General features: G+C 71.2%; 92 protein-coding genes, 1 tRNA gene and 3 pseudogenes (2 of these 96 cut by a window edge). 49 read left to right on the top strand and 47 right to left on the bottom strand.

Translation table 11 applies throughout. The annotated features are described in order from the left end of the window. On the bottom strand, positions 1-377 hold the 5' portion of the coding sequence (locus tag MDN94_RS04840; RefSeq protein WP_482724726.1) for a GNAT family N-acetyltransferase. The gene continues 112 nt to the left of window position 1, outside the view; only the first 377 of its 489 coding nucleotides appear in the window; the start codon lies at positions 375-377; its stop codon lies beyond the left edge, outside the window. 50 nt (positions 378-427) lie between these two features. Here MDN94_RS04840 and MDN94_RS04835 point away from each other — a divergent pair, with 50 nt between their 5' ends. After that, positions 428-1,225: an exodeoxyribonuclease III gene (locus tag MDN94_RS04835; protein ID WP_482724725.1), complete on the top strand. Its 798-nt coding sequence runs from the start codon at positions 428-430 to the stop codon at positions 1,223-1,225. 168 nt (positions 1,226-1,393) lie between these two features. Here the strand turns inward: MDN94_RS04835 and MDN94_RS04830 are convergent. Next, positions 1,394-1,507: pseudogene (locus MDN94_RS04830) on the bottom strand (helix-turn-helix domain-containing protein); the annotation flags it as partial. Positions 1,508-1,960: 453 nt separating this feature from the next. Here MDN94_RS04830 and MDN94_RS04825 point away from each other — a divergent pair. Continuing rightward, positions 1,961-2,590 carry a hypothetical protein gene (locus tag MDN94_RS04825; RefSeq protein WP_482724724.1) on the top strand — a complete coding sequence of 210 codons (630 nt, stop codon included), beginning with the start codon at positions 1,961-1,963 and terminating at the stop codon, positions 2,588-2,590. Positions 2,591-2,706: 116 nt separating this feature from the next. On the opposite strand, the gene MDN94_RS04820 is transcribed toward MDN94_RS04825, so the two are convergent. From MDN94_RS04820 to MDN94_RS04805, 4 genes are all read right to left on the bottom strand, one after another. Next, positions 2,707-2,940, bottom strand: a complete 234-nt coding sequence (locus MDN94_RS04820) for a hypothetical protein (protein ID WP_482724723.1) — start codon at positions 2,938-2,940, stop codon at positions 2,707-2,709. 107 nt (positions 2,941-3,047) lie between these two features. Next, a complete protein-coding gene (locus tag MDN94_RS04815; RefSeq protein ID WP_482724722.1) occupies positions 3,048-3,929 on the bottom strand; it encodes an SDR family oxidoreductase in 882 nt (293 codons plus the stop codon). Then, entirely contained in the window at positions 3,926-4,864 is a 939-nt protein-coding gene (locus MDN94_RS04810) for an alpha/beta fold hydrolase (protein WP_482724721.1), read from the bottom strand. The genes MDN94_RS04815 and MDN94_RS04810 overlap by 4 nt, the downstream gene beginning before the upstream one ends. After that, positions 4,861-6,441 carry a flavin-containing monooxygenase gene (locus MDN94_RS04805; protein WP_482724720.1) on the bottom strand — a complete coding sequence of 527 codons (1,581 nt, stop codon included), beginning with the start codon at positions 6,439-6,441 and terminating at the stop codon, positions 4,861-4,863. The genes MDN94_RS04810 and MDN94_RS04805 overlap by 4 nt, the downstream gene beginning before the upstream one ends. 171 nt (positions 6,442-6,612) lie before the next feature. Here MDN94_RS04805 and MDN94_RS04800 point away from each other — a divergent pair, with 171 nt between their 5' ends. After that, a complete protein-coding gene (locus MDN94_RS04800; RefSeq protein WP_482727003.1) occupies positions 6,613-7,239 on the top strand; it encodes a MerR family transcriptional regulator in 627 nt (208 codons plus the stop codon). A 138-nt stretch (positions 7,240-7,377) separates the two neighbouring features. Here MDN94_RS04800 and MDN94_RS04795 read toward each other — a convergent pair whose 3' ends face one another. Further along, a complete protein-coding gene (locus MDN94_RS04795) occupies positions 7,378-10,698 on the bottom strand; it encodes a S41 family peptidase (protein WP_482724719.1) in 3,321 nt (1,106 codons plus the stop codon). Positions 10,699-10,960: 262 nt separating this feature from the next. Here MDN94_RS04795 and MDN94_RS04790 point away from each other — a divergent pair, with 262 nt between their 5' ends. Next, positions 10,961-11,533, top strand: coding sequence for a TetR/AcrR family transcriptional regulator (locus tag MDN94_RS04790; protein ID WP_482724718.1), 573 nt, complete (start codon positions 10,961-10,963; stop codon positions 11,531-11,533). A 119-nt stretch (positions 11,534-11,652) separates the two neighbouring features. Beyond that, complete coding sequence (locus MDN94_RS04785; protein WP_482724717.1) at positions 11,653-13,818, top strand: MMPL family transporter; 2,166 nt, start codon at positions 11,653-11,655, stop codon at positions 13,816-13,818. 191 nt (positions 13,819-14,009) lie between these two features. On the opposite strand, the gene MDN94_RS04780 is transcribed toward MDN94_RS04785, so the two are convergent. Next, positions 14,010-14,351, bottom strand: a complete 342-nt coding sequence (locus MDN94_RS04780) for an SsgA family sporulation/cell division regulator (protein ID WP_482724716.1) — start codon at positions 14,349-14,351, stop codon at positions 14,010-14,012. 175 nt (positions 14,352-14,526) lie between these two features. Here MDN94_RS04780 and MDN94_RS04775 point away from each other — a divergent pair, with 175 nt between their 5' ends. The 7 genes from MDN94_RS04775 to MDN94_RS04745 all read left to right on the top strand — a co-directional run bounded on the left by MDN94_RS04775 (position 14,527) and on the right by MDN94_RS04745 (position 20,157). Next, complete coding sequence (locus tag MDN94_RS04775; RefSeq protein ID WP_482724715.1) at positions 14,527-15,606, top strand: energy-coupling factor ABC transporter permease; 1,080 nt, start codon at positions 14,527-14,529, stop codon at positions 15,604-15,606. 1 nt (position 15,607) lies between these two features. Further along, positions 15,608-16,369 (top strand): cobalt ECF transporter T component CbiQ, encoded by a 762-nt coding sequence (cbiQ, locus tag MDN94_RS04770; RefSeq protein ID WP_482724714.1) that lies wholly within the window; start codon positions 15,608-15,610, stop codon positions 16,367-16,369. After that, positions 16,366-17,127, top strand: coding sequence for an energy-coupling factor ABC transporter ATP-binding protein (locus MDN94_RS04765; RefSeq protein ID WP_482724713.1), 762 nt, complete (start codon positions 16,366-16,368; stop codon positions 17,125-17,127). Before cbiQ ends, MDN94_RS04765 begins: the two co-directional genes overlap by 4 nt. 2 nt (positions 17,128-17,129) lie before the next feature. After that, the gene (locus tag MDN94_RS04760; RefSeq protein WP_482727002.1) at positions 17,130-17,597 is read left to right on the top strand and encodes a MarR family winged helix-turn-helix transcriptional regulator; all 468 of its coding nucleotides are present in this window, start codon (positions 17,130-17,132) and stop codon (positions 17,595-17,597) included. Positions 17,598-17,665: 68 nt separating this feature from the next. After that, complete coding sequence (locus MDN94_RS04755; RefSeq protein WP_441264993.1) at positions 17,666-18,115, top strand: organic hydroperoxide resistance protein; 450 nt, start codon at positions 17,666-17,668, stop codon at positions 18,113-18,115. A 69-nt stretch (positions 18,116-18,184) separates the two neighbouring features. Beyond that, entirely contained in the window at positions 18,185-19,375 is a 1,191-nt protein-coding gene (locus MDN94_RS04750) for a serine hydrolase domain-containing protein (RefSeq protein ID WP_482724712.1), read from the top strand. After that, positions 19,372-20,157 (top strand): SDR family NAD(P)-dependent oxidoreductase, encoded by a 786-nt coding sequence (locus tag MDN94_RS04745; protein ID WP_482724711.1) that lies wholly within the window; start codon positions 19,372-19,374, stop codon positions 20,155-20,157. The genes MDN94_RS04750 and MDN94_RS04745 overlap by 4 nt, the downstream gene beginning before the upstream one ends. Before the next feature lie 290 nt (positions 20,158-20,447). Here MDN94_RS04745 and MDN94_RS04740 read toward each other — a convergent pair whose 3' ends face one another. Further along, positions 20,448-21,881, bottom strand: a complete 1,434-nt coding sequence (locus tag MDN94_RS04740; RefSeq protein WP_482724710.1) for an aminotransferase-like domain-containing protein — start codon at positions 21,879-21,881, stop codon at positions 20,448-20,450. Between MDN94_RS04740 and MDN94_RS04735 the strand changes: the two genes are divergently transcribed. Then, positions 21,880-23,139 (top strand): aminotransferase class V-fold PLP-dependent enzyme, encoded by a 1,260-nt coding sequence (locus MDN94_RS04735; RefSeq protein ID WP_482724709.1) that lies wholly within the window; start codon positions 21,880-21,882, stop codon positions 23,137-23,139. The genes MDN94_RS04740 and MDN94_RS04735 overlap by 2 nt on opposite strands. Beyond that, a complete protein-coding gene (locus MDN94_RS04730) occupies positions 23,136-24,431 on the top strand; it encodes an MFS transporter (protein WP_482724708.1) in 1,296 nt (431 codons plus the stop codon). Before MDN94_RS04735 ends, MDN94_RS04730 begins: the two co-directional genes overlap by 4 nt. Before the next feature lie 278 nt (positions 24,432-24,709). On the opposite strand, the gene MDN94_RS04725 is transcribed toward MDN94_RS04730, so the two are convergent. Continuing rightward, positions 24,710-25,666 carry a GlxA family transcriptional regulator gene (locus tag MDN94_RS04725; RefSeq protein ID WP_482724707.1) on the bottom strand — a complete coding sequence of 319 codons (957 nt, stop codon included), beginning with the start codon at positions 25,664-25,666 and terminating at the stop codon, positions 24,710-24,712. Positions 25,667-25,748: 82 nt separating this feature from the next. Between MDN94_RS04725 and MDN94_RS04720 the strand changes: the two genes are divergently transcribed. Next, positions 25,749-26,342: an MBL fold metallo-hydrolase gene (locus tag MDN94_RS04720; RefSeq protein ID WP_482724706.1), complete on the top strand. Its 594-nt coding sequence runs from the start codon at positions 25,749-25,751 to the stop codon at positions 26,340-26,342. Positions 26,343-26,447: 105 nt separating this feature from the next. Here the strand turns inward: MDN94_RS04720 and MDN94_RS04715 are convergent, their stop codons facing one another. From MDN94_RS04715 to MDN94_RS04705, 3 genes are read right to left on the bottom strand one after another with little or no spacing between them, the layout of a single operon-like run. Next, positions 26,448-27,317: an EamA family transporter gene (locus tag MDN94_RS04715; protein WP_482724705.1), complete on the bottom strand. Its 870-nt coding sequence runs from the start codon at positions 27,315-27,317 to the stop codon at positions 26,448-26,450. Continuing rightward, on the bottom strand, positions 27,314-27,808 hold the full coding sequence (locus MDN94_RS04710; protein ID WP_482724704.1) for a YbaK/EbsC family protein: 495 nt from the start codon (positions 27,806-27,808) through the stop codon (positions 27,314-27,316). The genes MDN94_RS04715 and MDN94_RS04710 overlap by 4 nt, the downstream gene beginning before the upstream one ends. A 55-nt stretch (positions 27,809-27,863) precedes the next feature. After that, positions 27,864-29,507 carry a penicillin-binding transpeptidase domain-containing protein gene (locus tag MDN94_RS04705; protein WP_482724703.1) on the bottom strand — a complete coding sequence of 548 codons (1,644 nt, stop codon included), beginning with the start codon at positions 29,505-29,507 and terminating at the stop codon, positions 27,864-27,866. 285 nt (positions 29,508-29,792) lie between these two features. On the opposite strand from MDN94_RS04705, the gene MDN94_RS04700 reads away from it, so the two are divergent. Next, a complete protein-coding gene (locus MDN94_RS04700) occupies positions 29,793-30,296 on the top strand; it encodes an allene oxide cyclase barrel-like domain-containing protein (protein ID WP_482724702.1) in 504 nt (167 codons plus the stop codon). A gap of 153 nt (positions 30,297-30,449) precedes the next feature. Here MDN94_RS04700 and MDN94_RS04695 read toward each other — a convergent pair whose 3' ends face one another. Further along, complete coding sequence (locus tag MDN94_RS04695; RefSeq protein WP_482724701.1) at positions 30,450-32,180, bottom strand: dolichyl-phosphate-mannose--protein mannosyltransferase; 1,731 nt, start codon at positions 32,178-32,180, stop codon at positions 30,450-30,452. A 63-nt stretch (positions 32,181-32,243) separates the two neighbouring features. Between MDN94_RS04695 and rsmI the strand changes: the two genes are divergently transcribed. The 15 genes from rsmI (at position 32,244) to MDN94_RS04620 (ending at position 51,452) form a co-directional block, all read left to right on the top strand. Continuing rightward, positions 32,244-33,098: a 16S rRNA (cytidine(1402)-2'-O)-methyltransferase gene (gene rsmI, locus MDN94_RS04690; RefSeq protein WP_482724700.1), complete on the top strand. Its 855-nt coding sequence runs from the start codon at positions 32,244-32,246 to the stop codon at positions 33,096-33,098. Between the two features lie 154 nt (positions 33,099-33,252). Then, complete coding sequence (locus MDN94_RS04685; RefSeq protein WP_482724699.1) at positions 33,253-33,759, top strand: hypothetical protein; 507 nt, start codon at positions 33,253-33,255, stop codon at positions 33,757-33,759. Positions 33,760-33,792: 33 nt separating this feature from the next. Then, positions 33,793-34,662: a TatD family hydrolase gene (locus MDN94_RS04680; protein WP_482724698.1), complete on the top strand. Its 870-nt coding sequence runs from the start codon at positions 33,793-33,795 to the stop codon at positions 34,660-34,662. Between the two features lie 121 nt (positions 34,663-34,783). Continuing rightward, entirely contained in the window at positions 34,784-36,265 is a 1,482-nt protein-coding gene (locus MDN94_RS04675; protein WP_482724697.1) for a ubiquitin-like domain-containing protein, read from the top strand. Beyond that, the gene (gene rsmA, locus MDN94_RS04670; protein WP_453465376.1) at positions 36,262-37,122 is read left to right on the top strand and encodes a 16S rRNA (adenine(1518)-N(6)/adenine(1519)-N(6))-dimethyltransferase RsmA; all 861 of its coding nucleotides are present in this window, start codon (positions 36,262-36,264) and stop codon (positions 37,120-37,122) included. Before MDN94_RS04675 ends, rsmA begins: the two co-directional genes overlap by 4 nt. Then, positions 37,119-38,024, top strand: a complete 906-nt coding sequence (locus MDN94_RS04665) for a 4-(cytidine 5'-diphospho)-2-C-methyl-D-erythritol kinase (RefSeq protein WP_482724696.1) — start codon at positions 37,119-37,121, stop codon at positions 38,022-38,024. The genes rsmA and MDN94_RS04665 overlap by 4 nt, the downstream gene beginning before the upstream one ends. A 568-nt stretch (positions 38,025-38,592) precedes the next feature. Continuing rightward, positions 38,593-39,906, top strand: a complete 1,314-nt coding sequence (locus tag MDN94_RS04660) for an acyltransferase family protein (RefSeq protein ID WP_482724695.1) — start codon at positions 38,593-38,595, stop codon at positions 39,904-39,906. Between the two features lie 43 nt (positions 39,907-39,949). Beyond that, entirely contained in the window at positions 39,950-41,755 is a 1,806-nt protein-coding gene (locus MDN94_RS04655) for an ABC-F family ATP-binding cassette domain-containing protein (RefSeq protein ID WP_482724694.1), read from the top strand. A gap of 567 nt (positions 41,756-42,322) precedes the next feature. Beyond that, positions 42,323-44,116, top strand: coding sequence for an outer membrane protein assembly factor BamB family protein (locus MDN94_RS04650; protein ID WP_482724693.1), 1,794 nt, complete (start codon positions 42,323-42,325; stop codon positions 44,114-44,116). Positions 44,117-44,168: 52 nt separating this feature from the next. After that, on the top strand, positions 44,169-46,013 hold the full coding sequence (locus tag MDN94_RS04645) for an outer membrane protein assembly factor BamB family protein (protein WP_482724692.1): 1,845 nt from the start codon (positions 44,169-44,171) through the stop codon (positions 46,011-46,013). A gap of 250 nt (positions 46,014-46,263) precedes the next feature. Continuing rightward, positions 46,264-46,959, top strand: a complete 696-nt coding sequence (locus MDN94_RS04640; RefSeq protein ID WP_482724691.1) for a helix-turn-helix transcriptional regulator — start codon at positions 46,264-46,266, stop codon at positions 46,957-46,959. Between the two features lie 183 nt (positions 46,960-47,142). Continuing rightward, positions 47,143-48,186, top strand: coding sequence for a galactose-1-phosphate uridylyltransferase (gene galT / locus MDN94_RS04635; RefSeq protein ID WP_482724690.1), 1,044 nt, complete (start codon positions 47,143-47,145; stop codon positions 48,184-48,186). After that, positions 48,183-49,151, top strand: a complete 969-nt coding sequence (gene galE, locus MDN94_RS04630; RefSeq protein ID WP_482724689.1) for a UDP-glucose 4-epimerase GalE — start codon at positions 48,183-48,185, stop codon at positions 49,149-49,151. Before galT ends, galE begins: the two co-directional genes overlap by 4 nt. Then, positions 49,148-50,260 (top strand): galactokinase, encoded by a 1,113-nt coding sequence (gene galK / locus MDN94_RS04625; protein ID WP_482724688.1) that lies wholly within the window; start codon positions 49,148-49,150, stop codon positions 50,258-50,260. The genes galE and galK overlap by 4 nt, the downstream gene beginning before the upstream one ends. A gap of 391 nt (positions 50,261-50,651) precedes the next feature. Continuing rightward, positions 50,652-51,452: a LuxR C-terminal-related transcriptional regulator gene (locus tag MDN94_RS04620; RefSeq protein WP_482724687.1), complete on the top strand. Its 801-nt coding sequence runs from the start codon at positions 50,652-50,654 to the stop codon at positions 51,450-51,452. Here the strand turns inward: MDN94_RS04620 and MDN94_RS04615 are convergent. After that, positions 51,411-51,908 (bottom strand): MarR family winged helix-turn-helix transcriptional regulator, encoded by a 498-nt coding sequence (locus tag MDN94_RS04615; protein ID WP_005316568.1) that lies wholly within the window; start codon positions 51,906-51,908, stop codon positions 51,411-51,413. The two genes, MDN94_RS04620 and MDN94_RS04615, sit on opposite strands and share 42 nt — an antisense overlap. Before the next feature lie 132 nt (positions 51,909-52,040). Here MDN94_RS04615 and MDN94_RS04610 point away from each other — a divergent pair, with 132 nt between their 5' ends. Next, positions 52,041-52,862: a trans-aconitate 2-methyltransferase gene (locus tag MDN94_RS04610; RefSeq protein WP_482724686.1), complete on the top strand. Its 822-nt coding sequence runs from the start codon at positions 52,041-52,043 to the stop codon at positions 52,860-52,862. 84 nt (positions 52,863-52,946) lie between these two features. Here MDN94_RS04610 and MDN94_RS04605 read toward each other — a convergent pair whose 3' ends face one another. From MDN94_RS04605 to MDN94_RS04595, 3 genes are all read right to left on the bottom strand, one after another. Then, the gene (locus MDN94_RS04605) at positions 52,947-54,680 is read right to left on the bottom strand and encodes an FG-GAP repeat domain-containing protein (protein ID WP_482727001.1); all 1,734 of its coding nucleotides are present in this window, start codon (positions 54,678-54,680) and stop codon (positions 52,947-52,949) included. 106 nt (positions 54,681-54,786) lie between these two features. Next, positions 54,787-55,476 (bottom strand): TetR/AcrR family transcriptional regulator, encoded by a 690-nt coding sequence (locus MDN94_RS04600; RefSeq protein WP_482724685.1) that lies wholly within the window; start codon positions 55,474-55,476, stop codon positions 54,787-54,789. Beyond that, positions 55,473-56,477, bottom strand: coding sequence for an acyl-CoA desaturase (locus MDN94_RS04595; RefSeq protein WP_482724684.1), 1,005 nt, complete (start codon positions 56,475-56,477; stop codon positions 55,473-55,475). The genes MDN94_RS04600 and MDN94_RS04595 overlap by 4 nt, the downstream gene beginning before the upstream one ends. 212 nt (positions 56,478-56,689) lie before the next feature. On the opposite strand from MDN94_RS04595, the gene ppc reads away from it, so the two are divergent. Beyond that, entirely contained in the window at positions 56,690-59,419 is a 2,730-nt protein-coding gene (gene ppc / locus MDN94_RS04590; protein WP_482724683.1) for a phosphoenolpyruvate carboxylase, read from the top strand. A 95-nt stretch (positions 59,420-59,514) separates the two neighbouring features. Here ppc and MDN94_RS04585 read toward each other — a convergent pair whose 3' ends face one another. From MDN94_RS04585 to MDN94_RS04565, 5 genes are all read right to left on the bottom strand, one after another. After that, positions 59,515-60,201 (bottom strand): LPXTG cell wall anchor domain-containing protein, encoded by a 687-nt coding sequence (locus MDN94_RS04585; protein WP_482724682.1) that lies wholly within the window; start codon positions 60,199-60,201, stop codon positions 59,515-59,517. A gap of 179 nt (positions 60,202-60,380) precedes the next feature. Further along, positions 60,381-60,851 (bottom strand): hypothetical protein, encoded by a 471-nt coding sequence (locus MDN94_RS04580; protein ID WP_482724681.1) that lies wholly within the window; start codon positions 60,849-60,851, stop codon positions 60,381-60,383. Positions 60,852-61,025: 174 nt separating this feature from the next. Continuing rightward, positions 61,026-61,277, bottom strand: a complete 252-nt coding sequence (locus MDN94_RS04575; protein ID WP_482724680.1) for a hypothetical protein — start codon at positions 61,275-61,277, stop codon at positions 61,026-61,028. Between the two features lie 44 nt (positions 61,278-61,321). Continuing rightward, entirely contained in the window at positions 61,322-62,344 is a 1,023-nt protein-coding gene (locus MDN94_RS04570) for a helix-turn-helix domain-containing protein (protein WP_482724679.1), read from the bottom strand. Between the two features lie 281 nt (positions 62,345-62,625). Next, positions 62,626-63,024 carry an ATP-binding protein gene (locus MDN94_RS04565; RefSeq protein ID WP_482724678.1) on the bottom strand — a complete coding sequence of 133 codons (399 nt, stop codon included), beginning with the start codon at positions 63,022-63,024 and terminating at the stop codon, positions 62,626-62,628. Positions 63,025-63,028: 4 nt separating this feature from the next. Between MDN94_RS04565 and MDN94_RS04560 the strand changes: the two are divergent. The 3 genes and pseudogenes from MDN94_RS04560 to MDN94_RS04550 form a co-directional block, all read left to right on the top strand. Beyond that, positions 63,029-63,616 (top strand): annotated as a pseudogene (locus MDN94_RS04560) (DUF5753 domain-containing protein); the annotation flags it as partial. Beyond that, entirely contained in the window at positions 63,613-63,819 is a 207-nt protein-coding gene (locus tag MDN94_RS04555; RefSeq protein WP_482724677.1) for a DUF397 domain-containing protein, read from the top strand. The pseudogene MDN94_RS04560 and the gene MDN94_RS04555, both read left to right, overlap by 4 nt. Before the next feature lie 70 nt (positions 63,820-63,889). Beyond that, a complete protein-coding gene (locus tag MDN94_RS04550) occupies positions 63,890-65,590 on the top strand; it encodes an immunity 49 family protein (protein ID WP_482724676.1) in 1,701 nt (566 codons plus the stop codon). Between the two features lie 751 nt (positions 65,591-66,341). Here MDN94_RS04550 and MDN94_RS04545 read toward each other — a convergent pair. From MDN94_RS04545 to MDN94_RS04475, 15 genes are all read right to left on the bottom strand, one after another. Next, positions 66,342-67,196 (bottom strand): immunity 49 family protein, encoded by an 855-nt coding sequence (locus MDN94_RS04545; RefSeq protein ID WP_482724675.1) that lies wholly within the window; start codon positions 67,194-67,196, stop codon positions 66,342-66,344. Then, positions 67,193-70,201, bottom strand: a complete 3,009-nt coding sequence (locus MDN94_RS04540) for a hypothetical protein (protein WP_482724674.1) — start codon at positions 70,199-70,201, stop codon at positions 67,193-67,195. Before MDN94_RS04540 ends, MDN94_RS04545 begins: the two co-directional genes overlap by 4 nt. Continuing rightward, positions 70,198-70,641 carry a DUF6507 family protein gene (locus MDN94_RS04535; protein ID WP_482724673.1) on the bottom strand — a complete coding sequence of 148 codons (444 nt, stop codon included), beginning with the start codon at positions 70,639-70,641 and terminating at the stop codon, positions 70,198-70,200. Before MDN94_RS04535 ends, MDN94_RS04540 begins: the two co-directional genes overlap by 4 nt. A 97-nt stretch (positions 70,642-70,738) precedes the next feature. After that, positions 70,739-71,053 (bottom strand): pore-forming ESAT-6 family protein, encoded by a 315-nt coding sequence (locus MDN94_RS04530; protein ID WP_100107548.1) that lies wholly within the window; start codon positions 71,051-71,053, stop codon positions 70,739-70,741. A 47-nt stretch (positions 71,054-71,100) separates the two neighbouring features. Further along, complete coding sequence (locus tag MDN94_RS04525) at positions 71,101-71,436, bottom strand: hypothetical protein (protein ID WP_482724672.1); 336 nt, start codon at positions 71,434-71,436, stop codon at positions 71,101-71,103. Between the two features lie 174 nt (positions 71,437-71,610). Next, positions 71,611-73,047 carry a DUF6177 family protein gene (locus MDN94_RS04520; RefSeq protein ID WP_482724671.1) on the bottom strand — a complete coding sequence of 479 codons (1,437 nt, stop codon included), beginning with the start codon at positions 73,045-73,047 and terminating at the stop codon, positions 71,611-71,613. 149 nt (positions 73,048-73,196) lie between these two features. Beyond that, positions 73,197-77,171 (bottom strand): type VII secretion protein EccCa, encoded by a 3,975-nt coding sequence (gene eccCa / locus MDN94_RS04515; protein WP_482724670.1) that lies wholly within the window; start codon positions 77,169-77,171, stop codon positions 73,197-73,199. Positions 77,172-77,234: 63 nt separating this feature from the next. After that, on the bottom strand, positions 77,235-78,497 hold the full coding sequence (locus MDN94_RS04510; RefSeq protein ID WP_482724669.1) for a nucleotide-binding protein: 1,263 nt from the start codon (positions 78,495-78,497) through the stop codon (positions 77,235-77,237). 54 nt (positions 78,498-78,551) lie between these two features. Beyond that, positions 78,552-79,907, bottom strand: a complete 1,356-nt coding sequence (gene eccD / locus MDN94_RS04505; RefSeq protein WP_482724668.1) for a type VII secretion integral membrane protein EccD — start codon at positions 79,905-79,907, stop codon at positions 78,552-78,554. A 136-nt stretch (positions 79,908-80,043) separates the two neighbouring features. Further along, positions 80,044-80,340: a hypothetical protein gene (locus MDN94_RS04500; protein ID WP_482724667.1), complete on the bottom strand. Its 297-nt coding sequence runs from the start codon at positions 80,338-80,340 to the stop codon at positions 80,044-80,046. Between the two features lie 177 nt (positions 80,341-80,517). Beyond that, positions 80,518-81,111, bottom strand: coding sequence for an aminoacyl-tRNA hydrolase (pth, locus tag MDN94_RS04495; RefSeq protein WP_482724666.1), 594 nt, complete (start codon positions 81,109-81,111; stop codon positions 80,518-80,520). 106 nt (positions 81,112-81,217) lie between these two features. Further along, complete coding sequence (locus MDN94_RS04490) at positions 81,218-81,814, bottom strand: 50S ribosomal protein L25/general stress protein Ctc (protein ID WP_482724665.1); 597 nt, start codon at positions 81,812-81,814, stop codon at positions 81,218-81,220. 258 nt (positions 81,815-82,072) lie between these two features. Then, the gene (locus tag MDN94_RS04485; RefSeq protein ID WP_441264961.1) at positions 82,073-83,050 is read right to left on the bottom strand and encodes a ribose-phosphate diphosphokinase; all 978 of its coding nucleotides are present in this window, start codon (positions 83,048-83,050) and stop codon (positions 82,073-82,075) included. 124 nt (positions 83,051-83,174) lie between these two features. Beyond that, on the bottom strand, positions 83,175-84,650 hold the full coding sequence (gene glmU / locus MDN94_RS04480) for a bifunctional UDP-N-acetylglucosamine diphosphorylase/glucosamine-1-phosphate N-acetyltransferase GlmU (RefSeq protein WP_482724664.1): 1,476 nt from the start codon (positions 84,648-84,650) through the stop codon (positions 83,175-83,177). A gap of 110 nt (positions 84,651-84,760) precedes the next feature. After that, positions 84,761-84,832 (bottom strand) — tRNA-Gln (locus MDN94_RS04475). Between the two features lie 288 nt (positions 84,833-85,120). Between MDN94_RS04475 and MDN94_RS04470 the strand changes: the two genes are divergently transcribed. Continuing rightward, entirely contained in the window at positions 85,121-86,443 is a 1,323-nt protein-coding gene (locus MDN94_RS04470) for a sensor histidine kinase (RefSeq protein ID WP_482724663.1), read from the top strand. Between the two features lie 135 nt (positions 86,444-86,578). On the opposite strand, the gene MDN94_RS04465 is transcribed toward MDN94_RS04470, so the two are convergent. After that, positions 86,579-87,070 carry an SUKH-3 domain-containing protein gene (locus MDN94_RS04465; protein WP_441264958.1) on the bottom strand — a complete coding sequence of 164 codons (492 nt, stop codon included), beginning with the start codon at positions 87,068-87,070 and terminating at the stop codon, positions 86,579-86,581. A 10-nt stretch (positions 87,071-87,080) separates the two neighbouring features. Next, positions 87,081-87,587 carry a YwqJ-related putative deaminase gene (locus MDN94_RS04460; protein WP_482724662.1) on the bottom strand — a complete coding sequence of 169 codons (507 nt, stop codon included), beginning with the start codon at positions 87,585-87,587 and terminating at the stop codon, positions 87,081-87,083. Between the two features lie 231 nt (positions 87,588-87,818). Here MDN94_RS04460 and MDN94_RS04455 point away from each other — a divergent pair, with 231 nt between their 5' ends. The 3 genes from MDN94_RS04455 (at position 87,819) to MDN94_RS04445 (ending at position 92,221) form a co-directional block, all read left to right on the top strand. Then, positions 87,819-88,832, top strand: a complete 1,014-nt coding sequence (locus tag MDN94_RS04455; protein ID WP_482724661.1) for an HNH endonuclease — start codon at positions 87,819-87,821, stop codon at positions 88,830-88,832. Between the two features lie 7 nt (positions 88,833-88,839). Then, positions 88,840-91,545, top strand: a complete 2,706-nt coding sequence (locus MDN94_RS04450; protein ID WP_482724660.1) for an SUKH-4 family immunity protein — start codon at positions 88,840-88,842, stop codon at positions 91,543-91,545. Positions 91,546-91,660: 115 nt separating this feature from the next. After that, the gene (locus MDN94_RS04445) at positions 91,661-92,221 is read left to right on the top strand and encodes a hypothetical protein (protein ID WP_482724659.1); all 561 of its coding nucleotides are present in this window, start codon (positions 91,661-91,663) and stop codon (positions 92,219-92,221) included. Between the two features lie 60 nt (positions 92,222-92,281). Here the strand turns inward: MDN94_RS04445 and MDN94_RS04440 are convergent, their stop codons facing one another. Next, entirely contained in the window at positions 92,282-93,883 is a 1,602-nt protein-coding gene (locus tag MDN94_RS04440; RefSeq protein ID WP_482724658.1) for a sodium/solute symporter, read from the bottom strand. Next, on the bottom strand, positions 93,880-94,353 hold the full coding sequence (locus MDN94_RS04435) for a DUF485 domain-containing protein (protein WP_482724657.1): 474 nt from the start codon (positions 94,351-94,353) through the stop codon (positions 93,880-93,882). The genes MDN94_RS04440 and MDN94_RS04435 overlap by 4 nt, the downstream gene beginning before the upstream one ends. Positions 94,354-94,669: 316 nt before the next feature. Between MDN94_RS04435 and MDN94_RS04430 the strand changes: the two genes are divergently transcribed. Beyond that, positions 94,670-94,981: a DUF6506 family protein gene (locus tag MDN94_RS04430; protein ID WP_307706819.1), complete on the top strand. Its 312-nt coding sequence runs from the start codon at positions 94,670-94,672 to the stop codon at positions 94,979-94,981. Between the two features lie 296 nt (positions 94,982-95,277). Here MDN94_RS04430 and MDN94_RS04425 read toward each other — a convergent pair whose 3' ends face one another. After that, the gene (locus MDN94_RS04425; protein ID WP_482724656.1) at positions 95,278-96,804 is read right to left on the bottom strand and encodes an MFS transporter; all 1,527 of its coding nucleotides are present in this window, start codon (positions 96,802-96,804) and stop codon (positions 95,278-95,280) included. Positions 96,805-97,189: 385 nt separating this feature from the next. On the opposite strand from MDN94_RS04425, the pseudogene MDN94_RS04420 reads away from it, so the two are divergent. The 3 genes and pseudogenes from MDN94_RS04420 to mfd form a co-directional block, all read left to right on the top strand. After that, positions 97,190-97,972, top strand: a pseudogene (locus MDN94_RS04420) (ABC transporter ATP-binding protein); the annotation flags it as partial. Between the two features lies 1 nt (position 97,973). Then, positions 97,974-100,550 carry an ABC transporter permease gene (locus MDN94_RS04415; protein ID WP_482724655.1) on the top strand — a complete coding sequence of 859 codons (2,577 nt, stop codon included), beginning with the start codon at positions 97,974-97,976 and terminating at the stop codon, positions 100,548-100,550. Between the two features lie 250 nt (positions 100,551-100,800). Beyond that, positions 100,801-104,334: a transcription-repair coupling factor gene (gene mfd / locus MDN94_RS04410; RefSeq protein ID WP_482724654.1), complete on the top strand. Its 3,534-nt coding sequence runs from the start codon at positions 100,801-100,803 to the stop codon at positions 104,332-104,334. Positions 104,335-104,411: 77 nt separating this feature from the next. Here the strand turns inward: mfd and MDN94_RS04405 are convergent, their stop codons facing one another. Next, positions 104,412-105,701: an SGNH/GDSL hydrolase family protein gene (locus tag MDN94_RS04405; protein ID WP_482724653.1), complete on the bottom strand. Its 1,290-nt coding sequence runs from the start codon at positions 105,699-105,701 to the stop codon at positions 104,412-104,414. A gap of 213 nt (positions 105,702-105,914) precedes the next feature. Here MDN94_RS04405 and MDN94_RS04400 point away from each other — a divergent pair, with 213 nt between their 5' ends. Next, positions 105,915-106,688, top strand: a complete 774-nt coding sequence (locus MDN94_RS04400; protein ID WP_482724652.1) for an HNH endonuclease family protein — start codon at positions 105,915-105,917, stop codon at positions 106,686-106,688. Positions 106,689-106,777: 89 nt separating this feature from the next. Then, positions 106,778-107,524 carry a GNAT family protein gene (locus MDN94_RS04395; protein ID WP_482724651.1) on the top strand — a complete coding sequence of 249 codons (747 nt, stop codon included), beginning with the start codon at positions 106,778-106,780 and terminating at the stop codon, positions 107,522-107,524. Positions 107,525-107,657: 133 nt separating this feature from the next. On the opposite strand, the gene MDN94_RS04390 is transcribed toward MDN94_RS04395, so the two are convergent. Further along, positions 107,658-108,458, bottom strand: coding sequence for a DUF4190 domain-containing protein (locus MDN94_RS04390; RefSeq protein ID WP_482724650.1), 801 nt, complete (start codon positions 108,456-108,458; stop codon positions 107,658-107,660). Between the two features lie 232 nt (positions 108,459-108,690). Here MDN94_RS04390 and MDN94_RS04385 point away from each other — a divergent pair, with 232 nt between their 5' ends. The 3 genes from MDN94_RS04385 (at position 108,691) to MDN94_RS04375 (ending at position 113,073) form a co-directional block, all read left to right on the top strand. After that, positions 108,691-110,736 carry an N-6 DNA methylase gene (locus tag MDN94_RS04385; RefSeq protein WP_482727000.1) on the top strand — a complete coding sequence of 682 codons (2,046 nt, stop codon included), beginning with the start codon at positions 108,691-108,693 and terminating at the stop codon, positions 110,734-110,736. A gap of 100 nt (positions 110,737-110,836) precedes the next feature. After that, positions 110,837-111,568: a hypothetical protein gene (locus MDN94_RS04380; RefSeq protein WP_482724649.1), complete on the top strand. Its 732-nt coding sequence runs from the start codon at positions 110,837-110,839 to the stop codon at positions 111,566-111,568. Continuing rightward, complete coding sequence (locus tag MDN94_RS04375) at positions 111,565-113,073, top strand: serine/threonine-protein kinase (protein WP_482724648.1); 1,509 nt, start codon at positions 111,565-111,567, stop codon at positions 113,071-113,073. Before MDN94_RS04380 ends, MDN94_RS04375 begins: the two co-directional genes overlap by 4 nt. A gap of 33 nt (positions 113,074-113,106) precedes the next feature. Here the strand turns inward: MDN94_RS04375 and MDN94_RS04370 are convergent, their stop codons facing one another. Together MDN94_RS04370 and MDN94_RS04365 are read right to left on the bottom strand one after the other, a co-directional pair. Beyond that, positions 113,107-114,009, bottom strand: a complete 903-nt coding sequence (locus tag MDN94_RS04370; RefSeq protein WP_482724647.1) for a class I SAM-dependent methyltransferase — start codon at positions 114,007-114,009, stop codon at positions 113,107-113,109. A gap of 49 nt (positions 114,010-114,058) precedes the next feature. Continuing rightward, on the bottom strand, positions 114,059-115,343 hold the 3' portion of the coding sequence (locus tag MDN94_RS04365) for a YfhO family protein (RefSeq protein WP_482724646.1). 1,229 nt of this gene lie beyond the right edge of the window; the window shows 1,285 of its 2,514 coding nt (coding positions 1,230-2,514); its start codon lies beyond the right edge, outside the window — the gene reads right to left on this strand; it ends in the stop codon at positions 114,059-114,061.

The raw sequence follows: 115,343 nt of genomic DNA, 5'->3' as shown, positions 1-115,343 counted from the left end.
GGCTGCATGTCCCCGGTCTCCAGCACCATGCGGGTCCGGCCGGCCCCGCGGGCGTCCTCCTCCAGTGCGGCAAGGATGCGGCGGGCCAGACCCAGGCCGCGTGCCTCCGGGATCACGTACATGCGCTTCAGTTCGGCGTCGCCGTCCGAGTACCCCTCCGGGTTCTCGTCCTGGGTGCGCCATCCGCCGGTCGCCAGCGGGCGGTCCTGGTTGTCGTAGGCGATGAGATACAGGCCACTCGGCGGGGCGAACATCGAGGCGTCGAGCGGCGTCGCGTCGCCCTCGCCGTCCCCGTATCGCTCCACGTATTCCAGCTGGACCTGGTCATTGAGCTTCACGGCGTCGGGGTGGTCGAAGCTCACGGTTCTGACATGCATGCTCAGAAGCGTACGTGTATGCGAATGGTGTCGGCCGGTATGGTGCCGGGATGCTCACCGTGACCTCCGTGAATGTGAACGGTCTCCGTGCCGCCGCGAAAAAGGGCTTCGTCGAGTGGCTGGACACCACCGCCGCCGACGTGATCTGCCTCCAGGAGGTGCGCGCCGAGGCCGATCAGCTGCCCCCGGAGGTCCGTAACCCCGAGGGCTGGTTCACGGCGCACGCCCCGGCGGCCGCGAAGGGCCGTGCCGGCGTCTCGCTGTACACGCGGCGTGAACCGGACGCGGTGCGCATCGGGTTCGGCTCGAGCGAGTTCGACCGCAGTGGGCGGTACGTCGAGGCCGACCTGCCCGGTGTCACGGTGGCGAGCCTGTATCTGCCGTCCGGCGAGGTCGGCACGGAGCGCCAGGACGAGAAAATGCGCTTCATGAGCGAGTTCCTGCCGTACCTGAAGGAACTGCGGGCCCGGTCGGCGGCGGACGGCCGCGAGGTCGTGGTCTGCGGCGACTGGAACATCGCCCACCAGGAGGCCGACCTCAAGAACTGGAGGGCCAACCGGAAGAACTCCGGCTTCCTTCCCGAGGAGCGGGAGTGGCTCGGCCGGGTCTTCTCCGAGGCGGAGTACGTGGACGTGGTCCGCGGCCTCCATCCGGACCAGGAAGGCCCGTACACCTGGTGGTCCTACCGCGGGCGGGCCTTCGACAACGACTCGGGCTGGCGCATCGACTACCAGGTGGCGACGGCAGGTCTGGCGCGGCGCGCGGTGAAGGCATGGGTGGAGCGGGCGGCGACGCACGGCGAACGCTGGTCGGACCACGCGCCGGTGACGGCCGTCTACGGCCTGTAGGCCCGGTTCGGACGACGCGGTCGGTCGGCTCTCGGCCGGGCCGCCCTGTGCGTCGGTTCTCGCCCGGGTCACCCAGGTCGCCCGCGTCGCCGGGTCCCGGTCCAGCAGCCGGGTGCCGAGCGGGCACTGCTGGTAGAGCATCGCGCGGCGTCGCCGGCGGCTGCGGACCAGCCGGGCCCGGCGCAGGATCCCCAGGTGGTAGGAGACCGTCGCGGGCGCCAGAGCCATGTCCCGGCTCAACTCCGAGGTGGAGCGGGGTTCGTCGCGGTCGGCGAGCGGCATCGCCCATGTCTCGCCGATCAGTTCACGTAGCGCGTCGTCGCCCTGTTCCTTCGAGGAACCCCGTAGCCGGGAGACACCCGCGCGCGGGGTAGGTCAGGACGGGCGGCCGCGGATGCTCGGCGCTGAAAAGGACTTGTGTGTCCACGGCGGTGGAGGGCACCAGGACGAAACCGTCGGTGGTCCGGTCGACGACCACGTCGTACGGGCGGGCGATGCGGATCTCATCGTTGCCTGCGCACCCCGTCCCCCAAGTCGTCGATCATGGCTCCCGCGCCGAGACCGGCCATCTTCTCGGCGCGGTGGCTGACCTCGTCCTGGAGGACGGCACGGACCCGCGTCCCACTCCGGGGCCGGCGCCGCGGTGAAGTGGTCGACGAGGGCGTCCGCCGCGCGCGAAGCCAGTGCGGCCGGGCCGGCACGCAGCGCTTCGGCGACCGGGGGCGGCATCGGGCGGTGCCACCGCTCGTACGCCGCGAGCCGGTCGTCGTCGGCGCCGATCCCGGCCCGGTGCTCTACGACGGGGACCGGCTCACGGCGTACGCCGCGGTGTGGCAGGTCGACTGGTCCCCCTACGGCGCCGGGAACGTCATCGCCCTGTGGCACCGGGACCAGGGGCGCCTCCACCGCTCCGATCCGCGTCCGGCGCATGGGCTGGAGCGGGACTTCGTGCGCCACTTCCCGGAGGCGGAGGGCCTGGTGTGGCCCGAGCCGGTCGGGCACCGGGTGCCGGCTCGGGTGAGGGTGGATCTGGCGCGCGGGCCGCGGGCCGACGCGGCCGACGTGCACATCGCCATGGGCGATGTCCTCGACAGGCGTGCGTGCGCCACCGACGCGTTCCCTCTCGGCGGCGGGGTCGAGCACAGCCTCAGTCCCGTGCTCGGTCCGTGCGGGCACGGCCCTGTCCCCTTCGGGACGCGCACTCGCGCGTCGGCCGCGGGTCGCAGGCGCCACGGCGCGGCTCACGTCGACGGCATACCTCGCCGTCGCGGAGGTCCGGCAGCGGCCGGTGGGCGCCGCTTCGTCGACGGCGGGCCGAGCCCCGGACAGGGACGGCGCGGGCCGGCACCCTCGACGGGCCGGTGATCGCAGCCGGGCCGGGCGGCACGGGGCGTCCGGCCCGGTGACCCGGCCCACGCAAAGAGGGGCGCACCCGCGGTTGTTGCGGGTGCGCCCGTCGTCGGTGGTGCTACGAGGCCTCGTCAGGCGTCGTAGTCCTCGACCCTGCCGCGGCGCTCGCGCATCGCGCTCTCGCCACGCTCCTGCATGGACTCCCGGGACCGGGCGCCCTGCTGCTCGCGACCCTGCTGGGTGCGCTCGGAGACCTCTTCGCGTGCGCGGCGTGCGCGCTCCGACTGGTCTCCCTTGCCGGCCTTCTGCTTCGCCTGGTCCGCGAGCTCCTGCGCCTTGTCCTTGAACTGGTCTGAGATGCCCATGAAATGTCACTCCTAAGAGGGGTGTGGGGGGTCGGGGGCAGTCATGCCCCCGGGGCTGCGACCAGCGTTGCACGCACGGACAAAGCACGCATTTCGATCAGTTACGCTCAGTGGTTCTGCTTCCGGCCCGCTTCGTCGGCCGCCCCGCCGGCCCCCACGAGGCCCGTGGAGACGCCGTCGAGACGCGGTTCGAACCGGCGCATCTCGCGCTGTCCCGCCGTCCCGATGACCGCAGGAAGACAGCCGCGGATCGATTGCATCCCCCTCAGCCACCACTGCGCGTACACGTGCGAGGAACGGCGTTCGATGCCGGCGACGATCCGGTCCACCGCGGGGCCGAGCGGATAGGTGCGGTTCGACGGCCACGGCAGACGCTGCCGGAGTTCGCGCATCACCTCGTCCTGGTCGGCGCCGCGCACCATGTCGGTGTCCGTCCACGACAGATAGCCGACACCGACGCGTACACCGCGGTGGCCGACCTCGGCCCGCAGGCTGTGCGCGAACGCCTCCACACCCGACTTGGACGCGCAGTAGGCCGACATCATGGGCGCGGGCGTGATGGCGGCGAGCGACGCGATCTGGAGGAAGTACCCGCGGCTCTCCAGGAGTACGGGCAGGAACGCCCGCCCCGTCACGGCGCTGCCGATCAGGTTGACCTCGATGACCCGCCGCCAGGCGTCCGGGTCCGAGTGCAGGAACGGGCCGCCGGACGCCACACCCGCGTTGGCGACGACGATGTCGACCTTGCCGAAACGCTCCTTGACCTCCTGCGCGACCTTGGCCATCGCCTCGTGGTCGGTGACGTCCGCGTGCCAGTGGTCGCTCTCGCTGTGGAGCCGCTCGGAGACCTTCTTCAGTTCGTCCGGCTCGAGGCCGACCAGCGCCACCTTCGCGCCGCGCGCGGACAATTTGCGCGCCAGCAGCTCGCCGACGCCCCGCGCCGCGCCCGTGACGACCGCGACCTGCCCTTCCAGGCTCACCCTGCTCATGCTGCCTCCTCCTTCGTGCCCAGGTACGCGCCGGTCAGCTCGCGGATCTTGGCGGTGACGGCCTCGGGGGCCTCCACCGGTGTCATGTGACCCATCCCCGCGAGCTCCACCAGTTCGAGGCACTGCGGGAGTTCGGCGGCCAGCCGCCTGGCGTGCACCATCGGCGTGAGCCGGTCGGCGGTGCCGCCGACGACGATCGCGGGCACGTCCAAAGCCCGTACGCCCTTGTCGAGGTCGAGTTCGCCGAGGACCTGTGACCAGGCCACCCGGGAGGCCCGCGGGCAGGCGTGCACGATGCGCGCGCACTCGTCGACCCGCTCCGGCGAGGAACCGGGGCCCATCGTCCCGTACTTGAGGATGCTCCGGGACACGGGCGTGACCGGGCCGAGGGGCGCGCGGGCCCCGAGGATCAGATGCGTGAGCCTGGTCCGCAGCCGGCCCGGCCGCATCGGCAGTACGACGGACTCCTCGACCAGCCGGGCGCTGCCGGTGCTGCACAGCAGCACGGCCGCCGCGTGCTCGCGGAAGCCGGCCCGGCCCGCCGCGGCCATCATCGTCATGCCGCCCATGGAATGACCGCCGAGCACGGCCTTCTCGCCCGGCGCGAGGACGGCTCGGAGCACTGCCTCCAGGTCGTCGGCCAGCCGCTCGGTGCCCACCGCCCCCGCCGGAGTGCGCCCGTGGCCCCGCTGGTCGTAGACGACGACGCGGTGGTCGGGGACGAGCTCCCGTATCTGGGCCGCCCAGAAGAGGGTGGAGCAGGTCCAGCCGTGGGCCAGTACGACGGTGGGGGCTCCCTCGGGGCCGTGCACCTCGACGTGAATACGTGCTCCGTCGGCGGAGACCGCGGTCAGCTCACGGTCTGCGACGGGCGGGGCGTCGTTGCGACGCAGCAGCCGGGGGTACCTCCCAGGCCGGAGGCGCTGGGGGATCATGCGACGGCCTCTGCGTCCGTCGCGCCCTTGGCGGCCGTCGCGCCGACGGACTCCACCGGCTGCTTGCCGGCGCCGGCCCGGACCACCTCGTACTCGGCGAGGTCCACGTGCCGGGTCGCACCCCGGAACTCGGTGGTGGTGCCGGGCCAGATGGTGGTGTTGCGGCCGTTCTGGTCGAGGTACCAGCTGGTGCAGCCGCCGGTGTTCCACACGGTCCGTTTCATCCGCTCCTGCACCCGCCGGTTCCACGCGTGGACGGCAGAGGGCCGGGCGGCGAGTGCGGAGCCGGCGCCGAGCAGGTTCAACTGCCGCATGTAGTCGGCCATGTAGTTCAGCTGGGACTCGATCATCAGGATCATCGACGAGTTCCCGAGCCCGGTGTTCGGACCGATGATGGTCATCCAGTTGGGGAAGCCGGCGGCGGTCGCGCCGCGCAGCGACTCCATGCCGCCCTTCCACGCCTCGGCGAGCGTGATGCCCTCCGCGCCGACGACCCGTTCGGCGATCGGCATGTCGGTGACGTGGAAGCCGGTGCCGAAGACGATCGCGTCGACCTCGGCCTCCGTCCCTCCCTCAGAGCCTCCGGCCTGGGAGGTGCCCCCACCGGCCACGACGGTGGAGCCGCGCACCTCGGTCAGCCCTGAGGCGACCACTTCCACATTGGGCTGCGCGAGCGCCGGATAGTACGTGCTGGAGAGCAGGATGCGCTTGCAGCCGATGCGGTAGTCGGGCGTCAGCTTCGCCCGCAGCGCCGGGTCCTTGATCGCCTTGCGCATGTTGGCCTTGGCGAGCTGCTCGACCAGCCCGAGCTCGTTCGGCCGCTTGGTGAACGCCTGGACCTGCAACTCACGGATGCCCCACAGCAGTCCGCGCCGCGCGGTGCCCGTGAACGGCAGCTGCCGGTGCAGCCAGCGCTCCGCCCCCGAGATCTTCCGGTCGACGCGCGGCATCACCCACGGAGGTGTGCGCTGGAAGAGGATGAGCTTTCCGACCTCGGGCTGGATCGCCGGCACGATCTGGATCGCGGACGCGCCGGTGCCGACCATCGCGACGCGCTTGCCGCGCAGGTCGTAGTCGTGGTCCCAGCGGGCGGAGTGGAAGACCTTGCCGGGGAAGCCGGCGAGGCCCGGGATGTCGGGCATCTTCGGGTCGGACAGCGGCCCGGTCGCGGAGACGACGACATCGGCGGTGAGCGTGCCCTGCGAGGTCTCGATCTCCCAGCGCAGTTCGTCGGTGTCCCAGCGCATCATCAGCACTTCGTGCTTCAGCCGCAGGTGCGGACGGAGCCGGAAAGTGTCGGCCACGTACTCCAGGTAGGCGCGGATGTGCTCCTGGCCGGAGAAGGTCCGGGGCCAGTCGGGGTTGGGGGCGAAGGAGAACGAGTACAGGTGCGACGGGACGTCGCAGGCGCAGCCCGGGTAGTCGTTGTCCCGCCAGGTGCCGCCGACCGAGTCCGCCCGCTCCAGGACGACGAAGTCGGTGATCCCCTCGCGGCGCAGCCGGACGGCTGCGCCGAGGCCCCCGAATCCGGATCCGATCACCGCCACTCGTACGTGCTCGTGCTGCTGCTGGCCCATGCCGCCGCCTCCCGCTGGAACGGTCCCGTACCGAACACAAAACGTTGCCAGCGATCACTGGCATGGTTGGGAGGGTAGAGCAGCTCCATACCGAGCGGTAGGGGTAGGAGGCCACAAGTTACCGGCGGTACAACATAGGCTTCTGTTGTGAAGGAAGCGCGTGAGTACCGCATGGAGGAATTGGCCGAGAAGGCCGGCATCACGGTGCGCACCCTGCGCTTCTACCGGGAGCGGGGGCTGATACAACCGCCCCGCCGGGAGGGCAGGATCGCCTGGTACGACGAGCACCACCTCGCCAGGCTCCGCACGATCGCCGCCCTGCTGGAGCGCGGACACACCCTCAACGGCATCGCCGACCTGGCCACCGCCTTCGAGAGCGGGCGGGACGTGGGCGAGGTCCTCGGCCTCGGCGAACCCACGGAGGAGACCCCCGTCCGCCTCACCCCCGAAGCGCTGGCCGACTACTTCGAGGGGCAGGTCACCCCGGAGAACCTGGCCACCGCGCTGGAGCTCGGCTATCTGGCCACGGACGGCGAGGAGATCGTCCACATCAGCCGCCGGCTGCTGGACGTCTCCGCCGCGCTGGTGCGCGAAGGTGTGCCGCTGTCGGTGGTGCTGGATGCGGGCCGCCGGGTCCGTGTCCACGCGGAGGCCCTGGCCGGACTGTTCGTCGACGTGCTCACCACCCACAGTGCCGACGGGGAGTTGGACAGGCTCCGCCCGCTCGCGAAGAGCGTGGTGGAGGCCGAGCTGTCCTTGGCGATGGACCGCCGCCTGCGCCGGACACCTCCGGCCTGACCGCGCCCCCCGTCAGGAGGCCTGACCGCGCCCCAGGTCAGGAGGCGTGGCCGGGCCCGAACCGGAGGCCGGACCAGTCCCGAACCGGCGGCTCCGGCACCGTTACGGGGACATGACCGGGCCGGCCCGGAGGACTGTTCAGCGCGGTGGCAGCGGCGGCCTGCGCAGGTCGGGGACCTCGGAGTAGTCCGGGGGCACCGCGGCCGGAGCCGCCTTGAGCATGTCCAGGGCCAGCCGGATCGCGTCGTCGAGGCCCACGTGGCGCCCCTCCGCCCAGTCCAGTGGCGTTCGCAGCGCGTACACGTCCGGTTCGACGCCGTGGTTCTCGATCGACCAGCCGTAGGCGTCGAACCATGCCGCGTTCATCGGAACCGTGATCACCGTGCCGTCGCCCAGCCGGTGACGGCCCGTCATGCCGACCACGCCGCCCCAGGTGCGGGTGCCCACCACCGGGCCGCGGCCCAGCAGTTTGAACGCCGCCGTGATCATGTCCCCGTCCGACGAGGTCGCCTCGTCCGCGATCGCGACGACCGGCCCGCGCGGCGCGTTGGAGGTGTACGAGACCGGCTGGGCGTTGCGGGTGAGGTCCCAGCCCAGGATCCTGCGAGTCAGCTTCTCGATGACCAGCTCGCTGATGTGGCCGCCGGCGTTGCCGCGGACATCCACGATGAGCGCCGGCCGGGAGACCTCCATCCGCACGTCGCGGTTGAACTGCGCCCAGCCCGAGCCGCCCATGTCCGGGATGTGCAGGTAGCCGCACTTGCCGCCGCTGAGCTCCCGTACCACCGCGCGCCGTTTGGCCACCCAGTCCTGGTACCGCAGCGGCCGCTCGTCGATCAGCGGGACGATCGCCACCCGGCGCGGGGGGCCGCTGCCCTCTTCCTCCTCCTCCGCGGGCAGGAACGTCAGCTCGACCGTCGTACCGCCCGCCGCGGAGAGCATCGGGTACGGTCCCGCGACCGCGTCGACCGGGCGGCCGTCCACGTGGGTGAGGACCGCGCCCTCCCTGATTCCCGTACCGGCCAGCGGGGAGCGGGCCTTGGAGTCGGAGGAGTCCCCCGGCAGGATGCGCTTGACCACCCATTTCCCGTCCCGGCAGACGAGGTTCGCCCCCAGCAGACCCATGGCTCGCTGGTAGTGCGGCGGCCCTTCGTTGCGCCGGGCGCCGGTGACGTAGGCGTGGGAGGTGCCCAGTTCACCGAGGACCTCGCGCATCAGGTCGGCGAACTCGTCGGGGGAGGCGACCCGTTCGACCAGCGGCCGGTACTGCTCCAGCACACCGTCCCAGTCGATCCCGCACATGTCCGGTTCCCAGAAGTAGGCGCGGATGATGCGGCCGGCCTCCGCGTAGGCCTGGCGCCATTCGGCCACCGGGTCCACCTCGTGCAGGATGCGGCGCAGGTCGAGGAAGACGGTGGAGTCGAGGTCGCCGGTCTCCGTGGCGGGCACGGCACGCAGGTCGCCCTCGTCGACGACGACGAGCCGGGTTCCGTCACCGCTCACGGCGAACCAGTCGAGATGGCCGACGAGTTCGGTCCTCCGTGCCTTGGTGATGTCGAAGTGCTCCAGCGTGGGCCTGCCGGAGGTGTCGGCCGGGTTGACGAACGTCTCGCCCAGCGCGCCGGAGATGGGCCAGCGCAGCCAGACGAGGCCGCCGCCGGCGACCGCGTGCAGCGCCGAGTACTTGGAGGCGGCGACCGGGAACGGGGTGACCCGGTTCTCCAGGCCCTCGATCTCGACGAGCACCGCGCTGTCGGGAGCCTCCTCCAGCGGGTCGAGCCCGCCGGCGGCCGGCCGGCCCTCCGGTGTGAGGGCGAAGGGCGAGGGCGTCGCGGAGGACAGCGGCACCAGGTAGGGGCGGCAGCCGAGCGGGAAGGACAGGTCGCCGGTGTGCACGTCGTACACCGGGTCGAAGCCGCGCCAGGAGAGGAAGGCGAGATAGCGGCCGTCGCGGGTGAAGACCGGGTTCTCGTCCTCGAAGCGTCCGTTGGTGACGTCGACGATCGTGCGGTCGGCGATCCGGGCCATCCTGATCTGCCGAAGCGAGCGTCCGATGCCGGGGTGCGACCAGGTCAGCCAGTGCCCGTCGGGGGAGAACGACAGGTCCCGCACGGGCCCGTTGGCGGAGCGGACCAGTTCGGTGACCTCGCCCGTGGACTCCTCCGTGGTGTCGATCAGGAGCAGCCTGCCGTCGTGGGACGCGATGGCGATCCGTTCGCCCTCGCTGTCGGCGGCCATCTCCAGCACCCGCCCCAGCTGTCCCGACGCGAGCCGGCGCGGCTCACGGTCGCCGGTCGCCCGCGGCAGGTACGCGATCTCGACGGCGTCCTCGCCGTCCGCGTCCGTGACGTAGGCGACCTGCCCGCCGCTGCCCAGCATCGCAGGCAGCCGTACCCGCACGCCGGGGGTGTCCGCGATGGTGCGGGCGGGGCCGTCGCGGTGGGTGAGCCAGTACAGGCTGCCGCGCACGTTGACGGCGCTGGCACGCCCCGTCTCGTCGACCGAGATCGCGCCCACATGGCTGGCGGCGGGCACCTGGTAGGTGCGGCGTCCGGCGCGCGGCCCGCCCAGCCGCACCTCGAGCTTGCGCGGCGCCGAGTCGGGCGTGTTCAGGTCCTCGACGATCCACAGGTCGCCGCCGCACTGGTACACGACCCGGTGGCCGTCGCTCGCGGCGTGCCGGGCGTAGAAGCCGTCGTGGTCGGTGTGGCGCAGCAGTCCCGTTCCGTCGGGGCGGCAGGAGTAGAGGTTGCCCACGCCCTCGTGGTCGGAGAGGAACGCGATCCGGCCGTCGTCCTCCGACCACCGGGTGGCGCCGTTGCCGTGGATGAACATGGGGCAGTCGAGGTGCCCGTTCAGGTCGGGGAGCAACTGCTCGCCGTGCAGCCACAGCCGGCCGGTCGCGCCGCCGCGGTAGCGCTTCCACGCGGCGGGTTCGTGCGGCGGCTTGCCGGTGAGCAGCAGTGTGCGCCGTTCGCAGCCGGTCCCGCCGGGGTGGGAGGGGCCCTCGGACTCGTCGGTGACGGCGATGTCGGAGACCGGTCCCCAGGGGAGCCGGCCGCCGGGAGAGCCGTCGGTCGGGACGCTGTAGGCCCAGGAGAAGTACGAGAAGGGCTGGCCGTGCGAGGAGACGGCGAGGATCTGGCCGTCGGGGGTCCAGCCGCAGACGCGGGTGTCGGTCGAGCCCCAGTAGCTGAGCCTGCGCGCGGGGCCGCCCTCGACCGGCGCGAGATGGATCTCCGGGTCGAGGCTGCGCCAGTTCGTGTAGGCGATGTGCCGGCCGTCGGGCGAGAAGCGGGGGTGCCCGACCCTGGTGCGGTCGACGGTCAGCCGCCATGCCCGGTCGGGCTGTTTCCCCTCAGGGACCAGTGGCGCGATCCACAGGTCGTCCTCGGCGGCGAAGCACAGCAGGTCGCCGTACAGATGCGGGTAGCGGAGATACGCGGCGTCGTCACTCACCCCCCAATGCTTTCCGCGCCCAAGGGCCGCGGCAACTCGTGGGCCGGGGTGAAACGCCGGGCCTCCGAAGCGCGGCGCGGCGCGGTGGGCCCTGACCGGGAGGAAACGTCCGTGGCCGGCACCGTCCGTGACGCGAACCTCTGCGGCCGGGAACGTCCGTGACCCAGACCACAAGCGAAACGGTTTCGTTTCGATGGGGCCCCGGGTAGTCTCGAAGTGTACGAAACAGTTTCGTTCGATCGACTTCGACCGGGAGGCAGGCATGACACGCAGCCGGCTCACCCCGGAGCGCGAGGCGCAGTTGTACGAAGCCGTGCTCGACCTGCTCCGCGAGGTCGGCTACGACGCCCTCACCATGGACGCCGTGGCGGCCCGTACGCGCTCCAGCAAGGCCACGCTCTACCGCCAGTGGAAGAGCAAGCCCGAGCTGGTCGCCACGGCGCTGAAGCACGGGAAGCCGGTGCATGTCGGCGACATCGACACCGGCACCCTGCGCGGCGACTTCCACGCCATGATCGAACGTACCGACGACTGTCAGATGGAGAAGGACTCCGCCCTGATGCGGGGTCTGGCCCAGGCGATCCACGCCCATCCCGATCTCCACGAGGCCCTGCGTGAGCTGCTCATCGAGCCCGAGATCACCGGACTCGACGCGCTGCTGCGGCGGGCCGTGGGCCGGGGCGAGGTCAGAGCGGACAACCCGGCACTGGGGTACGTACCGCACATGCTGGTCGGCGCGTTCGTCGTCCGGCATCTGATCGAGGACCGCACACCCGACCAAGCCTTCCTCACCGACTATCTCGACGCCGTGGTCCTCCCCGCCCTCGGCGTCTGACCTCCCCGGGTCGCCACACCCTCCCCGCTGCACCACAGCACAGCACCTGACGCGCGCCGCTCTCGTCGTCGGGCCGGCTCCCCATGCCCTGTTCACCCTCATATACGGGAGTAGCCCTCGTGGCCACGTTTCTCTACAAGCTAGGACGGTCGGCCTTCCGCCGCCGCCGTCTCGTCGCCCTGCTGTGGGTGGCGCTGCTCGCCGTCGCCGGCGTCGGCGCGGCCACCGCGTCCACCGCCACCTCCTCTTCCTTCTCCATTCCGGGGACGGAGGCCCAGAAGGCCTTCGACCTGCTGGAGGAGCGCTTCCCCGGCGGCAGCGCCGACGGCGCCACCGCCCGGGTCGTCTTCAAGGCCCCCGACGGCGAGAAGATGACCGATGCCGGTCACCGTGCCGAGGTGGACAAGGCCGTCTCCGAACTCAAGGACGGCTCCGACCAGATCGCGGCGGTCACCGACCCGTACACCGCGAAGGCCGTCTCCCGGGACGGCTCCACCGCGTACGTCTCCGTCACCTACGCCGTCAGCTCGATGGAGCTGACCGACGCGACGCGGGAGGCGCTGGAGGAGACGGGTACCGAGGCGCGCGAAGCGGGCCTGACGGTGGAGATCGGCGGCGACGCGCTGCAAGCGGTCCCGGAGACCGGGGCCGGCGAGATCATCGGCGTCGTCGTCGCGGGCATCGTCCTCGTCATCACCTTCGGTTCGCTGGTCGCCGCCGGACTGCCGCTGCTCACCGCGATCATCGGCGTGGGCATCGGCATCTCGACGATCACCGCCCTGGCGAATGTCCTCGACCTCGGCTCCACCACCTCGACCCTCGCGATGATGATCGGCCTGGCGGTCGGCATCGACTACGCGCTGTTCATCGTCTCCCGCTACCGCGCCGAGCTGGCGGAGGGCAAGGAGCACGAGGAGGCGGCCGGACGGGCCGTCGGCACCGCGGGGTCCGCGGTCGTCTTCGCCGGACTGACCGTGGTCATCGCCCTCGTCGGCCTGGCCGTGGTGAACATCCCGATGCTCACCAAGATGGGCTTCGCCGCCGCCGGCACCGTCGTCATCGCCGTCCTGATCGCCCTCACCCTGATCCCGGCGCTGCTGGGCTTCGCGGGCAAGCGGGTGCTCGGCCGCAAGGTGCGCAAGGGCGCGCCGGTCTCCGACAAGCCGAACGCCGGCACCCGCTGGGCGCGCTTCGTGCTGCGCCGCCCGGTCGCCGTGCTGCTCGCGGGCGTCGTGGGCCTCGGGGCCATCGCGATACCGGCCGCGTCGCTGGAGATGGGTCTCCCCGACGACGGCGCGCAGCCCACGAGCACCACCCAGCGCAAGGCGTACGACCTGCTCTCCGACGGCTTCGGCCCCGGTTTCAACGGCCCGCTGATGGTGGTCGTCGACGGCGACAAGAGCGTGGCGGACCGCACGGTCGAGGTCATCAAGGGCCTCGACGGCGCCGCCGCCGTCACCCCGCCGACCCTCAACAAGGCCGCCGACACCGCGATGATCACGGTCATCCCCAAGGACCGGCCGTCCTCGGTCCAGACCGAGGACCTGGTGCACGACATCCGCGACCGGAGCGGTGACGAGGTCCTCGTCACCGGCGCCACCGCGATGAACATCGACTTCTCGCAGAAGATGAACGACGCGCTGCTGCCCTACCTGGCGCTCGTCGTGGGTCTCGCCTTCCTGCTGCTGATGGTGGTCTTCCGGTCGGTGCTGGTGCCGCTCAAGGCGGCCCTCGGATTCCTGCTCTCGGTCGTCGCGGCACTCGGCGCGGTCGTGGCCGTCTTCCAGTGGGGCTGGCTGGGCTCGGTCTTCGGCGTCGAGCAGACCGGCCCGATCATGTCGATGATGCCGATCTTCATGGTGGGCGTCGTCTTCGGTCTCGCCATGGACTACGAGGTCTTCCTGGTCACGCGGATGAGGGAGGCGTACGTCCACGGTGAGCGGCCCGGCGAGGCGATCGTCACCGGCTTCCGCCACGGGACCCGGGTGGTGGCGGCAGCGGCCGTCATCATGATCGCTGTCTTCTCGGGTTTCATCGGCTCCAGCGAGCAGATGGTCAAGATGATCGGCTTCGGCCTCGCGATCGCGGTCTTCTTCGACGCGTTCGTGGTCCGTATGGCGATCGTGCCGGCGGTACTGGCCCTGCTCGGCCACAAGGCCTGGTGGCTGCCCCGCTGGCTGGACCGGGTGCTGCCGAACGTCGACGTGGAGGGCGAGAAGCTCCGCAAGGAGCTCGCCGAGAGTCCCGGCGACCCGGACGGGGACCGCGAGTTGGTCCGCGTCTGACGCTCCCGTGACCAGGGAGGACATGAACTCCGGAGGTGCCCGGTGGCGCGGCCTTCGCCGCGTCACCGGGAGAGCGGGCCTCCGGCGCCGCGACGGCACCGTGGGGACGGGGGCCGTCACGGAAAGAGGTGGCCGTATCCGCACGCGGATACGGCCACCTCTTCAGCTGTGTGTCCGTGGAACACCGGGCCTCAGAGCGCCGGAGCGGTCAGCGCGTAGGTGTGGCGGAGGAACCGGATCAGCGTCTGCGAGTCGAACTGGACCACCGCGACACCGTCCGAGGTGTGGAACTCGATGATCGCCTGGACGCGTCCGCAGGGCCAGATGCCGATGTCCCCGTCCCGGGTGGGCGCCCGCAGCCCCGACTCGAGGAGTTCACGCGGGAACGTCCACTCCTTGCCGCTCGGGAACGCGAAACTGATGGTGGCGGGATCCTCGGCGGGGTCGTAGCTGAGGAAGACGCGCACTGGTCGGTGCTGAGGAGCGTCGGTGACGATCCGGCCTCTTGCCTGCTCTTTGACGGCGTGCGACATCGGCAAGCTCCTCACGCTCGCGTCCACTTTGTCTCTAATGTCCCATATTTCGGCTGGGATGCTCCGTCGTCCTCCGTGGAACCATGTTCATTTGTGGTCCATGCGCTCTTGCAAGTCATTTGCAGCAGGGCATTATCATTGAGCACTTCTTCATCTGTCCGAAGCGGAGCTCCCCATGCATGTCCCCGACGGATTCATCAACACGCCCGTCTCGGTGGCCGCCGGGGTCGCCGCCGCCGGCGCGGTCGCCGTCAGCCTCCGCGGCGCCCGCCGCGAGCTCGGCGGATCCCCCGCGGAGCTTCCCGGCGCCGACCGCACGGCGCCGCTCGCCGGGCTCGTCGCCGCGTTCGTCTTCGCCGTTCAGATGCTCAACTTCCCCGTCGCGGCGGGCACCAGCGGCCATCTGCTCGGCGGGGCGCTCGCGGCCGTCCTCGTCGGGCCGTTCACCGGCGTGCTGTGCATAGCCGTCGTCCTGCTGATGCAGGGCATCCTCTTCGCCGACGGCGGGCTCACCGCGCTCGGCGTCAACATCACCGTCATGGGCGTCGTCACCGTCCTCGTCGCGTACGGACTCTTCCGCGGCCTGGTCAGGATGCTGCCGCGCACCCGCCGCTCCGTGACGGCCGCATCCTTCGTCGCGGCACTGGTGTCCGTCCCGGCTGCCGCCGCGGCGTTCACCATCCTCTACGCGGTCGGCGGCCTGACCGAGGTCCCGATCGGCTCAGTCCTCACCGCGATGGTCGGGGTCCACGTCCTCATCGGCATCGGCGAGGCCGTGATCACCATGCTGACCGTGGGCGCGGTCATCGCAGTACGGCCCGACCTGGTGTACGGCGCCCGCGGCCTGTCGGCACCGCTGAAGCTCCGCGTCGGCGGCGAGCTCGTCGACGCCCCGGCGGCAGCCCGACCGGCACCCGCCGCCGCCCGCTCATCGCGCCGGCTGTGGCTCGGCGGCCTCGTGACCAGTCTCGTCCTGGCCGGCTTCGTCTCCTTCTACGCCTCCGCCGACCCCGACGGTCTGGAGAAGGTCGCCGCCGACAAGGGCATCGACCGCACCGTCGAGGAGCACGCCGCCGCCGACTCGCCGCTCGCCGACTACGGCGTCAAGGACGTCTCCGACGCCCGGCTCTCCGGCGGTCTCGCCGGAGTGATCGGGGTCGGCGCGACAGTGGCCCTCGGCAGCGGCGTCTTCTATGTGGTGCGCCGCCGCCGCAGCGAGGACACCGAACCGGCATCCGTCCAGGGATCGGTCTGACATGGGTGCGGGCCACGCCCACAAGCTCTACCGGCACGGCCACTCGCCGGTGCACGCGCTCCCGGCGCACTGCAAGCTTCTCGCCGTCCTCGGATTCGTGCTCGTCGTGGTCTCCACCCCGCGCGAGGCGGTCTGGGCCTTCGGGCTCTACGCGGTGCTGCTCGGCACGGTCGCGGCGGTGGCCCGGATCCCCGCCGGCTTCCTGCTGCGGCGGCTGCTGATCGAGATCCCTTTCGTGGCCTTCGCCCTGCTGATGCCGTTCGTGGTGCCCGGTGAGCAGACCGAGGTGCTGGGGATCTCCCTCTCCGTCCCCGGCCTGTGGGGCGCGTGGAACATCCTCGCCAAGGGCACACTGGGTGTCGCCGCCTCCGTGATCCTCGCTTCGACGACCGAACTGCGCTCCCTGCTCCTCGGACTTCAGCGGCTGCGGCTGCCGTCGCTGCTGGTCCAGATAGCCTCCTTCATGATCCGTTACGGCGACGTCATCGCCGACGAGATGCGCCGGATGTCGATCGCCCGCCGCTCACGCGGCTTCGAGGCGCGCGGTGTACGCCACTGGGGCGTGCTGGCCAAGTCCGCCGGCGCCCTGTTCATCCGCTCCTACGAGCGCGGTGAACGGGTGCACCTGGCGATGGTCAGCCGGGGCTACACCGGCACGATGCCGGTCCTCGACGACGTGCGGGCGACCCGCGCCCAGTGGTCGTACGCCGCCGCACTGCCCGTGACCGCTCTCGCGGTCTGTCTGCTGGGATGGACGCTATGAACGTGACGCCGCCGCCCTCTCTCGACGTGCGCGGACTCGCGTATGCCTATCCCGACGGCCACCAGGCTCTGTTCGGCGTCGACCTGACGGTCGGGCGCGGCGAGCGGGTCGCCCTCCTCGGCCCCAACGGCGCGGGCAAGACCACGCTCGTCCTCCACCTCAACGGCATCCTGGCGGGCGGGGTCGGCACGGTGTCCGTCGCCGGGCTGCCGGTCGGGCGCGAGAACCTCGCGGAGATCCGCCGCCGCGTCGGCATCGTCTTCCAGGACCCGGACGACCAGCTGTTCATGCCGTCCGTCCGGGAGGACGTGGCGTTCGGCCCGGCGTCGGCCGGGATGCGCGGCCCCGAGCTGGAGGCCCGGGTCATGGCCGCGCTGGAGCGGGTCGGTATGGCCGAGTTCGCCGACCGCCCGCCGCACCATCTGTCGTTCGGGCAGCGCCGCCGGGTCGCGGTCGCGACCGTGCTCGCCATGGAGCCGGAGATCCTTGTGCTCGACGAGCCCTCGTCCAACCTCGACCCGGCCTCGCGTCGCGAACTCGCCGACATCCTGCGCGCGTTGGACGTCACCGTACTGATGGTGACGCACGATCTGCCGTACGCGCTGGAGCTGTGCCCACGCTCGGTGATCCTCAGCGACGGGGTCGTCGTCGCGGACGGAAGCACGCAGCAGCTGCTGGGCGACGACGATCTGATGCGCGCACACCGGCTGGAGCTGCCCTTCGGCTTCGATCCGAGGTCCGTGACAATAGGCGCGTGAACATGGGGCGTGGATACGAGGACCGGAGCGGGGCGGCGTCGCTGCTGCTCGACGACCAGCTGTGCTTCGCGCTGTACGCGGCGCAGCGGGCGGTCACGGCCGCCTACCGGCCGCTGCTCGCCGAACTCGGCCTGACCTACCCGCAGTACCTCACGATGCTGGTGCTGTGGGAACGCGGCGAGATCCCGGTCAAGGAGCTGGGGGCAGCGCTGCGGCTCGACTACGGCACCGTCTCGCCGCTGCTGAAGCGGCTGGAGACGGCGGGTCTCGTGCGCCGGGAGCGCTCCGCCGCCGATGAGCGCTCGGTGCGGCTGGTGCTCACGGAGGAGGGTGCGGCGATGCGTGAAAAGGCCGAGGCGGTGCCTGCCCAACTGCTCGTGAGCACAGGCCTGGAGGGGGCGGAGATCGCGCGGCTCCGCGCCGATCTGCACCGGCTCGCGGACGCGGCGACGAAGGCTACCCCCGAGTAGGCTCGCGGCTGGGGCTCGGATACATTGTGCGCGATGTAATCGCACCGGTGCACACTCGGGGACGCAGCATGAGCGAACAGGTCGACACGGTCGACACCCGGCCCACCAAGATCATGTACGTGGCGGAGGCCACCGCCCACGGCGGTCGCGACGGCTATGTGACGAGCCACGACGGGCAGATCGAACTCCGCGTCGCCATGCCGCCCGCCCTCGGCGGCGACGGCCGCGGCACCAATCCGGAACAGCTCTTCGCCGCCGGCTACAGCGCCTGCTTCCATAACGCCCTGGTGCTCGTCGGACGCCGCGCGGGCCTCGACCTCACCGGCTCGACCGTCGCCGCCAAGGTCGGCATCGGACCCAACAACGCCCGCGGGTACGGGCTCGCCGTCGCGCTGAACGTCTCTCTGCCGCTCGTGGACCAGGACCTCGCGGCGCGGCTCGTGGCCGCCGCCCATCAGGTCTGCCCGTACTCCAACGCGACCCGCGACAACATCGACGTCTCCATCGTCCTCAGCTGACCTGCCGGGGGAGACCGCGGGAACCGACCCGCGGTCACAGTGGTCCGGACCACGTTGCACCATGGGGGGATGGATCGCAGCGAAGGAGCAGACGTGGTGGACGTCCGGGGCACGGTGGCGGACGGCTACGAGGCGGTCGCGGACGCCTTCGCACGCAACTTCGAACAGCGCGGCGAACGCGGGGCGGCCGTCGCCGTCTACCGTGACGGGCGCAAGGTCGTAGACCTGTGGGCAGGCACCCGGGACGTGGACGGGCAAGAGCCGTGGGCGCTCGACACCGCACAGGTCGTCCGCTCCGCCACCAAGGGCGTCGCAGCGGCCGTCGTCCTCCTGCTCCACCAGCGCGGCCAGATCGACCTGGACGCGCCCGTCGGCACCTACTGGCCCGACTTCAAGGCGGCCGGCAAGGAACGCGTCCTCGTACGTCACCTCCTCGCACACCGCGCGGGGCTGCCGGTGCTGGACCGTCCGCTCACCCCCGCGCAGGCGGCGGACGGCATCGGCGGGCCGGCCGCCGTCGCCGCGCAGGCGCCCGTCTGGGATCCCGGCACCGACCACGGCTACCACGCGCAGACCTACAGCTGGCTGCTGGGCGAACTGGTGCGCCGGGTCACCGGACGCGGCATCGGCCGCTGGGTCGCGGAGGAGATAGCCCGCCCCCTCGGCCTCGACCTGTGGATAGGACTGCCCGGCGAAGAGGCCCACCGGGTCGGCCGGCTCGGCCCCGTCGCGGAACCCCCGGCCGCCGAGGGCGGCGGCCTCAGGCTGCGCCCCAAGCGCTCAGTGGCGGAGGCGTACCGCGATCCTGCCTCCCTCACCCGCCGCGCCTTCGGAGCCATCGACCCTTTCCCCGACGAGAACGACCCCGTCTACCGCACCGCCGAACTGCCCGCTTCCAACGGCATATCCACCGCCCGCGCGCTCGCCCGTTTCTACGCGGCGACCATCGGCGACGTCGACGGCGGCCGCCGGCTCTTCGCGCCCGCCACGCTCACGCTGGCCCGCACCGAGGAGTCCGCGGGACCCGACCGGGTCCTGGTGGTGCCCACCCGCTTCGGGCTCGGCTTCATGCTGCACGGCCCCGCGTCGCCGCTGCTGGGACCTGGGTCCTTCGGCCACCCCGGCCGCGGCGGTTCGCTCGGCTTCGCCGACCCCGAATCGGGCATCGCCCTCGGGTACACGACCAACGGCATGCGCAAGGGCGTTACCGCCGACCCCCGTGCCCAGGCCCTCATCAGGGCGGTACGTTCGGCTCTATGACACGTTTCGAGGGCTGCGGGGCACTGATCACCGGCGGTGCACGGGGCATCGGCGAGGCGACGGCACGCAGGCTGGCGTCCGAGGGCGCGCGGGTCCTGATCGCCGACATCGACGCCGAGGCCGCGGAGCGGACCGCGGCCTCCATCGAGGGTGCGGCCTTCGTCCGCTGCGACGTCGGCGACCGGGCGTCGGCGGAGGCGGCCGTGGCCCGCGCGGTGGAGAACTTCGGTTCCCTGGACGTGCTGGTCAACAACGCGTTCTCGGCCTCCCCACACTTCGGGCCGCTCGAGGAGCTGCCGGACGACGGCTGGGAACAGGACCTGGACGTCACGCTCAGCGGCGCGCTGCGGTGCGCACGGGCCGCGTGGCCGTACCTGGCCGCTCATGGACGCGGCGCGATCGTCAACATCGGCTCCGTCAACGCCGAACAGGACTTCGGCGGCCACGCCTACAGCGCGGCCAAGGCCGGCCTCGCGTCGCTGACCCGCACCCTGGCGGGTGAGGGCGCCGCACGCGGCATCCGGGTCAACCAGGTCAACCCTGGTACGATCCGCACCCGTTCGTGGGCGGGCCGGGAGAAGAGCCTCGAGGTTTTGAGCGGTGTCTACCCGCTCGGCCGGGTAGGTGAGCCCGAGGACATCGCCGCTGCGGTCGCCTTCCTCGCCTCACGGGACGCTGCCTGGGTCACGGGCGCGACGCTGCCGGTCGACGGCGGGCTGCTGGCCGTCAACACCGGATTCCGGCAGATGGTGGTGGACGAGCGCGCGGCGGACCGCCAGTAGCCGCCCCTTGCCGTGCGGTTCGTACGGTCAGCGTGCCGAGCAGCTTGTTCACGGGCGTGATCTCCGTGCTCCACGAGGTGATGATGACACCGCTGAGCGAGTGGGTTCACGCCTGATGATGACGCCGCTGGGCGAGGGCAGGGGTTCACGCCTGCGGAGGCTGCCCGGCGATTCGCGTTCTTCGCCTCCTGAACGTCACCGGGGACACCAGTCGCTGCTGGGCTGCGGCGGGCCACGGTGGCCGCATCCGGGCTGGACTCCGCGCCTGTGGATTCACCCATGGCCGTGGCTCAGTCCTCCCGCGCCTCACCTTCCCGCTTCTGGTCGAGATCCATGAGCGCGGCTCCCAGCCGGTGTACCCCCTGCGTCAGCTCCGCGTGGTCGGCTGCTGCGGCGAACCCGATGCGCAGGTGAGCCGCCGGTGGCTCTGTGGCGAAGTAGCGGCTGCCGGCGCTCACGGCGACGCCACGCTGCCGGGCGGTGCTCGTGAGTACGGTGTCGTCCACGCCGGGCGGCAGACGTACCCACAGGTGCAGTCCTCCGCTCGGCAGCCCGGACAGGGCCGCACCCGGGAGCTCCCGGGTGACCGCGGCGGCCAGTACGGCGCACCGCTCGCGCAGCGCCGTACCGAGAGAGCGGACGTGCCGGTCCCAGGACGGGGAGCTGAGCACTTCCAGCGCGGCCTCCTGGAGCGGACGCGTGACGAAGAAGTCGTCGACGAGGCGCACCGCCCGCATGCGCTCCATGACCGGTCCGCGGGCCACGAGTGCCCCGATCCGCAGGCTCGGGGCTGCGGGCTTGGTGAGTGAGGTGATGTGGACGACCGTGCCGTCGCGGTCATCGGCGACCAGCGGCCGCGGCACGGCGCCGCCGTGCCCCAGGTGCCGTGCGAAGTCGTCCTCGATCACGAACGCGCCCGAGGCTCGTGCCACATCGAGGATCTGACGGCGCCGTTCGGGCGCCAGTACCGTGCCGGTCGGGTTCTGGAAGGTCGGCTGGCAGTACAGCAGCCGTGCGCCGGTCATCGCGAACGCGTCGGCCAGCAGGTCGGGCCGCAACCCGTCGGCGTCGAGCGGGACCGGCACCGGCCGCAGCCCCGCGGCGCGGGCGGCGGTCAGCGCGCGGGGATAGGTGGGCGACTCCACCAGGACCGGGCTGCCGGGTCCGGCGATGGCCCGGAACGCGATCGACAGCGCGCTCTGTCCGCCGGCGGTGACCAGGACGTCCTGCGGTGCCACGCTGCCGCCGACGATGCGGGCGAACACGGTACGCAGCGCCGTCAGACCGCCGACCGGTGCGCGGTCCCAGGCATCCGGGCGCCGTGCCGCGCGCGCCAGCGCCGCGCTCAGGGCCCGGGTGGGCTGGAGCGAGCGGTGCACGTAGCCACCGTCCATGGTGATCGTCCCGGCCGGCGGCGGTCCGAGCGGATCGACGATCAGGTGCGTGTCGACGGCGCGGTCCGTAAGGGCGACCGTCTGCCAGTCGGTGCCGGTGCCCTCGTCGGGAAGCCGGGTGCGCTGCGCCACGTACGTCCCGCTGCCTGGACGGGTCACCACCGCACCCTCGGCGGCCAGTGCGGCGATGGCCCGCGCCACGGTCGCGGGGCCGACCCGGTACTCCTTGATCAGCTCGCGGCTGCTCGGCAGCCGGTCGCCGGGCGAGAGCCGAGAGAGCAGTGCCCGAAGCCTGTCGACCAACTCGCCAGAAGTGCTACCGTCATTCATGAGAGAAGAGAATAGCGCTATCGGTCCTGGGCGGGAAGCACTTCAGCTGGACGTCGCCGCGCTGCGGGCCGACACCCCGGGGTGCCGGAAGGTCATCCACTTCAACAACGCGGGCTGCGGACTGCCGGCCTCCTCCGTACTCGACGCGATGGTCGGCCATCTGAACCTCGAAGCACGGATCGGCGGTTACGAGGCGTCGGCCGCCCGCGCCACCGAAGTGCGCAGCTTCTACACGGAGATTGCCGCCCTCATCAACACCACGCCCGACAACATCGCCTTCGCGGGCAGCGCCACCCATGCCTACGCCAACGCCCTGTCCTCGATCCCCTTCGAGGCCGACGACGTCATCCTCACCACCCGTGACGACTTCGTCTCCAACCAGATCGCCTTCCTGTCCCTGCGCAAGCGATTCGGCGTACGCATCGTCCACGCTCCCAACGGCCCCGACGGGGGCGTCGACGTGGAGGCGATGGCCGCGCTGATGCGGACCCACCGCCCGCGCCTGGTGTCCGCCACCCATGTCCCCACCAACTCGGGACTGGTCTCGCCGATCGCCGAGATCGGCCGTCACTGCCGGGAGCTGGACCTGCTCTACCTGGTGGACGCCTGCCAGTCGGTGGGCCAGTTCGTCATCGACGTGGAAGAGATCGGCTGCGACCTCCTCACCGCCACCTGCCGCAAATTCCTCCGCGGCCCGCGCGGCTCCGGATTCCTGTACGTCTCCGACCGCGTCCTGCGGGCGGGCTACGAACCGCTGTTCATCGACATGCACGGTGCCCGCTGGACCGGGCCGGGCGCGTACGAGCCCGCCCCGACGGCAGCCCGGTTCGAGGAATGGGAGTTCCCCTATGCCACGGTGCTCGGCAGCGCCGCCGCGACGCGCTACGCCCGCGAGGTCGGCATCGAGGCGATCGAGCAGCGCACACCCGCGCTCGCGGCCCGGCTGCGCGACCGGCTCGAGACCGTCCCGGGAGTGCGGGTGCTCGACCGCGGTCCGCGGCTGGCCGCGCTCGTCACCTTCGCGGTGGAGGGCTGGCAGCCGCAGCCGTTCAAGGCGGCCATGGACGACCGGAGTATCAACTCGGCGCTCAGCTTCCGCGAGTTCGCGCAGTTCGACTTCGGGGACAAGGGCATCGAATGGTGTCTGCGCCTGTCGCCGCACTACTACAACACCGAGGAGGAGGTGGACCACGTCGTCGGCACGGTCGCCGACCTCGTCCGTCAGGCACCCGGCCGCCGGCGGGGACGGCGCCGGTGACCGCCCTGCAGGAGCACACCGCGGAGGTGGCCGTGAAAAGCCTCTGGCGCAACGGCGACTTCCTCAAGTTCTGGCTCGGCGAGACGCTGTCGCTGCTGGGCACCCAGGTCACGAACCTCGCCCTGCCGCTGACCGCGATCACCGCCTTCGACGCCACCGACGAACAGGTCGGGGTCCTGCGGTTCCTGCAGCTCGTCCCGTACCTCGGGCTCGCCCTGATCTTCGGTGTGTGGGTGGACCGCGCCCGGCGGCGGCGGATCATGCTCGGCGCCAACCTCGTCCGGATGGCTCTGCTGGCCCTCGTGCCCGTCCTGTACTGGACGGACGCGCTCGGCATGGTCTCGCTGCTGGTGATCGCCTGTGCCGTCGGCGTCGCCTCGGTGCTGTTCGACGTGAGCTGGATGTCCTACGTGCCGACCCTGGTGCGCGATCCCGAACACTACGTCGAGGCCGGCGCCAAGATGGGGGTGAGTTCATCGGCGGCCGATGTGGCGGGACCTGGGCTCGCCGGTGTCCTGGTCGGTGCCCTGACCGCGCCCGTAGCGCTGATCGCGGACGCGTTCTCCTATCTGGCGTCCGTGGTTTCGTTGTTGCTCATCCGCACCCCTGAGCCGCGGCCCGAGCCCGCGAGCGTACGACGCCGCGTGCTGACCGAACTCCGGGACGGTCTGCGGTGGGTGCTGAAGAATCCGGTCCTGCGGTCGCTCGCGCTCATCGGGTTCTGCTGCAACTTCTCGATGGTCACCGTGTGGACCATGTTCCTGCTCTACGGGACACGCGACCTGGACCTCGGATCGACGGCCCTCGGTGGTGTCTTCGCGACCGCTTCGGTGGGCGGTCTGATCGGCGCGGGAGTCTCCCGCAGGGTGATCCGGCGCTTCCGGCTCGGGCCGGTCTACCTCGTCGCGCAGTCGGCCCTCCTGCTCGGCCCCCTGTTGATCGTCCTGGCGTCCGGCCCTCGGCCGGTGATGGTGGGGATGTTCGTCCTGTCCTTCTTCACCAGCTACCTCGGGCTCGGTGTCGCCGGCGTCGTCATCGTCAGCCTGCGTCAGGCCAGTACCCCACAGTCGATGATGGGCCGGATGACGGCGGTCTTCCGCACCCTGCTGTTCGGCGGCGGCGCCCTCGGGGGCCTGTCCGCGGGCCTGCTGTCCGGCCGGCTCGGTGCCCACGGCGCGTTGACCGCTGCGGCGATCGGATCAGCCGTGGTGCTGATCGCGCTCGTCATGTCTCCCGTGAGCCGACTCGCCCGTCTGCCGACGGCTCCGGCGGACGAGCAGGCCGCCGGCTGAGAGGGGTGACGTGGGACGGGACCTGAGGGCGGGCGTCAGGCCGACTCCGGTCTCTGGAGAACGACGAAGGCCCAGGTTGCCGACCTGGGCCTTCCTGTCTTGAGCGGATGACGGGAATCGAAGGCGCGCCACAGGCTCGGGATCGGTGCCGCTCCGGGCCCTGATGTGATGCATGACCTGCGGAAACGGTTGGCGGAGTCGGTCGCGTGCCCTGTCCGTACCAGTGCCGACCGCTGTTCAGCGCTCCGATGGGCACGGACAGGGCACGCCCTCCTCGCTCACGACATGCGGGTGAAGGACCGACGGTAGGAACGGGGCGGCACGCCCCGGCGCCGTACGAACTGTTCGCGCAGCACCGCCGCGCTTCCGTAGCCGACCAAGCGGGCGATCTCCTCGACCGGGAGGTCCGTGGTCTCGAGGAGTTCCTCTGCGCGGCTGAGTCGCAGGCCGAGCAGCCAGGCGTGCGGGGTGGTGCCGGTGGAGGCGGCGAAGCGCCGGGCGAAGGAGCGACGGCTCATGAGGGCGCGGCGGGCCAGTTCCGCCACCGGAAGCGGCTCGTGGAGGTGCTCCCGGGCCCAGGCGAGCACTTCCGCGAGCCGTTCGTCCTGACAGTCCTCGGGGGCCGGGGTGGCCAGGTACTGGGCCTGCCCGCCATCGCGGTGGGACGGAAGGACCAGGTCCCGGGCGATGTCGTTGGCCGTGGCGGCGCCGTACTCGCGTCGCAGGAGGTGCAGGCACAGGTCGAATCCGGCAGCGGCTCCCGCGCCCGTGGCGATCCGGCCTTCGTCGATGTACAGCGCGTCGGGTTCGACGGTGATGCCCGGGTGGCGGTCGGCCAGCAGACCGGCGAATCGCCAGTGGGTGGTGGCGCGCCGCCCGTCGAGCAGCCCGGCCGCGGCGAGCGCGAAAGCGCCGACGCAGTGTCCCGCGACCAGCGCGCCGCGCTCATGTGCGGCGGTCAGCGCATCGAGTACGGCCCGTCCAGGCGGCGTGCGGAAGTCCGCCCAGGGCAAGGCGATCACCAAGTCGGCCGCGGCCAGCCGGTCCAGACCGTGCTCGACCACGAGTGGCAGCCCGACATCGCTGCGGATCCTTCCCGGTCGGTCCGTGCACAGGGCGAAGTCGAAGCGGGGCATGCCCTGGCCGCGCGCGTCGAACACCTCGGAGACGATGCCCGCGCCCAGCATGCCGACACCGGGCGGGGCGTAGGCGGCGACGGTCACGAACGGCGGCATACGGGCAGTGTGGCACGAATCCTGCGATCAGTGGCAGCAGGGCCACTCGTGGGACAGCCGCCAGGCCCGAAGACTGGGGGCCATGACAGACGCACCGCTCGGCCGCAGCGCCGTGTACACGATCCTGACCACCGGCTACACCCTCTCCACCGGTCCCGGGGTCGCCGCCACCGTCTCCTACGTCCGTGACGGGGGACGCCATGTGATCATCGACCCCGGCATGGTGGCCGGCCGGGACCGGATCCTCGGCCCGCTCGCCGAGTTGGGGCTCGGTCCCGATGACATCACCGACGTGGTACTCAGCCACCATCATCCGGACAACACCATGAACGTCGGTCTCTTCGGGCAGGCCCGTGTCCATGACCACAAGGCGATCTACCAGAACGACCAGTGGACCGACCGCGACGCCGAGGGCCACGAACTCGGCCCGTCGCTGCGGCTGATCCGTACGCCGGGACACAGCCTCGAGGACATCACCCTGCTGGCAGGCACGGATTCGGGTGTCGTCGCCTTCGTGGGCGACCTGTGGTGGCGGCCCAACGGGCCGGTGGTCGACCCGGTGGCCCCGGATCACGAGACACTGCGGGAGTCCCGGCTGCGGGTGCTCGCCACCGCGGACCTGATCGTGCCCGGTCACGGTCCTGCGTTCCCGGCCGACGACACCGCCCCGCGCTAGCCGCCCCGCGTCCCGCGGAGCACCGGCCACCTGGGGTGCACGCCCGCCGGGAACGCCGTCGGGCGAGCGCCGGCACCCGGCTGCGCCCGGCCGTCGCGGAGGGCGTCAGCCGGCCGTCAGCATCAGGCCGATGCCCGCCACCATCAGCACCGCCGCCGCGATCCGCGGGCCACCGAAGCGTTCCTTGAAGAACAGCGCGCCGATCGCCGCTCCCGCGATGATCGACGACTCGCGCAGCGCCGCGATGGGCGCGAGCGGCGCACGCGTCTGGGCCCAGAGCACCAGTCCGTACGCGGTGACCGCCATCGCCGCGCCCAGCAGCCCGCGCCCCGCGTACGGCCGTAGTTGCGGCCACAGCGCGGCCCGGCGGACGTATATCGCGTAGAGGACCAGGGGTATGCCCTCCAGGATCATCAGCCAGGCGATGTAGCCGGCCGCCGTACCGGCCTGCCGCACGCCCATCCCGTCGATCACGGTGTACGCGGAGATCGACAGGCCCGTCGCGAGCGCCGCCATCACCGCCGGCCAGTGCGGCCGCGCGGCCACCCCCGCCCGGCGGCCCAGCGGCACGACGCCCCACACCGCCAGGCCGACGAGCCCGGCCGAGGCGACCACCACGCCCGCCATCTGCCCGCCGCTGACGCGTTCGCCGACGAACAGGGCGGCAGCGGCGGTCACCACCAGCGGGGCCGTGCCGCGGGCGATCGGATACACCTGGCCGAAGTCCCCGAGGCTGAACGACCGCAGCAGCAGCGCGTGGTAGCCGACGTGCAGTACCGCCGACGCGATCAGATACGGCCAGGCGCCGGCGGCCGGGACCGGCACGAACGGCGCCATCAGCCCACCGATGACCGACGCGCCCCCGACGATCAGGGTGAAGACGACCAGCCGGTCCTTGATCCGGTGCGCGAGCGCGTTCCAGCCGGCGTGGGTCAACGCCGCGGCGAGGACCGCCCCGGTGACCAGAGGGGTCACGCGGTGCGCTCGCGGACATCCACCAGAGTGCCGCCCGCGTGTGCGATCAGGGACTTCGGGTCGAGCGGGAAGACCGTGTGCGGGGTTCCCGCCGCCGCCCACACCACTTCGTGGTCGAGCAGCCCGCGGTCGGCCAGTACCCGCGTGCGGGTGCGGTGGCCGAACGGCGGGACGCCGCCGATCGCATAGCCCGTCGTCCCCCGTACCTGGTCGGCATCGGCGCGCTTCACGGACTCGGCGCCGAGTTCCTGCCGTACCCGCTCCACGTCCACCCGCGACGAGCCGTCCATCAGCACGAGCACCGGCGCCCCGTCCGCGGTGAAGATCAGCGACTTGACGATCTCGCTGACCTCGCAGCCGATGGCCTCCGCGGCCTGAGCGGCGGTACGGGTCGCGTCCGGGAAGCGGCGCACCGGGACGTCGAGACCGAGCTCGCGCAGGGCCTCCGCGAAAAGAAGGTGGGCGCCGGTGGCTTCGTCGTGAGTGCTCATGGCCCGCACGCTAGCGGTAGCTGTACGGGCCACGCGAAGGTTTTCGCCCGGTGGCTCAGCGCGCGTTCAGCACACGGGCGACGGTGCTGCCCGCCGAGTCGCCGCCGTGTCCGCCGGCCTGGACGACCGCCGCGGCGGCCAGGTCGTCGGCGTAGCCGGTGAACCAGCTGTTGGAGTCGCCCTGGCCGTCGACCTCCGCGGAGCCGGTCTTCGCGCCCTTGTCGCCGCCGACGGACGCCATGGCCGCCGTCGCCGTTCCGGAGCCCACGGTCGCCGCGCGCATCATCTGCCGCAGGGACGCCGCCATCGAGGCCGGCAGCCGCTGCGCGGTCGCCAGTTCACGGTCGTCCAGGCTCTGCGGGACGATGACCGGCTGCTTGAAGCCGCCGTTCTTCACAGTCGCTGCGAGGGAGGCGACATTGAGGGCGTTCATCTGGATCTGGCCCTGGCCGATGTACGAGGCGGCGGTCTCCGAACCCGTCGACTCCGGGACCTTTCCGTCGACGGTGACCACGCCGGCCTTCCAGTTGAGGCCGATGCCGAAGTACTTGGCGGCGGTCTCGCCGAGCGCCGTGCCGGCAGCGGCGCCCAGCGGCTTCACCGGCTTGATGAAGGTGGTGTTGCAGGAGCGGGCGAAGGCCTGCTGGAACGTCGCGCCCGGGATCGAGAAGTCCTCGAGGTTGTGGAACTCCCGCTCCCAGGTGACCGTCGACGGGCACTCGACCGGCGAGTTCGGCCCGTTCACCAGGCCCTTGTCCAGCATCATCGCGGCCGTCACGATCTTCATCGTCGAACCGGGCGCCTGCGCTCCCTGGAACGCCGTGTTGAAGCCCTCCGCGGGGGCGTTGGCCACCGCCTTGATCTCGCCCGTGCTGGGCTGGACCGCGACGACGGACGCCTTGGCGTAGTCCGCCACGGCCTTCTCGGCCGCCGCCTGCACCCCGGCGTCCAGCGTGGTGCGCAGGGTGCCGGCCTTTCCCTCGGTCAGCGTCAGCAGGCTGCGATCGGGCACGTTCGCGTCGGTGGAGGTGATCGCCAGCTCTACGCCCGGCGTGCCGCCGACCTTGTCCCCGTACTCCTTGCGCAGCGCGTCGAGGACCGGACCGAGCGAGGGGAACTTCGCCTCACTGAGCTCGACACCGTTGTCGTCGAGCGCCTTGATCGGCGGGGCCGACGCCTCCGCCGTCACCAGCGAGGCGCCCGCGGTGAGTTCGGGATGGACGACGGACGGCTGCCAGTCGACCAGCGCCCTGCCCGTGGTGAGCCCGCGCACCACGGTCAGCTTCGAGGCGTACGACCAGGGCTTGCTCTTCCCCTCGTGCGTCACCGTAGCCTCCACGGTGAACGGCACCGTCGCGCCCGCCGCCCGGCCGGGCTTGATGACGGCCTTCGAGACGTGTGCCTGCTCCGTGAAACCCGTCAGCAGCGGCTCCGCCTCGCCCTGGTTGTTGGTCAGCTGCGCCGCCTCGGAGCCCTTGCCGGCGGCCCAGGCCGCGAGGAACTCCGTCGCGGTCTCATCGATCTCGTCCGCGCTCGGCGGGCCGCTCCGTCTCTCGCCCGACGCTGCCTTGGTGCTCGCGTCACCGCCCCCGCCGGATCCGGTCAGCCCGTTGTACAGGTTGTAGCCGCCGTAGCCCACGCCACTCGCGACCACCACGAACGCGCCGGCGATGATGCCGACCTTTGCTCCACTGCGCATGACCGCAGCCCCTCCCCAGAGTGTGCATGCTCTTGAACACGTTCAAGGGCATGAGTCGTTGGCACTCTACGTGACAGGAGGGACACAGGGGGCGGTAGTTATGGGAACGCGACGACCGCGATGTCAGCTGTCGGGCGGGTGGTCGCTCGTCCTGGGTTGGTCCTTGGTGCTTGGTCCGACCGGTCGGATCTTTCGGTGGGTCGCGCCGGGACGTTCGGGCGGCGGCAGAGCCGAGGCTATGAAGGTCACCGGACCATCCATGATCATCGACCTCAGGAGCCAAAGATGCGCCCCATCAGAGCAGCCTGTCTCGGCACGGCCACCGCGCTGGTCACGCTTCTCGCCTGCCTCCCTGTCGCGGCCGCCTCCGACACCGATTCCGCCCACGCCGAGGGCAAGGACCGGGTCATCACACTCATCGGCCGGCTCGCGGAGCAGTCGCGCTTCCCCGTCAACCCGGGCGGCGCCCCCGCCCAGGGCGATCGGACCGTCGTCCGCTCGATCCTCTTCGACCGGGCCGGCAACGAGGTCGGCGAGACCGCCGGCACGTGCACCACCACCCGGGTCGCGAACGGCGGAGCGGAGGTGTGCGTCGTCACTTACACCCTCCCGGGCGGCCAGCTCTCCGTGCAGGGGATGGTCTTCGGCCATCTCGTCCCGGGCCCTCCCCCTTCGTTCGACAACGGGATCACCGGCGGCACCGGAAAATACGACCGGGCTCGTGGCTCGGTCCACGCCGACACGATCGCTCCGGGCACGAGGCGCTTCACGATCAACCTCAAGTACTGACCGACCGCGCCTCCGCCGGGCGGGAAGGCCGGCCCGCCACGGCACGGCCTGCCGATTCGGTTGCTCCCGCTGACGCCGCCACCACCCGGCTCGATGTCGGACCACCACGAAGAGGGCGCGGCTTGCGGCCGCGCCCTTCGTGTTCCTGCCCGGCTACACCCAGGTGTCGAGCCACATGCGGTTGCGCCATTCGTCGACCGGGATCGGGGTGCCCGTGTAGATCGGCCAGAAGTAGATGAAGTTCCAGACGATCAAAAGGACCAGTACGCCCGCGCCGATAGCGCCGATCGCGCGGCGGCGTTCGTCGGAGCCGGCCGGGCCGAGGATGGCGCCGATCATCATCGCCACCGCGAGGCACAGGAACGGGACGAACACGACCGCGTAGAAGAGGAAGATCGTGCGCTCCTGGTACATCAGCCAGGGGGCCCACCCCGCGGCGAACGCGCACAGGATCGCGCCCGCGCGCCAGTCGCGGCGGAAGAGCCAGCGCCACAGGGCGTAGCAGATCGCGAAGCAGGCAGCCCACCACAGGAGCGGGGTGCCGAGGGCGAGGACCTCCGCGGCGCACTTGTCGACCGCGTCCTTCGGGCAGCCGTCGATGCCCGGCTTCGGGTCCTCGTAGTAGTACGAGACCGGGCGCCCGAGGACCAGCCAGCTCCATGGGTTGGACTCGTAGGTGTGGCCGGACGTCAGGCCGACGTGGAAGTCGTAGACCTGGGTCTCGTAGTGCCAGAAGCTGCGCCACCAGTCGGGGAAGAGCCAGCTCCAGGCGCTGTCCTTGCCCGCGCCGGTGGAGGCCCAGTTGCGGTGGTAGCCCTTGTCCGTGACCAGCCACCCGGTCCACGAGACCATGTAGGTCACCAGCGCCACCGGCACGACGGAGGCGAAGGCGGGCACGAGGTCCTTCTTCAGGACGGCGAGGTAGGGCTGGACCGCGCCGGCCGTGCGGCGCGAGCCCACGTCCCACAGCACGGTCATCAGGCCGAAGGCGGCCATGATGTACAGCCCGTTCCACTTGGTGCCGGCCGCCAGGCCCAGCATCACTCCGGCCGTCAGCCGCCACGGCCGCCACCCCAGGCGCAGGGTCTCCGCGACGCGGGCGTCCGGACGCAGCCTGCCGTCCTCTTCCTCCGGAAGCGCCGCCGCGAGCTTCTGTCGTGAGCGGTCGCGGTCGAGCACCAGCGCGCCGAACGCCGCCAGCACGAAGAACATCAGCACCAGGTCGAGCAGAGCCGTGCGGCTCATCACGAAGTGCAGGCCGTCCACGGCCAGCAGCAGGCCCGCGAGACAGCCGAGGAACGTCGATCGGAACAGCCTCCGGCCGATGCGGCAGAGCATCAGCACCGACAGGGTGCCCAGCACCGCGACCATGAAGCGCCAGCCGAAGGGTGAGAAGTCGATCATCTTCTCGCCGAGGCCGATGATCCATTTGCCGACCGGCGGGTGGACCACGTAACCGGGATCGGTGGGGATCGCGACGGCCGACGGATCGTTCAGGATCGACTTGTCGACGTTCTTGGGCCAGCTGCCCTCGTACCCCTGGTTGATCAGCGCCCAGGCGTCCTTGGCGTAGTACGTCTCGTCGAATATCACCGCATGGGGCTGCCCGAGGTTCCAGAACCGCAGCAGGCCCGCGACCAGGGCGACCAGCAGCGGTCCGCCCCACGCGGCGATGCGGAGCAGCGGTTCCACCGCCCGCGGCGGAATGCCGAAGACCGCCCACACCTGCCGGGACGGCCGGGTGAAAGGCGGCACCAGCCGGTCCCGTAGCCCGATCACTGGCCGGGGCGTGTAGCCGAATCGGCGCAGCCGGCTCTCCCAGCCGGGCGGCTGCTGTTCGGCGTCGTCCTTGCCCCGCAGGGGCTGTGGCGCGGTACTGGTCACCGCGCCATCGTAGGGAACACGGCTGTGCGATCGGTGCTCGGCAGTGCTGGGAGGATGGAGAGTGTGACTGGAACGCTGGTACTCGCAGGGACGCCCATCGGTGATGTCGCGGACGCGCCGCCCCGGCTCGCCGCCGAACTGGAGGGCGCCGACATCGTCGCCGCCGAGGACACCCGGCGGCTGCGCCGGCTGACCCAGGCCCTCGGTGTGCACACCCGGGGCAGGGTCGTCTCCTACTTCGAGGGCAACGAGGCGGCCCGTACACCGGAGCTCGTGGAGGCGCTGGCCGGCGGGGCACGGGTGCTGCTCGTCACCGACGCGGGCATGCCCTCCGTCTCCGACCCCGGATACCGGCTGGTCGCCGCCGCGGTGGAGAAGGACATCAAGGTCACCGCCGTACCGGGCCCGTCCGCCGTGCTGACCGCTCTCGCGCTGTCGGGGCTGCCGGTGGACCGCTTCTGCTTCGAGGGTTTCCTGCCCCGCAAGGCGGGTGAGCGGCTCGGCAGGCTCCGGGAGGTCCAGAGCGAGCGCCGCACGCTCGTCTACTTCGAGGCCCCGCACCGCCTCGACGACACGCTCGCCGCCATGGCGGAGGTCTTCGGAGAGAGCCGCAGGGCCGCCGTCTGCCGCGAGCTGACCAAGACGTACGAGGAAGTGAAGCGCGGCGGCCTCGGCGAGCTGGCTGCCTGGGCGGCGGAAGGCGTCCGCGGTGAGATCACCGTCGTCGTCGAGGGCGCGCCCGAGTCCGGGCCGAACGAGCTCGGCGCGGACGAACTGGTGCGCAGGGTCCAGGTGCGGGAGGAGGCGGGGGAGCGGCGCAAGGAGGCCATCGCGGCGGTCGCCGCGGAGGCGGGGCTTCCCAAGCGGGAGGTCTTCGACGCGGTCGTCGCGGCGAAGAACGCGGCTCGACCCGCGTAGGCGGGGGGCAAAGGTCTATCGTGAAAAGCAAAGCGCAGACCGTGTCCTGACCCCTTTTCTGTATGGAAAATCCCAAGACCGCTCAATCGATCGACAGCGCTGGTGCGCTCCCGCCGGAAAAGGCGTCCACTGGATTAGGTGGAGAGGAGCTGGCATGGGTGAGACCACAGGACCCGCGAAGGTGCATGAGGAGTATTCCTTCGCATGCATGCGCTGCGGGCACGGCTGGGAGCAGTCCTACGACATCGAGCACCATGTCGATCCGTCGGGCCAGGAATTCGTCGTCTACAAGTCGGACGGGCGGCGGGTCCCTTCGCCGCTGTCCAGCCCGACCTGTGTCAACTGCGGCGGTCACGTCGTACGGATCATGCGGGCGGGGCGGGTCTCCACGGTGCAGAACCTGATGGGCCTGACCGGGACCGGTTCCACCGCCACGAGCGCCGTGCCGCGGCTGTCCCCCTCGGGGCCGCTGCCGGGCGAGGAGGTGCCCGATCCGCGAGTGGACCGGCCCGGCGACCGACCCACGTCTTCCGCACCTCCGCCGTCCGGGGCGACGGCGGAGGAGGTCGTCACGGAAGGCGGGACGGGCGGGGAGGCCGCGCCCGAGGAGCACCACTGGCACCTCTCCGACCTGCTGCACCCCTTCCACCACCGCAAGTGAGCGACCGGGGGCGGATTCCGTAGGATCGCGCCCATGAGTTCGAAATCCGCACCGCCGCCGCTGCCCGAACCGCTCGGTGTCGCGGTCGCCGATTCGCACACCCACCTGGACATGCAGGAAGGCACCGTCGAGGAGGCCCTCGCCAGGGCGGCCGCGGTCGGTGTGACGACCGTCGTCCAGGTGGGCTGCGACATCAAGGGCTCCCAGTGGGCCGCGGAGACGGCCGCCGCGCACCGCGAGGTGCACGCCGCTGTCGCCCTGCACCCCAACGAGGCGCCGAGGATCGTGCTCGGGGACCCTGACGGCTGGTCGCGGCAGGGGGCACGGGACGCGGGCGGGTACGCGGCGCTCGACGACGCCCTCGGCGAGATCGACCGGCTGGCCGCCCTCGACGTGGTCAAGGCCGTCGGCGAGACGGGACTCGACCGCTTCCGCACCGGCCCCGAGGGAATGGCCGCGCAGGAAAGGTCGTTCCGGGCGCATATCGAGATCGCGAAACGGCACGGCAAGGCGCTCGTCATCCACGATCGCGACGCGCACGCGGATGTGCTGCGCATTCTGGCGGAGGAAGGTGCGCCGGAACGCACGATCTTCCACTGCTATTCGGGCGACGCGGAAATGGCCGAAGTCTGCGCGGCCGCCGGTTACTTCATGTCCTTCGCCGGCAATGTGACCTTCAAGAACGCGCAGCCGCTGCGTGACGCGCTCGCCGTCGCGCCCGCCGATCTCGTGCTGGTCGAGACGGACGCGCCGTTCCTCACTCCCGCGCCTTACCGCGGACGGCCCAACGCGCCGTATCTGATTCCGGTCACGCTGCGGGCCATGGCGCAGGTCAGGGGCACCGACGAGGACACGCTGGCGGCGGCGATCGCGGCCAATACCGCCCGGGCGTTCGGCTACTGAGCCGATCGGGGCGACCTCACCCGTCGCAACGCTGAGTGTTCGAGTCGCTTTGGAGAGTGACCAGCGCTCCGCTACTGTCCGGTGCCACTTGGCTGACCGGACCTGACGGAGCGTCGTGAGCGTGAGTAATTCACAGGGCAGTCACCGTGCGGCGCGCGGCTCACGCCGTGCCGGTGCCCGGCCTTTGGCGGAGGCCGGTGCCGACCGGGCCACCGTGGTGCCGTACAGCAGCGCGCCGCAGCCGACGGTCGTGGACGGCCGGGCCGCGGCGCCTCGCGGGGCGGCGTACGCGCCCACCCTGCCGCACCTTGGCCGCGGGGCGCTGACCCTCGTGGACCCGGACGCGGGCGCGATCCCGGCGGGAGCCGTCCCGCCGCACCGCCGGGCTGCCGTGGCGCAGGCGCCCACCTTGCCGTACGTGGATCTCCGGGACGCGGGCGTCGCGGAGGAGCCGGGCCGCCGCGTACAGGCGCGACGCGGTGGATCCCGGCGCCGCCGGCCCGCGGAGCGGCCGGACAGGCTGCGGCGGATCGTCCCGCAAGCCCTCGTCGTCGCCTTCCTCGCCGGCGGGACGACCGCGTTCGTGGCCGACGACAAGGCGATCCGGCTCACCGTCGACGGCGTGCCGCGGAGCATGCACACCTTCGCCGACGACGTGGCCGAACTCCTCCAGGACGAGGGCCTCGACCTGCGTGCGCACGACGTCGTCACCCCCGGCCCCGAAGCGGACCTCGACAGCGGCGACGAGGTCACCGTCCGCCACGGCAGACCGCTGAGACTCACCCTCGACGGACGGCCCGGCGAGGTGTGGACCACGGCCACCACCGTCGGAGCGGCCCTGCGGGAACTGGGCGTGCGCGCGGAGGGCGCGTACCTCTCCGTGCCGCCTTCGACCCGGATTCCGAGGACCGGCCTGGCGCTGGACGTGCGCACCGAGAGGGCCGTCACGTTCATGGCCGACGGACGCGAACGCACCATCCGCACCAACGCCGCCACCGTGGGCGAGGCCCTCGGCGAGGCGGGGATCGTGCTGCGCGGTCAGGACTCCACCTCCGTGCCGCCCGGCGGCTTCCCCCACGACGGCCAGACCGTCACGGTCACACGGATCACCGGCAGCCGTGAGGTACGCGAGGAGCCGATCGGCTTCGCCGTCGAGAAGACCCTGGACCCCGCGCTCTTCACGGGTACCGAGGTCGTCGTGCGGCAGGGACGGCCGGGCGTGCGCAGGGTCACGTACGCCCTGCGGACCGTCGACGGCGTACGCCAGAAACCGCGGCGGACCGCCACGGACGTCGTGCGCGAACCCGTCACCGGGCAGGTCAAGGTCGGCACCAGGCAGCCGCCGTCCTCGGTGCGCGGGGCGGACGGGCTGAACTGGGCGGCGCTCGCCGAGTGCGAGTCGGGCGGGCGGCCCGGCGCCGTCGACCCCTCCGGCACCTACGGCGGGCTGTACCAGTTCGACACCGCGACCTGGCACTCCCTCGGCGGCACCGGGCGTCCGCAGGACGCGCCCGCGGAGGAACAGACGTACCGGGCGAAGAAGCTCTATGTGCAGCGGGGGGCGAGTCCGTGGCCGCACTGCGGCCGTAGGCTGTATCGGTGAGCACCACTGATCCCGACGCACTCCTCGGCCCCGCCGACATCCGCGAGCTGGCCGCCGCGCTGGGCGTACGCCCCACCAAACAGCGCGGCCAGAACTTCGTCATCGACGCCAACACGGTCCGCAGGATCGTGCGCACGGCCGAGGTGAAGCCCGACGACGTGGTCGTCGAGATCGGCCCCGGGCTCGGCTCGCTGACCCTCGGGCTGCTCGAGGCCGCCGACCGGGTCGTGGCGGTGGAGATCGACGACGTGCTCGCCGGCGCGCTGCCGGCGACGGTCGCCGCGCGACTGCCCGACCGGGCCTCGCGGTTCTCGCTGGTGCACTCGGACGCGATGCACGTGCAGGAGCTCCCCGGGCCGCCGCCGACCGCGCTCGTCGCGAACCTGCCGTACAACGTCGCCGTGCCGGTCCTGCTGCACATGCTCGACCGCTTCCCGACGATCGAGCGGACGCTCGTGATGGTCCAGGCCGAGGTCGCCGACCGGCTGGCCGCCGGCCCCGGGAACAAGGTGTACGGCGTGCCCTCGGTGAAGGCCAACTGGTACACCGAGGTCAAGCGCGCGGGGTCGATCGGCCGCAATGTCTTCTGGCCCGCGCCGAACGTGGACTCCGGCCTCGTCTCCCTGGTGCGCCGGACCTCGCCGGTGGCGACGACCGCCTCCAAGACGGAGGTCTTCGCGGTCGTCGACGCCGCCTTCGCCCAGCGCCGCAAGACGCTGCGCGCCGCGCTCGCCGGATGGGCCGGATCACCGGCCGCGGCGGAGCAGGCCCTGGTCGCGGCGGGCGTGTCGCCGCAGGCACGGGGCGAGTCGCTGACGGTGGAGGAGTTCGCGCGGATCGCGGAGGCGAAGAAGTGAGCGTCACGGTACGGGTGCCGGCCAAGGTCAACGTCCAGCTGGCGGTCGGCGGAGCGCGCCCCGACGGCTTCCACGACCTGGCCAACGTCTTCCTGGCGGTCGGCCTCCACGACGAGGTGACGGTACGGCCGGCCCCCTTTCTGAGCATCACCTGCTCCGGCCCGGACGCCGGGCAGGTCCCCCTGGACCGTACGAACCTGGCCGCGCGGGCCGCGGAACTGCTGGCAGCCCGCCACGGCATCTCGCCCGACGTCCACATCCACATCGACAAGGACATTCCCGTCGCCGGCGGCATGGCGGGCGGCAGCGCGGACGGCGCGGGCGCGCTGCTCGCGTGCGACGCGCTCTGGGGTCTCGGCTCCTCGCGGGACGATCTGCTCGCCATCTGTGCGGAGTTGGGCAGCGACGTGCCGTTCAGCCTGGTGGGTGGGGCGGCGCTCGGCACCGGCCGCGGCGAACGGCTGACCGAGCTGGAGGTCGGCGGGACGTTCCACTGGGTGTTCGCGGTGGCGGACGGCGGGCTCTCCACGCCCGCGGTGTACGGGGAGTTCGACCGGCTGAACGAGGGCCGCGCCGTTCCGGAGCCGGCGGCCTCGGCGGCGCTCCTCGACGCGCTGCGCACGGGCGACGTCCTCGCGCTGGCGGACGCCGTCTCCAACGACCTCCAGCCGGCGGCCCTGTCCCTGCGCCCGTCCCTCGCGGACACCCTCGCGGTCGGTGTCTCCGCGGGGGCGCTCGCGTCGCTCGTCTCGGGCTCCGGCCCGACGACGGCGTTCCTCGTGAAGGACGAGGAGGCGGCGGACGCGGTGGCGTCGGCGCTGCTCGCGTCGGGCACGTGCCGGGCCGCGCGGGTCGCGGGGGCGCCGGCGGTGGGGGCGAGGGTGGTCACGGGCGGGGCGTGACCGCTGCGCGGGGCGTTTCCCCTCCCCGCCCCTCCCCGAACCCGGGCTCCGCCCGGACCCCTGCCGGGCTGCGCCGGGACCCCCTGCCGGGCTGCGCCCGGATCCTGTACCGGCCCCGTATCGGCTGCGCCCGGGCCCGGTACCGCGCTCCGCGCGGTGTTTCGGGGCTCCTCCACGCCTGGCGGCGTGAGGGGGACCCACCGGACCTCCGCGCCTCCAACGCCGGCGAGGCAGGAGTTGCCTCCGCCGACGCGGCTTGAAAGGCCTCCGCCGTCGGGGGCTGATTTCGCGGGGCGAAATCCAGCCCGCCCGGGGCACCTCCCACGGCCGCCGGGCCGTGGGGGAGTTCGAGGGCACGGCGCGGAGCGCGGTACGGGGTCCGGGACCTGCCCGCCACACGGCGCAGCCGCACATCGGGAAGGGGGAAAGGGGAACGGCCCCGCGCAGCGGCCCACGCGCCCGCACAGCGGCCCAAGTACACGCCCGCGGCCCCCACCCACGTACTCACCGCCCACCTGAGTACGAGCGCTCTCCCGCCCGACCCCGCCGCCCCGGCACCGTAACCCCCATGGGAACCAGCGTTCGTGAGCTTGCCGCCGCCACCCCCGGCAGCAGGGACCGGTACATCGATCTTTTGAGGGTCGCCTCGCTCGGGACCGTCGTCGCCGGGCACTGGCTCATGGCGGCGGTCACTGACGACGGCATCGGGAACCTTCTCGCCGTCGTACCGGAGCTGCAACTGCTCACCTGGGCCCTCCAGGTGATGCCCGTGTTCTTCTTCGTGGGCGGGTTCTCGCATGCCCTGTCCTACCGGTCGCTGCGGCGCCGGCACCCGGACCGGTCCGTGTACTCGGTGTTCCTGCGCGGCCGGCTCCAGCGGCTCCTGCGGCCCACGATGGCGTTCGTCCTCGTCTGGGGCGCCGCCGCGCTCGTCGTGCAGTTGCTCGGCGGGGGTGGCGGGATGACCGGGGTCGCGCTGCGGCTCGTGGCGCAGCCGCTGTGGTTCATCGGGATCTACCTCGCCATGGTCGCCTTCACCCCGCCGCTGCTGAAGCTGCACGAGCGGTTCGGCTGGGGCGCGTTCGGCGCGCTCCTCGGCGCGGCGGCGGCCGTGGACGTGCTGCGGTTCGCCGCCCATGTGCCGTTCGTCGAGTTCCTGAACTTCGCCTTCGTCTGGCTCGCCGTCCACCAGCTCGGCTTCCTGCGTGCCGATGGGCGCATCCGGATGCCCGCCGCCCTGGCGGCGGCCGGTCTCGCCGGGGCCGCCGCGCTCGTCGCGCTCGGGCCGTATCCGCTGTCCATGGTCGGGATGCCCGGCGAGAAGATCTCGAACATGGCCCCGCCGACCCTCGCCCTGCTGTTCCACGGGCTGTGGCTGGTCGGCGCGGTCGAGCTGCTGAAGGGACCGGGCGGACGGCTCGTGCGGCGGGCTCGCGTCTGGCGGGGGGTGGTGGCCGCCAACGGGATCGCCATGACCGCCTTCCTGTGGCACCTCACCGCCATGCTCGGCGTCTACGGGGCGATGATCGCCGCCGGGCTTCCGCTGCGGGCTCCGGCGTCGGCGGCCTGGTGGGCGCAGACGCCGCTGCGCATCGCCGCCGCGGCCGGGCTGACCGCGCTGCTCGTCGCCGTGTTCCGCAGGTTCGAGCGTCCCGTGCGGAGCGCCGTCACGCCGGTGCCGGGCACCGGGCCGATCGCCGCCGCGGGGATCACGCTCTGCCTGTTCGGCATCCTGGGTCTTTCCATGGTCGGATTCGGCGGGCTCCTCGAGGGCAGGACGGCGATGCTGGTCGCCGTGCACGTCAGCGCCCCGGCCGCCGTCGCCATGGCGCTCGGCGGCTGGCTGCTGGTGGAACGGGCCGGACGGGGCAGCCGCGCCTGACAAGTAGGCTGGGAGGTCGATCGTTCCCCCTGTCAGGAGAGAAATGGCCGTCAACCTGGTCAATGTCGAGGCAGTCAGCAAGGTGTACGGAACACGCGCCCTGCTCGACGGGGTCTCCCTCGGCGTCTCGGAGGGAGACCGCATCGGCGTCGTCGGCCGTAACGGCGACGGGAAGACCACCCTCATCCGGATGCTCGCCAAGCTCGAGGAGCCCGACACCGGCCGGGTCACCCAGAGCGGCGGGCTGCGGCTCGGCGTGCTGACCCAGCACGACTCGCTCGACCCCGAGGCGACGATCCGGCACGAGGTCATCGGGGACCTCGCCGACCACGAGTGGGCGGGCAACGCCAAGATCAGGGATGTGCTGACGGGGCTGTTCGACGGGCTCGACCTGTCCGGCTTCCCGCAGGGGCTCGACACCGTCATCGGACCGCTGTCCGGCGGCGAGCGCCGCCGTATCGCGCTCGCCAAGCTGCTGATCGCGGAGCAGGACCTGATCGTCCTCGACGAGCCGACCAACCACCTCGACGTCGAGGGCATCGCCTGGCTCGCCCGGCATCTTCAGACGCGCCGTTCCGCGCTCGTCTGCGTCACCCACGACCGATGGTTCCTCGACCAGGTCTGCACCCGCATGTGGGACGTGCAGCGCGGCGACGTGTACGAGTACGAGGGCGGCTACTCCGACTACGTCTTCGCGCGGGCCGAGCGGGAGCGGATCGCCGCCACCGAGGAGACCAAGCGGCAGAACCTGATGCGCAAGGAGCTGGCATGGCTGCGGCGCGGCGCCCCCGCCCGTACGTCCAAGCCGCGCTACCGCATCGAGGCGGCGAACGAACTGATCGCCGACGTGCCGCCGCCGCGTGACACGTCCGAGCTGATGAAGTTCGCGTCCGCCCGGCTCGGCAAGACGGTGTTCGACCTCGAGGACGTCACGGTCCAGGCCGGCCCGAAGGTGCTGCTGAAGCATACGACCTGGCAGCTCGGCCCCGGCGACCGCATCGGTCTGGTCGGTGTCAACGGGGCGGGCAAGACCTCACTGCTGCGTACGCTCGCCGCGGCGGCCGGATCCGGCGGCGAGGAGCAGCCCGTGGCGGGCCGGGTCACCGTCGGCAGGACCGTACGGCTCGCCTACCTCTCGCAGGACGTCACCGAACTGCCGCCCGCGCTGCGCGTGCTGGAGGCGGTCCAGCAGATCCGCGACCGGGTCGACCTCGGCAAGGGCCGGGAGATGACCGCGGGCCAGCTGTGCGAGCAGTTCGGCTTCGGCAAGGAGAAGCAGTGGACGCCCGTCGGCGACCTGTCGGGCGGCGAGCGCCGCCGGCTCCAGCTGCTGCGCCTGCTGATGGACGAACCGAACGTCCTCTTCCTCGACGAGCCCACCAACGACCTCGACATCGAGACCCTGACGCAGCTCGAGGACGTCCTCGACGGCTGGCCCGGCTCGATGGTGGTCATCTCGCACGACCGGTTCTTCCTCGAGCGGACCACGGACCGTACGTTCGCGCTGCTCGGCGACGGCGCGCTGCGGATGCTGCCGCGTGGCATCGACGAGTACCTGGAGCGCAGGGCCCGGATGGTCGAGGCCGCCGTGCCGACGCCGCCGCCCGCCCCGGCCGGCGCCGTCAAGGAGAAGTCGGCGGCCGACACCCGCGCGGCGAAGAAGGAACTCCAGCGCATCGAGCGGCAGCTCGACAAGGTCTCCGACAAGGAGACCAAGCTGCACGCGCAGATCGCCGATAACGCCACGAACTTCGAGAAGGTCGCCAGGCTGGATGCGGAGCTTCGCGAACTCGCCGCCGAGCGAGAAGAGTTGGAGATGCGATGGCTCGAACTGGCGGAAGACGCCTGACGGGTGGCTCCCGCCACCCGTAGAGAAGCCGTGCAGAGCGCGTAACAACCCCATCACGGCCCGGTCCTCCCTTGGGAACAGGGGAGGACCGACCCCGCTCTGCGCTGGTCACGGGTGATACAAAGAAGGCCCGCTCGACTGATGCTGAACAACGGGGTTCGTGTCCGAATCACTCCTTCCGGTCGATGCGCTTGCCGGAGGAGCGGGGGAGTTCGTCCGGGCAGCAGACCGTACGAAGGGGGAAGCGCAGATGGGGCAGCCGCCGCCGTCCGGTCAGGCACGGCCCGCGGACCATGGGCGCGGGGTTCCGCAGCCGTACGCGGATCCGCCGGCCGTACCCGTTCGCCGCAGCCGTCCGCCGTGCACGCCGGCACACCCGCGCCCGGCGGCGTCGTCACCGCATCAAACCCCCGCCCTGCGCGGGAGGCGTGTCCGTGACCGCGCCCTCGGGCGGTGAGCGGAAGGTGCTGCTGAACACCGTGACGGCTTCCGGCAGATGAACGCGGTCCGGGTCACCCGGACATCCCCGACTCCCACTCGCATCTCCCACCCATGAGGTAGTACGCCATGACGCAGCCGCCGAACCAGCCCCCGCAGGGAGGCTTCGGAGCCCCGCAGGATCCTCAGCAGGGAACTCCTCAGCAGCCCCAGCCGCCCGCGCAACCGCAGCAGATGCCGCCCGCCCCGCAGGGACCGCCGCCGATGGCGCCTCCCGGCGCGCCGGCGCCCGGCTACGGCTACCCGCAGCAGCCTCCCGGCCAGCCGGGCTACGGCTATCCCCAGCAGCCGGGGCCGTACGCGCAGCAGCCGGGCCCGTACAACCAGCAGCCCGGCGCCTACAACCAGCCGGGTCCGTACGGCGGCTACCCCACGCAGCCGCAGTACCCCGGTGCGCCCGCACCCGGCGGCGGGGGCTTCTTCAAGGGGAAGACCGGCATCATCGTGGCCGCGTCGGCCGCCGCGCTGCTCCTTGTCGGCGGTGGTACCTGGTACGTCGTCAGCAGTGGTGACGGCAAGGAGGACAAGCCGGCCGTCAGCAAGTCGAGCGACGACCCGAAGCCGACCGGTTCCGAGTCCGTCGACCAGGGCGACGGGAGCGGCACCGGACGTGAAGGCGACGACGACCTCAACGCCGGCCGCAAGGACGGCGAGGCCAAGGTCCTGTTCCTGACGAAGAACGACATCGACCTGCCCCGCAACGGCGCCGAGGTGTTCGGCCCGTGGGTCACCGGCGACACGGTCGTCAAGGCCATGTACCGGGAGGTCGCCGGCTATTCGGTGACCGACGGCAGCAAGAAGTGGAGCGTGCCGCTGCCCGCGGAGGTGTGCTCTGCCCCGGCGCAGACCTCGGCCGACGGCAAGATCGTCATCGGGGTCAAGGACGGCCTCACCGAGAAGGCCAAGTGCAACGACCTCCAAATGATCGACCTGAAGACGGGCAAGGCCGGCTGGAAGAAGCCGATCCCGAAGGCGTCCGGCGCCTTCGCCTCCCTCTCCGACTTCACCCTGGCCATCAGCGGCACCACGCTCGCGGTGGGCGGCAGCGGCAACTCCTACGGCTTCTCGATGGCCGACGGTAAGCAGCTCTTCGGCAAGCCCGGCAGCGGCTGCAAGCCGTTCGCCTTCGCCGGCGGCCCCAAGCTGCTGGCCGGTGCGAGCTGCCCCACGGACGACTACGACAAGCCGAAGCAGCAGCTCCAGGAGATCGACCCCGCCAGCGGCAAGCCCCGGTGGACGTACAACACTCCCGAGGGCTGGGAGATCGACAAGGTCTACTCCGCGAGCCCGCTGGTCATCTCCATCACCCAGCGTGAGCCGGAGAAGAAGTGGTCGATCATCGCGCTGACCGACAACGGCAAGCTGCGCTCGCAGATCTCGGGCGGCAAGAACGACAAGTTCCAGCCGCGCTGTGGCGGCGCGTTCGTCATCTTCGGTCAGAACCTCGAGGGCTGCACCGGTGTCGCGGCCGACGCGAAGCACTTCTACATGGCCACGGAGACCGAGTACGGCAAGGCCAACGAGCTCGTCGCCTTCAGCCTCGACAGCGGCAAGGAAGCCTGGCGCGCGCCGGCCGGCGCGGAGCGCAAGATGACGCCGCTGCGCATCGAGGGCGGCAACGTCCTCGTCTACATGCAGCCCTCGTACGACACGGGCGGTGGTGTGGCCACCGTCGCGCCGACCGGTGGGGCGCCGAAGATGCTGCTCCAGCACCCGGCCTCGACCGCCGAGATCGAGAACTCCTTCTACTCCCCGAAGATGGCATACGCGGACGGCCGGTTCTTCATCGCCAGCGGTCGTGTGAGCGCGCCCAACGACAAGGCCGAGAAGGAGACGAAGACCATGATGGGCTTCGGCCAGTGACCGATTCCGCCGTCGTAGGACCCACCTTCCGTCCCCCAGAGGTAAGCAAGCCATGACGCAGCCGCCGCCCCCGCCCAGTCAGCCGCCCGGCCCGCCGCCGAACCAGCCGCCCGGCCCGCCGAACCAGCCCCCGAGCCAGCCGCCCGGCCCGCCCTCGGGCGGCGGCTACGGTCTGGCCAAGGAGCCCCAGCAGCCGGCCGGCGGGTACGGAACCCCCGCGCCGCAGCCGCAGACCCCCGCGCCGGGAGCGCCCTACGGCTATCCGCAGACGCCGCCTCCGGCCGAGCCGGGCTACGGCTATCCCCAGACGCAGCCGCAGAGCCCGGCCCCGGGCGCGCCCTACGGCCACCCGCAGCCCGCGTACAGCGCGCCGACGCAGCCGATGATGCCGCAGCCGGCCGCGCCCTCAGGGGGCGGCGGACTGCTGAACAGGACGCAACTGCAGATCGTCATCGCCGCGTTCGTCGCCATCGTGCTGATCATCGGCGGCGGCTTCCTGTACTCGTCCACCAAGGACGACGGCGGCAAGCAGGACGAGGCGAAGAACAGCTCGGGCGGAACCGAGGGCGGCAAGGGCGGGAAGGGCGACGACGCACCGGCCGCCCCCGACGGCCCCGGCAAGGAGCAGGCCCCGGCCGACACGGCCTCCAAGGTCGCCTTCCAACTGCCGATCCCCGCGCGTTTCGACGTGACGGGTGTGCCGGGCTCCTGGGTCACCGACAAGGCGTTCGTCAAGACGAGCGTCAACTCGATCGTGGCCCACGACGTGGCCAGGGGCACCGTGCTGTGGACCCTCGACCTGCCCGGCCAGGTGTGTGCCGCCTCGCGTCACACGACCGACGACAACAAGACCGCCGTCATCTTCGAGGCCACGAAGCGGGCCAAGGGCGACAAGGGCTACCCGCCGTGCTCCGAGGTCGGCGTCGTCGACCTCACCGCGGGCAAGCTGCTGTGGAGCAAGTCCGTCACCGGCGGCGCGAGTGGTGACGACAAGGCCCGCTTCGACCAGGTCACCCTCAGCGGCAACACGGTGGCCGCCGGATACCTCGGCGGCAGCGCCGCGTTCGACCTGACGACCGGCGCCGTCCGCTGGAAGCCCACCGTCGACGCTGAGGAGTGCCGGGACATCGGCTACGGCGGCGGCAAGGCGCTCGTCGCGGTACGCCGCTGCGGCTCGTACGACAACGCCCAGGTGACCATCCAGCCGCTCAACCCGGAGAACGGCACGCCGCTCTCGTCCTTCAAGATGCCGGCCGGTGTCGAGGACGCGCGGATCGTCTCCTCCGACCCGCTGGTCGTCGCCGCCGACGTCGGTGACACGGGAACGTTCGGCATCTCGGACTTCTTCTCGATCGACGGCAAGACCGGGAAGCTGCGCGCCAAGATCGCGGCGCCGGGCGACAAGTACCTCGCGAGGTGCTCCGCCAGCGACGGTGTCGAGGGCTGCCAGTTCGTGGTCGTCGGCAACGACAGGATCTACCTGCCGACGGAGGAGCACGAGGGAACGGGCGAGTCCTACTCGCGCACCAACGAGATCATCGCCTTCGACCTGGCGACCGGAAAGGCCGTCAGCGGCCGTGCGGACGCAGGTGAGGGCTACCACTCGCTGCCGCTGCGCATGGACGGCGGCAACATCATCGCCTACAAGTGGCCCCCCTACGACAAGGGCGGCCAGGTCGTCAGCATCAACGGCGCCACCCTGAAGGAGACCGTCCTGCTGGTGAACCCGGCGGACAAGACGGTGCGGGACGCCGAGACGAGCTTCGTGGAGTCCGGCTCGGAGTACCACTTCAAGAACGGGCGGCTGTTCATCGCGGACGACACCCTGAGCGAGCCCGACACGGGCAGCTCGAGCTCGTCGAAGTTCATGGCGATCTCCTTCGGCCCGAAGAGCTGATCCGCTCCACCGCATCATCCGCACCGCGGCCCGGCCCCTCGCAGACGCGAGGGACCGGGCCGCGGTCGTACCCCGACCGTCTTCCTGACGCCTGCTTTCAAGTGGCCCTGTTTGGTGAAGAATTCGGCATTCCGGGGGGCTTCTGCCGAGTTAGGGGCGCGCAACGTCGAACAAGCGTGTACCTTGCCGGGACTGACGGGGTAGCCGTGGACGGCCGGGGGGCCGACTCCAGCGGGACGGGGGTTGCTCGATGGGCGTTCGGCTCATGGTGGTCGACGACCACAGGCTGCTCGCGGAGGCGCTCGCCTCCGCGCTGAAACTGCGCGGGCACCGGGTGCTCGCGGCGGCGGCGCCCGCGGCCGGAGCAGCCGAGCTGGTGATAGCCAGGGCCCCGGAGGTGTGCCTGCTGGGCACGGCGACGCCCGCGGAGCCCGGCGCCTTCGACCCGGTCGTCCGCATCAAACGGGAACGGCCGCAGGTGGCCGTCGTGGTCCTCGGACCGGTCCCCAGCCCGCGCGGGATAGCGGCGGCGTTCGCCGCCGGGGCATCCGGATACGTGCGCCATGACGAGCGCATCGAGGGCGTGGAGCGGGCGCTGGTGAAAGCGCGTTCGGGAGAAGCGGTGGTGGCGCCGCTGCTGCTCCAGGGCGCGTTCGCCGAGCTGCTCAACCCGGTCGCGCAGCCGGACGACGAGGGCCAGCGACTGCTGCAACTGCTGACGCCGCGCGAGGTGGAGGTGCTGGTGCGGGTCGCGGAGGGCGAGGACACCAGGCTGATCGCCGTCGGCATGGGGATCGCGCCGAGCACGGCCCGCACTCACGTGCAGCGGGTGCTGATGAAGCTGGGCGTGGGCTCCCGGCTGGAGGCGGCGGCGCTCGCCGCCCGTACGGGGCTGCTGGACCGCGCGGCGTACGGGACTCCGTCCGGTCCCGGCTCGGCCTACTAGGGCCCGGCGGGCCGTCAGGCGGTCTGCGGGGTCACGCCCCGGGCCTGGCACGCCACTTGATGTCCTTTGTTTGCTTCCTGCGGGCGCCCGGACGGGACGGCCTGCGGTCACCCATTGACCGTCCTGTTCGGTTGTGGTTTCTTGTGTTCGGTTATGTTGGATCGGAGTGGTGAGGAGCTCCGTATGAAGAAGACGTCGACCCGGCTCGCCGACGGTCGTGAGCTGCTCTACTACGACGAGCGCGACGACGCCGTCCGCGACGCCGTCGACCTCCGGCCTCTCGACGCCGTCTCCACCACGGCCGAGATCCGGCACGACGTGCTGCTCGGCGACCGGGTCGCCATCGCCTCCCATCGTCAGGGCCGCATCTACCACCCGCCCGCCGACGAGTGCCCGCTGTGCCCCTCGCGCGACGGCCGCCTCAGCGAGATCCCGGCAGCCGACTACGACGTCGCCGTCTTCGAGAACCGCTTCCCCTCGCTGGCCGGCGACTCGGGCCGCTGCGAGGTCGTCTGCTTCACCTCCGACCACGACGCGTCCTTCGCCGATCTCAGCGAGGAGCAGGCGGCGCTCGTCCTCGAGGCGTGGACGGACCGCACGGCGGAGTTCGCCGAACTGCCCCACGTCAAGCAGGTCTTCTGTTTCGAGAACCGCGGAGCCGAGATCGGCGTCACGCTCGGACACCCGCACGGGCAGATCTACGGCTACCCCTTCGTGACACCGCGCACCGAGCTGATGCTCCGCTCGCTGGCCGCCCACCGGGCCGCGACCGGCCGCAACCTCTTCGACGACCTCGTCCGGCGCGAGCGCGAGGAAGGGGTGCGGGTGGTGCTGGAGGGCGAGCACTGGATCGCCTTCGTGCCGTACGCGGCGCACTGGCCGTACGAGGTGCACCTCCACCCGAAGCGGCGGGTGCCGGATCTCCGGGCACTGGACGACGCGGCCCGCACAGAATTCCCACAGATCTATCTGGAACTCTTGAGGCGCTTCGACCGGATCTTCGGGCCCGGTGAACCGCCGACGCCGTACATCGCCGCCTGGCACCAGGCGCCGTTCGAAGGCGAGGGAAGGGACGCCTTCGGCCTCCATCTCGAGCTTTTCACCATCCGCCGCACTCCCGGCAAGCTGAAGTTCCTCGCCGGTTCCGAATCCGGTATGAGCGTGTTCATCAACGATGTGCCGCCGGAGGCCGCGGCGACGCGATTGCGAGAGGTAGCGAGCGAGTGAGCAAGAAGTACCTGGTCACGGGTGGTGCGGGATACGTCGGCAGTGTCGTGGCACAGCACCTTCTGGAGGCCGGTCACCAGGTGACCGTGCTCGACGACCTCTCCACCGGATTCCGCGAAGGGGTGCCCGCGGGCGCCGGGTTCATCGAGGGTCGCATTCAGGACGCCGCCCGCCACCTGGATGCCTCGTACGACGGGGTGCTGCACTTCGCGGCCTTCTCTCAGGTCGGCGAGTCCGTCGCCGGGCCGGAGAAGTACTGGGCGAACAACGTCGGCGGCACGATGGAACTGCTCGCGGCCATGCGCTCGGCGGGGGTGCGCACACTGGTCTTCTCCTCCACCGCCGCCACCTACGGCGAGCCGGTCTCCACCCCCGTCACCGAGTCCGACCCGACCGCGCCCACCAGTCCCTACGGCGCCACCAAGCTCGCGGTGGACCACATGATCACCGGTGAGGCGGCGGCACACGGTCTCGCGGCCGTCTCACTGCGGTACTTCAACGTCGCCGGGGCCTACGGCGTGTACGGCGAACGCCACGACCCCGAGTCGCACCTGATCCCGCTGGTGCTCCAGGTCGCCCTCGGCCGGCGCGAGTCGATCTCCGTGTACGGCGACGACTACCCGACCCCGGACGGCACCTGCGTCCGCGACTACATCCATGTCGCGGACCTGGCGGAGGCCCATCTCCTCGCGCTCGACGCCGCCACCTCCGGTGAGCATCTGATCTGCAACCTCGGCAACGGCAACGGCTTTTCGGTGCGCGAGGTCATCGAGACCGTACGGGAGGTCACCGGTCACCCGGTGCCCGAGGTGGTCGCGGAGCGACGGGGCGGCGACCCCGCCGTGCTGGTCGCCTCCGCCGCCAGGGCCCAGGAACGCCTGGGCTGGAAGCCGAGCCGTGCCGACCTGGCCGGCATCGTGTCCGACGCCTGGGCATTCGCCCGCGGGAGGGAGAACGGGTCATGAGCTCCACGGGCGAGGGTGTGTGGGCGGCACCCGGCAGGGTGAACCTCATCGGTGAACACACCGATTACAACGACGGTTTCGTGATGCCCTTCGCGCTTCCGCACACCACGGTGGCGACCGTGTCGCGCCGCGACGACGGCATGCTGCGGCTGACCTCCACGGACATGGACGGCGGCCCGGTCGAACTGCGCGTCGACGACCTCGGCCCCGGCGGCCACGGCGGCTGGACCGACTACCCGGCGGGCGTCGTCTGGGCGCTGCGCGACGCCGGCCACCGGGTCGGCGGCGCCGACATCCACTTCGAGTCGACCGTCCCCACCGGCGCCGGGCTCTCCTCGTCCGCGGCGATCGAGGTCGTCACTGCCCTCGCCCTGAACGACCTGTACGAACTCGGCCTGGAACGCCGGCGCACGGCCCGCCTGTGCCGGCGCGCGGAGAACGTCTATGTCGGTGCCCCGACCGGCATCATGGATCAGACGGCCTCGGCCTGCTGCACCGAGGGCCATGCCCTGTACCTGGACACCAGGGACCTCTCCCAGCGGCAGATCCCCTTCGACCTGGCCGCCCACGGGCTCGAACTCCTCGTCGTGGACACCCGGGTGAAGCATGCCCACAGCGATGGTGAGTACGGCAAGCGGCGCGCCGGCTGCGAGGCGGGCGCGGCGGCGCTGGGGGTGAACGCCCTGCGGGACGTCCCGTACGACGCGCTGGACGCGGCCCTCGGCCGGCTCGACGACCCGGAAGTGCGCTCGCTGGTCCGGCACATCGTCACCGAGAACCACCGGGTGGAGCAGGTGATCTCCCACCTGGAGGCCGGCGAGGTCAGGGCCATCGGCCCGGTGCTGACCGAGGGGCACGCCTCGCTGCGTGACGACTTCCGGGTCTCCTGCCGGGAGTTGGACCTGGTCGTCGACACGGCGCTGGCGGCCGGCGCGCTGGGGGCCCGGATGACGGGCGGCGGTTTCGGCGGGTCGGCGATCGTCCTGACGGAGACGTCCGCCTCGCCGCTGGTGGCGAAGTCCGTCGAAGAGGCCTTCGCGGCGGCCTCGCTGGAGCAGCCGCGCGTCTTCACCGCCGTCCCGTCCGCGGGGGCACGCCGGCTCTCCTAGAGGCAGCGCCTCGAGGAGGCCCGGCCAAGAGGAACTCGGGGAGGGCCGGGCGGCCAGGGGTGAGCCCGGCCCCCCAGCGTCGTTTTCTGTGCGCCGGCCGGGCAGAAACCGTCGTCGCCTGTCCACTCAGGTGTCGTTTCGGAACATCGGCCACACCCTCGGCAACGCCGCCGATCAGTTCTGCAAATAGCCTTCCGTCACCGCAGCCCGTCCGTACTCTGAACCACAGCACCGGTGGGGGCCGGTGTCGATCAGGGGGCGAAACAGCCGGGTACGGCGCCCGGGGCGGGGTATCAGTCACAGCACGGCGGCGGCCGGGCGATGCGCTGTACCCTCCGTCCCCCGGGCGGCGTACCCGTGCCGGTCCGTCCTCCGACACTGGGGGTGTCCTGTGGTTCGTATCCGGGTGCTGGTCGTGGACGACCACCGAATCTTCGCCGAGTCGCTCGCCGCGGCCCTGGCGGCGGAGCCCGATGTGGAGGTAGCCGCGGCAGGCAGCGGCCCCGCGGCGCTGCGCTGCCTGGAACGCGCCGCGGCGGAAGGCCGCAGGTTCGACGTGATGCTCGTGGACGCCGACCTTGGTGCGTCGGCCGCGGTGCCGCCGCCGAGGGCCGCCACGGTCGCCCGTCCGGTGCCGGAGACCGGCGCGGCTCCCGTCGTCGACGGGATCGCCCTGGTCACGGGCGTCCGCTCGCTCCATCCCGCGCTGCGTTCGGTCGTCCTCGCACAGAAGGACGACGCCCGGCGCGCGGCACTGGCCCTCCAGGCGGGCGCCTCCGGCTGGGTCGCCAAGGACTGCTCCCTGCAGCGACTGCTGGCGGTGATCCGCGGGGTGCTGCGGGACGAGACGCACCTGGCGCCGGCGCTGCTCACCGGCGTACTGCGGGAGATGACCGCGGCACGCAAGCACCGCACGGAGAGCGAGCGGCTGGTGGAGTCGCTGACCCCGCGCGAGCAGGAGGTGCTGCGCTGCATGGTCGCGGGCCTGGGGCGCAAAGCCGTCGCCGAGCGCCTCTTCCTGTCGCCGCACACCGTTCGTACGCATATGCAGAACGTGCTGGGGAAGCTGGGCGTGCACTCCACGCTCGCGGCGGTCGCGCTGGCCCGCCGGGCCGGTGTGGGGCCCGCCGACCTGGGCGGAGGACCGGCCCTAGCCGGGGATGTTGTCGAACGGGGCGGTCAACTGGCGTAGCAGCGCAGCCAGTTCCGCGCGCTGGGCACCCGAGAGCTCGGAGAGGATCGCCCGCTCCTGGGCGAGCAGTCCGGCCAGTGCCTGATCGGCGCGGTCGCGGCCCTCCGGGGTCAGCCGCACCAGGACGCCGCGCCGGTCGCTGGGGTCGGGCAGCCTCTCGACGAGGTTCTTCTTGGCGAGGCGGTCGATGCGGTTGGTCATCGTCCCGGAGGTCACCAGCGTCTGGGTGAGCAGCTGGCCCGGTGAGAGCTGGTACGGGGCGCCGGCCCGCCGCAGCGAGGTGAGCACGTCGAACTCCCACGGCTCGAGCTGATGCTCCGAGAACGCGATACGACGGGCCCGGTCGAGATGGCGGGCGAGCCGGGAGACGCGGCTGAGCACCTCGAGTGGTTCCACGTCGAGGTCCGGGCGCTCACGGCGCCATGCTGCGACCAGTCGATCGACCTCGTCCTCCATGTCGATCAGTGTAGAGGGTCTGTCGACATGAAGTCTCTTGACGTCAAGATATATTTCCGTGGACTATTGGGCATGGTCGGGCCGGAACACGTTCCTGTTTCGGCTTTCCGTTCCTGCGAGGGGGACTTCAGCATGCATTCCGCGCCCACCTGGGACCCAGAGCAGTACCTCCGCCACGCCGGGCACCGCACCCGTCCCTTCCTCGACATGCTCGCCCGCATACCCGCGCTGCCCGCGGTCGGCCGCCCCGCCCGGATCGCCGACATCGGCTGCGGCCCCGGCAATGTCACCACACTGCTCGCCGACCGGTGGCCCGACGCGCACATCACCGGATTCGACCTCTCCCCGGACATGCTCGCCCAGGCCGAGAAGGAATACGCGGGCACCACGGCAGGCGGCGGCTGGCTGGACTTCCGACCCGCCGACGCCGCGCACTGGACCCCGGACGAGCCCTACGACCTGATCGTCTCCAACGCGGCCCTCCAATGGGTGCCCAACCACCCCGAGTCGTTCGCCGTCTGGCTCGACGGTCTCGCCCCCGGCGGCACCCTCGCCTTCCAGGTCCCCGGCAACTTCACCTCCCCCAGCCACGCCCTGCTCAGTGAACTCTGCGAAACCCCGCAGTGGCGCGCCCGCCTCGGCGACCACGGCCGGCGCTATGTCCACATCCTGGAGCCCGCCGACTACCTCACCCGCCTCGCCGACCTCGGCTGCGACGCGGACGCCTGGGAGACCACGTACCTCCAGCTCCTCGGCGGCGAGGACCCGGTGCTGGACTGGGTGAAGGGCACCGCCCTGCGGCCCGTGCTCACCGAGCTCGCGGACGACCCGGCGGCGCAGGAGGAGTTCCTGGCCCAGTACCGGGACCTGCTCCGCAAGGCGTACCCGCCCGGCCCCCACGGCACGGTGTTCCCCTTCCGGCGGATCTTCGCCGTCGCACGGAAGGTGGCGTGACCCGCTCTCCCGGGGCCCGGCCGTCCCCGGGAAACACGAAGCGCCCCCGCCGGGGGCGGGGGCGCTGCACGGTCTCACACGGGATCAGTGCAAGGACGCGTACGTGTTCCAGCCGGTGCCGATCGAAACGCGCGGCTTGAACGGGCTCTTGCCGTCGGCCTCGTAGCGGTAGAGCGTGCCGCCGGAGGTGGTCGCCAGCAGGTCGGCGCGACCGTCGCCGGTGATGTCACCGGGCGCCACCAGCTTGTTGTAACCCTGCCAGCCGCTGCCGATCAGCTGCCGGGAACCGAAGACCCAGCCCGCCTGGCCGCGGCCCTTGTAGAGGTACAGCTGGCCGGCGGGGGTGCGGGCCACGATGTCGGCGAAGCCGTCACCGGTGATGTCGCCGGCGCCGACGATGGCGTTGTAGCCGTTCCAGCCGGTGCCGATCTTGATCCGGGGAGCCACGGCGGTCCCGCTGCCGTTGCCCTGGTAGAGCCACAGGACGCCCGAGGAGTCGCGCGCCAGCAGGTCGCCCTTGCCGTCACCCGACAGGTCGCCGGGGCCTACGAGGGCGTTGTAGATCTGCCAGCCCTGGCCCAGGTAGGCGCCCTCGTAGCCGTACGACAGGTTGTAGAGGCCGCCGTCGTAGACCTCGAACAGGTCGGCATAGCCGTCGTTGTCGACGGACGAGGACAGCGTCAGCTTCGCGCCCTGCCAGCCGCTGCCGAGCTGCTCGCGCGCGCTGAGCCGGCCGTTGTTCAGGGCGTGGTAGGCGTAGAGCACGCCGGACTTGTCGACCCCGAAGACCTCGCGCTTGCCCCACGCCGGATTGTTGCCCGCCCCGGCGAACTGGGACACCCCCTCCCAGCCGGTGCCGAGCTCCTCACGGGGCTTGAGGTTCCCCGTGCCGTCGGCGATGTAGGAGTAGATCGTGCCGGAGAGCGAGCGGCCGACCACGTCACCGAGACCGTCGCCGTCGATGTCGTCGAAGCTGGTGATCGTGTTGTAGATCTGCCAGCCGTGACCCGTCTTGACCCGATCCTTGAACGGGCGCTGGGCCTCCGCGGTGCCCGAGTAGAAGTACAGGTCACCGGAGGGCGTGCGGGCGTACAGGTCCGCGATCGCGTCGCTGTTGACGTCGTTGACGCCGACGATCTGGTCGTAGGCCTGCCAGCCGCTGCCGACCTTCACCCGCGCCGACAGTGGCGTGGACAGGTCCGCGGTGCCCTTGTACAGCCACAGGTCGCCGCCGTGGGTGCGCGCCAGCACGTCACCGACGCCGTCACCGGTCAGGTCGCCGGGCGAGAACACCTTGTTGTAGATGTTCCACCCGCTGCCCGACCAGAAGGAGTAGCCGCTCGTGAGGTCGGACCGGTACGCGGTGAGCCGGCCGGTCGTCGACAGGGTGAAGTGCGTCGGGCTCTCCGGCGCCGCGGACTGCAGCCCGGCGAGGGAGAACACGTCCTTGAAGGACTCCTCGGTGTAATCGAAGAGGTACTCCCCGCCCTCGGAGGCCGAGGCCTCCAGCCACCACTGACCGCCGATGCCCCGGTACAGGACGTCGCTGATGCCGTCGCCGTCCACGTCGCTGCGCGGCCGCGCCACGGCGAGCGCCGCGTCCGCCGAGGCGGCGGAGCGGTCCTTGTCGCTGCGCAGGTTCGGCAGGGTCACCTGCGCCCGGCCGGCGTCCGCCGCCGGCTTCTCGGCCGGCAGCGGCCGTACGGGAGCGTCGTCCGCGCTCGCCGGGGTGGCGAGGAGCATGCCCGCGGCGAGAGCGAGTGCCGTGCAGGCCGCGATGCGCCGACCCGTCGGCGCGGGACGGCGGCCCAGGTTCACAGAAGTCAAAGTCCCCCCAGGGAAGATGATCGCTTCACGGTCCGATCCGGGGCCGTGGCACTGCTTAGACGATCAACAGGGGTGGAGGGATGTACGGGAAAACGGGTCAGTTCTTGCGGTGACCTATCAGCCTCGGCTTCGGCTCCAGACCGTCGAGCCCGTGCCACGCCAGGTTCACCAGATGCGCCGCAACCTCGGCCTTCTTCGGACGGCGCGCGTCGAGCCACCACTGGCCCGTGAGGGCCACCATGCCGACCAGCGCCTGCGCGTACAGCGGCGCCAGCTTGGGGTCGAAACCGCGGTTCTTGAACTCCATGCCCAGGATGTCCTCGACCTGGGTGGCGATGTCGCTGATGAGCGAGGCGAACGTGCCCGTCGACTGGGCGACGGGCGAATCACGCACCAGGATGCGGAAACCGTCCGTGTACGCCTCGATGTAGTCGAGCAGGGCGAAGGCCGCCTGCTCCAGCAGCTCACGCGGATGCCCGGCGGTCAGCGCCCCCGTCACCATGTCGAGCAACTGGCGCATCTCGCGGTCCACCACGACCGCGTAGAGCCCCTCCTTGCCGCCGAAGTGCTCGTACACGACCGGCTTGGACACCCCCGCCTTGGCCGCGATCTCCTCGACGGACGTTCCCTCGAAGCCCTTCTCCGCGAAAAGGGTGCGGCCGATGTCCAACAATTGCTCACGGCGCTCCGCGCCGGTCATGCGTACCCGTCGGGCGCGCCTGCCGCCCGACGCCCTGGTCTTGTCCGGACTGCCGATACTTCCGTCACTCGCCACGATGTCAATCATGCCGCGTTTACGGCATCGCCCTTGCGGCGGGCTTCGCCGGAGTCGTCGCGGCGGGCGTCGAGACGGGACTGCTGCGGCCAGCGCACGTCGTAGGCCCAGCCGGCCTTCTCGAACCAGCGGATCAGCCGTGCGCTGGAGTCGACCTGGCCGCGCAGCACGCCGTGCCGCGCGCTCGTCGGGTCGGCGTGGTGCAGGTTGTGCCACGACTCACCGCAGGACAGCACCGCCAGCCACCACACGTTGCCCGAGCGGTCGCGGGACTTGAACGGGCGCTTGCCCACGGCATGGCAGATGGAGTTGATCGACCAGGTCACGTGGTGCAGCAGCGCCACACGGACCAGCGAACCCCAGAAGAAGGCGGTGAACGCGCCCCACCACGACATCGTCACCAGACCGCCGACCAGGGGCGGGATCGCCAGCGACAGGATGGTCCAGTAGATGAAGTCGCGCGAGATCCGGCGGAGCGCCGGGTCCTTGATCAGGTCCGGTGCGTACTTGTGCTGCGGCGTCTGCTCCTCGTCGAACATCCAGCCGATGTGCGCCCACCACAGGCCCTTCATCAGCGCCGGGACGGTCTCGCCGAACCGCCACGGCGAGTGCGGGTCGCCCTCGGCGTCCGAGAACTTGTGGTGCCTGCGGTGGTCGGCCACCCAGCGCACCAGCGGTCCCTCGACCGCCAGCGAACCCATGATCGCCAGGGCGATGCGGAGCGGCCGCTTCGCCTTGAACGAGCCGTGGGTGAAGTAGCGGTGGAAGCCGATGGTGATGCCGTGGCAGCCGATGTAGTACATGGCCACCAGCAGGCCGATGTCGAGCCAGCTCACGCCCCAGCCCCAGGCCAGAGGCACCGCCGCCAGGAGCGCGAGGAACGGAACCGTGATGAACAGGAGCAGAGTGATCTGCTCGATCGACCGCTTGCTGTCTCCGCCCCGGGTGGCCAAGGGGAGAGGGGAGTCCGGAGTGCCGGCTACGTCGTCCAGCAGATCGGGGCTTGTGGTCATGTGTGTTCCCAGGGGTGGGGAGAGGGACGGACGCCTGGCTACGGATCCGTAACCTACGGCGACGTAAGTATGGCAGTGCACTGCGGCGCGGCAAGAGACCTGAGGACAACGCCGGAAAAACGGCCACCTATCCTGGATGGCGTCGGACAGCGCGGTCCGCAAGCCTCCAGTACCCCTCCAGACGTGCTCAAACACTGCAAGGAGCCGCACCTGTGAGCAGTGCCGACCAGACCCCCACCGCCAGTGCAGAACTGCGTGCCGACATCCGCCGACTGGGCGATCTTCTGGGCGAGACCCTCGTCCGCCAGGAGGGCCCGGAGCTTCTCGACCTCGTCGAGCGGGTCCGCGCCCTGACACGTACCGACGGTGAGGCCGCCGCCGAGCTGCTGGGCGACACCGACCTGGAGACCGCGGCCAAGCTGGTCCGCGCCTTCTCCACGTACTTCCACCTGGCCAACGTCACCGAGCAGGTGCACCGCGGCCACGAGATGCGCGAGCGCCGCGCCGCCGAGGGCGGTCTGCTGGCCCGCACGGCCGACATGCTCAAGGACGGCGACCCCGAGCACGTACGCGAGACCGTCAGGAACCTCAACGTGCGGCCGGTGTTCACCGCGCACCCGACCGAGGCCGCCCGGCGCTCCGTGCTCAACAAGCTCCGCCGCATCGCCGAGCTGCTGGAAACCCCGGTCATCGCCTCCGACCGGCGCCGCCACGACCTGCGCCTCGCCGAGAGCATCGACCTGATCTGGCAGACCGACGAGCTGCGCGTCGTCCGCCCGGAGCCCGCCGACGAGGCGCGCAACGCCATCTACTACCTCGACGAACTGCATGCGGGCGCTGTCGGCGACGTCCTCGAGGACCTCGCCGCCGAGCTGGAGCGCGTCGGCGTCGAGCTGCCGCCCGGCACCCGGCCGCTCACCTTCGGCACCTGGATCGGAGGCGACCGCGACGGCAACCCCAACGTCACGCCCGCCGTCACCTGGGACGTGCTGATCCTCCAGCACGAGCACGGCATCACCGACGCCATCGAGGTCATCGACTACCTGCGCGGACTGCTGTCCAACTCCATCCGCTACGCCGGAGCCACCGAGGAACTGCTCGCCTCCCTGCAGACGGACCTCGAGCGGCTGCCCGAGATCAGCCCCCGCTACAAGCGCCTCAACGCGGAGGAGCCCTACCGGCTCAAGGCCACCTGCATCCGCCAGAAGCTCGTCAACACCCGCGAGCGCCTCGCCAAGGGCACCCCGCACGAAGAGGGCCGCGACTACCTCGGCACCGCCGAGCTGATCAGCGACCTCACCCTCATCCAGACCTCGCTGCGCGAGCACCGCGGCGGACTCTTCGCCGACGGCCGCATGGACCGGGTCATCCGCACCCTCTCCGCGTTCGGTCTCCAGCTCGCCACCATGGACGTCCGCGAGCACGCCGACGCCCACCACCACGCCCTCGGACAGCTGTTCGACCGGCTCGGCGAGGAGTCGTGGCGGTACGCGGACATGCCACGCGACTACCGGCAGAAGCTGCTCGCCAAGGAACTCCGCTCCCGCCGTCCCCTCGCGCCCACCCCGGCACCGCTGGACGCCGCGGGACAGAAGACCCTCGGCGTCTTCCACACGGTCAAGGAGGCCTTCGAGCGGTTCGGGCCCGAGGTCATCGAGTCGTACATCATCTCCATGTGCCAAGGCGCGGACGACGTGTTCGCCGCGGCGGTCCTCGCCCGCGAGGCCGGTCTGATCGACCTGCACGCCGGCTGGGCCAAGATCGGCATCGTGCCCCTGCTGGAGACCACCGACGAGCTGAAGGCCGCGGACGTCATCCTCGAGGGCATGCTCGCCGACCCCTCCTACCGGCGGCTCGTCTCGCTGCGCGGCGATGTCCAGGAGGTCATGCTCGGCTACTCCGACTCCTCCAAGTTCGGCGGCATCACCACCAGCCAGTGGGAGATCCACCGCGCCCAGCGCAGGCTGCGTGACGTCGCCCACCGCCACGGCGTGCGGCTGCGCCTGTTCCACGGCCGCGGCGGCACCGTCGGCCGTGGTGGAGGCCCCTCCCACGACGCGATCCTCGCGCAGCCCTGGGGCACTCTCGAGGGCGAGATCAAGGTGACCGAGCAGGGCGAGGTCATCTCCGACAAGTATCTGATCCCGTCCCTGGCCAGGGAGAACCTCGAGCTGACGGTCGCCGCCACGCTCCAGGCATCCGCCCTGCACACGGCGCCCCGCCAGTCCGACGAGGCGCTGTCGCGCTGGGACGCGGCCATGGACACCGTCTCCGACGCCGCGCACGCCGCATACCGCAGGCTCGTCGAGGACCCGGACCTGCCGGCGTACTTCTTCGCCGCCACCCCCGTCGACCAGCTGGCCGAACTGCACCTCGGCTCGCGCCCCTCGCGCCGTCCGGACTCCGGCGCCGGCCTCGACGGACTGCGGGCCATCCCGTGGGTGTTCGGCTGGACGCAGTCGCGGCAGATCGTGCCGGGCTGGTTCGGTGTCGGCTCCGGCCTCAAGGCGCTGCGCGAGGCCGGTCTGGACACCGTGCTCGCGGAGATGCACGGCAGCTGGCACTTCTTCCGCAACTTCATCGCCAACGTGGAGATGACGCTGGCCAAGACGGACCTGCGGATCGCCCGCCACTACGTCGACACGCTGGTGCCGGAGAACCTGAAGCACGTCTTCGAGGTCATCGAGGCCGAGCACGCGCTCACCGTCAGCGAGGTGCTGAAGGTGACGGGCAACGACGAACTGCTCGGCTCCAACCCGGTGCTCCAGCAGACGTTCGCCATCAGGGACGCCTACCTGGATCCGATCTCCTACCTTCAGGTGGCGCTGCTCAAGCGCCAGCGCGACGCGGCCGAACGCGGCGAGGAGGCGGACCCGTTGCTGGCCCGTGCCCTGCTGCTGACGGTCAACGGTGTCGCGGCCGGCCTGCGCAACACCGGCTGACGCCGGGGGAATGAAGGGGCCCCCGTCGGCCGCTGCACGTCAGCGGCCGCCGGGGGCACCGTCGTTCAGGCACCGTCGTTCACGGTGCCGTCCTCTCAGTGCTGACGGCCGGCCGTGCGGCGCCGCGCCAGCAGGTAGCCGCCGGTGGCGACGAGGGCCGCGGCCGCGGCCGCGAGCACGCCGATCGGCGCGCCGTTGCCCGTCTCCGCCAGGTCACCGGCCGCGTCGTCGGCAGACGGCGCCGAACCGTCGCCGCCGGCGGGCGCGGAGGCGGCCGGGCTCGACGCGTCGGGCGCGCCCGGCGTGCTGCTCGGCTCCTCGCCGGGCTTGTCGGACGGCGTTACGGACGGCGTCGCGGAAGGGTCGGAGCCCTCGTCCTCGCAGTCGGTCTTGAAGACCTTGTGCTTGGCGCTGCCGTGCTCGCCCTCGAAGTTCCAGAACAGCTTGTACTGCCCGTCGGGCAGCGTCATGTCCGTGGTCCGCTCGTGGCCATCGGCGTCGAGGGTGAGGGAACCGGACTTGACGGTCGTTCCCTTGTCGGCCTCGTTGTTCGCCCAGGCCTCGATGTGCCAGTCGACCTTCTGTCCGGCGTCGAAACCGAAGGCGTCGAGGTAGAAGGTGCAGACCTTCGGCTCGTTCTTACGGAGTTCCTCGCCGGTCTCCGCATCGTGGATCTTCACGGTGCCGTTGTCGCCGGGCGGGGTGGCGAGTGCGGCAGGAGCCGCAGTCAGGGAGAGCGCCGCGGCGGCCAGCAGGGCGCCAGTGGCAGTGAGCGTGCGCATGGGCAGTCCATCGGTGAGAGAGGAAGGCCGTGGGGGGCGGCTCAGCGTCCTGTGAACCGGCGGACCAGTCAAGGGGAGAACCGCCTTATATGCACCAAGACTTCATGCTTGTTCTGAAAATCCTGATAACGATCGGGACAATGCGCCCGCTTCCTCCCGGCCCGAACCGGGCCGAACCGTCACAGCGCCAGGAACGACGACAGCAGTAGCGCCCCGCCCACACCCGCCGCGCCCCAGGCAAGCCGGCTCAGCCGCAGCCCGCCGCCGATCACCAGGGCCGCGAGCAGCAGCGCCCCGCCCAGGGGCACCCACGCGTACAGACCGCCGGCCGGGCCCGTGCGTACCGCCTCGACCGTGCCGGGCTTCAGGACGACGGCCAGCGTGACGCCCTTCTTCACCGCGACGGACTTCTCGATCGTCACGTTCGCGTGGTCGGGCGCCGGGTCCCGGGGCGTGTAGGCGCCCGTGCAGGTGTCGTCGTCGCATCGGGAGACGGTGAGCGTGCCGTGCTCGCGGCCCTTTGAGAGCAGGATGTGCTGGGCAGTGCCCCAGGACGACCAGAAACCTGCGACCAGCAGCAGGAGGGCGACGAGCGCCGTCGCCGCGTTGCGCGCGTGGACCAGTATCCGGCCGGAGGAGTTCCGCTTCATGGGCCGCGATCCTTGGCCATGAGGCTACGCCGGGTCAACCTCGCAGGGTCGGTGGCGAGACCGTACTCCTGTGGTACGGGCGCATTGCCTGCGCCGCGCACGCCCGGGCAGCGGCCCACGGATACCGAGTCGCGCCCCGGAGGAGCACGTGAAGGCGCTCGCCGAAGTCCGCCGCTACTCCTCGCTGAAGATGGCCTCGGCGGAGGCGGCGGTCACCGCGCGACTGAGCCACGTGCGCATCAGCTGCGTGTCGTCGCAGGTGGTGATCCGCTCGCGGGCTTCGTCGGGAAGGTCGAGTCCGCGCTGCTGAAGGACCAGAAGGATGGCATCTGCGAGGCCTTCCGCGCGGCCTTCCGCGCGGCCTTCCGCGCGGCCTTCGTCCCGAATCTCCTGCGAGAGGGGGGAGGTGTAGAAAGAAAGATCCATGGTCACCCGGTTCCTCCACTGCAGGTGTGCCTTCGGCTGGGTTGTCAGCATGAGGACGGCTCAAGCGGCTGCCTGCGCGCCGGCGCGGCAATCGCGGCAGCGGCCCGGCAGCGGGGCGCGGAAGGCGCGGTCGCAGTTGTCGCAGTTCTGGAGCGGGTTGCGGGCTTTGGGTGGGCAAGCGTCGGCAAGGGTGGCGGCAGTAGTGCGGTGAGGCGGTGGGTGAGAAGCCCGGCGGGCTGTTTCAGGTGTTCGGGCAGGTCGGTGGTCAGGGCGTGGCGTACGGCGTCGGGGTGGACGTCGCGTTCGAACCAGGTGGCGACGGCGGGTGCCAGGCGGCGGATGTCGTGCTCGGCCAGCAGCAGCCGAGGTTCGTGACGGCGCAGGCCGGCGAGGAGGTCGGTGGCGGCCCGGTGCCGCTCCGGGTCGAGGGCCTGCGGCTGGGGGAGGAGACGGCGCGGGGGTGGCGGCGGCTCCGTCGCTGCCTTCGGTGCGGGTGCGGGTGCGGGTTTCGGGTCGGGCGGCGCTGCCTCCGGCGGAGATGCCGGGCTCGGGGCAGGCCTGCCCTTCACTTCGGTGGCCGGGGCCGAGGTGGCCTCCGCCGTGGGGGCCGGTTCCGGCACCGGCGGTCGTACGAGCGCGGTCGCGGGCGGTGGCGCTGCTGCCCGGGCGGCGGGAGGGCCGGGGGCGGTGGTGGGTGCGGCGGTGCACGGCCGGTTGTACGAGATCGTCCGTGTCACGACCTTGCCGTCAGGCAGGCGCTCCAGGGTGCGCGACAGGTAGCTGTGGTCCTCCAACTCCCGCAGCGCGGCGGCGATACGGGCCTCGCTCTCCGGGAAGCGGTCGGTGAGCACCTTGATGCCGACCTTGGCCCCGTCGGGCAGCGACTGGATGTGGACGGCGAGCCCGATCGCGGTGAGCGACAACTGCCCGTGCTGGGCGAGGTGGTTGCCGACGATCGTGAAGCGGCTGGTGTGGATCACGTTGACGTGGACCACGCCGAAGGCGGTGACACGGCCGGGAACGCGGGACGTGGCGCGCGAGGGCGCGCTAATCTGCGGGGTATCCATCGGGAAGCCTCTACTTCCTCGGTGGTCAGGCCCTCGATCGGGATTGCGAGTCCCGGCCGGGGGCCGTCGCATGTCTGGGGTTGTCGCCGCGAGCATATGCCCGCCGACCAGGCGTAAATCCAGCCCAATTGGCCGATGTCACCCGCGCGGGTGACGGGGTGGGGGTGGGGTGGGTGGGTTCTTCCCCCGGTCCTTTTCAAGAAGTTCTTACGTCTCTTACGTCGTGCGCCGCCGCGTCGCGGGGAACCGCATCGCGGGGATCCGCGACCCGGCGGCGACGGTCACGACAGCAGGCCGATATCCGCCCAAACCGCCTTGCATGGCACGGGTCCTGGGGTGACGCCCCAGCGGTCGGCGAGCGCTTCGACGATCAGCAGCCCGCGTCCGGATTCGGAGGTGCGGTCGGGTCCAGCAGGCGCGGGCCTGCTCGGCAGGCATTCGCCACGGGTATCGGTGACTTCGATCCGAAGGCGCTTGCCGTCGTCCAGGACGGCAAGGCCGAGACGGAAGTCCCGGCCCGGTACGCGGCCATGAAGGGCGGCATTGGCGGCCAGTTCGGCGACGACATGAACTGCCGGTTCTGATTCGATGCCCCACCGGCTGAGGTGTGCTGCCGTCAGCAGCCGGGCGAGCCGGGCACCTCGGCGCGTAGGGGAGAGCAGCGCGGTGAACTTCCGCACGGGAAAGGACGTGGCGGAGGCCAGATACCCGAAGAAGGTCCGCGACCTGGCGAGGCTGGAGGCGGACGCCGTCGAACTCGGCGCGTACGACAACCACAATGTGAACGGGCTGCTCCAGACCGAGGAGTACGCCCGGGCACTGTACGAGATGCGGCGGCCGTCGTTCAGCCGCGATCAGGTGGACCGCTATGTAGCGGGCCGGATGGCACGACAGGAGATCCTCGAGCGGCAGCCGCTGACGACGCTGACGTTCGTCCAGGAAGAGGTGACGATCAAGCGCCCGCTCGGGGGCGGGGCGGTGGCCCGCCGCCAGCTGGAACATCTGCTGGCGGTCGGCCAGTTGCGGAACGTCGAGATCCAGGTGATGCCGACCGATCGGGAGGATCACGCCGGGATGGGCGGCCAGCTCCAGTTGCTCAAGTTCGACGACGGCACGGCGGTGGCACACTGGGAGGGGCAGTTGTCCAACCGTCTGACCTCCGATCCCAAAGAGGTCCGGATCATCGAGCTGTGATACGGAATCATCCGGGCCCAGGCTCTCAGCCCACGGGAGTCACTGGCCTTCATCGAAAAAGCCCTTGGAGAATCATGACCGGCAAGACGCCAGCCGCAGAAGGCCCCACGCTGAGGTGGGCCAAGAGCAGCTACAGCAGCAACGACGGCCCCGCGTGCGTCGAGGTCGCGGCGGCCACCGGTGCCGTCCGCGTCCGCGACTCCAAGAACCACCGGGGCCCCCGGCTCGGCTTCACGTCCGACGCTTGGACGGAGTTCGTGACGTACGCGTCCGAGGGCTGACGAGCGAAGCTCCGGACCGCGGGTGACCCGACGTCAGATCGGCACACTCATGCCCGTTAGAGTCGCAACGGTGAATGCAGAAGCTGCCTTTGACGCACCGGACGCCCCTGACCACGACCTGCCGATGCTGACCGCCGCACAGGCAGCGCACCTACGGGGACTCGCCGCTCCCTACACCGCCAACGGCCACACCTATTCCCTGCGGAATCTGGCGGAGACGTGCCGCCGGGTACCGGAAGACCGCTGGCCCGAACAGGTGGAGACGCACTTCGCCCGCTTGCGGGCGGCGGGCAGCGGCGGCGAGGACGCCGCGGAACTGCTCAGCGGGGTGCACGCACGGCTGCTGCCCACCGACTCGCTCACCCCCGACCTCGCCGGCGCCATGCGCTACGCGCGCGTGGTCGCCGACGGGCTCGTCTTCGCCTACGCGCTCGACCAGCCCACATCGGTGCGGATCCTCACCGACGCCGACGTGGAACGCGCGGGTCTGGAGCAGCTGGGAGAGGCGGCGTACACGAACCTGATGCGCGTGCCTGTCGAGCATGAGGAAGTGGCCCTCGAGGGGCGGGCGGTCCTGCAGTCCGTGTACGGCGACTCCCCGTTCGTCGCGAGCAAGGCGCTGTTCCTGTCCGAACTGGCCCGGGAGGTAACCGGTGAGGCGCTCCCGGACGCCGGAGCGCTCGTCGTCGTGCCGACCCGGCATCTGCTGGCGTTCCACCCGATCGTTGACGGGTCTGTCGCCGACGCCGTGAACGACCTTGCCCAATATGCTCTCGGCGCCTACCAGGACGGACCGGGTGCACTGTCCCCTCGCGTCTACTGGTGGCATCGAGGAGGCCTGACGTCGCTCACGGTCATCGACACCGCGACCAACACCTTCTCCCTCCAGCCGCCGCCGGAACTGCTCGGCATCTTGAAGGGCCTGGTCCGCCTCGACCGGGCCGGGCGGCTCGCCGGCCGCTCCGCGGTCGCCGCGCCGGACATCGACCTGCTCACACACACCGCGGCCGATTCGATAGCGCGCCTCGGCCAGGACCGGGCCGGACTCGGCGACGCCTTCGCCTCCGCCCTGGAACTCGCCCACGCCCGTTGCGCCGTCGATCCCGACGTGTCGCACGTCGACAGCTGGGACGCGTGGGCCACCGCCGTGCAACTGGGCTCCGCGCTGTTCACGGGCGCGCAGCCGCAGGAATGCCACCTCGGCGGTGAACTCGTACGGCAGCTGCCCGCCGTCCCCGCCCAGCCACCGGCGGACGCCCGCGCCTGGCTTGACGCCTTCTACATCGCCGTCGTGTGCCGGCAGAGCGCCCGCCTCGAGCGGCTGTGCCAGGTGCCGTTGGAGGTCTTGCGTCAGGACGACTCGATCGACGAGTACGTCCTGCACTGGATCGACACGCTGCAGACCTACTGGGCCGAGCGCCCCATGGACGACGTGGTGGAGAAGCTGATCGCCACCATGACGACGTCCGCTCCCGAAGCCGTGACCCGGGCTCCGAAGAACTTCGTGAACCTGATCGACTACCAGCCGGTCGCGCTCTTCCACCGCCTGATCACCCGCGACCGCGACGCCTTCGCCGAAGCGCTGTCCGAAGCTCTCGCACACCACGCCACCTACTGGGGCGACTCACAGGCCCCGCGCGCCCGGGTGGCGCTCGGACCGCTGGCGATGGCGAGCCTGGCGTACGACTACGGGTTCCCGGTCGACCTGAAGCAGCCGTGCCTGCCGACGTATCTGCTCAACCGGGAACGCATCGAGGACATCCCCGGCTGAATACCTGCCGGTTCAGTGGTTGTGCCCGGTGTCCGCCGGTCTCGTGATGGGGACCGATGACGTCACCGACGCTCTTCGGCGACCCGCCGCGTGGATTCCGTGCGGTCGGGTCGTCGAGGCAGCAACGCTCGGCTTCTGCCAGAACGAATGGTTACCAGGGACGTGCCGAGAAGGGAACTCGGCAGGCAGGAGTTCGGTTGCGCACGGGCGGCAGACCACGGGATCGTAGGCTGAACGTATGGGTGATCTCTATGCAGTTGATGTGTCCCTCAACCTGCCGCCATCCACCCCGGAGGACGCACTGGCCAGTCTGCGTCGGCACCTGGGGCTCACACTGGAGGCGAACGGCGACGCGGGGGCCACAAGCCTGGATGAATTCCCCCTCTGGGCAGCCCGCGGCCCGGCAAGCCGCATCGGAGGGGTGCTGGTCGGTGAATTGGCACAAGGTTCCGAGGGATGGGTGTTGACCGTCCGGCAGGAGGTGCATGCGGAGTTCCTGGACGATGTTGTGGCACTCATCGAGCAACTGGCCCGCCACTCGACCACGGAGGGCGTGATGGGTCAGATCCGATTCTATGAAGACGTTGTCCCGGAAATTCTGATCAACATGTCAGGGAAGTTCTTGAGGGTTCCGTTGGTGTACCCGAAGGCAAGCAACGCTTCCTGTGCTCTACCCGCAGTTGGCCGCGCTCGACTGTCCGTCGGCCCCGGTGTCATGCCATCGGACAGTCGGCGTCGCTTCCTCTTGGCATCACGTTTCGAACTCGCCCACCCAGGAACGGTCCAAAAGGCGGACGGGCAGGTACTCGGACTCGACCTCAATGGGGAAGCCGGCGTCATACGCGAGGCACGCGATGGCCAGCGGACCGAGGGCCAAGAATCCTGCGATGTCCCCCGACCGCTCTGGCTTGCTCCAGTACGCCTTGTGGAGTTCCAGGGCCTCTGCGAGTGCCTGGTTGAACCCGTCGTGGTCCTTGCGCAGGAACTTGTAGAAGAGGTTGATCGGCGGGTAAAGCACGCACTGGAGCAGATCACGCGGCGCGATTGTGGCGGTGTCCGGATGTGACTGCTCGATGGCAGCCGTCAGCTTCTCCGGCAGACCCGGCTGTTCACGCCAGTACGTCTGCAGAGCGTCCACCCAGTGGTAGAGGTACTCGTCACCCTCGGCACCGGAGGCCCGCAGGAGATCGAGCGGAATCTCGCACATCTGGTTCATCCGGTGCTGATCCCGGCAGATGATGACAAGCCACAGCGCTGTCAGCCAATTGCCGGCGTTCGCATAGAACTGCGGACCCGTGGCGTTGATGGTCCGCATCTCATGTGCGATACGCGTCTCGATTGAACCTTCGGTGATGGAGGCGGCGACGAACGCCGCCGTGCCCACCTGCATGGCCGAGACGGTGGCGTCCCACGTGGCGAAACGGTTGCCCCGCGGATTGAGGGCCTGGTTCACCTGTATCTGCAGGAGCGCTTCATTCAGGGCCATACCGACGATCGCAGGAGAGGCGTCCAGATTCTGGATGCTGGTCTCGAACTCCTCGGCCAGCCGCCTAACGGCCTGCTCGTCAACTGCAGGAATGGCGTGCCGCTCGACAACCGCCGTCACGGAGTGCTCCCGTCAATGGACTCGAAGGAAAAGTCTTCCTCCTTGAACTTTCCGATGTTGAACCGACTGCTCTTGAATCCCCCATGAGTCGGCCCGTTGGAAACGCCCTTGACGAGGATGTACTCGACCTTGTCCGCGATTAGGGCGTTCTTCAAGTCAGTGTACAGCTTGAGTTCAGCGGAGTCTCCGCCCTGCGCTCTCTTCCACATCTCATTCATGATGTCGAGGAAGTATTCGCGCGAGCCTTGCTTCGCCTTGTATCCACTCGGCAGCCTCCGCTCGTTCATACCCGTGCGGACGTCACTCTTCGCCTCAACGACGACGAAGCCTTCCTCGTTCCTACGCCGCCAGACCTGATCGAACTGGTCGTTGCCATTCTTAGGGCCAGCGGTCGGCTCCAACTTGGCACCGGGATAGAACTGTTGGATCGCGTGATGCTGGGCGACCGCCTCGCCATAGGCTTCCGACGCCTTCGACATCGTGTCGTGGTACGGAGCATGATGAGCCTTGAGGGCGTCGTATGCCGCCTTGTTCTCGGGTGTCCTGTTCGCTTCCCATGCTTTCTTGGCGTCTGCGAGCGGATCGTGCAGGGGGTTGTCGGCCTCGACCGCCTCGTACCGCGCCTTGGCACGGTCGTCCAGGATGCTTCCGACCTGAGGATCGTTGATCTGCTCGGTCGTGCCCGAACGGTTCCAGCCCTCGTAGTACTTCGTCGGGAAGGCCGACGGAGCGTTGTCCTTCGCGATCCATACATTCGGATTCGCCGGGTCCTTGATCAGCTGCGGCGGCGGGAAGCCACTCTCGTCAACAACGTCGGTGTCCTGGCGATAGCCGCGCGGCCAGTGGTACTCGTCGAAGTACCCCGGCTCGTAATTGGCTCGGTAAACCTGGATCTCCGTAATCTGTTCCCGAGTGAGCGACCCCGGAGGACCGTAGGGGTTGTTCCCCTGGCGCATGAAACTCGGAGGGTCGGGAACATGGCCCGGGCCGTGGCCCGGGCCGGACGTACCGCCGGCCGACGTAGCCGCTTCGTCCGCACCACTTGTCACGTCATCTACGCCGCCCGCGCCGGGGGCCTCCCCGTGCCCGGACCCGCTGCCGTCGCCGTTCTCCGCAGCAGACCTGTCCGGCAGGCCGTTGTCCACTGTCGACCCGCCCGGGGCGTCGCGGCCGCCGCTGCCCGGGGACGGGGTGTCGGCGTGGCCGCCGGCACCGCCCGTGGGTGTTTGGCCGCCCGCCCGGCCCGCGCCGCCGCCCGCTCCGTTGTCCAGGTTGTTCGTCGGCATGTTGCCGCCGACTCCGCCGCCCGGTGTGCGGTCCGGGAAGGCCCCCGTGCCCGGGCCGTTGTCGCCGAGGTGGAGGCCGTCGTCGCCCAGGCCCGTGCCGAGACGTGCGGCGTCGTCGCCTGCGCCCGCGCCCACGAGGGCCGGCTGTCGGACGGGCGGGGTGGGCGAGGAGACGTCCGCTCCGGTGGTCGGGGTGGTGGACTTGGGGGCGTCGTCGGCGTGCTGGAGCAGGGAGCCGTCCCTCGCGAGGAGGTGGCCCTCGGGGGAGAAGAAGCCTGTGCCTGCCGGGGCCGTGCCCGGCGGCAGTGCCGTCGCGCCTGCCGGGACTTTGATGGTGCCCTCGGGGACCGCGACCGCGCCGGCCGGGATCTCGCCGCGCCTCGGGAGCTGGACCATGCCGTCGCCCAGGTCCACCGCGCCCGGCGGGACGGGGGTGCCCTCCGGGAGCAGGACGGTGCGCGCCGGGACGGCGAACGCGCCCTCCGGCATCGCCGCGCCGTCGGGCAGGTGCAGCGTGCCGTCGGCGAGTTTGTACGCTCCCGGCGGCAGGGCAATGGCGCCCTCGGGCAGCGGCGGGACCTCGATCCTGCCCATGCCCTTGAGACCGGCCATCACGTCACCGAGCTTCGTCAGGCCCGCGCCCGCGCCCTTGAAGACGTACGTCATCGGGTCGACGGCGCGGCTCACCTTGCCCGCGATCGCCAGTGCCCTGGCCGCAGCACCGGCCTTGCCAGCAGTCGCCGCCGCGCCGCCCGCTCCGCCGGTGAAGACGGTCGTCACCACGTTGAACGTGACCGCGCCGGCCGCCCGCCCCGGGTGGGCGTCCCAGTCGTCCCAGGCCAGGAGTGCCTTGCCGGTCTCCTTCAAGGCGGTGCGCGACTCGGCCATCCACGCGGGGAGTTCGTTGTCCGAACGGGACATGTACCACTGGTTCACCATGGGGTTGGAGGCCAGCGCGGCTCCCATCACCAGCTTGCCCAGCCCGTCCCAGGCCTGCCCCGCCGCGTCCCAGCCGTTGAAGCCGGCCAGCGTGCCGAGGCCCACGATCGTGCCCCACACGCCGTCCACGAAGAAGCCCGTCACGAAGTCGGCGGCGTGCTCCCACACCTGCCAGCCCGGCGTGGACTCTTCCACCGCGTCACCCCACGGCAGGCTTTTGGCCTGCTTGAGGGCTTCGGCGTCGTAGCCGTACATGCCCCCCTTGTCGGAGCCGTCGTGCTTCTTCAGCGGGGTGCCGTCGACGAGGGCGACGATCTTGGCGTGGCAAGCCAGCTCTACGTCCTGGAACGCGGCCCACACCTCGGCGACCTTGTTACGGCGTTCCAGGTTCTCGTCGATCAGGTCGCCGTCCTCGCGCCACTCGTCGTCGTCCGCGACCTTGGAGCGGAACGCCCGCGCTTCCGCCCTCAGTTCGTCCAGCTGTTTCGCCAGCGGCTCGGCGTCCTGTGCATATGTGCGCAGCGCCCCCGCGATGACCGACAGGTCGGAACCAATGAGCTGCGCGGTGGACTTGACCGGCTCGGTGACAGCGAAGAGCTGCTCCGCCTCCGGAGCCGCGTAGTACGCGCGCAGCCCGCCGAAGGTCGTGTGGACGTCGCCGGCAGCGGTGGGAATCTTCGTGCTCGCGCCGGAAAGCGACTTCACCCGAAGGTCCAACTCGGCGAAATCGCCGGTGAAGTGCGGGATCTCGTACGGGTCGACCGGGTTGTCTCCGCTCATCGCTGGTTCCCCCCGGTGTCCCGCATCAGCAGGTCCAGACGCACCTGACGGGCAGCGTCCTGCGCTTCCTTGGCCGCGGCCAGATCACCCTCGACGTACTCGCCGGTGGCCTTCGCCGCGCCCAGGACAGCCGCCTGGACACGGTCGGCCATCGCCTTCAGAGCCGCTGACCGCTTCTCCGCGTACTGGGAGAGCGCGGCCGCGACCGGGCCCACGGCCTTCTGGTGCGGCATGAGCGGAGACGGCCCTGGTCCGGGCGCCAACGGACCCACCCGGGTCGGGTAGACCGCCGAGCCCGGCACCGCGGTGCCGGCTGCCTGCGCCGCTGTGGACAGGTCCGCGATCATCGCGGTCAGCAACTTCTCCAGACTTCCGGCACGGGTGCCGGTGAGCTGCAACTGCCCTTGTACGCCTTGTGGTTCGATGTCCCACGCCGTCATGAAAGCCCCCCTGCCAAACCCGGACTGCCACTGCCGCCACGTGCCACGACACCCCGACGGATCGTTTCTCCGGCGGGGTGGGCGTGTACGAGCTGTTTCAGCCGATGCCGTCGACCGCTGCCTTCGCCCGAGCCAGGGTCTGCTGCGCGGTCGCGTCGTTCTTCTCCAGCGTCGTCTTCAGCAGCCGGATGATGTTCCGCACCTCCTCAGAGGTGCTGTACCAGCGCAGTTCCTTGCCGTGGTACTCATCGGCCACGCCGTCGGCGGCGAAGTCCTTCATCGCGTTCTTCACCTGGGCGTCACGCGCCGCAATGACCAGCTCCAGACGTGCGATCACCGCCTGGATGTTGCCCTGCGCCTCGTTCGACGCACCCGTGTCGTACGACCGACGGTCGCTGCCTGCACCCGCCATCACAATCACTCCCCGTAAGTTCCGGACACTGCCGCCACGCCAGTAGGTCAGCTACGACCCGAGAACCGCGCCGCGTCGAAGTTCGCCGCGGACATCTGCGTCCTCGCGTTCTCGTCCTGCTCCTGATCACCGGAGCCGAAGGCCGCGTCCATCCCCGACTGCCCGCCGAGGATCGCCGCCAGCGAGGCGTTCAGATCTGCCGTGATCTCGTCCGCACGGGACTTGAACAGGTCGAAGGCCGCCTTGCCCGACCCGTTGAACCTGCCCTCCAGCGGCGCCGCAGCCTGGATCAGCTGCCGGATCAGCAGCCCTAGGTCCCGGCTCGAGCCGTGCGACTGCGACGCCAGGGTCGACAGGGTCTGCGCGCCCATGTCGAACTTCATCGAACTCCCCCGTTCGTTCAGATGGACGTACGAATACTCATGCCTACCAACTCGGGCGTCACGGAAGCAATCAACATTCATGACACTCCGAGCCGGAGTCGACAATGTCACACCAGGACCGCTCAATACCGGTCCGGCAGAAGGGTTTTGGCGTGATTCCGTCCTCCGTGCGCCCTACACGCCCTTGAGATGGCCGACCAGTCGCTCGAAGTCCCGCCATCCCGACAGGTCGGACGGATCCCCTGGTAGGGAGTAGTACAGGGCAGGCCGTGCCTTCGGTCCGAGCTGCACCGGCGGCACGGACAGCGGCGTACGACGGGCACGGTCGCCAGGTATCCGGCGGACCTCCTCCGCGCCGAGCACGAAGGCCACCGGAACGCCCGGCCCCTCGAAACGGGGTGGCACCGCCAGATCGCGGCGGGCTTTGCGCAGTTGAACAAGCAACGATTGGAGGTTGTGGCGCGTTGCGAGCACCTCGGCCGCCCTCGGAAGGGCGTCCAGCGGAGGCTCCTCGCCGGTCCCGTAGCCGAACGCCAGCGTGACCTCCTCCTCGACGCCCGCCTGGGTGCGGCTGATGCGGACCGTCGCCAGGCCGGGCCGGTCCGGGCGGCCGACGACCATGGCCCAGGTGGGGCGAGGCGACCGCTCGTAGGCGACATCGGTGAGCCGACGCGGTGACCAGGGAACACCGGCGGGCTCCGCGGTGCCCCACCCGGCCGGGGGTTCGCCGGTGAGCTCGCGCCAGATCGATTCCACGGCTCGGCCGAGCACCAGACGCTCGTCCGCCGGGTGGATCGTCCGGAAGGTGAGGGCCAGTTGGCGTTCACCGGTGTCCGCTGTCTCCTTGAAGGCGGCTGCCACCGGGGTACGCGGGTCGTCGGCGCTCCCGTCGGAGGCCAGGACCGCGTCGACCGGCGCGAACATGCCGTTCTGCCAGCGCAGTACCGCTCCGGACCGGCCGTCGTAGTAGCCGTCCCGCTCGTCCTGCACGACCCAGCGCGACGGGTGTCCCGGCAGCGCGTTGCGCACGGCGAGGGAGAGCGTGGTGCCCGCAGGACTGACGATCTGCAGGCCGAGATCCGCGTCCGCCGCGGCCCGGAACGCGTCGGACAGCCAGGCCGTCATGGCGACCACCGGACGGTCCTGGATCACGACGGCGACCTTGTCGGTCAGGACATCGACCGCGGGTTGTGCTGCCGCGGGCGCCGGCACGGCACTTGCCGCACTCGCCCCGTCGCCCTCCACGACCGCGAGCGACCGCGCGAGTTCGGGAGGCCACGCCGAGCCGCCGAGCAGTGAGGTCAGCCGGGCCGCGAAGGTGCCCGCGAGCCGTTCGGCCTCCTGGACGCCGGTGGTGGCGCGGGCCTCCGTCCACCAGTACGGAACGGGCGGCGCCGTGGCTCCCAGCAGCCGCTCTGCCTCCCCGGCGACCTCGATGAGCATCGGCGTCTCCACGGAGACGAGCGGTCGCCCTTCCGGGTCGCAGAGTTGCACCACGGCACCGTCTCCCTGTGCGCCCACCAGTTTGTCGGGGCCTCCGGAAATCAGGCCGGCGAGCATGCTCGAAGGGTCGGGCATGCGATCGGTGAGGGCGATGACGTCCTTGGTCATGTGGTCGTCCGGCTCCTGGTCATGGTGTGGTCGTCCGGTCGGGCGTCGTTCGTGCCCCGCGCGGGGCCGCCCGGTCCGGCGTGGGTCGGGTCGGGCACTGCTCGGTCGGCGTGCCGCGGGCACCTGGCGCCGACCAGGTCAACGGCAGATCACCGTGGCGTGTACACGGTCTGGATCAGGCGGTTCGACTGTCCCCTGCGGATGAACACCCCTCGTCCCGGCGGCTGCTGGGACGCGTACACCCCGGGGAACAGTTGCCCCTCGCTGCGGTCGCCCGCCATCAGGACCGCCGACGCCCCCGATTCGCGCAGGCCCTGCACCAGCGGCTCGTACATCCCACGCGACGCACCCGCGACCCGGCGCGTCAGCACGAAGTGCAGTCCGATGTCGACGGCGGAGGGGATGTACGGCAGGAACGGACCGAGCGGCGACTGGCCGGCCGTGGTGAGCACGTCGTAGTCGTCGACGAGGACGACGATCCGAGGGCCGTCGCCCCAGCTGCCCGGCTGAAGATCCTCCAGGCGGGCGTTCTCGTCGGGCAGTCGCTTCTCCAATTCGGTGGCGATTCCCGCCGAAAGGCCGGCACACAGCTTGGCGTTGTACGCGTAGCCGCCGTTGAACTCCTCGGGGACCGCGCCGCGCAGGCTGCGCCGCGGATCCATGACGGCGAACACCAGCTCGTCCTCACCGTAGCGTTCGACGAGGCCGTCGGCGATCGCCTTCAGCAGGTTCGTCTTGCCGCACTCGCTGTCGCCCATGACCAGCAGATGCTGGTCATGGGCGAAGAGGTCGAGCAGCACCGGCGCAAGCGCGGTCTGGTCCAGGCCGATCGGCACCTTCCGCGGCTCGGCGGCCGGACCGGGCAGCAGGTGCGGCTCAAGGACGTGCGGCAGGACTCGCACGGGCTGGGCGACCTCGCCGCTCCAGGTGGCGCGGATCGTACGGGCGGTGCGCTCAAGGACCGTGCCGAGCTCCGAGACGTCCGGGAGCGAGTCGGTACGGGGCAGCGCGACCTGTGCGAACAGCTTGCCGTCTGTGAGCGCCCGGCCGGGCTCGTCCGGCGAGAGGGTCTCGGCGAGCTTGCGGTCGATGCTGGACTCGCTCGGGTCGTTGAGGCGCAGCTCGACGCGGGTACCGAAGTTCGACTGGGTGGCGATGCGGACGTCGTTCCAGCGGAGCATGCCGGCGACCACATGGATGCCGTAGCCGCCGCCGCGCTTGAGGATGTCCACGACGGCGTCGTCCAGCTCCTCGAAGTCCTCCCGTAGCGCGCCGAATCCGTCGATGACCAGCACGATCTCGGCCGAGGCCAGGTCGGGCAGCCGGCCCGCCGCGTGCAGGGTGCGCAGCTGCTCGACGGAGTCGATGCCGTGCTCGCGGAAGAGGTCCTCGCGCAGCGCGAGCATGTTCCGCACCTCTTCGACGGTGCGTGCCGCGCGCTCGCGGTCGGCGCGGCCGGCCACGCCCCCGACGTGGGGGAGTCCTGCGAGGGCCTGGAGCCCGCCACCGACCAGGTCGAGGCCGTAGACGCCGACCTCCCGCGGTGTATGCGTCAGGGCGAGGGAGAGGACGAGGGTGCGCAGGAGGGTCGTCTTGCCCGACTGCGGGCCGCCGATGACGGCGGCGTGTCCGCCGGCCACGGTGAGGTCGAGGTACCACTGGCCCTGCCACTGCTTGGTCGGGTCGTCGAGCAGTCCGATCGGCACCGTCAGCTGCCCGCGTCGCTTCGACAACTGCGTTCCCCGCCTGCCGACCTTCAGCGGGCCCGCCACGTCGTCCAGGGCGACGGCACCGGGCAGTGGGGGCAGCCAGATCCGGCGCACCGGGTCCCCGGCGTTCTCCAACTGCCCGACCACGACGCCCAGCTCGGTCGGGCCGGTCTCCCGACGCCGCACCGTCTGCTCCTGCGGGCCCGAGTCGTCGGGCGAGCCGAGCGTGTTGTACGCCTCGTACTCCAGTGCGAGGGGACCCCTCTCCTCCTGCTCGACACGACGCACGGGACCGCGGTAGGCGCCGGAGACGTAGCTCGCCTTGAAGCGCTCGTAATGGCTCGTGTCGACCTTGAGGTAGCCGAAGCCCGGCAGCGGTGGCAGGTGGAAGGCGTCCACGGTGTCGAGGACCGTGCGGGACTCGTCGGCGGAGAACGTACGCAGGCCGAGCCGGTAGGAGAGATAGGTGTCCAGACCCTTGAGCCTGCCGCCCTCGATGCGCTGACTGGACAACAGAAGATGCACACCGATGGAGCGGCCGATCCTGCCGATGGACAGAAACAGGTCGATGAAGTCCGGCTTGGCGGTGAGGAGTTCGCCGAATTCGTCGATGACGACGAACAGGTGCGGCAGCGGCTCCAGATCGGTCCGCTTCCCGGCACGCAGCGCCGCGTAGTCCCCGATGTCCGCGATGTTGCCCGCGTCCTTGAGGACCTGCTGGCGGCGCTTGACCTCACCGGCGAGAGAGGCATGGACACGTTCCACGAGTCCCGCCTGGTTCTCCAGGTTGGTGATGACACCCGCCACATGGGGCAGGTCCGCGAACGGCGCGAAGGTCGCGCCGCCCTTGTAGTCGACCAGGACGAGCGCCAGGTCCTCCGGCGGATGAGTGCAAACCAGAGCGAGGACCAGGGTGCGCAGCAGCTCCGACTTCCCGGAACCGGTGGCGCCGACGCACAGACCGTGCGGGCCCATCCCGAGCTCTGACGACTCCTTCAGATCCAGGAGCACCGGTTCACGGGAGTCGCTGATGCCGATGGGCACGCGCAGGAAGGCACGTTCACCGCGCGGTGCCCACAGCCGCGACAGATCGAGTCGCGCCACATCCTCGATACCGAGCAGATCCGCGAAATCGACCGGCCCGGCGAGCGGGGCGTCGGTGAGGGACTCCGCCGAGAGCCGCAGCGGCGCCAGCATCCGGGCCAGGCCCTCCGCGAACGCGATGCCCACCTCGTCCACGGTGCCGTGCGCGCTGATCGTCTCCTCTTCACGCAGGTCTTCCGTCACCACCCGGTCGCCGTCGACGGTGATCCGAACGCCGACGTGGCCCGGCTCCTGGACCCTCTCCTCGAGCAGGTGCAGGACGGTGACGCCCATCTCGCTCAGGCCGACCGCGTCATCGGGGCGCGGCAGGTCGACGGCGTCCTCGCCGTGTCCGTCACTGACGACGAGCAGCCTGGACGTCATGGTCAGGGCGTCCTTGCCGGACAGGCCGCGCCGCACCTCGGCGGCGTAGGAGGCGCGACGGCGCAGCTCGGGACCGATCTGCCGGGCGAGCTGGGAAACGGACGGGGCGATACGCCGGGCAGCGACCGGGCCGTCGAACTGATCGGCGTCGAGCAGATGCGGCATCCACTTCGCCCACTCCCAGTCACCCCGCCGGTCACCGGGTACGGCGAGCGCGATGCCCACGTCGTCGGGCGCGTGCAGGGCGGCGGCCTGGACGATCAGGGCACGTGCGACGCGCAGGCAGTCCTCGCGGGGGCCGACGACGCTGATGTTGCCGACGCGGTCCAGGGGGACGGTGAGCGGAAGCTCGGTGCCGGTGCGGAAGCGTGAGGTGAGCGCCGACGCCTCGTTGAGCATGAAGCGGTCGGGCGGCGTGAGAACGGACGAGCCCTGCTCCGCGACCTTGAGATCACGTACGGTCATCTCGCCGGTGCCGACACGCAGCCGCAGGAAGTCGCCGTCGCCGCGCCGGCGCTCCCACAGACGGGCCGGGTCGCGGACGATGTCGTACAGGGCGAGCGGCGGCGGATCGAGGATGCCGGCCCGCTCACGGCGCTCACGCTCCTCGGCGGAAAGCTCCTCGCGCAGTTCCTCCAGATAGGCCAGGTACGCCTCGCGCTGGGTGCGGCGGGTGCGCTGCGCCTTGCCTCGCTGAGAGAAGACCAGCACGATCGAGCCGACGATGGTGACGAGGAGGATGATCGCACCCAGCGCGGCGAACTGGCTGTTGCGTACGACCGTCATCATCACCACGGAAGACATGACACCGGCGACCGGCAGCAGCGACATCGCGATGTTGCCCGCCTTCCCCTCGGGGAGGTTCGGCGGGGCCTCGATGATGCGCGGGGCGGAAGCGGCCGGGGGCCTCGTGTTCCGGGCCGGGCGGTGTATCAGTCGGGTGCTCATCGTCGTCGTCCGTCGTCGTTCACGGTCGGGCTCGGCAGGGGAACCATGGGGCTCGGCATGGGATCAGTGACGTTTCTGCGACAGCTGGAACACGTCGGCCGACAGACGGGCGGCGGCCTGCCGGGTCGAACGGGCCAGCAGAGCCGTGTGGATCGCACCGCCTGCCGCCAGATGCCGGTCGTAGGGCAGGACATGCACGCCGACTCCCGTCGCTTCGAGCCGCGCGACCGCCTTGTCCAGGTCCAGTCCCCGGTGCGGCACCAGTTCCGTGAGCACGACGACCGTGCCGGCGATCATGTGCCGGGGCAGCCCCTGCATCCACTGGAGCACCGCGATCGTGCTGGTGATGCCCTCCAGCGTGGCGGGTGCGGTCAGGACCCGGGCCTGGGCGGCGGAGAGCGCGACGCGGGCGACCTCGGCGGGCAGAGTCTCGCAGTCGACGACCGTCACACCGAAATAGCGGCGCAATGACACCATGACCCGCCCGTACGCCCGGGTGTCGAGCATCGCGCCGATCTGGCCCTGGCTGCCGGGCAGCAGCCAGGCATTGCCCGGAAGCTGGACGAGATATCCGGTGACGTCGAGCAGGGACATCTGCGGCTCGACGATGTCCGCCACGTCGCCGATCGTCCAGCGCAGCGACTGTGCGCCGAGCCGCAGCGGCAGAGAGCCGAGCGCCGGATCCGCCTCGACCAGGAGGACGGGGTCCTGCCGATAGTGGGAGTACGTGGTGCCGAGCAGCGCCGCGACGGTCGACTTGCCGGCGCCGCCGCGTATGGAGGTGACTGCGATCTGGCGACCGGTAGTCACGGGCTGCTGGAGCACCTCTGCGGTACGGGTGCTCTCGGCGACCTCACGCGCGGCCGACGACACGACGATGCGCCCCACGGCGCGGGCGGCGCGGGCGGCGAAGGACTCGCCGCGGCGGGGCCCGCGACGTGCTGCGGCGACGTCCGCGCTGACGACGGGCCGTGAGTCGGGGGCGCGCCGGGGCCCGGCGGCGAGGCCGGCGGCCTGGGGAGGAGTGGGACGGGGAGGGGGCTGCACCTGAGGGTGGTGCGCCGGGCTGCCTTGCGCGGGGGTCGGGTGCGGCTGCGCCTGCGGTGCCTGAGCCCCAGGGACCGGGGCCGGGGCTTGGTGGGTCTGCGGCTGCGGCTGCGGCTGCGGCTGCGGGTGAGGCTGAGGCTGCTGGGCTGCTTGTGTCTGCGATCCGCCGCCGCCCCGGCGGGGCTGGGAACTGCCCTGCGACGAGGCCGTATCCGGAGTCCTGTCGCCCCCTCTCAGGTCACGCAGCAGATCGCGCTGCCAGTTGTCTCCGTTCGGCATGCCCGCCGTCTCCTCCGCCCTGCTGCCCCGCCCCCGGAGCGCCTTCGCGTTGACTCAGAACTTGTTGAGCAGCTGTCCGTACGCGCCGAACACTCCCACGGCGAGCGGGAAGAGCCCCACCACTCCGATCGATTCGACCAGATCGGCCGTCCGCCGCAGCCGGACCCGAACATGCTCGGGAGGCTGGACCGCCAGGACGAGCAGCGGCAGCACGGCGGCGGCGCACAGCACGGCGAGCGGACCGGCACCCCCGGCGTGATTCATCCACAGCACGACGAGGCGTACGACGAGTGCCGCCGCAGCGATGAAGAGGACCACTACCTCCGCGACCAGCGGGAAGGCCCGTGCGCGGGACAACAGCACCACGGCGACGAGCGAGGGCAGCACCACCGTCCACACGGTCGGTCTCCCGGCCAGGGTGAGCAGCCACCCTGCGGCGGCTGCGGACATCGCGGCGACCATTGTCGCGATGGCGAGCCCGCGGTGTGTGGCCGCGAGCGCATTGGCCACCGTGTGGCGGCTGACGGAAATGCCACCCGAGCGGCGGTCGTCGAGGGCGGCGAGTCCCGACGTCATCAGGGCGATCCGCGGCAGCAGGCCGAGCAGCACCACGGAGAAGAGAGCCATGACCGCTCCCAGCCGGGCCGGCTCGTCCTGGACTGCGGCAACGGCTTCCCACACGACCGTGACGACGCCGGTGGCCAGGGCTCCGATGACTCCTCCGCGGCCGAGCGGCGAGAAATGACCGAGGAGGAGCAGCGTCAGAACCAGCGACGTCGCGACGACGGCGAGCCTCGCGGTGGTGGGCCAGCCGTATGCGTCGGCGGCGGTCCACGCGGCGAGAACGCCGAGCCCGCCGGAGGTCAAGAGGAGGGCGGTCGCCAGACCGCGGTTGCCCCCACCGATCCTGGCGACGATCGCTCCCGCGGTTGCGAGGACGAGTGTGACGGCCCCGAGCGCGCCCGCCAGGGAGCCGAGCCCGACCTCACGGCGGGCGAGCAGCGCGGCAATCACCGCGAACATGACAGTGGCCACCCCTGCGGCCGCACGGCGGGTGCTGGGCCGCCAGCGCCAGGTCTGCAGGTCGAGGTCGTCGGCGACCAGGTCGATGACGTCGTGCACCACAGGGGCAGGCGGGGCGGAGTGTGTCCTGACCAATTGAAGGACTGCGCCGTCGGATATCCCGGCCGAGGCCAGCGTGCTCTCGTGCGACAACGCCGAGCCGTCGGCGGTGAGCAACTGCCGTGTCATGGGACGCGACGCGGCCCGGTCGTCCAGCAACTGGAGGATATCGGGTAGCAGTTGACCGATGGGAGTGTCGGAGGGCAGGACGATGTCGGCGCGGCGTCGCTCGCCGACCAGTGTCACCCTGCTCAGTTGCGCCCGGGAAGCCGTTGCTGTACTCACCACTTGCGGGAACCTATCACCGCGCCGCAGTGAACTCCCGGGTGCTTTGCGTCGATCCGTATGGTCACCGAATCCCCCGATTCTCTTCCGGTGAATCTCTCCGCCACTGCGAACTCTTCGCGCATGAGCGGCGTTGTCGTCAACTCTTTCCGGCGCCCGCCGACTTCTCCGGCTCCGGGGACTGCACCGGCTGCTGGTACCGCTGCTCCTGGCGTTTCTGCTCGGCCTTCTGCCTCTCCAACGTGTGCTGGAGGAAGGACCACCCGATGCACCCGGCGCACAGGACCGCCGCTATCGCGATACCTGCGAACAGCTTCCCGAGCCTCTCGTCCGCACTGAGGCGCGTCCGCTGTGCTCCGAAAAGCAGAGCGTCCCGCAATCTGCGCCGGCGTACCGCCACCGACTCCAGAAGCTGGCTGTCGTAATCCCGTGACATTCTCGCTCCGTCGCCTCAGCCGTCCGTCACATCCGCCGCGCGGGAGCACGTCGTGCCGTCGCGGTCGACGACCGTCCGCGGCAGTCCTGATCGAGGCACGCGAAACCCCTCGCCATGGCCTTTGCAACATAGAGCATGGCCGCGACGCGGACGCACTCGGACCGCCGCCGGACGCGCCTACGAGTTGTACGTCCCCTGCGCCCGCTCCAGGCCGTCGATCACCAGGCACTCCACCGCGTCGGCCGCACGGTCCACGAAGTAGTCGAGTTCCTTGCGCTCCGCCGAGGAGAAGTCCTTCAGGACGAAGTCCGCCACCTGCATCCGCCCCGGCGGCCGGCCGATGCCGAAGCGCACCCGGTGGTAGTCCGGGCCCATCGCCTTGGTCATGGACTTCAGACCGTTGTGCCCGTTGTCCCCGCCGCCCAGCTTCAGCCGCAGCGTGCCGAAGTCGATGTCCAGCTCGTCGTGGACGGCGACGATGTTCGCCGTCGGCACCTTGTAGAAGTCCCGCAGCCCCGTCACCGGGCCGCCGGACAGATTCATGTACGACATCGGCTTGGCCAGGATCACCCGCCGGTTGGACGGCCCTGGAGCCCCGATCCGGCCCTCCAGCACCTGCGCCTGAGCCTTCTGGGCGCGCTTGAACGAGCCGCCGATGCGCTCCGCCAGCAGGTCCGCGACCATGAAGCCGACGTTGTGGCGGTTGGCCGCGTACCCGGGCCCGGGATTGCCGAGACCGACGATCAGCCAGGGCGCGTTCGTGTCGGACATCTGTGCTGCGTCTCCTCGTAGAGATGGCCGTGAACAGGGGAACGGGGTGGCGGGCCGCAGCCCGCCACCCCGTCAGCAGTCGTCAAGCTCCGGAAGAGCTTACGGCTCAGGCCTCGGCAGCCTCTTCGCCCGCGCCCTCGGCGCCCTCGGCGGCCGGCTCCTCGGCCTGCGCGGCCAGGACCTGCAGGACGACGGTGTCGTCCTCGACCGTCAGCGTGGTGCCCTTGGGCAGGGTGATGTCCTTGGCCAGGACGGAGTCACCGGCGGACAGGCCCTCGATGGAGACCGAGACGGACTCGGGGATGTGGGTGGCCTCGGCCTCGACCGGCAGGGCGTTCAGCACGTGCTCGACCAGGAAGGCACCCGGCGCCAGGTCACCCTCGGTGTGAACCGGGATGTCGACGCTGACCTTCTCGCCGCGCTTCACGAGCAGCAGGTCGACGTGCTCCAGGAAGCCCTTCAGCGGGTCGCGCTGCACGGCCTTCGGGATGGCCAGCTCGCTCGTGCCACCGAGGTCCAGGGAGATCAGGACGTTCGGGGTGCGCAGGGCGAGCAGCAGCTCGTGGCCCGGCAGCGTGACGTGGACCGGGTCGGTGCCGTGACCGTAGAGGACGCCGGGGACCTTGTTGTCGCGGCGGATACGGCGGGCAGCGCCCTTGCCGAACTCGGAACGGCGCTCGGCGGTGAGCTTCACCTCGGACATGTGCACTCCTCGTATTGAGCAGAAATCTGGTGGCGGTCACCCGGCCACGACAGGCCTGCTACGAAGAGCGCGTCGATAACGGACCGCCGCACGAAAGTGCGGCCTCCCTCGCCGAGCAACTTCAGCAGTCTACCCAGCTCGCTCCCTCAGGCCCAAAGTGGATCACTCCGGCATGCGCAAGGGCCGCCCCGCGCAATGCGGGGCGGCCCTTGCGGAACGTTACGCCTGGCCGTTACGACCGGCCGTCGCGTCCGTCCGTCACGCCTGCTCCTCGAAGAGGCTCGTCACGGAGCCGTCCTCGAAGACCTCGCGCACGGCACGGGCGATCGTCGGCGCGATCGACAGCACCTTGATCTTGTCGAGCTCCAGCTCGCCGGGGGTCGGCAGCGTGTTCGTCAGGACGAACTCGCTCACCTTCGAGTTCTTCAGGCGGTCCGCCGCCGGCCCGGACAGGATGCCGTGCGTCGCCGTCACGATCACGTCCTCCGCACCGTGCGCGAAGAGCGCGTCCGCCGCGGCGCAGATCGTGCCACCCGTGTCGATCATGTCGTCCACCAGCACGCAGACGCGGCCCTCGACCTCACCGACGACCTCGTGGACGGTCACCTGGTTGGCGACGTCCTTGTCGCGGCGCTTGTGGACGATCGCCAGCGGCGCGTCCAGCCGGTCGCACCAGCGGTCGGCCACGCGCACCCGGCCGGCGTCCGGGGAGACGATCGTCAGCTTGTTGCGGTCGACCTTGGCGCCCACGTAGTCGGCGAGCACCGGCAGCGCCGACAGGTGGTCCACGGGGCCGTCGAAGAAGCCCTGGATCTGGTCCGTGTGGAGGTCCACCGTGAGGATGCGGTGGGCACCCGCGCACTTCAGCATGTCCGCGATCAGACGGGCCGAGATCGGCTCACGGCCGCGGTGCTTCTTGTCCTGACGGGCGTAGCCGTAGGACGGGATGATCACGGTGATGCTCCGGGCGGAAGCCCGCTTCAGAGCGTCGATCATGATCAACTGCTCCATGATCCACTTGTTGATGGGCGCCGTGTGGCTCTGGATCAGGAAGCAGTCCGCACCACGGGCGGACTCCTGGAAGCGGACGTAGATCTCGCCGTTGGCGAAGTCGAATGCCTTCGTCGGGACGAGGCCCACACCCAACTGGTGTGCAACCTCCTCGGCCAGCTCGGGGTGGGCGCGGCCGGAGAAGAGCATCAGCTTCTTCTCGCCGGTCGTCTTGATCCCGGTCACAGCACTGTCTCCTCAGACGTGTTCTCTGGTCGCGGAAGTCAGGGCACCAGGGTCCTGGACGCGAGCCAGCCGAATTTTGTGTGCACGTATCACGGTACGCCGAGTTCGACGCAGCCGTTTTCGGTCAGTTCTCCTCGGCGACCTGTTCCGTTGCCGCCGCGGCAGCCTGGGCGGCCGCGCTTCCGGGGCGCTTGCGAGCCACCCAACCCTCGATATTCCGCTGCTGGCCGCGGGCGACGGCCAGCGAACCCGCCGGCACATCCTTCGTGATCACGGAGCCGGCGGCGGTGTAGGCACCGTCCCCCACCGTGACAGGAGCCACAAACATGTTGTCCGAGCCCGTCTTGCAGTGCGACCCGATCGTCGTGTGGTGCTTCGCCTCCCCGTCGTAGTTCACGAAGACGCTCGCGGCGCCGATGTTCGTGTACTCGCCGATCGTCGCGTCGCCCACGTACGACAGGTGCGGCACCTTCGTGCCTTCACCGATCGACGAGTTCTTCATCTCGACGAACGTGCCCGCCTTGGCCTTCAGGCCAAGACGCGTACCGGGCCGCAGATAGGCGAACGGGCCCACCGAGGCGCCCTCGCCCACCGTGGCCGAATCCGCCACCGTGTTGTCCACCCGGGCGCCCGCACGCACGGTCGTGTTCGTCAGGCGCGAGTTCGGACCGACCTCCGCGCCCTCCGCGATGTGCGTGGTGCCGAGCAGCTGCGTACCGGGGTGCACCACCGAGTCCGGCTCGAACGTCACCGTCACGTCGACGATCACCGAAGCCGGGTCCACGACCGTGACGCCGGCCATCATGGCCTGCTCCAGCAGCCGCTCGTTCATCAGCCTGCGGGCCTCCGCCAGCTGCACCCGGTTGTTGATGCCCAGGATCTCGCGGTGGTCGCCGGCCAGGGACGCGCCGACCCGGTGACCCGCCTCGCGCAGGATTCCCAGCACGTCGGTCAGGTACTCCTCGCCCTGGCTGTTGTCCGTCCGCACCTTCGTCAGGGCGTCGGCGAGGAGCTGCCCGTCGAACGCGAACACACCGGAGTTGATCTCACGGATCGCGCGCTGTTCGTCGGTGGCGTCCTTGTGCTCGACGATCGCGGTCACGGCTCCGGTGGCGGCGTCCCGCACGATGCGCCCGTAGCCGGTGGAGTCCGGCACCTCGGCGGTCAGCACGGTCACCGCGTTGCCGTCGGCCGAGTGCGTCGCTGCCAGCGCGGAGAGCGTGGCGCCGGAGAGCAGAGGGGTGTCGCCGCACACGACGACGACGGTTCCTCCCCCGGATCCTTCGGTCTGGCGGGACCCCCAGGCGTCGCCGAGCTCCTCGAGCCCCATCCGCACGGCGTGCCCGGTGCCGTTCTGCTCGGCCTGGAAGGCGGTCCGCGTGCCTGCGTAGTGCTCCCCGAGGTGCGCCTCGACCTGCTCCCGTGCGTGCCCGACGACCACCACGAGCTGCTCGGGGTCGAGCTCACGTGCCGCGGACACGACGTGTCCGACGAGCGAACGTCCGGCGATTTCGTGCAGGACCTTGGGAGTCTTCGACTTCATGCGGGTGCCCTCACCCGCTGCGAGGACGACGACGGCTGCCGGGCGATTGGCGCTCACGGGTATGCCCTTCGGCTTCGGGTGGTGGGACATCCGAAGGATACCGGGGGGTTTCGGGCCGGAAACGAGCGCGGGTCCCGACCGGTAGGCCAGGACCCGAAGGCGAACAGCTCCCCCGCCAGGATTCGAACCCGGACATAAGGCACCAAAAGCCTCAGTGCTGCCAATTACACCACAGGGGACCAAAGGCGACTAAACCGGACAGATGGCAAGGCGCCTGTTTGGGCACCCAACACTATGCCGTACCAAGTGCCCTCCGTGCGACGGTAAAGGTCGGCGCTCCGGGTGGCGTGGGCGCGTATCCGCTCGCGAGTGACGGTGATCGTCGTCCGGCGCACGGACGTCCCGGTCGAAACTCTGGTCGATTCACCAGTTCGAGCGGGTCGGGAGCATTCCTCCCCGGAACGAGCTCGCTGGATGCTGTCGTGCTCCCGTGAAAATGACTCGCACCCGCCCGTAGGCTGGAACACATGACCACAACGGGGGCACAGCAGGAGGCCTCGGGTTCTACCGCCCGGGGTCCGCTGTGGTGGAGACGGCGGCGCAGTGCCGTGCTGGACGTGGGACTTGCCGTCGCCTCCGCCGTCGAGTGTGCGCTACAAGGTGTCGGGTTCGCGGATCAGGCCGCGCTGCCCGTGCCGTTGGGCGTGCTGTTCGGGCTGGCGGTCGGGTCCGTGCTGGTGCTGAGACGTCGGTGGCCGATCGCCGTCGTCCTGGTGTCCATCGCGACCACGCCGGCCGAGATGGGCTTTCTGATGGGGCTCGTCGGGCTGTACACGCTCGCCGCCTCCGACGTGCCGCGGCGGATCACGGCGACGCTGGCGGGGATGGCCCTGTCCGCGACGTTCATCGTGACGTTCGTGCGCGTGCGGCAGGACGTGGAGGCGGGGGACTACAGCGCACCGTACGTACCGTTGATGGCCGTCTTCATGTCTCTCGGGCTGACGGCCCCTCCGGTGCTGCTCGGCCTCTACATAGGGGCCCGTCGGCGGCTCATGGAGAGTCTGCGGGAGCGGGCGGACAGCCTGGAGCAGGAGCTGTCGCTGCTGGCCGACCGGGCGGAGCAGCGGGCGCAGTGGGCGCGTCAGGAGGAGCGGACCCGTATCGCGCGCGAGATGCACGACGTGGTGGCCCATCGGGTGAGTCTGATGGTGGTGCATGCGGCGGCGTTGCAGGCGGTGGCGTTGAAGGACCCGCAGAAGGCCGTCAAGAACGCGGCGCTGGTGGGGGACATGGGCCGCCAGGCGCTGACGGAGCTGCGGGAGATGCTCGGGGTGCTGCGTTCGGGCGAGAGCCGGGTGAGGGCGCAGGCGGACGTGCCGCCGCTGGCCGCGGTGGGCGCGGCGGCTGCGGCCGCCGCTGCCGCCGCCGCGGAGGACGGGCCGTGCATCGAGGACATCGAGGTGCTCGTGGGCCAGTCGCGGCAGGCGGGCATGGTGGTGGAGCTCGCCGTGCAGGGGGACGTGCGGGTGTATCCGCCCGAGGTGGAGCAGACGGCGTACCGGGTGATCCAGGAGGCGCTGACCAACGTCCACAAGCACGCCGCGGGCGCCAAGGTGATGGTGCGCCTGGCCCATCGCGACGAGGAGGTCGCGATGCAGGTGGAGAACGGCGCCCCGGACGCGGCGGGTGGCGCGGCGGACGCCGGGCTGCCGAGCGGCGGCAACGGTCTGGTGGGTATGCGGGAGCGGGTCACCGCGCTGGGCGGGGTCTTCGTGTCGGGGCCGACGGACGCGGGGGGCTTCCGGGTGTCGGCGGTACTGCCCGACCGGGCTGAGGTCAGCCTGCGGTGAGCGACTCCCCCCGGCCACGGCCGGGGGAGTCAGCCGCGAGTGACTGTGGCCCCCGGGCCTCGGCGGCGCGACATGTGTCCGGGCCGCCTGGCGCGGGTCGTCAGTCCCTGGTGCCGGTGAGTCCAAGGTGGCGGCTCAGCCCGGGGTGAGCCGGGTCGGCTGGACGCCGGTGACGAGGGTGGTCAGGGCCTGGTCGATGTCGGCGCCGAGATACCAGTCGCCGGTGTGGTCGATGCTGTAGACCCGGCCTTCCATGTCCATGGCGAGCACAGCCTGTTGGTCGCCCTCCATACCGAGCGGTGAGATCTCGGTGTCGAGTGCCCGGCCGAGGTCGGCCAGGGTGCGTGCCAGATGGAGGCCTTCGAGCGGGTCGAAACGCAGTGGCGCGGGCGCGTGCTGCCGTCCCGGCCCGGGCGCGACGACGGTGAGCCCGCCGAACTCCGCCCATGCCTCCACGGCGGCAGGGAAGACCGTGTGCTGATGGCCGGCCGGCGAGACGTGTGCGCGCAGGGTGTCCGCCCAGTGCTCGGCCTGTTTGATGTCCCAGCGGCCTGGTTGCCAGCCCGCATCGCGCAGCGCGGCGTCGACGGCGACGGGGAAGCGGGTGGTGCTGAGGTGGTCGGGCATCGGTCGCGGGTCAGCCGTTCTCGGGTGCGGTCGGGGCGACGGGGCGTACGCCGAAGTGGTCGAGCATCGCGGTGCACGACCGGCAGGGCGGGGCGTAGCTGCCGTGCAGGGGGTCGCCGTCCTCGCGGATGCGGCGTGCGGTGAGCTTGGCGTGCTTGAGCGCGCGCCGGGCCTCGCCATGGGTGAGTGGCTTGCGCTGGGCGCGCTTGGAGCGCTGGGTCTCCGCGGCGTTCAGATGGCGGGACAGCAGGATCGCCTCCGGGCAGCGTCCGGTGAAGCGTTCGCGCTGGCCGCTCGTGAGGGTGTCGAGGAAATCCTGTACGAGTGGGTGGAGGACCGGCGGCTGGTCGCCCTTGCCCGCCGTGCAAGTGAGGGTCTCTCCGCGTACGGAGAGTGCGGCCGCCACTGCGGGCAGGATTCCGTCACGGCGGTGCCGCAGTCCGGGCGCCCGCCCGGACCCGTCGGCGCTCCACCTGAGGCGTGGATCACCTGATGTGCTTGGTTGCGCTGTGTGCATGGTGTTGCCGTCCCTCCCGTGCACTCCCCCGTGGTGCGGTAGACAGCCTGCCAAATGGGGTGGCTGGTAAGGAAGCTGGGTAGCTGAAACGTGTCGCCGTGGTGTCGTCGCATGGCCTTTGGGTCACTCGAAAGTGACTCTTCGTTACGGAACCGGAGGCCCGGCAGTCACTATTGCCGCACCGCTTAGGCTGTGCTGAACCAGCCAGAAGCCAGCAGGGGGCAGAACGCCATGACGACAGGTCGGCAAGGCCTGGGGGCAGCTACGGGCCCCGGGGCCGGTGCGGGTACCGCGCCACCGAATGCGGCCTACGCCGGGCAGGTCGTGCACTTCCCGGACCCGGTCCGTGCCTCCCGTCACCCCAGAGGGGTGCGGGTCGACGACGGGGGATACCCGGATTTCTCGCCGTACGCCCGCGCGGCGGCGGAGATCGCAGAGCCTCCTGAGGGTTTCGGCGTGGACGAGTTGCGCCTCACGGACTTCGTCTCCGCGAACGCCGCTCTGGCCGCGCAAGGGCACCCCCTGTGGGACACCGTCCCGGCGGTCGCGACGCCCCACGGCTGGACGTGGCACCACGTACCCAACTCGCGGCGGCTGGAGCTCGTGCCCGTCGAGGTGAAGGCGCTGCTGCGCCATCACGGCGGTCTTACGACGGCGACCGTGGACCACTCCAAGCGGGGCACGCGCCCGCTCCAGGAGACGCGGCCCGCCCACTTCGGCCTGCCGAAGGGCGCCGTGTCGGTGAGCGAGCAGCAGTTGCGGCACGTCGAGGAGGATCTCGGTTACCGTCTGCCCGGCGCGTACCGCTCCTTCCTCAAGGCGGCGGGCGGTTCGGCGCCGGTCGGCGCGGCGCTCGACGCGGAGCTGGGACTGCTGGTGGACCAGCCGTTCTTCACGGTGCGCGAAGAGGCCGCGGTCAACGACCTGGTGTACGTCAACAAGTGCCTGCGGGACCATCTGACCAAGGACTATCTGGGCGTCGCGTTCGTCCAGGGCGGGATCCTCGCGCTGAAGGTGCGGGGCACGGACATCGGTTCGGTGTGGTTCTGCGCGTACGACGACGCCCGCGACCAGGACGGGTGGAATGTGCAGGAGCGCGTGGAGAGGCTGCTGCTGCCCTGCGGCGATGACTTCGACGCGTTCCTGCAGCGGATCGCGGGCAATCCGCCGGAGCTGGAGACCGTGGCGAATCTGATGGTGGACGGCGGCTTCGCGCGCGCCGTTCCCGTTTCGGGCGAGGGGTGATCGACCGGTGGTGACTTTCGCGCAGGCGCAGGAGCGCGCCGAGGAGTGGGTCAACGGCGACGTGCCCGCGTACCAGCACCGTGAGGTGCGGGTCCGCGAGTTCGACCTCGGATTCGTCGTGTGGGCGGAGGACCGCGAGCAGGGGGCCCGTTCCGACGGCGGCCGCCAGCGGCTGGTGATCGCCAGGGACAGCGGTGAGGCGACGCTGTGGCCGGGGCTGCCGGTCGGTGAGGTGATCCGCCGGTACGAGGAGGAGTACGGGGGTGCCCAGGACGCCTCGCAGGCTCCGGCGCCGGAAGCGCCGCAGCGGATAGATCTGAACCAGACGTCGTTCCTGTTGAGTCCGCCCGAGTGGCTCCAGGACGCGGCGGACAGGATGGGTATCCCCGACCGGCGTTCGTCGTCGGACTCCTCGGCTCCGGCGGCTTCCGCTGCCCCCGCCTCCGGTGTGGACGCGTCGTCGGCCCCCGTTGCCGGGACGCCCGACGGCCGGGATTCCATCGGAGGCAACGCGTCGCAGGCGACGGGCAGTTCGGCTGCCTCGTCGCTGTCCTCGTCGCCCTCGTCCGCCTCCTCGTCCTCTTCTTCCTCCGCTGCTTCCGCGTCGTCCTCGGCGGGATCCGGCTGGCCGGAGGCCGGTTCGTCGCCGGGCGCGGACGCCTCGCGGGGCGGATCCGCGTGGCCGAGTGCCGGGGCGGCCGACTACGAGCCGACGGCGTCCGACGGGGTGCCTGCCACGCCGTCCGGCGGCACCGGCTGGACGGACACCAGCTCCGAGGGTCCTGACGACGCGTCGGTGCCGTTGCCGGCCACCGTTTTCGCGCCGCCGGTGTCGCTGGACGACAGCAGCCCACCGCCGCCTGTCGCGGCCGACGCCCCCACGGCGCTGATGTCGGGCGGGAGTCAGCTGCCGAGGACCGCGATCGTGCCGGGACTGGGCGCGCAGCCGCAGTCGGGGCCGCCGCAGCCGTCGCAGCAGACGCCGCCGCCCGCTCCGGGCGCCGGTGCCGCCGACATCGCGGACGCGGCGACGAGCAAGGCCGTCCTGCCGCCGCGCGGTGCGCGTGGTGGTACGGGCTCGACGACCCCGCCACCGCCCGGTGCTCCCGGCACGCCCGGCGCCCGGCCGGCCGCCGGCGCGACGCCGCCGCCGTCGGGTCCGGGCGCGCCCGGCGCCCCGGCGGGCGGCTACCTGCCGACCCAACTCGTCTCGCAGCTCGGCCCCGAGGGCCCGCAGCCTCCCGGTCCGCCTGCGCCTCCTGGTTCGACGCCGCCGCCCACGGGCGGGGTGCATCAGGCCGCGACGATGCTGGCCGGTCCCGCGCAGATGGGTCCGGGGGCTCCGCAGCCTCCGGGTCCGCCCGGTGCGCCGAGGCCGCCGGGTTCCACGCCGCCGCCTCCCGGTCCGCCCGCGCCTCCCGCGCCTCCTGGTTCGACGCCGCCGCCCACGGGCGGGGTGCATCACGCGGCGACGATGCTGGCCGATCCGAGTCAGATGGGTCCGGGGGTTCCGCAGCCTCCCGGTCCGCCTGCGCCTCCTGGTTCGACGCCGCCACCCGGCGGTGGGGTGCATCAGGCCGCGACGATGCTGGCCGGTCCCGCGCAGATGGGTCCGGGGGCTCCGCAGCCCCCAGGTCCGCCCGGCCCTCCCGGCGCCCCCGGCCCGGTGCCGAACGCGCCGCAGCCTCCGATGGCCGGCGGTCGTCCGCCGTACGGCTACCCCCAGCAGCCCACCGGTGTGCCGACGGTCGGCCCGGGCTACCAGGCCGTCCTGCGCTACCGCGCCCCCGACGGGTCGGAGGCCCAGCTGATCCGCCGCTCCGCGCCGGGCACCCCGCACCCGGAGTGGCAGATCCTGCACGAGCTGCGCGCGATGAACGTGCCGCCCCAGCAGGTGCTGGAACTGCACACGGAGCTGGAGTCGTGCGAGCTGCCGGGTGCGTACTGCGCGCGGATGATCCGCGAGACATGGCCGCAGGCACGGATCACGTCGATCGCCCCGTACGGCAGGGACCACGCCTCGCGTCAGCAGGGGATGCGGCAACTGCTCGCCCACCAGGGTGAGTTGCACCAGGTCGCGGACGGGCCCGCCCGTCCCGCGCCGGTGCGCGCCCCGCTGCCGCAGGTGCCGCCGGCGCCGCCGATCCCGCCGGAGGGTGTGGCACAGGAGCTGGCGGGTGCGTTCGGGCCGCAGGGGCTGTGCCGGTTCGACCAGCGGGCCGTGTCGCGTCAGGGAGTGCCGGAGATCGTGGCGGCGACCCTGGTGTGGGCGGGCCTGCCGGGCGACTTCAACCCGTTCTTCTGGGCGCAGCCGGCCCAGCCGGTGGTACCGACGCTGGCGGAGCTCGCCGCGCAGCGCCAGGTGCAGCCGGCGTCCGACGCCGGTTCGTACCTGGTGATCGGCAGCGACTTCGGCCGGGCGATCTGCGTCCAGTACGGCACGGCCCACATCGTGGCGGTGCCGGTGGAGTCCGGCCCCGGCGGCCAGCCGGTGGCCCCGCAGTTCGTGAACACGGGCCTGCCCGAGTTCGTGCGCTGCCTGGCGCTGCTCGGCCGTATGTGGCGGCTGCGCTTCGGCCTCACCCCGGAGCAGGCGGGCCGCTGGACGGTCGACTTCCAGGCCCAACTGGCGGCCCTGGACCCGGCGGCGCTGTCGTCGCCGGAGAGCTGGTGGTCGGTCCTCCTCGAGCAGATGTGGGACGGCCTGCTGTAGGCCCTCGCGGTGTGCCTCCAACTCCTACGGCCGGAGGCACACCGCGTCACATCCCGGCCCGCGGCTCCGTCGACGGGTGCGACGGCATCGTCGGGAGGATTTCAGCCTGTCCCCTGTGGGCCAGGAGACCTGGGCGGCAGCAGCTCTGCGCCTGTTCGAGGACGAGTGCGTGCTCGTGTCGGCGGGGCCGAGGCGTCATCCGGACTGGCGGACCGACGCTCTGTCCGTCATGAATCGGGAGTCGGACGACCCGCGTGGTTGGCTCGTCCTCGACCGGGACAAGGCGGAGGCGGCCGAGGCCCCGGAACGCAGACGTTGCTTTCCCTTCCTCGAGGCCGGCGTCGGCCTCCTTCAGGACCGTCTGCGCAAGGTGGCGCCCGAGACTGCTGCCCTCCTGCTCGTCGCGATGACGGACGACTGGTGCACGCTGGGCGACATTCCTGGTTCCACGGAGAACAAGGAGAGCCTTCTCGCTGACGCAGGGACGCTGCTCGCCCGGTTCGGGGAGCACGTGGACTGCTACACCAACATCACTGACGCCCGAACGACAGAGACGCCGGACCTCTTCGGAAGCTCCCCGGGCTGGTTCTCCCCCACCGAGTACACCGCCGACTACGGGCTTGTCGTCGCCTCATCAGAGGAGATCGGTGTCTTCTGGTCGTTCAATCCCATCTGACCTGCCGTGGGCGCCCGGTCCGTGGCCCACGGACCGGGCGCCCACGTTCGCGCGTGCGGGTCAGGAGTTCGTCGGCGTGCCCGCGAGGATCGTCGGTTCCAGGTCCTCGTAGTCGCGGCGCTGGGCCGCCGCGTCGTTGTCGTGGAGGACGGTCGCCAGCCAGCCGGCGAGGAAGCCGAGCGGGATGGAGACCAGGCCGGCCGTGGTGTACGGGAACCAGTTGAAGTCCTGGTCGGGGAAGACGGACTGCGGTGATCCGGACACCAGGTTGCTCCCGCTCGTCAGTACGAGCGCGGACACGGTTCCCACGATGAGCGTGGCGAGCAGCCCCATACGGGTGTAGCGGCGCCAGAAGAGGGTGTAGACGAGGGCGGGTGCGACGGCGGACGCGCCGATGCAGAAGGACAGGGTCAGCAGGGCCTGGAGGTTCAGGTGCCTGGCGCCGGCGGCGATCGCGATGGCGACCAGGCCGACGCCCGCCGCGGCGGACCTGGCGATGGCCATCTCGGCGCGGTCGGTGAGCCGGGCATCGCGCAGCCCGTGCGCGATCAGGTCATGGGCCAGGGTGTTGGCGCACGCCAGGGTGATTCCGGCGACCGAGGCGAGCAGCGTGAGGAAGATCGCGGTGGCCACGGCGGTGAACACCAGCGTCTCGACGGTGTTCGGGTCGGGGCCCAGCACGGCCTGGCTGACCATCAGGAACGCGGTCTTGCCCTGCGGGTCGCCGGCGGCGAGTTCCTCGTGCCCGACGAGCGCGGCCGCGCCGAAGCCGATCACGGCGATCAGGAGGCAGGTCACGACGACGATCGACACGGCCCAGGACATGGAGCGCCGCACGGCCTTCGCGTTGCGGGCGGTGAACATGCGCATCGTGATGTGGGGCAGTACGGCCGCGCCGAGCACGACGGTCAGCTGGGTGCTGATCATGTCGATCTCGTCGCCGGCGAACTGGAGTCCGGGGGTGAGATACGCGTCCTTCAGCCCGCTGCCTTCCTTGGCGGCGTCGAGCAGCACGGGAGGGCTGAAGTCGAAGCGGTCGAGGATCAGTACGGCGATGACCGTGGCCGCGCCGAGCAGGACGACGGTCTTGACGATCTGGATGAAGGCGGTGCCCTTCATGCCGCCGATCGCCGCGTACGTGATCATCAGCAGGCCGAGGAACACGATCGCCCCGGTCTTGAATCCGTCGGTGTGGAAGCCGAGGACGACGGCGAGCAGGTCGCCCGCGCCCGCCAGCTGGAAGATGACCAGCGGCAGCAGCGCGGCGAGGGTGACGGCCGCCACGGTGATCCGTACGACGGGGCCCGGGGCGCGGCGGCCGAAGACGTCGCCCATGGTGAACCGGCCCGCGTTGCGCAGGGGTTCGGCGAGCAGGAACATCATCAGGACCAGCGACAGTACGGTGCTCAGGGTGAGCGTCATGCCGTCGTACCCGAGGAGGGCGATGATGCCGATGGTGCCGAGCACGGTTCCGGCGGAGATGTAGTCGCCGGCGATGGCGAGTCCGCTCTGCATGGGGGACAGGGAGCGGTAGCCGGTGTAGAACTCGCCGAGGTCGTCCCGGTCGGGTCCGGTCATCACGCACAGCAGCAGCGTCACGGTGATGACGGCGATGAACGCCATGAGGGACATGGTCTGGGCCTCGGAGCTGAACCCGTTCATGCGCGCGCACCTCCCATGGGCGGCCGTCCGCCGTGCGGGGCCGTCCGCTCGGAGCGTTCCCTGACCGAGGCGACCAGCGGGTCCACGCGCCTGCGGGCGATCCGCTCGTAGACGGCGATCGCGGCGAGCGCCACGGGCAGTTGGACGAGTCCCAGCACCAGTCCGGTCGTGAGGCCGCCGCTGACCTCGCCGGTCATCATCGAGGGGGCGTAGGCGGACAGGAGCAGGAAGAGGACGAAGTAGCCGAGGGCGGTGAACGTCGAGACGCGCCGCAGCCTGCGGTAGGCCGAGCCGAGGCTTTGCAGTTCGCGGCCGCGCCCGTCGTCGGCCTGGTGGTGCTGCGTGCCCTGCGGCCGGTCCCAGGGCTGCGGTTCGAAGCCCCACGCGGGGTCCGCCGCCTCCTGGCGGTGCCGGCCGGGGACCCGTGGTTGCGGCGGCGGATCAGGGAAGAGCTGGTGGTGGTACGACATCGTCTTGCTCCTTGCCGCCCGGAGGGTGGGCGGGTGGCGCTGGTGGTCCGCGTACGTTACTCACGGGTATGGCGATGACGTAAGGCCTTCCCGACCAACGGGTATGTCAGTTCGGTGACGATCCTGTGCAGGAGCGAACGGACCGGCGGTAACACCGACCGATAGATCGCCCTTGCCCTGGATGGCCGGAAATCGCCCCCGGCCCCGGTGGGCACGGAAAGTTGTTTGCCGCCCTTGGGCCGCCTGAGTAGCGTCGCCGTCGTGACTTCGACCCTGCGCCTGGCCCGGCTGCCCCAGCAGATCAAGGAGCGATGACGTGGCACTCGACGCATTCGGATTCCTCTTCACCGGACGTGGACTCGACCCCGAGCGGGACCGGTCCGTGATCGAGCGTGACGGTTTCCGCGCCGTCATGGTCGGCATGGCGGACCCGTCCCGGGCACCCGAGGTCGCTGCGGCCCTGGTCGACGAAGGCATCCAGCTCATCGAACTGTGCGGCGGCTTCGGCCCCGTGTGGACAGCCAAGGTCATCGAGGCCACCAAGTCCCGCGTCCCGGTCGGCTCCGTCGGCTACGGCCCGGAGTCGATCGACGGCATGGCTGCGCTTTTCCCGCCCCAGGCGGATTGACCCCGGCCCGTCTCTCGCCGGGACCGTGTTCCTCCCCGCAAGGGGGCCCTGCAGTCCCGCCGTCCGCGGGGACAGGTGCGACGACGAGGTGGATCACCCACATCGTTGGGTCGCGCCTGACTCCATGTTGGCGACGATCCGCAGGCCCCGACCGCCGTCGGCGCAGGGAGGCGCGTAGGGCGGCAGGGCCCAGGCGGACGGTTCATGGGCCCAGTCGGCCTGTTGTCGGTCGGTGCTGGACCGCTTCGTACGCGCGGCCGCCGACGGGCGGTTCGAGGCCCCCTGACGCCGGCGCGTCAGTCCATCGGCTCGGTCCGGACCGGAAACCGCTTCGGCGCCATGAGGACCAGGACCAGCAGCGCGGCCCCCGCCGCTGCCGCCGCCCCCAGGTAGACGTGGTCGACCGCGGCGTCCACCGCCCGCCGCAGACCGTCGGCGGCGTCGGTCGTCAGCGTGCCCGGGTGCTCCAGGGCGTGGGACACGGAGTCGAGGCTGCCGCCGCCGAGGCGGGCCAGCAGGACCGCGTTGGCGACCGCGCCGAACAGGGCCGCGCCCATGGACTGGCCGACCTGGCGGCAGAAGAGGACGGACGCGGTCGTGGTGCCGCGCTCCGACCAGCCGACGGTGGACTGCACGCCGACGATCAGGGGGAGTTGGAACAGGCCGAGCGCCGCGCCGAGCAGCAGCATCGCGAGAGCCGGCTGCCACGGCTCGCCGGGGAACGGCAGCAGCGGGAAGGACAGCAGGACGAGCATGGCCGCGGTGATGCCGAGGATCGCCGTCAGCCGGAACCCGATGCGGTTGTAGACCCGGTCGGACAGGGCGGCGCTGACCGGCCAGCTGAGCGTCATCACCGACAGGACGAAGCCCGCTGCGATCGGGCCGAGGCCGAGCACGGACTGGGCGTAGGTGGGCAGGAAGACGGTCGGTGCGACCATCAGCAGGCCCAGCGCGCCGAGCGCCAGGTTGACGGCGGCGATGGTGCGGCGACGCCAGACCCAGCCCGGGATGATCGGTTCCGCAGCGCGGCGTTCGACGACGACCGTGACCGCGACGAGGACGGCGCCCCCGCCGAACAGCGCCAGTGAGGGCGCGGAGACCCAGGGCCACGCGGTGCCGCCCTGGACGAGCGCGGTGAGGAGCAGGGCGCCCGTCGCGAAGACGCACAGCGCCCCCGCCCAGTCGACGCGGGAGCGGGACGCGGGGGAGGGGCGGGCCGGTTCCACGAAGTAGCGGACGACGAGGAAGAGCGCGATCGCGCCGACCGGCAGATTGACGAGGAAGATCCAGCGCCAGTCCGCGTAACCGGCGAGCAGCCCGCCGACCGCGGGGCCGGCCACGGCCGCCGTCGCCCAGACCGTCGACAGCCTGGCCTGGATCCTGGGGCGTTCCTTCAGCGGGTAGAGGTCCGCGGCGATGGTCTGCACCGTGCCCTGGAGCGCCCCGCCGCCGAGGCCCTGGACGACGCGGAAGGCGATGAGCGCGGCCATGTTCCAGGCGACGGCGCACAACAGGGAGCCCAGCAGGAACAGGACGATGCCGGCGACGAGGACGGGCTTGCGGCCGAAGGTGTCGGAGAGCTTGCCGTACACGGGGAGGGTGACGGTGACGGCGAGGAGGTAGCCGGAGAAGAGCCAGGAGAAGACGGCGAAGCCGCCCAGGTCTCCGACGATCTGGGGCACGGCGGTCGACACGACCGTCCCGTCGAGCGCGGCCAGCGCCATGCCCAGCATGAGTGCCGCGACGACCGGGGCCCGCCCGCGGGGTGCGGCCGGGACCGCCTCTGCTCCGAACATGCGTTCCGTGCGGCCGGTGCTCCCCATCGCTGCCCCAAGTCCTTTCCGCATGCATCTATTTCCGGGACACCTTCTCACTTGAGGCTGACGCAAGGGGAGGGTGCAGTCTCGTCGCAGACCGGGTCCACCCGTGGGTGGAGGCCCCCTAGGGGCTCCTCCCTACTTCTGCCGGGGGGACGTTCGTCCCGGCGGACGACGTGAAGGCCAGGTCCCGTTCCTTAACTTGTTCTTACGGCCGCAGGAGGCCCGCAGTCGTCGCAGTTCCGGCAGGGGGGTGGGGAAAACCCCCGGACCAAGACTGCGCTGCGCACCAGCGCGCCGGACCGCTTCCGTCGGAAGACTCGACACATACCCGCGGCGACGCCGTTCGCCGGAACCAGACCGCAGATTTCCCAGAGCTAGGAGACCTACCGTGACTACGGCTGTAACCACCCCCGCACCCGGGGAGACCGGAGGGCGCACGGCCGTCGCCGCACGGGGGCGGCAGGTCGTCAAGGCGTACGGAGCCGGGGAGACCCGTGTCGTCGCGCTCGATCACGTCGATGTGGACATCGCCCGCGGGCAGTTCACCGCCATCATGGGCCCGTCGGGCTCCGGCAAGTCGACCCTCATGCACTGTCTGGCCGGTCTCGACACCGTCACCTCGGGGCAGATCTTCCTCGATGACACCGAGATCACCGGGCTGAAGGACAAGAAGCTCACCCAGCTGCGCCGGGACCGGATCGGCTTCATCTTCCAGGCGTTCAACCTCCTGCCGACGCTGAACGCCCTGGAGAACATCACCCTCCCCATGGACATCGCCGGCCGCAAGCCCGACGCCGCCTGGCTGAACCGGGTCGTGGAGACGGTCGGGCTGGGCGAGCGCCTCAAGCACCGGCCCACCGAGCTCTCCGGCGGCCAGCAGCAGCGCGTCGCCGTCGCCCGCGCCCTCGCCGCCCGGCCCGAGATCATCTTCGGTGACGAGCCCACCGGGAACCTCGACTCGCGGGCGGGCGCCGAAGTGCTCGGTTTCCTCCGCACGTCGGTCGACGAACTGGGCCAGACCATCGTGATGGTCACGCACGACCCGGTCGCCGCCTCCTACGCGGACCGCGTCCTGTACCTCGCCGACGGCCGCATCGTCGACGAGATGCTCCGGCCGACCGCGGAGGCCGTCCTCGACCGCATGAAGGACTTCGACGCGCGCGGGCGGACGCATGACCGTCTTCAGAACCTCCCTGCGCAACTTCTTCGCGCACAAGGGGCGTATGGCCCTCTCGGCCGTCGCGGTGCTGCTGTCGGTGGCCTTCGTCTCGGGCACGCTCGTCTTCACCGACACCATGAACACCACGTTCGACAAGCTCTTCGCCGTCTCCTCCGCGGACGTGACCGTCAGCCCCAAGGGCGCCGAGGACACGCAGGCCCCGGCGACCGGCAGGCCGGAGACGCTGCCCGCTTCCCTCGTCGACGAGGTGGGCAAGGTCGAGGGCGTGCAGTCCGCCGAGGGCGCCGTGTCCAGCATGAGCGTCACCGTCGTCGACTCCGAGAACAAGAACATGGGCTCCACCACCGGCGCCCCGACGATCGCCGCCAACTGGACCAAGAACGACCTCAAGTCGATGGAGATAGCCTCGGGCCACGCCCCGCGCGGCCCCACCGAGGTCATGGTCGACGCCGACACGGCCGACAAGCACAAGCTGAAGCTGGGCGACGAACTGCGGACCATCGCCGTCACCGGCGACTTCACCGCGAAGATCACGGGCATCGCGTCCTTCAAGGTCACCAACCCCGGTGCCGCCGTCGTCTTCTACGACACCGTCACCGCGCAGCGTGAACTGCTGGGCAAAGAAGGACTGTTCACCAACGTCATGGTCGTCGCCGACGAGGGCGTCAGCGACGAGGCGCTGAAGAAGAACCTGGCTTCCGCGCTGGAGCAGCCGTACAAGCTGCAGACCGCCGAGGAAGCGGCGGATGCCGGCCGCGAAGAGGTCGGCTCGTTCCTCGACGTGATGAAGTACGCGATGCTCGGCTTCGCCGGGATCGCGTTCCTCGTCGGCATCTTCCTGATCGTCAACACCTTCTCGATGCTGGTCGCCCAGCGCACCCGGGAGATCGGCCTGATGCGCGCCATCGGGTCGAGCCGCACGCAGGTCAACCGCTCCGTGCTCATCGAGGCGCTGCTGCTGGGCCTGGTGGGCTCGATCGCCGGTGTGGCCGCCGGTGTGGGGCTGGCCGTCGGGCTGATGAAGATGATGTCCGCGGTCGGTATGAACCTCTCCACCGATGACCTGACCGTCAAGTGGACGACCCCGGTGGTCGGTATGGTGCTCGGCATCGTCGTCACCGTCCTCGCCGCTTACATCCCGGCGCGCCGTGCCGGCAAGGTCTCGCCCATGGCGGCGCTGCGCGACTCGGGCATGCCGGCCGACGGCAGGGCCGGATGGATCCGCGGTGGCATCGGCCTCCTGCTCACCGGCGCCGGCGCCGCGGCGCTGCTGGTCGCCACGCAGGCGGAGAAGGCGAGCGAGGGATCGATGTTCCTCGGTCTGGGTGTGGTGCTGTCCCTGATCGGCTTCGTCGTGATCGGCCCGCTCCTGGCGGGCGGTGTGGTGCGGGTGATCAGCGCCCTGGTGCTGCGGATGTTCGGCCCGGTGGGGCGGATGGCCGAGCGCAACGCGCTGCGCAACCCGCGCCGTACGGGAGCGACCGGCGCCGCCCTGATGATCGGCCTAGCCCTGGTGGCGTGCCTGTCGGTGGTCGGCTCCTCGATGGTGGCCTCGGCGACGCAGGAGCTCGACAAGTCGGTGGGCGCCGACTTCATCGTGCAGTCCGCGGCCAACGATGGCCGCCCGATCGTGCCGCAGGCTCAGGAGGCGCTGGAGGAGGCCCCGGGCATCGAGCACGTCACCGAGTACAAGGGTGTCGACGCGAAGATCACCGCCCCTGACGGCACGGCGGAGGACCTGCAACTGGTCGCTGCGGACCCGACGTACGCCGAGGACCTGCGCCGCGAGACGGTGGCGGGCGAGCTCTCCGCCGCGTACGGCAAGGACGCGATGTCCGTCGGCAGCGACTACGCGCAGAAGCGCGGCGTGAAGGTCGGTGACACGATCAAGGTCGACTTCAAGAACGGCAGCACCGCCGATCTGAAGATCGCCGCGATCACCTCCGACGACACCAACATCGACAAGGGCGCGATGTACGTGAACATCACGACCGCCGCGCGGTACGTCCCGGCCGAGAAGATGCCCGAGAACATGATCATGTTCGCCAAGGCGGTCGACGGGCAGGAGAAGGAGGCGTACACAGCGCTGAAGAAGTCGCTCGCCGAGTACCCGCAGTACAAGGTGCAGAACCAGACCGACTTCAAGCAGGACCTGAAGGACCAGATCGGACAGCTGCTCAACATCGTCTACGGCCTGCTGGCGCTCGCGATCATCGTCGCGATCCTGGGTGTGGTGAACACCCTGGCCCTGTCGGTGGTCGAGCGGACCAGGGAGATCGGCCTGATGCGGGCAATCGGCCTCTCCCGCCGCCAGCTGCGCCGGATGATCCGCCTCGAGTCGGTGGTCATCGCCCTCTTCGGAGCGCTGCTCGGACTCGGCCTGGGCATGGGCTGGGGCACCTCCGCCCAGCAGCTGCTGGCGCTGGAGGGACTGGGCGTCCTGGAGATCCCGTGGCCGACGATCATCACGGTCTTCGTGGGCTCGGCGTTCGTGGGCCTGTTCGCGGCCTTGGTGCCGGCCTTCCGGGCGGGCCGGATGAACGTCCTGAACGCGATCGCGACGGAGTAGCGCCGGGCGGGCGCGGTACGGGGGTCCGGTCCCACCCGCACACCGAACGGCCCCGGGTGTCCGCCAAGGACGCCCGGGGCCTTCGCGCTGCCTTCGCGCTGCCTTCGCGCTGCCAGGAGCGGGACGCCGGAGGGAAGCCGTTCGCTCGCGCGAGTGACATCGGCAGGACGTAGTCTGGAGACCCCCGGCCCGTACGACGTGTCGGGCGCATCGCGTTGTCCACCCCTTGCTCCCTGGACGGAACCCCTTCATGAGCCTGCACGGTCTGCTGGACGCCGTCGTACGTGACCCGGCGCTCGCCGAGGCGGTCAAGGCGGCCGGCGACGGCCGCCGTACGCACGTGGACCTGGTGGGGCCGCCCGCGGCGCGGCCCTTCGCCGTGGCCGCCCTGGCCCGCGACGCCGGCCGCACCGTGCTGGCCGTCACCGCCACCGGCCGGGAGGCCGAGGACCTGGCCGCCGCGCTGCGGTCGCTGCTGCCGGGCGAGGGCGTCGTCGAGTACCCGGCGTGGGAGACGCTGCCGCACGAGCGGCTGTCGCCCCGCTCCGACACCGTCGGCCGACGCCTCGCCGTGCTGCGCCGCCTCGCCCACCCGTCGTCCGACGACCCGGCGGCAGGGCCCGTCCAGGTCGTGGTCGCGCCCGTACGGTCCGTACTCCAGCCGCAGGTCAAAGGGCTGGGCGACCTCGAGCCCGTGGCGCTGCGCAGCGGGCAGCAGGCTGATCTGAACGAGGTGGTCGAAGGGCTCGCCGCAGCCGCCTACTCGCGGGTGGAACTGGTCGAGAAGCGCGGCGAGTTCGCCGTGCGCGGCGGGATCCTGGACGTCTTCCCGCCGACCGAGGAGCACCCCCTTCGGGTGGAGTTCTGGGGCGACGACGTCGAGGAGATCCGCTACTTCAAGGTCGCCGACCAGCGCTCCCTGGAGGTCGCGGAGCACGGACTGTGGGCCCCGCCCTGCCGCGAGCTGCTGCTGACCGCCGAGGTGCGGCAGCGGGCGGCCGCGCTGGCGGAGGCCCACCCCGAGCTGGGCGAACTGCTCGGCAAGATCGCCGAGGGCATCGCCGTGGAGGGCATGGAGTCCCTCGCGCCGGTCCTCGTCGACGACATGGAGCTGCTGCTGGACGTGCTGCCGCAGGGCTCGATGGCCGTGGTGTGCGACCCGGAGAGGGTGCGGACGCGGGCGGCGGACCTGGTGGCGACGTCGCAGGAGTTCCTCCAGGCGTCCTGGGCCGCCACCGCGGGCGGAGGCGAGGCCCCGATCGACGTCGGCGCGGCCTCGTTGTGGGGCATCGCGGACGTGCGGGACCGGGCGCGCGAGCTGGGGATGATGTGGTGGTCCGTGTCCCCGTTCGCGGCGGACGCCGCCGACCAGGAGGACGACACTGTCAAGCTCGGCATGCACGCCCCGGACACGTACCGCGGTGACACCGCCCGCGCGCTCGCCGACACCAAGGGCTGGCTGGCCGACGGTTGGCGCACCGTGTTCGTGACGGAGGCGCACGGCCCGGCCTCCCGCACGGTGGAGGTGCTGGGGAGCGAGGGCATCGCGGCACGGCTGGACGCAGACCTGGCCGAGATCACGCCGTCAATCGTCCACGTCGCCTGCGGTTCCATCGACTACGGCTTCGTCGACCCGGGGCTCAAGCTCGCGGTCCTTACCGAGACCGACCTGACCGGCCAGAAGGCGGCCGGCAAGGACGGTCAGCGGATGCCGACCAGACGCCGCAAGACGATCGACCCGCTGACCCTCGAGGCAGGCGACTACATCGTCCACGAGCAGCACGGCGTGGGGCGCTACCTGGAGATGGTGCAGCGCACGGTCCAGGGCGCGACCCGCGAGTACCTGCTCGTCGAGTACGCCCCCGCCAAGCGCGGCCAGCCCGGTGACCGCCTCTACATCCCCACCGACCAGCTGGAGCAGGTCACCAAGTACGTCGGCGGTGAGGCCCCGACGCTGCACCGGCTCGGCGGCGCCGACTGGACGAAGACCAAGGCGCGGGCGAAGAAGGCGGTCAAGGAGATCGCCGCGGACCTGATCAAGCTGTACTCGGCGCGGATGGCGGCCCCCGGCCATGCCTTCGGCCCGGACACCCCGTGGCAGCGGGAGCTGGAGGACGCCTTCCCCTACGTGGAGACCCCCGACCAGCTCTCCACGATCGCCGAGGTCAAGGAGGACATGGAGAAGACGGTCCCGATGGACCGGCTGATCTGCGGCGACGTCGGCTACGGCAAGACGGAGATCGCGGTCCGTGCCGCCTTCAAGGCGGTCCAGGACGGCAAGCAGGTCGCCGTCCTCGTCCCCACGACACTCCTCGTCCAGCAGCACTTCGGGACCTTTTCCGAGCGGTACTCCCAGTTCCCCGTGGTCACCCGGGCGTTGTCGCGTTTCCAGTCGGACGCCGACGCGAAGGCGACCCTCGAGGGGCTCCGGGACGGCTCGGTCGACATCGTGATCGGCACCCACCGCCTCTTCTCCTCCGAGACCAAGTTCAAGGACCTCGGTCTCGTCATCGTCGACGAGGAGCAGCGCTTCGGTGTGGAGCACAAGGAGCAGCTGAAGAAGCTGCGGGCCGACGTGGACGTCCTGACCATGTCCGCCACACCCATCCCCCGCACGCTGGAGATGGCGGTGACCGGCATCCGCGAGATGTCGACGATCACCACCCCGCCGGAGGAGCGGCATCCGGTGCTCACCTTCGTCGGCCCGTACGAGGAGAAGCAGATCGGCGCCGCCGTACGGCGGGAACTGCTGCGCGAGGGCCAGGTCTTCTACATCCACAACCGCGTCGAGTCGATCGACAGGGCCGCGGCCCGGCTGCGCGAGATCGTCCCCGAGGCGCGCATCGCCACCGCGCACGGCCAGATGTCGGAGTCGGCGCTGGAGCAGGTCGTCGTGGACTTCTGGGAGAAGAAGTTCGACGTGCTGGTCTCCACGACGATCGTCGAGTCCGGTATCGACATCGCCAACGCCAACACCCTCATCGTGGAGCGCGGCGACAACTTCGGCCTCTCGCAACTGCACCAGCTGCGCGGCCGGGTCGGGCGGAGCCGGGAGCGGGGGTACGCCTACTTCCTCTACCCGCCGGAGAAGCCGCTCACGGAGACCGCGCACGAGCGTCTCGCCACGATCGCCCAGCACACCGAGATGGGTGCGGGCATGTACGTCGCGATGAAGGACCTCGAGATCCGCGGCGCCGGCAACCTGCTCGGCGGCGAACAGTCCGGCCACATCGCCGGCGTCGGCTTCGACCTGTACGTCCGTATGGTCGGCGAGGCGGTCGCCGACTACCGCGCCTCGCTGGAGGGCGGCGTGGAGGAGGAGCCCCCGCTCGAGGTCAAGATCGAGCTCCCCGTCGACGCGCACGTCCCGCACGACTACGCCCCCGGCGAGCGGCTGCGTCTCCAGGCGTACCGGGCGATCGCCTCCGCCAACTCGGAGGAGGACATCAAGGCGGTCCGCGAGGAGCTCACCGACCGCTACGGCAAGCTGCCGGAGCCCGTGGAGAACCTGCTGCTGGTCGCCGGCCTGCGGATGCTCGCCCGCGCGTGCGGCGTGGGCGAGATCGTGCTCCAGGGCTCCAACATCCGCTTCGCGCCGGTGGAGTTGCGCGAATCCCAGGAACTGCGCCTCAAGCGGCTCCATCCGCGCACGGTCATCAAGCCGGCCGTCCACCAGATCCTGGTGCCGCGCCCGACGTCCGGCAAGATCGGCGGCAAGCCGGTGGTGGGCCGCGAACTGCTGGCGTGGACGGGCGAGTTCCTGACGACCATCCTCGGCTCGTAGCGGACAGGGCACCGGTCCGCCCGGACACGGCATCGGCCGTGCCCGGGCGGGGCACGGCCGGCGCCGGTGAACCGGGGTCAGAACGCGTCGAGGTCCAGTGCCTGCGCCATGGCGCGGTATCCGGCGTCGCCCGGGTGCAGATGGTCGCCCGAGTCGTAGGCGGGAAGGATGCGGTCCGGGTCGGCCGGGTCGGCGAGCGCGCGGTCGAAGTCGGCCACGGCGTCGTACGCGCCGGACGTCCGGATCCAGTGGTTGAACGCCTCGCGCTTGGCCTCGTTGACCGGGGTGTAGTACGCGGACCCCTTGGTCGGCGTCAGCGTCGCGCCGATCACCTTGATGCCCTTGGCATGCGCCTGGCGGATCAGCGAGCGGTGCCCCTCGATCAGCCGGTCGACCGACACCTCGGGTGTCGGCCCGCCGGGGAAGCCCTCCCAGCCGCTGCCGCCGAAGTCGTTGATGCCCTCGAGGACGACGACCGTGCCGACGTTCGGCTCGCTCAGCGCGTCGAGCTTGAAACGGGTGACCCCCTTCTCACCGGCCCAGACCGTGTCGTTGGTGACCTGGTTGCCGCCGATGCCGTGGTTGAGGACGCCGCGGGGCTCGCCGGCGGCCGCGAAGCGCTCGGCCAACTCGTCCGGGTAGCGGTTGTCGGCGTCGAGGCCGGAGCCGACGCCGTCGGTGATGGAGTCGCCGAAGGCGACGACGGCGTCTTTGCGGGCGGCGGTCCCGCCGCTCACCTCGACGCCGGAGAGGAAGTACCAGGAGTCACTGGTCTCCTTGAACGCCGATCCGGTCCTGTCGTACCGGTGGTCCCCGTCCGCCCGGTAACTGGTGGCGGAGGCGAACGAGTGGAAGGTGGCAGGTCCGGTCGGCTCCGCCAGGTAGAGCGTGACCGTCACCGACTCCAGGGGCGCGACCTTGAGCGGCACGCCGTCGCTGTGGACCGTGCCGCCGGCCGGTACCGTCACGGATCCGCCCTTGCCGAAGGTCAGCCTGCGGACCGAGCCGGGTTCGACGGAGGCGCCTTCGCCGGTGCGGGCGACCGTCGCGCCGGTGATCCGCAGCGGGGCCTTCCCGTACCGGTTCGACAGCTCGATGCGGGCCCTGGTGCCGCCGGTGCTCACCCGGACGACCTGACGGACCGTGTGGTCCGAGAAGCCCTGCTCCGACCAGTTGGGAGCGAACGGCGCGGTCGGTGGCTGCGGAGAGGCCGCCCAACCGCCGTGCCAGGTAAGGCTGCCGCTCTCCGCCGCCGCGGCGGCGCCGGTGCCGTCCCCTCCTTGCGTGCCGACGACCGGAAGAACGACGAGGGCCGTCGCGGCCAGCAGCGCGACGCCGGTGCGCCGTAAGGAGTTCGTCGGTGTCATGTGTCCCGCCCCTTTTCCCGTTCCGATGCGCGAGGTGATGAATGCGCGCTCACGCAGGCGTCAAGCGGTGATCGACTCACGCTATTCCCAAGGCAGTTGCGCGGCGCGGAACGGGCCGCGGCAACGGAGGCGGCGCTGGGCACCGGTCTGCCGCCGAAACGGGGGACACCCTGACCCTCGGCACGGCCCGGGCGCGGCAGTACCGTACGGACGGTGAACAGACACGGGGTGGTCGGGCGAGGGGCGGCGGTGCTTCTCGCGGCGCTGCTGCTCACCGCTTGCGACGGTATCGGCATCGACGGGGACGGCGGCGCAGAGGGCGGCGGGGGCCCATCACAGGCCGCACCCGCCGCCGGCGGCACGAGTCCGCTCGCCAACCCGCGCGGCACGGAGCCGGGTCTCGCCGCCCTCGTCACCGATGAGGAGCGGACAGCCGCCCGCGAGCTGATCGGCGAGGTGACCACGAAGGGGCGGGGCCCGAAGACCGGTTACGACCGCGACGAGTACGGCTACGCCTGGATGGACACGGCCGACGGAGTCCCCCTGGCCAGGAACGGCTGCGACACGAGGAACGACCTCCTTGCCCGCGACGGGAAGGAACTGTCCTTCCGCGACGGCTCCGACTGCGTCGTCGTGGCGATGACCATCCACGATCCGTACACCGGCAGGACCATCGAGTGGCGCAAGCAGGACGCCGCCGAGGTTCAGATAGACCACGTCGTTCCGCTGTCGTACAGCTGGCAGATGGGCGCGGCCCGCTGGGACGAGGCCAAGCGGCGCCGGCTGGCCAACGACCCGCTGAACCTGCTGCCCGTGGAGGGCCGCGCCAACAGTGCCAAGAGCGACTCGGGCCCCGCGTCGTGGCTGCCGCCCAGCAAGCCCGTCCGCTGCTCCTACGCGGTGCGCTTCGCGCAGGTCGCGGTCAAGTACGAGCTGCCGGTGACCGCTCCCGACAAGCGCATCATGCTTGCCCAGTGCGGAGGGTGACCCCGACGGCTCGGGGGAATCCGCCGGGCGGAACGGCGGAGGCCGTTCAACCACTGGGGTCCGGGCGCGGGCGTGGTTAGCCTGGCGCCATGGATCTTGAGATCACGACTCTGGCCGAGCGGCCGGAACTGCAGGGCCCCATGTGGCAGATGATCGACACGTGGGTCGAGTTCATCGTCAACGACCCCGTCGGATGGGCCTACATCGGGCGCATCGTGGGTGAACTCCCGGAGTACGTGCTGGTCGCGACGGACGCCGAAGGGAAGGTCGTCGGGCGGGCGTTCAGCGTGCCGGTGGCCATGGACGTGGACGGGCGCCGGGAACTTCCCGCCGGCGGCTGGGACCAGGTGATGCTCTGGGCCTTCTCGGACCTGCGGCACGGCCGGAAGCCGGACACGATGAGCGCCATCGAGATCACGGTCGCCAAGGAGAGCCAGGGCCGGGGCATATCGGGCCGGCTCCTCGCGGCGATGCGGGACAACGCACGCCGCCTGGGCTTCGCCGAGCTGATCGCGCCGGTGCGGCCGAGTGCCAAGAGCGCCGAGCCGTCGGCGCTGATGAGCGAGTACGCGTACCGCACCCGCGAGGCGGACGGGCTCCCGCACGACCCGTGGCTGCGCGTCCACGTCCGGGCCGGCGGCGTCATCGAGAAGGTGGCCCCGACGTCGATGACGGTCAGCGGATCGCTGGAGCAGTGGCGCAAGTGGACGGGGCTCCCGTTCGACACCACGGGCCGGGTCGAGGTCCCGGGCGCGCTGGTGCCCGTGCACTGCGAGACGGAACGGGGTTACGCGGTATACGTCGAGCCGAACGTGTGGGTACGCCACCAGGCGTGACAGCGGCGGCTGCGGGGACCACCGGCGGGGCGGTCACCGCGTGCCCCTGGGCGGGACGGCAGAAGCCGGGGGCGGCCCGCCTTTCCGGCGGGCCGCCCCCGGCTCCTTGTGCGTACCGCGTCTGCCGCGGGTGTCAGAGCTTCAGCTCCCACTGCGAGGCGTCGTAGTCGAAGCCCGGGGAGACCTCGACCGTCAGGTTCTTCGCGTCGGCGGGCGCGTCGAAGGCGAACGTGACCGTGGCCTTCTTTCCGGGCAGGATCGTGCCCTCGAAGCCGGTGCCGGCCTTGTCGTCGAAGATCTGCTCGGCGGTCACACCGTCCTTGCCGGCGCGGGCGTCGGCGGTGACGAGGCTCGTGTCGAACTTCTCCTTGCCGGCGTTCTCGATGGTGATCGTCACCTGGTAGGCCTTGTTGCCCTCGGTGTGGCCGATAGCGAACTCGCCGGGCGTGTAGGGCTTGGGCGCGGAGACGGTGACCTGCACGTCGTCGTCGTAGACAGAGGTCTCGTCCGCGGCGAGGGACTTGCCCTCCTCCTTCGGCGCGTCACCCTCCGCCGCACCGTCGGTGCCACCGGCGGTGGTGTCCTTGGGCGCGGTGTTCTCGACGGCCTTGTTGATCTCGTCGACCGCGTCGTCCACCGCCATCACCGTGACGATTCCGATGATCACGCTGACGACGATCCCGAGGAGGCCCAGCACGGTGCCGGCGAGGGCAACGCCCTTGTTCGTGGCCTCGCCGCGCTTGGCGCGGCCCCGGCCGACGATGCCGAGGATCAGTGCGATCAGGCACAGGATCGTGCCGATCCAGAACAGGAACGGGATGATCGCGAAGACGAGGCCGATGATTCCGAGCACCAGGGCGGCCGTACCGAGTCCGTTGCGCGCCGGGGTCGGCGCTGCGAACTGGTCCGGTTGCGGCTGGGTGTACTGCGACATGGGTCCCCCCCATTGTTTGTGGCGGGCCCGATCTTCGGTGGCCCGTTCTGCATGGGTCAATAACAGCAGAGCTTGTGAACCGAGTCAACAAGAAAGTGGTCTGCTCTCAAATCTCTCCCTGTGAAGCGCCCTGTGACAGTGAACCCGAGTACAGTGCCGACACAGCAAGCAGAATTGTGACGGGGGAGACAGCCGGGTGCCGGACAACGCAGCAGACGGGACGGCAGCAGAGATGACGGCAGCAGAGGTGACCGCGGCCGAGATCGCCAGGCTCGCCGGTGTCGGTCGAGCCGCCGTGAGCAACTGGCGACGCCGGCACGCCGATTTTCCCAAGCCCGTAGGAGGGACGGAGACCAGCCCCTCCTTCGCCCTCGCCGACGTCGAACGCTGGCTCCGCGACCAGGGGAAACTGGCCGAGGTGCCGCTGCGCGAACGGGTCTGGCAACAGCTGTCCGCCCACCCCGCCGGCGCGGTCACCGCCCTGGTCCACGCCGGCTGCGCACTTCTCCTCGTCCATCACCGGCCGTCCGGCTGGCCCGCCCTCGCCGCCGTGTCCGACACCCGCCTGGCGGAGGTGCTGCCCGGCGCGCTCGAAGAGGTGCTGACGTTCCGCTTCGGCGCCCCGCGGGCCGTACGGACGCCGCTCCCCGAAGAGCTCGCGCCCTCCGTGCCGCTGCTGCGGGGCGCCGCCGCGCTCGCCGCGGAGACCGGTGCCCGACAGGCCTTCGAGTTCCTGCTCGGGCGGCATCTCGACGCCAACCCCCGCCAGTACACGCTCACGCCGGCCGAACCCGCGGCGCTGATGGCCGCGATGATCGGGCCCGCGGCGACCGTCCTCGACCCCGCCTCCGGCACCGGCACCCTCCTGCGCGCCGTCGACCGCCCCTGCGCGCTCCACGCCCAGGAGGCCGACCCCGACCTGGCCGCGCTCACTGCCCTGCGTCTCGCCCTGCACGCGGACGCCGACGTACGGGCAGCGGCAGGCGACGCGCTGCGGGCGGACGCCTTCCCCGAGCTCGCCGCGGACGCCGTCCTGTGCCATCCGCCCTTCAACGAACGCAACTGGGGCCACGACGAACTGGCCTACGACCCGCGGTGGGAGTACGGCCTGCCCGCCCGCACCGAGTCCGAACTGGCCTGGGTGCAGCACGCGCTCGCCCGGCTGCGCCCCGGCGGCACCGCCGTACTGCTGATGCCTCCCGCCGCCGCTTCCCGCCGGTCCGGGCGCCGCGTCCGCGCCGGTCTGCTGCGCCGCGGCGCGCTGCGGGCCGTCGTCGCCCTCCCGGCGGGGGCCGCGCCCCCCTATGGCATCCCGCTACACCTGTGGGTGCTGCGCAGGCCCGGCCCCGCCGAACGCCCGTCCCCGGAACTGCTGCTCGTCGACACCGCCACCGCGGAGCCGGCAGCGGCGGGCCGCGACCGGCTCGACTGGCAGGCCATCCGCGCCGCGGTGCTCGATGCCTGGCAGCCGTTCGAGCGACAGGGATCCGTGACCGAGACCCCCGGCGTGAGCCGGTGCGTCCCGGTCATCGAACTGCTCGACGACGACGTGGACCTTGCCCCCGCCCGGCATCTGCCGCCCCCGGCCGCCGGTGGCGGCGCCGCCGGACTTGACGCCGTACGCGAACGCCTGACGCAGACTCTGCGCCGCACCGGTGAGCTCACGCCGCCGCCCTCCCCGCCGGCGTCCCCGGCCGTCGCGCCCGTCCACCGGCCGGCCATCACCGTGGGCGAACTGGCGCGGGCCGGCGCGCTCGTCATGCACGCCGGAGGGACCGGCGGCGGCGTACCGGGCGAGGACGTGGCCGTCCTCACCGAGCAGGACGTCCTGTCGGGCAAGCCCCCCACGGGTGCGCTTCCGGACGGACCGGACGAGGAGCCGGTGCGCCTCGAGGCGGGCGATGTCGTCGTTCCCGTGCTCGGCACCGGCACGATCGTCCGCGTCGTGGACGAGGCCACCGAGGGCGCGGCCCTCGGGCGCAACCTCCAACTGCTGCGCCCCGACCCGGAAACGCTCGACCCCTGGTTCCTCGCAGGCTTCCTGCGCGGCAGCGCCAACCAGCGCCAGGCCAGCAGTTACGCCTCCACCGCGACCCGCCTCGACGTCCGCCGCCTCCAACTGCCGCGCCTGCCGCTCGAGGAGCAGCGGCGCTACGGGGAGCGGTTCCGCACGCTCGCCGCGTTCGAGGACGCACTCCGCCTCGCGGGCCGCCTCGGCGAGCGGCTCGTCCAAGGCATGTACGACGGATTGACGGACGGCAGCCTCCGGCCGGAGTGACGAAGAGGACGACCGTTCCGTACAACCCGTGACCTCTTGTCGGTGTCGGTGTATACGCTCGGTCCCCTACGCCTCGTCCCCAGGCATCAGGAGCACAAGAATGCACGGCCACGGCTATGCGCCGCCGCAGCCCACGCGCCCACCGACAGCGGTGCTCGTGGTCCTGCGCATCGTCTTCGTCGCGCTCGCGCTGCTGAGCGTGGGGTTCCTCGCCTGGGCGGCGATGCTGCGGCTCGCCGTGGTGCGCCGGCGCCGGTCGGACTGGGTGCTGTTCTGGCTGTCGCTGGCCCTCACCATCATGGTCTTCGTGGTCATCGGCGAGTTCAGCACCACGGGCACCACGCCCGTCGCGGAGGAGGACCCGACGGCGCTCGACTTCGTCTGCCTGGGCGTGCTGTTCGGGCTCGCCATCGGGGTGCCGACGCATTATTTGGTCGCCGAGATACGGCACTACCAGGAGCCCCGCCCCGGCTGGTCGCCCGCCGTCGCCGGCTCGCCCTACGGCCCGCCGGTCGCGGGTGCGTCTCCCGGACCCTACGGGGCGCAGCCGCCTGCCCCCGCGTACGGCTACCCGCCCGCCACCGGCGGGCCCGGGGTCCCTGCCCCGGCGTACGGCTACCCGCCCGCGCCGGCGGCGCCGGCCGCTCCCGTGCAGCCGCCCACGTCCCCGTCCACGCCGCCACCGGTCTTCCCGCCCGCGGCCCCCACCGGAGCCGCCGGACGGCCGGCGGCCCCGGCAGGAACCGGAGGAGCGGCCACGCCCCGCATCGACCAGGTCCGCGCCGAGCTCGACGAGCTCAGCGACCTGCTCCGCAAGGAAGAGGGCAAGTGAACGGACGGGTCGTCGGGGGCCGTTACGAACTGTCCGCGCTCGTCGGCCAGGGCGGCATGGGCCAGGTGTGGACCGCCTACGACGGACGTCTCGACCGCCGCGTCGCTGTCAAACTGCTGCGCCCCGACCACATGGCCGCGGCGACCGCCGCCGACGAGATGCGCCGGCGCTTCGTGCGCGAGTGCCGGGTGACGGCCCAGGTGTGCCACCCCGGCCTGGTCACCGTGCACGACGCCGGCAGCGACGGCGACGACCTGTACCTCGTGATGCAGTACGTCGAGGGCGCCGACCTGGCCGACCACCTCGCGGAGCACGACCCGTATCCGTGGGAGTGGGCCGTCGGCGTCGCCGCGCAGCTGTGCGCGGTGCTGGGCGCGGTGCACGCCGTGCCGATCGTCCATCGCGACCTCAAGCCCCGCAACGTGATGGTGAAGCCCGATGGCACGCTCACCGTCCTCGACCTCGGCGTGGCCTCCGTCATCGACACGGACACCACCCGGCTCACCCACACCGGCTCGCCGATCGGCAGCCCCGCCTACATGGCCCCAGAACAGGCGATGGGCGGCGCCGTCGGCCCGTACACGGACCTGTACGCGCTGGGCGTCCTGCTGCACGAACTCCTCAGCGGCAACGTCCCCTTCGCCGGCTCCACGGCCCTCGGCGTGCTGCACCGGCACCTCCACGAGCCGCCGCTGCCGGTCCGGCAGCTGCGGCCCGAGGTCCCCGAGCCGCTGGAGGCCCTCGTGCTGCGTCTTCTCGCCAAGGACCCGCAGCACCGTCCTTCCGGCGCGCAGGAGGTGTACGAGGCGCTGGCCCCCCTGCTGCCGCAACGCGGCGAGCCTCGTGGGCCGCTCGACCCGACGCGCCCCTTCCTGCGCCCGCACGCCCCCTGGCCGGACCGGGTGGGTGCCGTGCCGGCCCCCGCCGCGCCGCCGGTGGCGCCCACGCCGAGGCCCGATGTCGCTGCCGCCGTCGACGAGGTCAAGCGTCTCCTCGGCGAGGGCGGCATCACCCAGGCCGTCGACATCCTGGGCGGCATCCTCCCGGCAGCGGCGGCCGAGCACGGCGAGCACTCACCCGTCGTCCGCATCCTGCGCAAGCAGTACGCGGCGACCCTGATGGACGACGGCCAGTACCGCCGGGCCCTGCCCGAGCTGCGCCGCCTCGCCGACGACAGGACGGCGGAGGCCGGCCCGTCGGACGCCCAGACGCTGCAGTACCGCTACGACGCGGCCCACTGCCTGGAGCAGCTCGGCGAGGCGGCCGCCGCGGTGGCCGAGTACCGCGCGGTCCTGCCGTACTACGAGAGCTCGGAGCCGGACCGCGCGCTCCAGGTGCGTCACCGCATCGGCCACCTGCTTCTCGCGGTGGGCGACCACACGGCGGCGCACCAGCAGTTCCAGTCGCTGCTGTACGACGCGGAGCGCGCGTACGGCCCCTACCATCCCCTGCCGGCCGAGGTGCGGCGGGCGCTGGAGCGCCAGCAGCAGTTCCGCATGGGCTGACGGGCCGGACGGGTTCCGGCGGCCGGCGCCGGCTCAGTCCGCCCGCAAGAACGCCGAGGTGGACACCCGCCCCAGCATCCGCAGGCGGGACGTGCCGGCGGCCAGATGCTTGTCCAGTGCCTCCTGGACTCCGGGCCAGGCCTTGTCGCCGTAGTCGTCGAGGACCACGATCCCGCCCGGGGCGGTGATCTCCTCGACCCATTCGAGGTCGGCGGCGACACCCTCCATGGAGTGGTCGCCGTCCACGACGATCACCCCGTACTCCCGGTCGGAGACGGCCTCACGGACGTCGTGGTCGGACGAGAAGCCCTGCTGGATACGGGCCCGGAGGGCCGAACGGCTGCCGCCGAGGGCCAGGTTGGCGCGTACGACGTCCTCGCGCACCGGGGTCCCGGTCGGGTCGGCGGGCTGCGAGGTCCCCGGCTGGAGCTGTGAGCCGGCCAGCGGGTCGACGATCGTCAGGTCCGGCTCGATGCCCGCCCGGTGCACCATGCGCACCAGGGCGGAGGCGAACAGCCCGTACAGGGTCCCGATCTCGAGGATGTTGCCGTTCGGTGGGGAGAGCAGCGGAACGGTCGCGAGCTTGCCGCAGATGTTGGACGTGGAGCCCGCCAACCGCCCCACCCCGAGTGCCTCCAGCGCGACCACCGTGCGGAAGGCGACGACGACACTCCGCCGGGCGTGCTCACCGCGGCCGCTGACGTCACCCACCTCGCGCACCAGCCGGTCGATCTCGGCGGCGGGCGGGATGCGGTGCGCGCCTCTGCCCGTGCCGTCGAGCAGCAACCCCACCGCGTACTGCTGCCGCCGCATCTCGGCCACCTCCCGCCGCAAGGTGTCGAGGTCGGGCTGCACGCCACGTCTCACACGCTGGTCGAGCAGGGTGAGAGCGGGACGCAGGGCGCGCTTCGTCAGACGGTTGCGGAGAATGGGCATGCCCGGGAACGTACGCGTGAACAACCCGCGGGCCCACCAAGCCACAGTGCTAGGCAGATGAAGACTTGGTGTCCCCCCGGCGACGCGAGCGGGAAAGCATCGGGCGGCCGGGACCGACGACGATCAGCCCGATCAGGCCGGCCACCGCCGCGAGCGTGCCCGCGCGCAGTCCCGGGGGCCGGAACGTGCACTCCACGGACGTCTGCCCGGCGGTCACGGGCGTCGCCACCAGGCCCAGGTACGAGTCCGCCGGCCGGCCCCCGCAACTCCAGCCCGCGATCCGGGGCGCCGCGACCACGGCCGTTCCGCCCGGACCGGCGGGGAGTTCGGCGCTGACACCGCTTCCGGCGACGTCGACGGACACCGCGCCGGTGCCCCGCAGCCGCTCGACCGCGGCGGCCAGCCGTTGTCGGTCGAGACAGCCGAGCGCCTCGTGGGGCAGGGTCCCGGCCCGCGCGGCCCGCAGGGACACGGTCACCTGCCCGTCGCCGGTCCGTCCGAGGCCGGCCATCGCGGCGCGCCGTCCCGGGAGTTCGCCGCGGAAGTCGACGAGTTCGCCCGCCCCGGCACGGGCCGTGCCGAACAGGTCCGGCGCCCACAGGAAGAGCTCGCTGCCGGCGGGGCAGCGGGCCGTCAGGGTGTAGCGGCCGGGTGCCAGCCGGTGGTCGAAGCGGTCCTGGTCGGGTACGGCCGCCCCCGCCTCGGTGCGCAGCCGGGTGGCGGGGACCGTGTAGACGGCCGAGCCGAGCAGCTTCTCCTGGTTGCGGTACGGGGAGCGGCCGAGGCGCATGCCGTCCGGGAGGACCGGCCGCACGGTCACCAGCGGCGGGACCTCCTGCCGGGTCACCGTCGTGGGCCTGTCGTCGGGCCTGGTCCAGCCCTGGTGCGGGTCGCGGGGCACGTGGACGCGGGCGCCGACGGAGAAGACCGCGTCTGTGACGGGGTTGTCGAGGCTGTGCATCGCCCGGCCGCCCGAGGTCCAGCCGCTCCCGAGGGCGAGGAACGTGCGCGTCAGCACGGCGGGCGTGTGGCTGCTGTAGTAGGCGGCGCCCTGTCCGCCGACGGCCATCGGGTCGTTGGCGGTGGTCTGCTCCCGGCCGGGGTCCGTGCGGTAGCGGGGCCAGCCGTCGGCCTCTTGGACGGCGTCCGCCTGCACCTGCTGGCGCGTTCCCCAGGGCGCGTAGTCGTCGAGGCGGTTCAGGCGCTGGCGGTCCGCGTAGGCGGTGGTCGCCGCGGCCTGGCCCGCCAGGGCGCCGATCAGCAGGACGGCGGCGAGCGGTACTGCTCGCCTGCCGCGGCGGGCGAGCAGCAGCCCGCCCACGACGGCGAGCAGC

It is taken from the genome of Streptomyces sp. WAC00040 (assembly GCF_056835925.1).
This window is presented reverse-complemented; position numbering and strand designations above follow the sequence as displayed.

Coding starts and splice junctions, on each gene's coding strand:
- galK (WP_482724688.1), top strand. CDS start 49,148: ATGAGCTCCACGGGCGAGGGTGTGTGGGCGGCACCCGGCAGGGTGAAC.
- MDN94_RS04610 (WP_482724686.1), top strand. CDS start 52,041: ATGCATTCCGCGCCCACCTGGGACCCAGAGCAGTACCTCCGCCACGCC.
- MDN94_RS04640 (WP_482724691.1), top strand. CDS start 46,264: ATGGGCGTTCGGCTCATGGTGGTCGACGACCACAGGCTGCTCGCGGAG.
- MDN94_RS04525 (WP_482724672.1), bottom strand. CDS start 71,436: ATGAAGTTCGACATGGGCGCGCAGACCCTGTCGACCCTGGCGTCGCAG.
- MDN94_RS04835 (WP_482724725.1), top strand. CDS start 428: ATGCTCACCGTGACCTCCGTGAATGTGAACGGTCTCCGTGCCGCCGCG.
- MDN94_RS04510 (WP_482724669.1), bottom strand. CDS start 78,497: ATGCCGAACGGAGACAACTGGCAGCGCGATCTGCTGCGTGACCTGAGA.
- MDN94_RS04530 (WP_100107548.1), bottom strand. CDS start 71,053: ATGGCGGGTGCAGGCAGCGACCGTCGGTCGTACGACACGGGTGCGTCG.
- MDN94_RS04540 (WP_482724674.1), bottom strand. CDS start 70,201: ATGAGCGGAGACAACCCGGTCGACCCGTACGAGATCCCGCACTTCACC.
- MDN94_RS04585 (WP_482724682.1), bottom strand. CDS start 60,201: ATGCGCACGCTCACTGCCACTGGCGCCCTGCTGGCCGCCGCGGCGCTC.
- MDN94_RS04660 (WP_482724695.1), top strand. CDS start 38,593: ATGGGAACCAGCGTTCGTGAGCTTGCCGCCGCCACCCCCGGCAGCAGG.
- MDN94_RS04760 (WP_482727002.1), top strand. CDS start 17,130: ATGGGGCGTGGATACGAGGACCGGAGCGGGGCGGCGTCGCTGCTGCTC.
- pth (WP_482724666.1), bottom strand. CDS start 81,111: ATGTCCGACACGAACGCGCCCTGGCTGATCGTCGGTCTCGGCAATCCC.
- MDN94_RS04575 (WP_482724680.1), bottom strand. CDS start 61,277: ATGGATCTTTCTTTCTACACCTCCCCCCTCTCGCAGGAGATTCGGGAC.
- MDN94_RS04500 (WP_482724667.1), bottom strand. CDS start 80,340: ATGTCACGGGATTACGACAGCCAGCTTCTGGAGTCGGTGGCGGTACGC.
- cbiQ (WP_482724714.1), top strand. CDS start 15,608: ATGGGTGCGGGCCACGCCCACAAGCTCTACCGGCACGGCCACTCGCCG.
- MDN94_RS04415 (WP_482724655.1), top strand. CDS start 97,974: ATGACCGTCTTCAGAACCTCCCTGCGCAACTTCTTCGCGCACAAGGGG.
- MDN94_RS04685 (WP_482724699.1), top strand. CDS start 33,253: ATGGGTGAGACCACAGGACCCGCGAAGGTGCATGAGGAGTATTCCTTC.
- MDN94_RS04460 (WP_482724662.1), bottom strand. CDS start 87,587: ATGCACACAGCGCAACCAAGCACATCAGGTGATCCACGCCTCAGGTGG.
- MDN94_RS04655 (WP_482724694.1), top strand. CDS start 39,950: ATGGCCGTCAACCTGGTCAATGTCGAGGCAGTCAGCAAGGTGTACGGA.
- MDN94_RS04780 (WP_482724716.1), bottom strand. CDS start 14,351: ATGTCGCACGCCGTCAAAGAGCAGGCAAGAGGCCGGATCGTCACCGAC.
- MDN94_RS04595 (WP_482724684.1), bottom strand. CDS start 56,477: ATGACCACAAGCCCCGATCTGCTGGACGACGTAGCCGGCACTCCGGAC.
- MDN94_RS04570 (WP_482724679.1), bottom strand. CDS start 62,344: ATGGATACCCCGCAGATTAGCGCGCCCTCGCGCGCCACGTCCCGCGTT.
- MDN94_RS04435 (WP_482724657.1), bottom strand. CDS start 94,353: ATGTCGTACCACCACCAGCTCTTCCCTGATCCGCCGCCGCAACCACGG.
- MDN94_RS04745 (WP_482724711.1), top strand. CDS start 19,372: ATGACACGTTTCGAGGGCTGCGGGGCACTGATCACCGGCGGTGCACGG.
- MDN94_RS04465 (WP_441264958.1), bottom strand. CDS start 87,070: ATGCCCGACCACCTCAGCACCACCCGCTTCCCCGTCGCCGTCGACGCC.
- MDN94_RS04615 (WP_005316568.1), bottom strand. CDS start 51,908: ATGGAGGACGAGGTCGATCGACTGGTCGCAGCATGGCGCCGTGAGCGC.
- MDN94_RS04555 (WP_482724677.1), top strand. CDS start 63,613: ATGACCGGCAAGACGCCAGCCGCAGAAGGCCCCACGCTGAGGTGGGCC.
- MDN94_RS04370 (WP_482724647.1), bottom strand. CDS start 114,009: ATGCCCATTCTCCGCAACCGTCTGACGAAGCGCGCCCTGCGTCCCGCT.
- MDN94_RS04520 (WP_482724671.1), bottom strand. CDS start 73,047: ATGACCAAGGACGTCATCGCCCTCACCGATCGCATGCCCGACCCTTCG.
- MDN94_RS04580 (WP_482724681.1), bottom strand. CDS start 60,851: ATGAAGCGGAACTCCTCCGGCCGGATACTGGTCCACGCGCGCAACGCG.
- mfd (WP_482724654.1), top strand. CDS start 100,801: ATGAGCCTGCACGGTCTGCTGGACGCCGTCGTACGTGACCCGGCGCTC.
- MDN94_RS04600 (WP_482724685.1), bottom strand. CDS start 55,476: ATGATTGACATCGTGGCGAGTGACGGAAGTATCGGCAGTCCGGACAAG.
- MDN94_RS04740 (WP_482724710.1), bottom strand. CDS start 21,881: ATGAATGACGGTAGCACTTCTGGCGAGTTGGTCGACAGGCTTCGGGCA.
- MDN94_RS04705 (WP_482724703.1), bottom strand. CDS start 29,507: ATGCGCAGTGGAGCAAAGGTCGGCATCATCGCCGGCGCGTTCGTGGTG.
- MDN94_RS04390 (WP_482724650.1), bottom strand. CDS start 108,458: ATGTCGCAGTACACCCAGCCGCAACCGGACCAGTTCGCAGCGCCGACC.
- MDN94_RS04380 (WP_482724649.1), top strand. CDS start 110,837: ATGCACGGCCACGGCTATGCGCCGCCGCAGCCCACGCGCCCACCGACA.
- galT (WP_482724690.1), top strand. CDS start 47,143: ATGAAGAAGACGTCGACCCGGCTCGCCGACGGTCGTGAGCTGCTCTAC.
- MDN94_RS04440 (WP_482724658.1), bottom strand. CDS start 93,883: ATGAACGGGTTCAGCTCCGAGGCCCAGACCATGTCCCTCATGGCGTTC.
- MDN94_RS04385 (WP_482727000.1), top strand. CDS start 108,691: ATGACGGCAGCAGAGGTGACCGCGGCCGAGATCGCCAGGCTCGCCGGT.
- MDN94_RS04815 (WP_482724722.1), bottom strand. CDS start 3,929: ATGAGCAGGGTGAGCCTGGAAGGGCAGGTCGCGGTCGTCACGGGCGCG.
- MDN94_RS04680 (WP_482724698.1), top strand. CDS start 33,793: ATGAGTTCGAAATCCGCACCGCCGCCGCTGCCCGAACCGCTCGGTGTC.
- MDN94_RS04645 (WP_482724692.1), top strand. CDS start 44,169: ATGACGCAGCCGCCGCCCCCGCCCAGTCAGCCGCCCGGCCCGCCGCCG.
- MDN94_RS04800 (WP_482727003.1), top strand. CDS start 6,613: ATGGAGGAATTGGCCGAGAAGGCCGGCATCACGGTGCGCACCCTGCGC.
- MDN94_RS04490 (WP_482724665.1), bottom strand. CDS start 81,814: ATGTCCGAGGTGAAGCTCACCGCCGAGCGCCGTTCCGAGTTCGGCAAG.
- MDN94_RS04775 (WP_482724715.1), top strand. CDS start 14,527: ATGCATGTCCCCGACGGATTCATCAACACGCCCGTCTCGGTGGCCGCC.
- MDN94_RS04700 (WP_482724702.1), top strand. CDS start 29,793: ATGCGCCCCATCAGAGCAGCCTGTCTCGGCACGGCCACCGCGCTGGTC.
- MDN94_RS04455 (WP_482724661.1), top strand. CDS start 87,819: ATGACGACAGGTCGGCAAGGCCTGGGGGCAGCTACGGGCCCCGGGGCC.
- MDN94_RS04810 (WP_482724721.1), bottom strand. CDS start 4,864: ATGATCCCCCAGCGCCTCCGGCCTGGGAGGTACCCCCGGCTGCTGCGT.
- MDN94_RS04425 (WP_482724656.1), bottom strand. CDS start 96,804: ATGGGGAGCACCGGCCGCACGGAACGCATGTTCGGAGCAGAGGCGGTC.
- MDN94_RS04725 (WP_482724707.1), bottom strand. CDS start 25,666: ATGCCGCCGTTCGTGACCGTCGCCGCCTACGCCCCGCCCGGTGTCGGC.
- MDN94_RS04735 (WP_482724709.1), top strand. CDS start 21,880: ATGAGAGAAGAGAATAGCGCTATCGGTCCTGGGCGGGAAGCACTTCAG.
- MDN94_RS04720 (WP_482724706.1), top strand. CDS start 25,749: ATGACAGACGCACCGCTCGGCCGCAGCGCCGTGTACACGATCCTGACC.
- MDN94_RS04755 (WP_441264993.1), top strand. CDS start 17,666: ATGAGCGAACAGGTCGACACGGTCGACACCCGGCCCACCAAGATCATG.
- MDN94_RS04765 (WP_482724713.1), top strand. CDS start 16,366: ATGAACGTGACGCCGCCGCCCTCTCTCGACGTGCGCGGACTCGCGTAT.
- MDN94_RS04395 (WP_482724651.1), top strand. CDS start 106,778: ATGGATCTTGAGATCACGACTCTGGCCGAGCGGCCGGAACTGCAGGGC.
- MDN94_RS04750 (WP_482724712.1), top strand. CDS start 18,185: ATGGATCGCAGCGAAGGAGCAGACGTGGTGGACGTCCGGGGCACGGTG.
- MDN94_RS04710 (WP_482724704.1), bottom strand. CDS start 27,808: ATGAGCACTCACGACGAAGCCACCGGCGCCCACCTTCTTTTCGCGGAG.
- MDN94_RS04650 (WP_482724693.1), top strand. CDS start 42,323: ATGACGCAGCCGCCGAACCAGCCCCCGCAGGGAGGCTTCGGAGCCCCG.
- MDN94_RS04470 (WP_482724663.1), top strand. CDS start 85,121: ATGACCACAACGGGGGCACAGCAGGAGGCCTCGGGTTCTACCGCCCGG.
- MDN94_RS04805 (WP_482724720.1), bottom strand. CDS start 6,441: ATGGGCCAGCAGCAGCACGAGCACGTACGAGTGGCGGTGATCGGATCC.
- MDN94_RS04820 (WP_482724723.1), bottom strand. CDS start 2,940: ATGGGCATCTCAGACCAGTTCAAGGACAAGGCGCAGGAGCTCGCGGAC.
- MDN94_RS04405 (WP_482724653.1), bottom strand. CDS start 105,701: ATGACACCGACGAACTCCTTACGGCGCACCGGCGTCGCGCTGCTGGCC.
- eccCa (WP_482724670.1), bottom strand. CDS start 77,171: ATGAGCACCCGACTGATACACCGCCCGGCCCGGAACACGAGGCCCCCG.
- MDN94_RS04790 (WP_482724718.1), top strand. CDS start 10,961: ATGACACGCAGCCGGCTCACCCCGGAGCGCGAGGCGCAGTTGTACGAA.
- MDN94_RS04535 (WP_482724673.1), bottom strand. CDS start 70,641: ATGACGGCGTGGGACATCGAACCACAAGGCGTACAAGGGCAGTTGCAG.